Source organism: Micromonospora sp. R311 (genome assembly GCF_056780015.1).
The window spans coordinates 57,672-173,014 of sequence record NZ_JBSWCE010000004.1 but is presented as its reverse complement, the minus strand read 5'-3'; the positions used below and the strand labels follow the sequence as shown (position 1 = coordinate 173,014).

Here is a 115,343-nt window from a genome sequence, read left to right as displayed (position 1 = left end):
GTGCCGGAAGAGCGCGTGCTCGGCCCGGGCGTCGAGCGCGGCGGACGGCTCGTCGCAGATCAACAGCGCGGCGTCGCGGTAGAGACCGCGCGCGGCGACCAGCCGCTGCCACTGCCCGCCGGAGAGGTCGTGGCCGTTCTTGAACTCCCGGTCGAGCAACGTGTCGTAGCCGTACGGCAGGTTGTCGATCAGCTCGTCGGCGGCGGCCGCCCGGGCCGCCTCCCGCACGCTCGGCCCGGGCCGGTCGGGCGGCCGGTCGTGGCGGCCGATCCGGATGTTCTGCCCGGCGGTGAACGGGAACCTCCACCAGTCCTGGCTCATCACCGCCACCTGCCCACCCACGGCGTACGGGTCCAGGTCGGCGGTGTCCACGCCGTCCCACCGGATGGCGCCCGCGGTCGGCCGGTACAACCCGGCGATGAGCTTGGCCAGCGTGGTCTTGCCCGAGCCGTTCTCGCCGACCAGGGCGATCACCTGCCCCCGTCGCACGGTGAGGCTCACCTCGTCGACGGCCGGCTGTGCGGTGTCCGGGTAACGCAGGCTGACCCGGTCGAGTTCGATCACCTCGAAGCCGTCGACCGGCCGCCCGCCGCCGGCCGGCACCCGGGCGCGGGCGCGCTCCAGGAAGTCCCGGTAGTCCTGGTAGTAGAGCGCGTCCTCGTAGAGCGAGTTGGTGGCCAGCACCGCGATGCCGAGACTGCTGCGCGCCGACTGGAGGGCCAGCAGCGCGGTCGCGGCGGCGGCGAGCGCGACCAGCCCGCCGAGGAGCAGGGCGCCGAGGACCGCGTAGACGCCGAACGCGGCGAGCCCGGAGATGCTCGCACCCACCAGCCGGGTGCCGGTCTGCGACCGGACCAGGCGCAGGTGGGCCCGGGTCTCGACGGCCATCACGCTGCGGTACTCGGCGAGCAGGAACCCGCGCATCTGGTAGGCGCGCACCTCGGCCGCGGTGCGCCGGTTGGCCATCAGGTGCGCCAGCATCCACATCCGCCGGCGGCGGGTGATCCGGGCGAGCATGGCGAGGTACTGCCGGCGGGCCACCCGGACCGCGGTGACCGCCTCGGGCACCGCCGCGAGCAGCAGGCAGGGCAGCAGGATCGGCTGGATCACCGCGACCGCCACCGCGGTGGCGACCATCCCGACCACTCCGGTGACCAGGTTGACGGTGTGGTCCACGATGAACGCCGCCTCGGTCATCCCCCGGTCCCGGGCCCGGTCCATCTCCTCGGCGAAGCCGGCGTCGTCGAACGCGGCGAGGTCGACCGCCGTGGTGGCCTCGAAGAGGCGTAGCTCCACCTGGTAGTTGATCTGCGGGGTGAGCCGGGCCTGGGCCCAGCCGGCCGCGATCAGCAGCCCGCCCCGGGCGGCGACCGCGGTGGCGGCCACGATCAGCGCCGGCAGCGCCGCGCGGACCCGGTCCGGGGTGGGACCGGCGGCGAACAGCTCGCGCAGCACGCTGGTCGTGGCGAGCAGGCCGAAGGTGGTCATCACGCCGGCGGCGACGTTCAGCCCGATGGAGACCGCGGTGTCCCGGCGGCTGGTCGCCCACGCCAGCGCCACCGCCTCCCGGACCAGCCGGGGCAGGCGGCGGGCCACCGCCCGGAAGCTAATGTGCGCGAAGTCGCTGGCGCGGTGCGTCCAGACCGGATCCTCGAGCTCCGGCAGCACCGGGCCGGCGGCGTCGGCGGCCGGTTCGGCCGGGGAGTCGTCCGGCTCGGACGGGTGGCGCTGGCGGGCCATCGACTCCACGGACCCTCCCCGGGCGGACGCAGCTGAGCCGGTCGCCCGAGATTACTGCCGGCAACCGATCCGTGTCGTGCCGTGATGGGGCGTGTCGAACGCGCGTGCCAACGGCGTGTCGGCCAGGGTGGGACCGGGTCAGGACGCCGCCTCCGCCCCGGACGCCGGCGACGGTCCGGCGGCCAGCGGCAGCAGCACCCGGAAGGTGGTGTCGCCCGGGGCCGACTCGACCCGGATGTCGCCGTGGTGCTTACGGACCACGATCCGGTACGAGATGTCCAGCCCCAGGCCGGTGCCCGCGCCGACCGGCTTGGTGGTGAAGAACGGCTCGAAGATGCGCGGTCGCACGTCGGCGGGGATGCCCGGCCCGGTGTCGGCGATCTCCACCGCGAGGAGATCGCCCTCCCGTCCGGTGCGGACGGTCAGGGTGCCCTGCTCCCCCATCGCGCCGAGCGCGTTGTCGATCAGGTTGGTCCAGACCTGGTTGAGCTCCGCGGCGTACGCCGGGATGTGCGGGAGACCGCGGTCGTACTCCTTGACCAGCCGGACCCCGGCGGGCAGCTTCCCCTTGAACATCACCAGGGTGGCGTCGAGCAGGTCGTGCACGTCGACCACCTGGTACGGCGCCCGGTCCAGCTGCGAGTACTGCTTGGCCGCGCCGACCAGGCCGGAGATCCGGGTGACCGCGTCGCCGATCTCCCGCATCAGCAGCTCGGTCTCGACCGTGTAGGTCAACCACCGTACGGCGGCTTCCAGGTCCGCCGCGCCCACCGCCGCCTGCACCCGGGCCAGCCACGCCTCGTCCAGCCCACCGCCGACCAGGGTCGGCGCCAGGTCCCAGGCGGCTCCGACCTGGCGCTCCGCCAGCCAGTCCGTCAGGGCGTCCTCGGCGTCCGCCGCGGCCATCGGGCTCAGCTGCGGCGCGGCGGCCACCCGCGCGACCGCCTCCTCCTGCAGTTCCACGAGCGTGTGCAGCGCCCGGCCGTCGAGCCGGCCGTCGGCGATCATCGCCAGCTTGTGCCGCATCCCGGCCACCCGGTCGCGCAGCACCGAGGTGGCCCGGACCGCCGCGGCCGCGGGGTTGTTCAGCTCGTGGGTCAGCCCGGCGGACAGGGAGCCGAGCGCCAGCAGCCGTTCCCGCTCGCCGACGATGGCCTGGCTGTCCCGCATGCCGAAGAAGAGCCCCTCCAGCAGGTGCATCGCCATCGGAAACCAGGAGCGGACGGCGTACGCGAAGGTCTCCGCCGGAAGGACGAAGAACTCCGCCTCGGTGACCGCCCGCAGCGTGTTGCGGTAGACCTGCTCGACCTGGTCGTCGAGGTACGCCTGGGTGGCCCCGCCGTACACCCCGCGCTGGTCGGTCCGGCTGACCACCACCTCGTCGCCGCGCACCCGCCGGCTCAGCGTCACCGCCCCGGCGAGCAGGACGTAGAAGCAGGTCGCCGCGGCGCCCTCGGGGTAGACGACGGCGCCGGCGGCGCGCCGCTCCACCCGGCCGTGCTCGGCCAGCCACCCGAGCTGCTCGTCGTCGAGCGACTCGAACAGGAACAGGGTGCGCAGCTGGTCGGGGGTCAGCCGCTCCGTCGGGGTGGTCACTGCGCCTCCAGGTAACGGTGCACCAGCGAGACCGCCATGGCGCCCTCGCCGACCGCGGACGCGACCCGCTTCACCGACTGGGCCCGCACGTCGCCGGCGGCGAAGACGCCCGGCAGGCTGGTCTCCAGGTGGTACGGATCCCGCGACAGCGCCCAGCCGGCCGGCCGTCGCCCGTCGGTGACCAGGTCGGGCCCGGTGACGACGAAACCCCGCCGGTCCCGGACCAGCACCCCGTCCAGCCACTCCGTCCGCGGCTCCGCCCCGATGAAGATGAAGAGCCAGGACGCCGCCACCTGGCGGGCCCGGCCGGTGCGGGTGTCGCAGAGGGTGAGCTGTTCGAGGTGGCCGTCACCCGACCCGCCGGCCACCACGGTGTGCGGGTACACGGTGACGTTGTCGATCCGGTCGAGCTGGTCGATCAGGTAGCGCGACATCGAGGCGGTCAGGTCCGCACCGCGGATCAGCAGGTGCACCCGCGCGGCGTACCGGGAGAAGTGCACCGCCGCCTGGCCGGCCGAGTTGGCCCCGCCGACGATGTAGACGTCCTGTTCCACGCAGCTCGGCGCCTCGGTGGCGGTGGAGCCGTAGAAGACGCCCTGCCCGGTGAACCGGGCCAGCCCCGGCGCGTCGAGCACCCGGTAGGACACCCCGGTGGCCAGCACGACGGTGTGCGCGGCGATCTCGGTGCCGTCGCCGAAGCGCAGCAGCCGGGCGGAACCGGCCTCGCTCAGGCCCACCACCTCCCGGGTGCTGAGCAGCTCGGCGCCGAACTTCAGCGCCTGCCGGCGCGCCCGGTCGGTGAGCTGCGCGCCGGACACCCCGTCGGGGAAGCCCAGGTAGTTCTCGATCCGGCTGCTCTGCCCGGCCTGCCCGCCGGTGGCCCGCCGTTCGACCAGCACCGTGCGCAGCCCTTCGGACGCGCCGTACACCGCCGCGCCGAGGCCGGCCGGGCCGCCGCCGACCACCACCAGGTCGTAGAAGTCGGCCGCGGGCACCACGGTGAGCCCGGCCAGTCCGGCCAGCTCCGTCTCGGTCGGCGCGATCAACGCCTTGCCCTCGGCGGTGACCACCAGCGGCAGGTCCGCCTCGGTCGCCCCGGCGGCGGCGAGCAGCCGGACGCCCTCCGGATCGTCGGCGAGCAGCCAGCGGAACGGCACCAGGTTGCGGGCGAGGAAGTCGCGCACCGCGAACGACGGTGCCGACCAGCGGTGCCCCACCACCCGGATCTCGGTGGCCGCCGCGTCCGGCGTGGCCGCCCACGCCTCCAGCAGCGTGTCCACCACCGGGTAGAGCTTCTCCTCCGGCGGGTGCCACGGCTTGAGCAGGTAGTGGTCCAGGTCGACGAGGTTGATCGCGTCGATCGCGGCGTCGGTGTCCGCGTACGCGGTGAGCAGCACCCGGCGGGCGGCCGGGAAGAGGTCCATCGCGGCCTCGAGGAACTCGATGCCGTTCATCTCCGGCATCCGGTAGTCGGCCAGCAGCACCGCCACCTGCTCGCCCCGGAGTTTGATCTCCCGCAGCGCCGTCAGCCCGTCGGCGCCGGAGGCCGCCCGTACCACCCGGTACCGGTCACCGTAGCGACGGCGCAGGTCGCGGGCCACCGCCCGGGACACCACCGGGTCGTCGTCGATGGTCAGGATCACCGGGTTCGCCATGGCGTGATCCAACCACCCGTGGGCCCGGCGGCGCACCACCGCCCGGGGCGCTGCGAGCCGTCGCGCCCGGCGACGGCACGGTTGACCGGTCCCGCGACGGGTAACCGGCCCTGGCGCCAGGTGGATGGCGGCACCGGTGCCACCGGCCGCCGGAGACGTCTCGGGGGGTCGATGTCCGATGGACCGGCGGCGTCGCACGACGTCGTGGAGCTGCGGGTGCACGGGGTGTCCGGCGCGGGCGCCGACCAGGTGCTGGACCGCCCGAACGTGGCGCAGGTGGCCGGTGACCGCAGCGGCGGGTTCTACCGGCCGCGGGTCGGCTACCCGGACACCCGCGGCGCGGGTGGGGTGATCCTGGAGGCGTACCGGTGGAGCGACCTGCCCTCGGGGACCGCGGTCCGGACGCTGTCGCTGGTGTTCCTGCTGCCGTTCATGCTCTGCAACGTGGCGATCTGGATGCGCCCGCCCGGGCTGGACCGGACCGGGTTCGTCGTGAAGGGCCTGTGCCGGGTGCTGGCCCTCACGCTGACCGCCCTGTACGTGCTCTCCATCGTCGGGGTGGCGCTGGACCTGGTCGCGTGGCGCTGCCTGGCGTCGTCGGAGTGCCTGACCGAGCGGATGTGGCTGTCCTGGCTGGGCGGGCGGTCGCCGGGGCTGCGCCTGGCGGTGCTCTCGGTGGTGCCGATCGCCGCCATCGGTGTGGTCTGGGGGCTCGGCGCCCGCCCGGGGCGCAACTTCGACGCCTTCCGGGCGCCCGCGTCCATCGCCGCCGTGCACGAGCTGAGCGCCGTGGGCCAGTGGGACGCGGCGCCACTGGTGGGGCGGTTGCGCTCGCTGCACGTGGCGACCGCGTTCGCCACGCTGAACGTCGCCCTGCTCACCGCCCGGGCCCGGTCCGACGCCTCGATCGTCACCGTCGCGCTCGCGGTGGCCACCGGCGCGGTGCTGGTGGCCTGCGTCGTCCTGGTCTGCGTGTACCCGGTGGTCAACCCGGTCGAGATGCGCCCGGGCGTCGACCGGGTGACCCGGACGGTGCGCAACGCCGCCTGCGGGCTGACCCTCCTGGTTCTCGCCGTGGTCGCGGCCCACCGGAGGCCGTGGCCGGCGGCGACCGGTCTGCCCGGGCACGGCGAGATGGTCGCCTACCTGCTCGTCTTCCAGACGGTCCTGCTGGTCGGGCTCGGCGCGCTGGTGGTGCGGCGGCGCGGCCGCCACGGCCGCGCGGCGCTGCACGGGCTGGGCGCGCCGATCATCGCGGCCGCCGGCACCGGCCTGGCGGTGGCGTTCTCCGCCGAGCTGGTCTACCGGGTGGCGGACTTCCTCGACCGCAACGAGCCGACCGCGGACCGGGTGCTGCTCAGCCCGCCGCTGATGTACAAATGGGCGATCTTCGGCTTCTTCCTGGCGGTGCTGGCCATGCTGCTCGCCGCCGGCCTGGTCACCGTGCTCACCCGGCGCCGGCGGCTGCGCGCCGCCGCGGCGAGCGTCGCCCGGGACTTCCCCGACGCCCCACCGGGGGCCGCGTTCCGGCTGCGCCAGGTCACCAAGACGATCGCCCGGGCCCGGTTCACCGAGCGGTTGGAGTCGCTCACCGGGGTGTACGCCTGCCTGGTCACGCTCGGCATGGCCACCAGCGTCCTGGGCCTGCTCGACCTCTTTCCGGGCGAGGTCATCGAGCGGTACCTCGGGGTGCCGGCCGACCTGGTCAACTTCGGCATCGGCATCGGCAGCTACGTGATCGCGGCGGTGCTCCTCGGCCTGGTGGTGGGCGGCATCTTCGCCTACCGCACGGCCGAGTTCCGTCGCTACATCGGGGTGGTGTGGGACCTCGGCACCTTCTGGCCGCGGGCCGCCCACCCGTTCGCACCACCCTGTTACGCCGAACGGGCCGTGCCCGAGCTGGCCCGGCGGATCACCTACCTCACCGAGCGCGGCGACGCGGTGCTGCTCGCCGGGCACAGCCACGGTTCGGTGCTGCTCGCGGCGACCGTGATGCAGCTGCCGCCGCACGTGCGCGACCGGGTGGCGCTGCTGACGTACGGGTCGCCGTTGCGCCGGCTCTACACCCGGCTCTTTCCCGCGTACGTCAGCCAGGAGGTGTTGCACGAGGTGGGCGAGCGGGTGGGCTGGCGGTGGCTGAACCTGTGGCGCGACACCGACCAGATCGGCAGCTGGGTCTTCTCCCCGCACCGGCCCGGGGAGCCGCCGGCGGCGCCCGGGCCGGCGGGCACCGTCGACCGGAGACTGCGCGACCCGTGGGACGTGGTGGCCCCGCCGAGCGACAGCGTGCCGCCGCCGATCCTCGGGCACTGGCCGGGTGAGTCCGACGAACGCTTCGGCGACGCGGTGCGGGAACTGGCCGAGCGGCTCCGCCGGCAGGCGGCGCGCTGACCCCGCGCCGCCCGGCGGGTCAGTCCCGCCCGGCCGGCACCGCGGCGGTCACCTCCACCTCGATCAGCGCGTCGGGCAGGAAGAGCCGGCTCACCTCCACCGTCGTGCTGGCCGGTGGCGGCACGGCGGTGAAGCGACGGCGCCGGACCGTGGCGTAGCCGGGCAGGTCGTCGAGGTCGGTGAGGAACGTCCGGATGTGCAGCACGTCGGCCAGGGTCGCGCCGTGGGCGGCCAGCACCCCGTCGACGATCTCGAAGATCCGTTCGGACTGCGCGACGATGTCGCCCGGGCCGACCACCCGGCCGGCGTCGTCGACGGCCACCTGGCCGGCGAGCACGAGCAGGGCGCCGCCGCCGGCGAGGTCGAGGCGGGCCAGGTGGGCGAAGCGGTCGCCGAACGGGGCGGCGACCGTGGCGGGGTTGTCGAGGGTGAGCTTCACAGGTTCTCCCGGGTGACGAGGGTGGCGATGTCGGCGGTGGCGTCGGGGGCGGCGGCCAGGACGGCCCGGGCCGCGGTGACCAGCGGTGCCGGCGTCGCGCCGAGCGCGTCCCGCACCAGGTCGAGGTCCTTGCCGGCGAGCGCGACCGGGAAGTCGGCGTCCCGGGCGGTGGCCCGGCCGAGCGCGCCGGCGAGCGGGCCGTCGGCCAGCGCGTCCAGGGCGGCCCGCGGGTCGACGCCGACCGCGCCGGCGACGGCGAGCGTGTCGGCCAGCCCGGTGACCGCGACCAGCAGCGCGGTGTTGAGCACCAGCTTCAGCGCGGCGCCGCTGCCGAGGTCACCGCAGCGGCGTACGCTGCCGAGCGCCGCGAGGACGGGGGTGACCCGCTCGACGGCCGGGGCCGCACCGCCGGCGAAGACCCGCAGCCGGCCGGCCCGGGCGGCGGCGACGCTCCCGCCGACCGGCGCGTCGACCAGGTCGACGGCGCGGGGCAGCCGGCCGGCCAGGGCCCGCACGGCGGCCGGGCCGATGGTGGACATCTCGACGACGCAGCCGCCCGGGGCCAGGGCCGGCACCGCGCCCGCCGAGCCGTACAGCACCGCGTCGACGGCGGCGGCGTCGGTGAGCATCGTGACGACGACCTCGGCGTCCCGGGCGGCGTCGGAGGGGGATCCGGCCACCCGGGCACCGGCCCGCCGCAGCGGGGCGGTACGCCCGGCGGTGCGGTTCCACACCGTCACCCGATGACCGGCGTCGAGCAGGCGCTGGGCGATCGCGGCGCCCATCCGGCCCGTGCCGAGTACGGCGATCTCTGTCATGCCGACCACGGTAGGAACCGGACCGCCATGCGACCAACGAATGTTGATGATGGCAGCCATGCTGTCAGCGCATGGCGGCGGATATCCTGCCGGGCATGCACCCGCACGCCCTGGACGTGTTCCGGACGGTGGCCCGGCACGGGTCGATCACCGCCGCGGCACGCGAACTCCGCTACACCCAGTCGGCGGTGTCCCGGCAGATCGCCGCTCTGGAGGCGGAGCTCGGGGCGGTGCTCTTCGACCGGCTCCCCCGCGGCGTCGCGTTGACCGAACCGGGGCGCTGCCTGTTGCCGCACGCGGAGGCGGTGCTGGAGCGGCTGGCCACCGCCCACCGCGAGCTGGACGCGCTGCGCGGCCTGGGTGGCGGGCGGCTGCGGGTCGGGGCGTTCCCCACCGCGATGGCGGCCCTCGTCCCACGCGCACTGGCCGCGTTCCGGGCGGCGTACCCGGAGGTCGCGCTCTCCCTGGTCGAGGGACGCACGCCGGCCCTGCTGGAGCGGTTGCTCGCCGGCGACGCCGACCTGGCGGTGGTGAGCGCACCGCCGGACCAGCCGCTGGACGGTGGCCGCTTCGCCCTGCACCACCTGCTCGACGAGCGGCTGCTCGTCGCCGTGCCCCGCGGCCACCGGCTGGCCCGGCGCCGCACGGTGCGCCTCGCCGAGCTGGCCGAGGACTCGTTCGTGACCGGCTCGACCGGCGCCGAGGACCCGCTGATGCGGGCCGCCATGCCGCCCGGCTTCCGGCCCCGGGTCGACATCGTGGCCGCGGACTGGACCGGCAAGCTCGGCTGCGTGGCGGCCGGGCTCGGCGTCGCCCTGGTGCCCGCGCTGGCCGTCCGGGCCGCCCCGGCCGACCTGGCGTTGCTGCGGCTGCACCCCGAGGACGCGCCGGTGCGCCAGGTGTACGCGGCCACCGTCGCCGGGCGGCACCTGCCACCCGCCGTCGACCGGCTGCTCGACGGCCTCACCACCCAGGCCCGCGCCGGCTGACCCGCGGCTATCCTCGCCGGGTGGACCGGTCCCGGCAGACGCGCAGCCTGATCGCCTCGAACAAGCGGGCACGGCACGACTACACCGTCCTCAAGACGTACGAGGCCGGGATCGTGCTGGTCGGCACCGAGGTCAAGTCGCTGCGCGAGGGCCGGGCGTCGCTGGTCGACGCGTTCGCCCAGGAACGCGACGGCGAGCTCATGCTGTACGGGCTGCACATCGCCGAGTACGGCTTCGGCAGCTGGACCAACCACGCGCCGCGGCGGACCCGCAAGCTGCTGCTGCGCCGGGTGGAGATCGACCGGATCCTGGAGAAGGTCCGCGAGGGCGGGTTGACCCTGGTGCCGCTGTCGATGTACTTCGCCAACGGCTTCGCGAAGGTCGAGCTGGCCCTGGCCAAGGGCCGCCGGTCGTACGACAAGCGGCAGGCGCTGGCCGAGCGGGACGCCAACCGGGAGATCGCCCGGGAACTGGGCCGCCACCTCAAGGGCCGGACCCGGCGCGGCTGACCGCCCGGCCCTCGCCCACCGCCGCCCGTCACCCGGCCCGTCACCGCCGGCCGTCACCTCGGCCCGCCGCCACCACCCCGGCCCGCCACCTGGGTCGCCGGCCCGGCGCCGGCACGGACGGGCCCCCGCTCGCGGCGGCAGCTGCCAGCGTCCAGCGGGTTGGCACCGGGCACCTGCGGCCGGCCGGGCCGGTACCGGCTCTCGGATGCGTCGGCTAGGGTGAGCCGGTGACGACGTTCCGGATCGGGGAGGCGGCCGAGTTGCTCGGCGTCAGCCCGGACACCGTCCGGCGGTGGATCGACGGTGGCCGGCTCGCCGCCGGCCGCGACGAGCACGGGCACCGGGTGGTCGACGGCGTCGACCTGGCGGCGTACGCCCGGTCGCAGGCGGCCGACCCGGACGACCGCTCGGACGCCTCCTCGGCCCGCAACCGGCTGCGCGGCATCGTGGTCAACGTCGTCAAGGACACCGTGATGGCGCAGGTCGACATCCAGGCCGGGCCGTTCCGCATCGTGTCGCTGATGAGCCGCGAGGCGGTCGACGAGCTGGACCTGCGGGTCGGGTCGGTGGCCGTCGCCGTGATCAAGTCGACCACGGTGGTGGTGGAGCGGGCGGTCGCCGGCCGGGGACGGTCCGCGTGACGAGGTTCCGGCGGGCGCGTACCGCGCTGGCGGGGATCGTGGTGGCGGCCCTCGCGGCGGCCACCGGGTGCGGCGGCGGCCCGGCGACCGGCCCGGCCGGCGCGGCGGGCGGCGTCACCGGGACGGTGACCGTCTTCGCCGCCGCGTCGCTGACCGAGTCGTTCACCCGGATCGGCCGGGACTTCGAGGCCGCCCACCCGGGCACCACCGTGGTCTTCAACTTCGCCGGCAGCTCCGCCCTCGCCAACCAGGTCGACCAGGGCGCGCCGGCCGACGTCTTCGCCTCGGCCGCGGCGCGGAACATGGTCACCGTGACCGACGCCGGCAACGCCGACGGCACGCCGGTCGTCTTCGCGCGCAACCAGCTGGTCATCGCCGTGCCCGCGGGCAATCCGAAGGGGATCGCCGGCCTCGCCGACCTGGCGGGCCCGGCGGTGAAGGTCGCGCTCTGCGCCGAACCGGTGCCGTGCGGCGCGGCCGCGCGGACCGCGCTCGACGCCGCGTCGGTCGCGCTGACCCCGGTCACCCTGGAACAGGACGTGAGGGGCGCGCTGTCCAAGGTGAAGCTGGGCGAGGTCGACGCCGCCCTGGTCTACCGCACGGACGCCCGGGCCGCCGCGACCGAGGTGACCGGCGTCGAGTTCCCGGAGTCGGCCGGTGCCGTGACCGACTACCCGATCGTCGCGCTCCGGGACGCGCCGAACCCGGCGGGCGCGCGGGCGTTCGTCGGGTACGTCCGCTCCGGCCGCGGGCAGGCGGTGCTCGCCGAGGCCGGGTTCCAGGCCCCGTAGCGTCGATGACCCGCACCGACACCCCCGCGCAGGCCCGCCGGCGCAGGCCAGCCCGTACCCGTGGCACCGTCCCGCTCGCGCTGCTGCTCCCCGCGGCGCTCGGGCTGGTCTTCCTCACCCTGCCGCTGGCCGGGCTGCTGGCCCGCACCCCCTGGGCCGACCTGCCGCGGCGGCTCGCCGAGCCCGGCGTGCTCACCGCGCTGCGGCTGTCGTTGCAGACCGCGACCCTGGCCACCCTGCTCTGCCTGCTGCTCGGGGTGCCGCTGGCGTGGCTGCTGGCCCGGGTCGAGTTTCCCGGCCGGCGCCTGGTCCGCGCCCTGGTCACCGTGCCGCTGGTGCTGCCCCCGGTGGTCGGCGGGGTGGCGCTGCTGCTGGTCTTCGGGCGGCGAGGGCTGGTCGGCGGCTGGCTGGACGCCACCTTCGGGGTGACCCTGCCGTTCACCACCGCGGGCGTGGTGCTGGCCGAGGCGTTCGTCGCGATGCCGTTCCTGGTCATCGCCGTCGAGGGCGCGCTGCGCGGGGCGGACCAGCGCTACGAGGAGGCGGCCGCGACCCTCGGCGCCGGGCGGTGGACCACCTTCACCCACGTCACCCTGCCCCTGGTGGCGCCCGGCCTGGCCGCCGGCGCGGTGCTCTGCTGGGCCCGGGCGCTCGGCGAGTTCGGCGCCACCATCACCTTCGCCGGCAACTACCCGGGCCGGACGCAGACCATGCCGCTCGCCGTCTACCTGGCCCTGGAGACCGACCTGGAGGCGGCCGTGGTGCTCAGCCTGATCCTGCTCACCGTCTCGGTGGCCATCCTCGCCGCCCTGCGCGACCGGTGGATCACCAGCCCGTGACCGCCGCGCTGCTGGACGCCCACCTCGTCGCCGACCGGGGCAGCTTCCACCTCGACGTGCCGTTGCGGATCGCCGCCGGTGAGGTGGTCGCGCTGCTCGGTCCGAACGGCGCCGGCAAGACCACCGCGCTGCGCGCGCTCGCCGGCCTGCACCCGCTGACCGACGGGCACGTCACGCTGGCCGGCGTCGACCTGGACCGGCCCCGACGCCGGCTGCGCACGCCGACCGAGCGCCGGCCGGTCGGCGTGGTCTTCCAGGACTACCTGCTCTTCCCGCACCTGAGCGCGCGGGACAACGTGGCCTTCGGGCCGCGCCGGCACGGCGTCGACCGGCGCGCCGCGCGGCGGGCGGCGCTGGACTGGCTCGACCGGGTGGGGCTGGCCGAGCACGCCCACCGGCGGCCCCGGCAGCTCTCCGGCGGGCAGGCGCAGCGGGTGGCCCTGGCCCGCGCCCTCGCCGTCGGGCCGTCGCTGCTGCTGCTGGACGAGCCGCTCGCCGCCCTGGACGCGCGCACCCGGCTGGACACCCGCGCCGAGCTGCACCGCCATCTCGCCGCCCACCCGGGGGCGACGCTGCTGGTCACCCACGATCCTCTCGACGCGCTGGTGCTGGCCGACCGGCTGGTCATCGTGGAGGACGGCCGGGTGGTGCAGGAGGGCGACGCCGCCACGGTGACCGCCCGGCCGCGCACCGACTACGTGGCCCGGCTGGTGGGGCTGAACCTGCACCGCGGCCGGGCGGACGGGCACCTCGTGCGGGTCGCCGACGGGCTGGCGCTCACCGTCGCCGAGCGGCTCGACGGCGACGCCTTCGTGGCGTTCCGGCCGACGGCGGTGGCCCTGCACCGGGACCGGCCGGCGGGCAGCCCCCGCAACACCTGGCCGGCCCGGGTGACCGGGGTGCAGCGGCACGGCGACAACCTGCGGGTGCAGCTCGACGGCCCGATCGTGGTGGCCGCGGACGTCACCCCGGCGGCCGCCGCCCAGCTCCGCCTGGTGCCGGGGCAGCCGGTCTGGGCCGCGGTGAAGGCGACCGAGACGCACGCGTACCCGGCCAGCGGCTGACCCGTCCGCCCCCGTCGGTGCACGCCGCCGAGCTGGCTCGCGGCCCGACCGGGTCCGGCCCCGCCACCGGCTGTTCCGGACGGTGGCGGGGCCGGGACGACCGCCCGGGTCAGTCGGCGTCCGGGGCCACCAGCTCCGGCAGCTTCTGCTCGAAGAGCCGGCCGAACTGCGCGCCGGGCAGGATGTGGCCCTGCGGCCGGGCGGCGTCCGCCACGCCGAATCCCCACTCGGCCGCCCGCGTGCGCTGGTCCGGCGTCCCGTGGTGGGCGGTCAGGGCGAAGTTGCAGTCACCCACGTTGAAGAAGGTCGCCTCGAAATCGCGCACCCGCTTCGCGTTCATCGCCGCGCCGCGGGCATGGGTCAGGAAGTACGCCGCCAGGCCGTCCGCCATCAACTCCAGGCGCCGGCCGGCCTCCGCGCCGGTCAGCGTGGTCCCGGTGAGGCCCTTGGCGTACTGCACCTGGTGGCCGTACTCGTGTGCCAGGATCGCCTGCGGGGCGACGTCACCCAGCCCGATCGCCCGGTACGCCTCCAGGATGCCGTCGCCCATGATGATCTCGTCCGGGGTGATCCCCAGACCGGGCACGAGCTCGACCCCGCCGTCCAGCGCGAAGGCGTTGAAGGTGAGGTACGGGTGGGCGCCGAAGTCGAACTTCTCCTGGTTCGCGATCGCGTGGACCAGGTCGGCCAGCAGGGGGGCGACCGGATCGCCGTACCCCAGACCGACCCGGGTCAGGTGCTCCAGCCGGGCCCGGTCGCGCAGCACGTCGCCGTGCATGCCCACGAGCGCGATCTCCGCCGCCGGAATGTCCCAGAACCCGCCCAGGTCTCGGAAGGTGTGGGTGACCGGAGTGGCGAACTCGTCGTCGCGGCCGAACGTCTGCGGGCTGGTCGGGCCGTAGAGCAGCGCGTCCAGCAGCGGGAAGAGCATCAGGACCCGCGCGTCGTTCTGGTCGACGACGGTCCAGTCCGCCGTCGTGGCGCTCAGCCAGTCCCGCACGGGCGTGCTGCCGCACCGGTAGTCGGCGGGGTCGATGAGGTCGAGGCCCCCGCTCAGTTCGTCACCCGCCAGTCCGAACCGCTGCAGGGCAGCCTCGACCCGCGACGCGGGCAGCAGGGCCTGGAGCCGGGTGGAGAGGGCGTGGCTCTCCTCGTCGGTCAGGCCGGTGGCGGCGTCGGCGGTCCGGCCCGCGGTCAGATCCTGGTCGGCGGTGCGCGCCTGGGCCGGAGCCGCCAACAGGGAAGCGGCCAGGACCGCCGCGGCCAGGGCCACCGACCGCACGGGATGCACTCTCACTCTCACGTCTGCTCCTGCTCGCTGGAACGGTCGGCGCGAGGGCCACCGACCGGGGTCGACAAGGTCCGGTCAGTATCAGCAGACGCGGGGGTGGCGGCGGGAGAGCCGAGCGGTGTCACAAAGCGGCATGGCGAGAAGCTGACGTGGCGTCAGAGCCAGCCCTGGCGCGACGCCTGCATGCCCAGCTGGAAGCGGGTCTGCGCACCCAGGATCTCCTGCAACCGGCTGATCCGTCGGGCGATCGTCCGCTCGCTCACCCCGAACTCCCGGGCGATCGACTCGTCGGTGAGCCCGGCGCTCAGGTAGGTCAGCAGCCGCTTGGTCTCCCTGGTCGGCATCCCGGCCACGGCGGTGACCTCGGTGTTGCTGGTGATCGGCACCGCCATCCGCCAGTACGTGTCGAAGACGCCGACGAGACCGGTGAGGAGCGGCGACTGGTGCACCACCAGCGCCGCCGTGCTCTCGTTCCCGGCGACCGGCGCGCGGGCCGCGATCAGCGCCCACCGGTCGTCCACGATGGTCAGGTTGAGCGGCACCTGCGGAAACACCCGCGCCTGCTCCCCCGCGTCGATGCAGGTCTGCACCATGCCCAGCGCCCTCGGGTCCTGGAGCACCCGCGTGCCGTACACGACCTGGTAGCTCACTCCCCGGCCGAGGGCCTCGAAGAACCCGCCGACGATCGTGTGGTCCCGCGTCTCCAGGTTGCCGACCGTGATGGCCCGCACCCGCTCGCGCGCGTCGGCCTGTACGTGATCGAGCACCGCGCGGGCGACCTCGGGGGACGGCAGCTGCTCCAGGTAGCGATCTCCACCGACGGCCGTCTCCCACCGCCGCGCGAGCGTCACGGCACTTTCCCGGGCCAGCGCCGCCTCGCGGATGTGCCGCTGCGCCAGCGCTTCCAGGGCGAGCTGCGGTGGCTGCGGGCGCAGGTCGGCTCCGCTGCGGGTGAGCAACCCGGCGCGTTCCAGTTCCGCGACGGCCGCGTCCAGCGCCGTGTCACCAACGCCGTGTCGCTCGGTCAGCTCGGCCAGGGTCGCCTTTCCGCGCTCGATCAGGTCGAGGTAGATCCGTTCCGCCGTGGCGGTCACGCCGAGCGCTTGGAGGGGGCCCATGGTTCCTGTCTACCAGGGGCGACGCCGCGGCCCGACGGACAGCCGCGCCGGCTCCCGGCGGGTGGTCGCCGGCACGCCGCGCCAGCCGCCGGGCCTCCGCCGGGGCACCGCGTCTATGATCCGGCGCATGGCTCTGCTACACCGGGCGCAACTGCGCCCCACCAAGCTCGAACTCATCGCCGCGTGGCTGCCGGGCCGCACCTGGTTCCAGGGGGACGCCGGCGCGGGCGTCGAGCGGATCGCGGGGTATCGCTTCGACGACCCCGCCGGCGCGGTCGGCATCGAGACCATGCTGGTCCGGGCCGGCGCCGGGCCGGTGTACCAGGTGCCGCTGACCTACCGCGGCGCACCGTTGGACGGCGCCGAGGCGTGGCTCGTCGGCACGTGCGAGCACTCGGTGCTGGGCCACCGCTGGGTGTACGACGGCTGCGGCGACCCGGTCTACGCCGGTGCACTGGCCGCGGCGATCCTCGCCCACACCGGCCAGGCGGAGGAGTACTTCGAGGTGGACGGCCGGCGCGAGCATCGTGCCGCCAGCATGACGATCGCCGCCGAGGGCACGCGGCGGGCCGACGCGCCGCCGGTGGGCGCGGTCGATCGGGTGGCGGACGGCGACCCGACCCGGATCGTCACCGACACGGTCGAACTGACCGTCGTCCGGCGGCTCGGTGACCACACCGACCTGCCGGGGAGCCGGCTGACCGGCACCTGGGAGGGCCAGCCGGCGCCGCTGCCGCTGGCGTACGCCTCGCTCCGCTGACCGGCCGACACCGCCCGCCGGGGCGCTCAGCGGGGCAGCAGGTCGGCGTGCGCGGCGCGCAGCCGGGCCAGCGCGGGATCGCTGCCCGGTGGGACCCGCCGGTCCAGCTCGGCCCAGACCTCGGCCAGCGCGGTGGCCACGACGCGCAGCTCGGCGGCGTGCCGGCGGGCGCTCTGCCGGTGCAGCTCGTCGAGGCGGCGGGCCCATCCGGCGGTGACCGCGGCCAGGCGGTCGGCGTCGGCGCGGGCCTGGGCGGCGGTGCGGGCGGCGACGGCCGGCACGATCGCGGCGATCGGGCGGGGATCACCGTCGCGGGTGAGCACCGTGACGGTGTCGGTCAGCTCGGCGAGCGCGACGAGCTGGGTCAGCCGGGTGCGCGCCTCGCGCAGGGGCAGCGAGCGCGGCTGGGCCGACGGCGGGGTGCGGGCGGGGACAGCCATGGATGCATGGTGACCGCGGGGTACGACAATCCGCCCGCCGCGGGTCCAGCGTGGACGGTGGAAATCGCCCGGAACGGGCCGCGGCGCGCGTTCGGGACGTTCCCTTCGCCGGCCGGCCCGGCGACAGGCCGCCAGAAGCAGGTCTGGACATCTACAGTTAACAATCCTAATAATTGTGCATCCGTCGATCCGACGGCCCTCGAACCGGGAGGTCCGGATGCGTCGCCCTGCCCGAAACCTGTTGCTGGCCGCCGTCGCGGCCCTCGCCACCGCCGCCGGCACCACGCTCGTCCTGGCCGCCCCGGCCCGGGCCGCCGGCCCGACCGCCACCTTCGTCAAGACCGCCGACTGGGGCACCGGGTGGGAGGGGAAGTACACCATCACCAACGGCGGCGCCGGCACGATCACCGGCTGGCAGGTCGCCTTCACCCTGCCGGCCGGCACCACGCTCGGGTCCTACTGGGACGCCACGGTGAGCAGCGCCGGGCAGCGGCACACCTTCACCAACCGCTCGTGGAACGGCACCGTGGCGCCCGGCGCCTCGGTCTCGTTCGGGTTCCTGGCCACCGGCTCCGGCGCTCCCACCGACTGCACGCTCAACGGCGCGCCCTGCGGCGGCGGCACCCCGACCAGCCCGCCGCCCACCACGCCACCGCCGACCACCACGCCGCCCACCACGCCACCGCCGACCACCCCGCCGCCGACCACCCCGCCGGCCGGCGGGCTGCCCCGGCACGCGCTGATCGGCTACCTGCACGCCAGCTTCGCCAACGGCTCGGGCTATCTGCGGATGGCCGACGTGCCCGCCGACTGGGACGTCATCAACCTGGCCTTCGGCGAACCCACCTCGGTGACCTCCGGCGACATCCGCTTCCAGCTCTGCCCGGCCGCCGAGTGCCCGGGCGTCGAGACCGAGGCCGAGTTCATCGCGGCGATCCGCGCCAAGCAGCAGCAGGGCAAGAAGGTGCTGCTCTCCATCGGCGGGCAGAACGGCCAGGTGCAGCTCACCACCACCGCCGCCCGGGACACCTTCGTCCGGTCCGTCTCGGCGATCATCGACCGGTACGGGCTGAACGGGCTGGACATCGACTTCGAGGGGCACTCGCTCTACCTGAACGCCGGTGACACCGACTTCCGCAACCCCACCACCCCGGTGATCGTCAACCTGATCTCCGCGATCCGCGCCCTGAAGCAGCGGTACGGGGCGGGCTTCGTGCTCACCATGGCGCCGGAGACGTTCTTCGTCCAGCTCGGCTACCAGTTCTACGGGCCGGGACCGTGGGGCGGGCAGGACCCGCGCGCCGGGTCGTACCTGCCGGTGATCCACGCGCTGCGCAACGACCTGACCGTGCTGCACGTGCAGGACTACAACTCCGGCCCGATCGTCGGGTTGGACAACCAGTACCACACCATGGGCGGCGCCGACTTCCACATCGCGATGACCGACATGCTGCTCGCCGGGTTCCCGGTGGCCGGCAACGCCAACGCCGTCTTCCCGCCGCTGCGCGAGGACCAGGTCGCGTTCGGCGCGCCGTCGTCGGTCAGCGCCGGCAACGGCTACGTCGCCCCGGCGGGCGTGCAGGCGGCGGTGACCTGCCTGGTACGGGGGCAGAGCTGTGGGTCGTACACCCCGCGCAGCGGCACCAACCCCGACTTCCGGGGGCTGATGACCTGGTCGATCAACTGGGACCGCTACTACAGCTGGGAGTTCCGGCTGAACCACGGGCCCTTCCTGAAGGCGCTGCCCTGAGCCGTCCGCCGCTCGTCCGGCGTGGTGACCCGGCCGGCCCCCGGCCGGGTCACCCGCCGGCGGCCACCGCCAGCGGGTGACCGGCGCCGGATCGCGGTGGGCGCGCCGGCACTCGGCCGGCATGATGGTTGGAGGCCGACCGGAGGTGGGCCGTGCAGATCGACCTCGACGCCGCGGTCGGCGCGCCGTCCTACTGGTCGACGGGTTCGGCCACCGGGCCGCGTGCGCGGCCGACTGCTGGCGGAGGCGCTGGACCCGGACCAGGTGACCCGGTCACCGGACGCGGTGCCCGGGCGCGTCCGACCCGGCGCGCCACTCGTGGGCCAGCACCGACCACACCTCGATGTCGATGCGCCGCCCGGCGGGGCCGGGGTAGACCTGCCGCAGCGTCCCGTCGTGGCGCATACCGAGCCGGCGGGCGACCGCGATGCTGCGCGCGTTCTCGGCGTTGGTGCGCCACTCCACCCGCTGGATGCCCCGCTCCCGCACGGCCCAGTCGACGATCCGGCCGACCGCCCGGCTGATCAGGCCGCGCCCCTCGGCGCCGGGCTCCAGCCAGCAGCCCGCCTCCGCGACGCCGACCGTCACGTCGAACGACACGAACATGACCCCGCCGACCAGGGTGCCGGAGTGCCAGATGCCCCAGATGCCGCCGGCGTCGCGCGCCCACCGGTCGGCGTAGCGCTGCAGGACGGCGCGGGCCGCGGGCAGGTCGGTGGCCACGAAGGACGGTGACACCCAGGGCACGATGTGCTCCCGGGCCCGGTCCAGGTGGGCCAGGAACTCCTCGGCAAGCCACGGGTCGAGCGGACGCAGCTCGGCGTCCTCGGTCAGGGGCAGGGCGAACACCGAACCTCCGTTGCCGATCTGACGGGTCGATCCCCCATCCTGCCGCCGACCCCGCACGCCGGCCGAGCAGCCCCGGCCGGAACCGACCCTGGGCGACAACCGGGTGTATACATCCCGCGTATACCCGGTGTGTATAGTCCGGAGCCATGTCGATCGGACAGACCTTCCTCGGCCTCCTGGAGACCACCCCCCGACACGGGTACGACATCAAACGCCTCTACGACGAGCGCTTCGGCCACGCCCGCCCGCTCGCCTACGGCCAGGTCTACGCCACCCTGTCCCGCCTGCTGCGCAGCGGCCTGGTCGAGGTGGAGGCGGTCGAGCCCGGCGAGGGCCCGGAGCGCAAGCGGTACGCCATCACCGAGGCCGGCGTCACCGACGTGGCCGGCTGGCTGGCCCGGGCCGAGAAGCCCGAGCCCTACCTGCAGAGCACCCTCTACACCAAGGTGGTGCTCGCCCTGCTGACCGGGCGTAGCGCCGCCGACCTGCTCGACGTGCAGCGTGCCGAGCACCTGCGGATGATGCGCGAGCTGACCCGCCGCAAGCGCGACGGCGACCTGGCCGAGCAGCTGATCTGCGACCACGCGCTGTTCCACCTGGAGGCCGACCTGCGCTGGCTGGAGCTGACCGCCGCCCGCCTCGACGACCTGGCCTCGGCGGTGCTGGCGTGAGCGCGCCGCTGCTGGCCGCCGAGGACCTGCACCGCTCCTTCGGGCCCACCCGCGCCCTGGCCGGCGCCAGCCTGCGGGTCGACCGGGGCGAAGTGGTGGCGGTGATGGGCTCGTCCGGCTCCGGCAAGTCCACCCTGCTGCACTGCCTCGCCGGCATCGTCCGGCCGGACTCCGGGCGGGTGCTGTTCGGGGGGCGCGACCTGGCAGTCCTCTCCGACGCCGAGCGCAGCGCCCTGCGCCGGGAGTCGTTCGGGTTCGTGTTCCAGTTCGGCCAGCTGGTGCCGGAACTGACCTGCCTGGAGAACGTGGCGCTGCCGCTGCGGCTGGCCCGGGTCGGCCGGCGCGAGGCCGAACGCCGGGCCGCCGAGTGGCTGGACCGGCTGGAGGTCGGCGAGGTGGCTGGCAAGCGGCCCGGCGAGGTCTCCGGCGGGCAGGGGCAGCGAGTCGCCGTCGCCCGGGCACTGGTGACCCGACCGGAGGTGGTCTTCGCCGACGAGCCGACCGGCGCGTTGGACTCGCTCAACGGCGAGCGGGTGATGAAGTTGCTCACCGGGGCGGCCCGGGAGACCGGCGCGGCGGTGGTGCTGGTAACGCACGAGGCGCGGGTGGCCGCGTACTCCGACCGGGAGGTGGTGGTTCGCGACGGCCGCACCCGCGACCTGGAGCCCGCGGCATGAGCCGGTTGCGTGGTGGCGCGGCCGACCTCGCGATGGGCACCCGGATGGCCTTCACCGGCGGCCGGGACGGCTGGCTGCGCGCGGTGCTGACCGCGCTCGGCGTCGGCATCGGCGTGGCGATGCTGTTGCTCGCCGCCGCGGTGCCGCACGCGCTGGACGCCCGGGAGGCCCGCGGCGACGCCCGCGACGACCTGCGGATGGGCGAACAGATCCCGGCCGCCGGCAACACCCTGCTGATCCGGGCGACCGACACCAGCTTCCACGACCGGCCGATCCGGGGTCGGGTGCTGCGCCCCGAGGGGCCGGCCGCACCGACCCCGCCGGGGGTCGCCGCGCTGCCCGGGCCCGGCGAGGTGGTCGTCTCCCCCGCGCTGCGCGACCTGCTCGACTCGCCCGACGGCGCGCTGCTCGCGCCGCGCCTCGGCGGCGCCCGGATCATCGGCACCATCGGCGCCCGGGGTCTGGCGGGGCCGAACGAGCTGGCCTACTACCTGGGCAGCGCCACCCTCTCGGCCGACCAGGGCGCGTCCCGGCTGGACGCCTTCGGCGGCGGACTGCCCGGCGAGGGCTTCGGCCCGGTCCTGGTGCTGCTCGCGGTGGTCATCTTCGTCGTACTGCTGCTGCCCATCGCGGTCTTCCTCGGCGCGGCCGTGCGGTTCGGGGGCGAACACCGCGACCGCCGGCTGGCCGCGCTGCGGCTGGTCGGCGCGGACGCCGCGATGGTCCGCCGGATCGCCGCCGGGGAGGCCGCGGCCGCCGCGCTGCTCGGCGTCGCGGTCGGTGGCCTGCTCTTCCTCGCCGGACGGCAGGTGGTGCCGCTGGTCACGCTGATGGACCTGAGCGTGTACGCGGCCGACGTGCGCCCGCCGCTGCCGCTGGTCGTCGGGGTCGCCCTGGCGGTGCCGGCGCTGGCGGTGCTGGTGGCCATGGTGGCGTTGCGCGCCGTGGTGGTCGAGCCGCTCGGGGTGACCCGTCGGGCCACCCCGGTCCGCCGCCGGCTGGCATGGCGGCTGCTGCTGCCCGCCGCCGGGCTCGGGCTGCTGCTGGCCGCCACGGCCGGCGTGACCCCGGCCGGGGCCGAGAACCAGACCGCGGCCGGCGCGGTGCTGCTGCTGGTCGGCATGGTGACCCTGCTGCCCTGGCTGACCGACCTGGTGGTCCGCCGGCTGCGCGGGGGGCCGGTGCCGTGGCAGCTGGCGGTGCGCCGGCTCCAGGTCGACAGCGCCGCCTCGGCGCGGCTGGTGAACGGCATCGCGGTGGCCGTCGCCGGCACCATCGGGCTGCAGATGCTCTTCGCCGGCGTGGCCGAGCAGTTCACCACCTCGACCGGGCAGGATCCGTCCCGCGCCCAGGTGCTGGTGCAGTTTCCGGCCCGCCCGGACGCCACCGCCGCGCTGGCCCGGCTGGCCGCCGCCCCCGGCGTGACCGGCGGCACCGGCACCTTGGTCACCGGGGTCACGGCCGCCGACGGCTACGCCGACCTGCGGATCGGCGACTGCGCCGCGCTGGCCGAGTTCGCGCGGCTGGAGCGCTGCGCCGACGGCGACGTGTTCCTGGTCCGTGAGCCCGACGACGGGGGGCGGTCCGCGGCCATCCGACCCGGCGCCACCGTGGCGGTGGGCGACGGCGACACCACCTGGCGGGTGCCCGCCGCCGCTCGGGAGGCGCAGATCCGGCCCCATCCGGCGGGCCACCAGCAGACGGCCGTGCTGGTCACCCCGGCCGCGATCGAGCACGCCCGGCTCGGTCCACTGCGCGCGGACGCGAACCTGCGGCTCGCCCCGGGGCAGCCGGACGCGATCGAGCACGTCCGCAACGAGGCCGCCGGTGTCGACCTGTTCGCCAGCGTCCTTCCGCTGACCCGGACCACCCAGGCCACCAAGTTCGTCAACATCCAGCGCGGCCTCTACATCGGCGCGGTGGTCACCCTGCTGCTGATCGCCGCCAGCATGCTGGTCGGCGTCCTGGAGCAGCTGCGGGAACGGCGCCGGCTGCTGGCCATGCTGGTCGCAGTCGGCACCCGGCGGGGCACCCTGAGCTGGTCGGTGCTCTGGCAGACCGCCGTGCCGGTGCTGGTCGGGCTGGCCCTCGCGGTGGTCTTCGGGCTGGGGTTGGGCGCGGTGCTGCTGCGCATGGTGCAGGCCCCGGTGGTCATCGCCTGGTCGGTGCTCGGCCTCGCCACCGCGCTCGGCGCGGCGGTGGTGCTGCTGGTCACCGGGCTCAGCCTGCCCGTGCTCTGGCGGCTCACCCGCCCGGCCGGCATCCGCACCGAGTGACCCGTGGCCCCGGCCGGCGCTGCTCCGCCCGGCCGGGGCCACGTCGGGCGGCGGGCGGACGGGAGCGGACGACCACCGCCCCCAACCCCGGGCAGAGGCGGTCAGGCGGGCGGCGGCGCGGGGCCCGACGCCGTCGCCTCGGCCAGCAGCTCGGCCAGGTGCACCGCCCGGGCCCGGGATCGCCGCCGCCGCAGTCCGGTGCGCAGCTGCCGCAGGCAGCCGGGGTTCACCGCCACCACCAGGTCCACCCCGGCGGCCTCGATCTCGTCGATCTTGGCATCCAGGATCCGGCGGGAGTCGCGCGGCCGCAGCAGGGAGTACGTGCCGGCGGCGCCGCAGCAGGTGGCCGCCGAGGGCAGCTCGACGTAGTCGGCGACCCGGCGCAGCAGCGCCCGGGGCTCGGCGAAGACCCCGAGGCCGTTGCGCAGGTGGCAGGAGTCCTGCAGGGTGACCCGGGCCCGGCGGCCGGCCACCCGCACCTCGACGCCGGCCGGGCGGTCCGCGAGCCAGGTGGACAGCTCCCGCACCCGCCCGGGCCCGAGCACCGAGGCCAGGTGCGCCGCGCAGCCGCCCGAGGTGGTGACGATGGTGCCCGGCAGTTCCGCGCCGAGCCGGCGGGCCAGCCGCTCACCGCCGGCCAGGTCGCCGTTGTGCGCGTGCAGCGCGCCGCAGCAGCCCTGCGCGGTCGGTACGGCCAGCGCCGGGTCGAGGGCCCGGGCGGCGCGACTGACCGCCGGGAAGAGCCCCCGCTCGAAGCAGCCCAGCATGAGCTGCACGGGCGGCTGCTCGACCCGGGCCGCGCCCGGCGCATCGGCACCCGGCCCGGTCGGGAGGGCGGGCACGCCGGTGCTCGCGGCCGGGATCGGGGTGGCGGCCGGGCCGCGGGCGGCGCGGCGTACCAGGCCGAGCAGGCGGAGCAGCCACCGCTGCTCGGCGACCAGCATCAGCGCCCGGGCCAGCAGCGGCCGGCGCCGGCCGCGCCACTGGTGCACCCGCCACTGCTCCAGCAGGCTGCCGTACTGCACGCCGGCCGGGCAGACCGGTTCGCACGCCCGGCAGCCCAGGCAGAACGAGGACTGCTCGGCGAGGGTGGGGTCGTCCGGGGGCAGCGTGCCGTCCTGCAGGGCCCGCATCAGCGTGATCCGGCCCCGCGGCGAGGACGCCTCGTCGCCGGTCATCGCGTACGTGGGGCAGGCGGGCAGGCAGAAGCCGCAGGAGATGCAGCGGGACAGCTGCTCCGGGTTGAACACGTCGCCGGTCACGAGCCCAGCTTTCCGGGGTTGAGGATGCCCGCCGGGTCGAAGGCGGTCTTGATCCGGCGGAGCAGGGCGAGCTGGTCGTCGCCGAGCCGGGCGGCGAGGAACGGCAGCTTCGCCGCGCCCACCCCGTGTTCGCCGGTGATGGTGCCGCCGAGGTCGAGGGCGGCGGCGAAGACGTCGGCGAAGGCCGCCTCGGCGCGGCGTACCGCGTCGGTGTCGGCGGCGGAGTCGAGCACGCAGGTGGGGTGCAGGTTGCCGTCGCCGGCGTGACCGAAGGTGGCGATGGCGACCCGGTGCCGCGCGGCGATCGCGTCGATCCGGTCGACCATCTCGGCGATCCGCGGCCGGGGCACGGTGGCGTCCTCCAGGATGGTCACCCCGCCCCGGCGGGACAGCGCGGGCAGCGCGCAGCGCCGGGCGGCCAGCAGCGCCTCGGCCTGGGCAACCTCGCGGGCGGTGGTGACCTCCACGGCGCCGGCCTCGGCGCAGGCCGCACCCATCCGGTCGAGGTGGGTGGCGACCAGGTCCGGCGGGCCGTCGTCGCCGAAGAGCAGCAGGGCGCCGGCGTCGGTACGCAGCCCCAGGTGGGCGAAGTCCTCCACCGCGTCGATGCAGGCCCGGTCGAGGAACTCCAGGGTCGCGGGCACCACCCCGGCGCGGATCACCCGGGCCACCGCCTCCCCCGCCTCGGCCAGCGACGGGAAGTACGCCACCCCGGTGTTGGCGGACGCCGGCGCCGGCAGCAGCGCCACGGTCGCCTCGGTGATCACCGCGAGGGTGCCCTCGGAGCCGGTGAGCAGCCGGGTGAGGTCGTAGCCGGCCACGTCCTTCCACAGCCGGCCGCCGGTGCGGATCACCTCGCCGGTGGGCAGCACCGCCTCCAGGCCGAGCACGTAGTTGCGGGTGACCCCGTACTTCAGGCCGCGCAGCCCGCCGGCGCAGGTGGCGATGGTGCCACCCACGGTGGCGACGGTCCGGCTGCCCGGATCGGGCGCCCAGAGCAGCCCGCTCCCGGCGGCGGCGTCGGCCAGCGCGGCGCTGGTCACGCCGGGCTGCACCCGAGCCAGCAGCTCGTCCGCGCTGACTTCGAGGATGGCGTTCAGCCGGGTCAGCACCAGCACGATCCCGCCGTGCAGCGGCACGGTGGCCGCGCACAGGTTCGAGCCCGCGCCGCGCGGCACCACCGGTACGCCGTGCCGGGTGGCCAGCGCCAGCACCGCGGCGACCTCGGCGGTGTCGGCCGGGAACACCACCGCGTCGGGCCGGTGCGTGAAGAGCGGGGTGGCGTCGCGGGCGTACGCGACGAGGTCGCCGTCGGCGTCGTGCACGTTCCCCGGGCCGACGATGCCCCGCAGCTCGGCGAGGACGGTCGCGGACAGCGCCATGCCAACCCTTCCCGGCACGCCGGTCGCGCCCGAAGATTTCTGCCGGCCGCCGACCAAGGGTCGGCAATCACCTTCACACGATCATAGTGAGCCACGCCGGCCGGGTGAAGACGGTGGCGACCGGCGACCACCGGGGCCCGGGTTCAGCCCGGTGGCAGGTGCTCCCGCAGGGCGGCGAACTCGGCCACGGTGAGGAAGGACGGGTTGGCCCCCTGCGGCTGGCGGAACACCTCGGCGCCGGCCAGCCGGGGATCGGCGCGGAGCAGGTCACGAGACACCCGGTGCGGCCCGGGCAGCACGGTCAGGTCGAGCGGCAGCGTCCAGGTGCCGTCCCCGGGCACCGGAGCCGCGGCGACCCGGCCGACGCCCCACACGCCGTAGCGGAGCCGCCCCCGGCTGCCGCTCGCCCAGAAGACCACCGGCTGGCCGGGACGGACCAGCCGCAGCCGGTATCCCGGGCGGACGCACCAGCCGCCGACGTGCGGGTCACGGTCGAACCGGCCCGCCAGGTCGACCCGGTCGGCGTTCCCCTTGACCAGCCAGGCGCCCAGCCCGTCGAGGGTCACCCGGCGCTCGGTCACCGGTCCATCCTGCCGTGCCCGGCGCCCGGCCGCACCGCGGGCGCGAGCCGCACACCGCGCACCTCGCGCAGGTCCTGCCCGCCACGCTGACCGGGTCCGGCGCGCTCGGGCGGGAGGTGACCCGACCACATCGCCCGTCGCTCCCGGCGCGCCGTGACCCGTCAGATGATGAAGTGGGTCCAGTAGGCCAGCCAGGTCACGAAGAGAGCGCCCTGGAGCAGGGCGAGCGCGGCGGTCAGCCAGACGTCGACGCCGGCGTGCCGGGCCCAGCGGGCCAGGGCGAGGCCGACCGGGAACGCGGCGAGCAGGTAGCGCAGCAGGCTCTTGTACACCGGTGGACCCATCGACAGCGGCACCAGCACCATGATCAGGCCGTAGACGAGGTACGGCAGGCCGATCCGCCGGGCGGCCACGAGCAGGACGACCAGTACCGCCACCGCGACCCACACCCGCAGCGCGTCCCGCGTCGGCGCCTCGGTCAGGCCGTGCCAGAGCACGCCGAGCGGGTTCTGCACCCTGATTCCCCAGCCCTTCTCCTGGGCGTGCTTGTAGGCGAACCAGTCCCCGCCCTGCCAGCGGCAGAAGGCCATGAAGGTCAGCCAACCGGCGGGCACCAGCAGCAGCGGCCAGCCGGTGCGCACGTACCGCCACAGCGTCCGTGGCCAGAGCCGGTAGCCGTGCTGGCGCAGCAGGACCAGGGCCAGCGGGAGGACGACGAAGAACCCGACCGACCGGCTCATCGCCAGGAAGTAGCCGACCACGCCGACCACCAGCCAGCGCTGCCGCTCGGCGTAGTGGAACGCGGCCAGCGCGAGGCAGAGGAAGAGCGACTCGCTCAGCGCCGCCTGGAACAGGAACGCCGCCGGCAGCAGCACCAGGTAGCGGACGAACCGGCGGCCCGCCGCGTCGTCGCCGAGCAGCCGCTCCCCCAGCCGGTACGCGTAGTAGAGCATCAGCAGGAAGGCGACGTTGGCGACCACCAGCAGGGCCAGCGCGGTGTTCCCGCCCAGCAGCGGGGCCAGCGGCCGGGCCAGGAACGGGTAGAGCAGCGGAAAGCCGAAGTCGCGCCACGGCTCGTCCAGCGGCAGCCGGGCCAGGTGGTCGTAGAGGAACGTGTCCCAGGCGAACCAGAGCGAGAACCACCGGTGCTCGGAGACCTCCCGCTGCTGCTCGCGCATCGTCGTCTCGTACGGCGGCGGCGCCCAGGGCGCCTCGTCGAAGGCGCTCAGCGCGAGCATCCCGACCAGGCTGAGCACGATCTTCGTACCGACGAAGACCGCCACCACGTACGGCCAGGGGGCCGGCACCCGGCGGACGGCCCGACGGGCCCGGGTGGCCAGATCCCGGGCGCGGCCGGTGGCGCCGCGCGCGGCGCCACCGGCCGCCTCGGCCCGCCCCCTGTCGACCATGCCTCTCCCGGATCCGGCCACCCGGCCACGAACGGTGCCACATCCCCGTTCCAGGGCCGTTGACACGTCGATCGGCGGGCGGGACGCCGCCCGAGACCGGGTGACATCGCCGCCAGGACGGGTATGCGGGCCCCCTCCACGACGGCAGAAAGCGGCAGGGCATGGGTGACGAGCACGGCACGGTGGTCATCGGCGCGGGGCCCGCGGGGCTGACCGCGGCGTACGAGCTGCTCCGGCGGGGCGCTCCGGTACGGGTGTTCGAGGCCGACGAGGTGGTCGGCGGGATCAGCCGCACCGTCGAGCGGGACGGCTGGCGGTTCGACATCGGCGGGCACCGGTTCTTCACCAAGGTGCCCCGGGTCGAGGAGTTCTGGCACGAGATCCTGCCCGACGAGGATTTCCTGCTCCGCCCCCGGATGAGCCGGATCTACTACCGGGGCGCGCTCTACGACTACCCGCTGAGTGCGACCAACGCGCTGCGCAACCTCGGGCTCCGAGAGGCCGCGCTCTGCATGGGCTCGTACGCCCGGGCCCGGTTGCGCCCGCCGAAGGACCAGTCGCACTTCGAGGGGTGGGTGTCGGCCCGGTTCGGCTGGCGGCTCTACTCGATCTTCTTCAAGACGTACACGGAGAAGGTCTGGGGCATGCCGGCCGACCGGTTGCAGGCCGACTGGGCCGCCCAGCGGATCAAGAACCTGTCGCTGGCCAAGGCGGTCCGCAACGCCGTGCTGCCCAGGCGCAACCGCAAGGACGTGACCAGCCTGATCGAGGAGTTCCAGTACCCGAAGCTGGGGCCGGGCATGATGTGGGAGCGCTGCGCCGAGGAGGTGCGCCGGCGCGGCGGCCGGGTGGACACCGGCACCTGGGTGACCGCCGTGCACCGCGACCCCGAGCACCGACGGGCGGTCGCCGTGACCGTCAACGGCGCCGGCGGGCAGCGCACCGAGCCGGCCGAGCACGTCGTCTCCTCGATGCCGATCTCCGAACTGGTCGCCGCGCTGCGCCCGGCCGCCCCGCCGGAGGTGCTGGCCGCCGCCGCCGACCTGCGCTACCGGGACTTCCTCACCGTCGCGCTGGTGGTGCCGGCGGAGTTCTCGTTCCCCGACAACTGGATCTACGTGCACGACCCGGCGGTCAAGGTCGGCCGGATCCAGAACTTCGGATCCTGGTCGCCGCACCTGGTCAAGGACGGCCGCACCTGCCTGGGGCTGGAGTACTTCGTCTTCGAGGACGACGAGACGTGGCGTACGCCCGACGCCGACCTGATCGCCGCCGCGACGGCCGAGCTGGAACGGCTCGGTCTGGTCCGGCCGGGCGTCGTCGAGGCGGGCTACGTGGTGCGGATGCCGAAGGCGTACCCGGTCTACGACGAGCGCTACCAGCACAACGTCGACGTGATCCGGGACTGGCTGGCCCGCGAGGTGTCCAACGTGCACCCGGTCGGCCGCAACGGCATGCACCGGTACAACAACCAGGACCACTCGATGCTGACCGCCATGCTCACCGCCGAGAACATCGCCTGCGGCACCGGCCACGACGTCTGGTCGGTCAACGTCGAGCAGGACTACCACGAGGAGTCGACGGGCGCCGACGGCAACGGCCGGCACGGCACCGGCCGGGACGCGCCGATCATGCCGGCCCGGGCCGTCGGGGTGGCCGGCGCCAACGGGTCCACCGGTGACGGTCACGGTGGGAAGGCACCGGCCGAGCAGCCGGCACAGGTACGCCTCGGCTGACGTTCCGCCCGTCCGTCCCGTTCGGGGCGGATCGGCTGCGCGACGGCGTACTAGTCTGGCGCGGTGACGCGGACGGCGCGGCGGAACGCCGGATGAGCGGGCCGAGCCCGACCCAGCGCGTCCTCTCCCCCGACGACGTCGCGGACTACGTCCGGGCCTCGTTCGGGCCGGACCGCGGGGTGGCGGACTGCGGCCCGTTGGGCGGGGGCGGCTACGCCACGGTCTGGTGGGTCCGCCTGGACGACGACAACGAGGTGGTGCTCAAGGTCGCTCCGCCGCCCACGGTGCCGCTGCTGCGCTACGAGCGCGGCCTCGCCGCCGCCGAGGCCCGGTACTTCCGGCTGGTGGCCGCGCACGCGCCGCAGGTGCCGGTGCCTCCGGTGCTGCGCCACGGCACCGACCCGGTGCGGGGTGAGTGGCTGGTCACCGGCCGGCTGCCCGGCCGGTCGCTCAGCGAGCTGGCGGCATCCGGGGTGGACGGTGACCGGGCGCGGTACGACCTCGGGACGGCGATGGCGGCCGTGCACCGGGTCACCGGCGACCGCTACGGCTACGACCACGGACGTACCGGCGGGTCGACCTGGGCCGAGGCGTTCACCGCGATGGTCGAGGACCTGCTCGCCGACGCCATCGACTGGGGCGTACCCGTGCCGGCGGAGCGGATCCGGTCCCTGGTGCGACGCCACCGCCCGCTGCTCGACCAGGTGCGCCGCCCCGCGTTGGTGCACTTCGACGGCTGGGACGGCAACGTGCTCGCCGTGCCCGACGGCGACGGCCCGCCCCGGTTGTGCGGGCTGGTCGACGGGGAGCGCTACCTCTTCGGCGACCCGCTGGTGGACCTGGTCTCCCCGCTGCTGCTCCGCCGGGCCGAGGACGAGCCGGAGCACCCGTTCCTGCGCGGCTACGCCGCCGCCGCGGACGATCCGCCGGTCTTCGACACCGGTGTCCGGCGCCGGCTCGGGCTCTACCGGATGCATCTCTACCTGCTGATGACCGTGGAGATGCCCAGCCGCGCGATGACCCCGGAGACCCACCCCGACCGGCACGCCGGGCTCGCCCGACTGCTTGACGAAGAACTCACCGAGCTGTCCCGCCACTGAGCGGCACCGCGTCACGGGCGCGTCGTGTTGGCGGGGGCAGCCATGGGCCGACACCGCACGTGTGTCGTGAAGGGCGCGGGGAGGGCTCGGGGCTGCTTCCCCTGCGCCACGCGTGCCTGCCGCAGCGCGCCGGCCGGGGACCTGCCGCGAATGGCAGCGGGCAGGCGCCTCCGGCGGCTGCGGGAGATGCTGCCCGTGGAGCGCCTTGTCCCCTGTTGCGACAGGGGCACGCACAAGATTCATCGCCGCGGGTGGGTGAAAATGACGGGCATGCCGAGCCGTCTTGCCGTCATCGCCATCGACGCCATCCGACCACGACTGATCGCCGACTTCTGGTGCTCGGTTCTCGGCTGGCAGGTTGTCGATGAGGATGCTGAGGTGATCACCATCGCCGCCTCCGACCGTTCCTGGCCGATGATCGACGTGGTGGCTGTGCCAGAGGGCAAGGTGATCAAGAACCGGTTGCATTTCGACCTGCGTGCCGACGGTGTGTCCACCGCGGAGGAGCTTGACCGGTTGCTCACCCTCGGTGCACGGCACGCCGACGTGGGACAGTCCCCCGATGCGAGCTGGGTCGTGCTCGCCGATCCCGAAGGCAACGAGTTCTGCCTGCTGTCACGTCCTGTCCAGGAGCTCTAGGACAGCTCCCCAGCCAGGCGGGCCGGGGCACATGTCGAAGGACCCACCATGCCGCCGGAGTCCCTCGACACGCTGGGTCCGATTCGTTGTGATGGATCTTCACTTCTCCGTGCTGACCGCTCCCCCACCATGATCTGAAGGGGGCGGACATGGCGAGCGTTCACATCCCGCCCGGGCGGTGACCCCCGCCCGGCGCCCGGCGCGGGCGCGGGCCGAACCGCTGCTGCGCCGGCCGGTCGCGCCGATGCTCGCCGCACCGGTCGACGAGGTGCCCGAAGGCCCCGACCTGGTGCATGAGCCGAAGTGGGACGGGTGGCGCGCGATCGCCTTCCGGGAGTCCGACGGGGTGTACCTGCAGTCCCGGGCCGGCCGCAACCTGACGACCTACTTCCCTGACATCACCCGCGCTGTCCGGGAGGCCATCCCACCGGGCGCGGTGCTCGACGGCGAGTTGATCGTGTTGGAGCGCGGCCGGACGAATTTCGCGCAGCTGCAGCGGCGCGTCACCGTCGGCCGTGGCCTGCTCCGCCTGGCCCACGAGCGCCCCGCCCACTTCGTGCTCTTCGACCTGCTGTCGGAGGGCGACGAGCAGGTGATCCTGGATCTTCCACTGTCGCAGCGGCGCGACCGCCTGGAGCAGCTGCTCGCCGGCGCGCCGGCGCAGCTCACCCTCACCCCGCAGACCGCGGACATGCGACAGGTGGCGGACTGGCTGACGCACTGGACCGTCGCCACCGGCATCGAGGGAGTGGTCAGCAAGCGGCTGGGCGGCCGATACGAGCCCGGACGGCGAGGCTGGTGGAAGTACCGGACCCAGATCACCACGGAGGCGATCGTCGGTGGCGTGACCGGCAGCATCCGGGACCCCGACAGCGCGCTGCTGGGCCGGTTCGACAGGCGTGGCACGCTGCGGTACACCGGTCGCACCCACCCGTTGAACACGGGGCAACGGGCGGAACTGGTGGCGATGCTGTCCCCGGTCCGCGCGTCACCGCGCCGCGGAGTCGTGGTCCATCCCTGGCCGGAGCCACTGCCGGCAGCCTGGTCCGGCCAGCTGGACCGGCCGGAACCGCTGAGCTACGTGCGGGTGGACCCGGCCGTGGTGGTCGAGATCGACGCTGACGTGGCGTTCGAACACCAGCGGTGGCGGCACCGGGTGCGGTACGCCCGGGTGCGGCCGGACATGTCGGTGTACGACGTGCCGCTGCTGCTCGGCGAGGAGGAGGGGTATTTCGGCGAGCCGTGAGCGCAGCGCCTCGACGATCCCGTGCTCGCCGGCCTCGATCGCCTCCGGGGCAAGGGCCCATCCGGGCAGTAGCCGGCATCCCCTGTCTTCTATATGGTGGCACGGGTTGCTGGCGGTGGATTCCCGATGGCGGGGCCCCGCGACCTGGATTCCGCGAACGCAGTCGAAACAAAGGTGCTCATCGTGACCGTGGACTCGCCGGCAAGCGACCGGCCTGAGCCTGGCAAGCTCGACGTGCAGCAGAAGATCGACACGTCGGTGCCGCATTCAGCGCGGATCTGGAACTACTGGCTCGGCGGCAAGGACAACTTCGCCGTCGACCGCGAGGCCGGCGACCAGTACCGCCAGGTCTTCCCCGGCGTCGTCCACGTCGCCCGCGCCTCCCGCCAGTTCCTCGTCCGCACGATCAAGTTCCTCGCCGGCGAGGCGGGTATCCGTCAGTTCCTCGACGTCGGCACCGGGCTGCCCACGGCCAACAACACCCATCAGGTGGCGCAGCGGATCGCGCCGGACGCCCGGATCGTCTACGTCGACAACGACCCGCTGGTGCTGGTGCACGCCCGTGCGCTGCTGGTCGGCACGCCCGAGGGCAAGACCGCCTACATCGACGCCAACCTCCACGACCCGGCCGCGGTCATCGCCGAGGCCCGAAAGACGCTCGATTTCCAGCAGCCGATCGGGCTCATCCTCAGCGGCGTCATGGGCCACGTGCCCGACTACGAGGCGGCCCGGTCGATCACGCGCCAACTGCTGGCAGCCCTGCCGTCCGGCAGTTACCTGTCACTCAACGACGGCACCAGCCTGATCAGCGCCGAGATGCAGAAGGCGCAGGACGACTACAACGACACCGGCGCCACGCCCTACACGCTGCGTTCGCCCGACCAGATCGCCGGGTTCTTCGAGGGCCTGGAACTGGTGGAGCCGGGCGTCGTGCCGTGCCCGCAGTGGCGACCCGACGCCGACGTCGACACGCCCGCCGACATCGACGCCTTCGGCGGAGTGGGACGCAAACCCTGATCTGCGCCCGCTGATGCCCGTGCCGGCGGCCGGCATGCACTGAACCCCGCATCGCCGACACGGGCGTCAGCCCAGGTGGATCTGCCGGAGCCTCGTTACGCCCGGGTCCGGGTCTCCTGCTTGAGGCGCTCGTATCGGTCGGCGTCCGCAGTGGAGGACGCGCCGTCGACTGTGGCTACCCCATCAATCGTCCGCTATCCGCGCAGGCGGGTCGCGATCCGATCGGCCTCGTCCGCGTCCAGCGGATAGGGGCTGCCGTACCGGATCGGGCCGGTGATCACGGCAGGGCCGGTGACCGGCGGCGAGCCGTGCTCGGTGGCGAGCTGGCTCGCTGTGGGGTTGGGCTCGCCTGGTCGAGCCCGACCAGGGCCGTCCTCCGCGTGCCACAAGGTCAGGTCGGTGCCAAGCCGGGTGGATCGGATGTTCTCCGAGCCGAGCAGGCGGGCCACCTCCTGCACGAGATCCATCCCGAAGCGGGATGTCGTCACCTGCCGCACGCCACCGACGGTCACCAGCAGTAGCCCGGCCGCTCTGCCGTGCTCGTTTGCCATCCAGCCCTCATCCGGCCGGCCTGTCGGGGCGGTCACGGGGTGACTGGACGCGGCCTGAGGCGGAGCCGGCCGGGACGCGCGCTGTATCAGCACGATGATCCCGGTCACCGCGGTGGCCAGCAACGCCACCGCCCCGAAGGGCAGGGCCAGCATGAAAGGCCACCGCCAACCGACCGCCCGCTGCACAAGCGCCCCGGCCACGGGACCGAGACCCAGCGCCAGCAACACGGCGCCGGCGACGAGTGGCGTCACCCACACGCGTCGTGCCCCCATCTGCGCGAGGAGCGCGGCCGTGACGCCCCAGGCCAGACCGGCCCCGAACCCGGTCACCGCGCGCCCGAGCAGCAGCGGACCGCTCCCCGAGGCCAGCGCGGTCAGCAGCGATCCGAGAATCAGCAGCGCGATCGCGGCCAACGCGACGACAGTCGGCCGCCGCCGGCCGACCAGAACGCCGACCGGAACCGCCACTGCCGCCGGCAGCAGGTAGCCGACGAAGACCCAGAGGATCGCCGAGGTCGGCAGGTTCAGGTCCCGCCGCATCGCAACCCACTCCGGCCCGAGGGTGACGGCGAGCAGGAAGGCACCCAACGACGCGGCGAGTACCGGCCCGATCAGCAGCCAGACCGGGCGGACAGCCTGCGGTCGACCACCACCGATCACCACCGGGTGTCGACCGTCCGGGGGAAACTGGTTGGTGGTGCCGGGGAAGGGCGCAGTCACCCCGGCGAATATACCGGCCCGGGGCCCCGCGGCCGCGGCGCGGCGGGCCGAGTTCACGCGGACCTGCGCGAGCACGGCCAGGAGCCGACGGCCGAGACCGGAGAAGCGCCGTCTCGACCTCCCCGGCCTGAACCGGCAGAAGCTGCCCGAGCAGCTCAGCCGCTACCGGCTCGGCCCACCTCCCCCCGTTCGGAGGTTCCTCCCGGGGGGCAGGCCGGCTGAGTCGCCGCAGACAGGACCTGAACCGTGCTTATCGCCCGGAGATGGGGAACCACCACCTATAGCAGCCGAAGGCATGTTTGCCTCAGAAACCTGGAAAGCGCCCCGACCGAACGTGAATGCTCCTTATGTTCATCGTGGCTCTACTTCCTGAGCCAACCAGAAGGGAGTGAGGGACATGTCCAAGAGGTTCCTGATCAAGCTCGCCGGCGGGGTAGGGCTGGGCAGCGCCGCTCTGCTGCTCGGTACGCCCGCCGCCGCACTCGCTGCGCCCTACGAGGCCTCGGACCGCAACTCGGACCGCAACGGGGTCGTCTGCGCCACCAACGAGCAGACCAACGAGGTGATCGTCGCCAGCATCTTCAACGACAACAGCATCCGGGACAGCGACGTCACCTTCGAGCAGTCGACGTCGGTTGAGGCGACGAACGACAACAGGACTCAGCCCAACACGGTCATCGTCTGCATCGGCGAGGTCGACGTGGACGTGGACGTGGAGGACTAAGAGCTGCTCAGGCGGTTCAGCGTGCCGGTGTCGGCGGGGTCGGCTCGCCGGTGGGGCAGCCTGCCGGCAACATCCCACGACGGTGCTCTGACGGCGATGGATGCCGGCATGACGGTCGTGGCCGCGCTCGGTGGGCCTCGCGGCGGTCCGTCAACCACCATCGCCCGAGGCGGCCAGGGGCGCCAGCGGCACGTCACGGTTTCCCGTGACGTGCCGCTGGCCTCGTCATACGACGCCGTACATGGATTCGCATTCGAGATCGAACCCGCCGTCGACCGCGACACGTTGGACCACCGGCAACTCAGCGAGCGTGTCGGGGTCTGCCACAGCGCGTTCGTGCCTGACCGCCCGTCTGGCACGGGAGCCCCGAGATACCGGCTGATGGCTGCATGTGCGGATATCGGCTCGGCGACAGCTGGTACAGGATATGGGCGTGAGCGAAAGTCTCCTTCGTGTCGTGCCGACCCTGCCGGACTGGGTGCCGGCGCAGGAGGACGCGGATGCTGCGGCCGAGTTCGTCTCGGCGATCTGTCCGGGCGCGGGAGAGCTGGTCGCCTGCCGGTACGGCGAGGTCACGTTCATCGACCAGGGCGCCAACTTCGAGGCAGTCGCCTGCCCGGTCTGCAAGGCTCCGCTGGCTGCCGACTGGTGGCGGGAGTGCATGGACGACGCCTATGCCACTCGCTTCGCCACATTGGAGACCGTGACACCGTGCTGCAGCGCCACCGTCTCGCTCAACGACCTGGAGTACCACTGGCCGGCCGCCTTTGCGCGATTCGAACTCCAGGTTCGCAATCCGGGCCGCAGCTGGTTGACGCCCGACGAGGCAGCGCAGGTGTCGGCCGCGCTCGGCATCACGGTTCGCCAGTTGTTCAGTCACTACTGACGGAGCACGGCAGGCAACGCCGCCCGCTCGGCGGCAAGCGGATGCCCCGAGGGAACGCGAAGGGCTTCCTGGGAACATGGAGGGCGTGGCCGGGTTCAGTTACAAGACGTCGTGGCTGCGACTGCGACGCCATCGGCTCCGGCAGCCCGTACGGCACAGCACCGCAGGCGCCACAGGACGCCGCGGCGCTGTCGGCACGCATGGACGAGGTGGACCATGATGCCGCGGTCGCCACGCTGGTCGGCATGACCTCCCGCACACTCGCCTACCGCGCGCCGGGCCGCTACCCCCGTGCAAGGGCCGAAGACCTGTTCCGGACGCTGATCACATTGCTGGGGCACGGCACCCGCTGGTGGACGAACACCGACCTGGGCGCATGGAACCCCGTCACCCGGCACGTCATCGACGCCCTCGTTATCGGCACCGGCGGTGGGGTCATGGTCGCGGTGCTCGCCGCGGACGAGGGCTGAGGCACGATGAGGCCGTCGGGACCGTGCAGTCTTGCGCCGTTCGGTGCCCGACCGGCCTGCATCACCTGCTTCCGGCGAGCCCGGCGTCGTCACCGATCCGGTCCAGGTGTCCGAGGCCCGCTTCCTGGCCGTGCCGATCGAGCGTCCGGTCGCCCGCCGCGACGCCGTCCCGGTCGAAGACCTGGCCAGGGTCACCATGCCGCAACCGCCCGACACCCTGTCGGAATCCCTGCCCGCCGACACGAGCCCCGCACACCACCCCGGCCGATCCGACCGGCCTGTCGGGGGCATTTGCCCGGTCTGCACCCATCCCCCGACGCATCAGCTCGGACCGTGCGGCTCCGCATGCCGGCCCCCGCACAGGGAGTGATCTGACTCACCCATGTCACAGCGATCCATCGCGCGGTGTCTGGTGGCCGAACCCCTGAAACGGAGGAGAGACACCATGGCTGGGAACACCGAGGTGGTCGTGATCGGCGGCGGTTACGCCGGCGTGATGGCGGCCAACCGTCTGATGCAGCGCGACGACGTGACCGTGACCTTGATCAATCCGCGTCCGGCGTTCGTCGCGCGTCTTCGCCTGCACCAACTGGTGGGCGGGTCCCACGACGCGGTCTTCGACTTCCGGGAGGTCCTGGCCGAGCGCGTCCGGCTGGTCGTCGACACCGTGACCCGGATCGACGCGGCCGAGCGCAGCGTGACGCTGACGAAGGGCGGCACGGTCGGCTACGACTACCTGATCTACGCGGTGGGCAGCGGGGACACTGACCGCCGGGTGCCGGGCGCGGCCGAGTATGCCTACCCGATCGCCACCCTGGAGGCGGCGCAGCGGCTGCGGTCGGTCATCGACGCCAAGCCGGCGACGGCCGCGTTGACGGTCGTCGGCGCCGGTCCGACCGGCATCGAGACCGCCGCGGAGCTGGCGGAGCAGGGCCGCCGGGTGACCCTGGTCTGCGGAGGTGTGCTCGGCCCGTACCTGCACCCTCGGGCTCGGCGGACGGCCGCCAAGCGGCTCGCCAAGCTCGGAGTGACCGTGCTCGACGGCCCCGACACGAAGGTCACTGCGGTGACGCGCGACGCCGTGCAGCTCGGTGGCGGCCGCGAGATCCGCAGCGAGGTCACCATCTGGACCGCCGGCTTCGCCGTGCCCGATCTTGCCACGCGCAGCGGGCTGCGCACCGACGCCGTGGGGCGCCTGCTCACGGACGAGACGCTGACCAGCATCGACGACGAGCGCATCGTCGCGGCCGGGGATTCCACGGCACCGTCGGACCTGCCGTTCCGGATGAGCGCCTACGCCGCGAGTTGCCTGGGCGCACACGCCGCCGACACGGTGCTCAACCGGATCGCGGGTGAGCAGCCCGCGCCCGTCAGTGTGCTCTTCACCGCCATGTGCATCAGCCTGGGTCGGGACGTCGGCATCTACCAGCTCGCCCGCAAGGACGACACCGCGGTGAGGCTGTACTTCAGCGGCCGCCCGGGCGCGAGGCTCAAGGAAATCTCCTGCAATTTCAGCGTGAAACACCTGGTGAACGAGGCGCGCAAGCCCGGTTCACACAAGTGGCTCAAGAACAACAAGCGGCAGGAACTGCTGCAGGCCCAACCGGGGCGGGCCTCGGTCCAGCTGAACGGGCCGGCCTAACACGGGCATGCTCCCGGCCGACCGTCAAGGTAACTGAATCGCCTGTCGTGCGGGGGCGCGTGGTGCGCGGCGCCGCCGCACGACATGCGGTCGTGGCTCGACGGCTCCCGGTGACGCCGGGCCGGACGCGAAGGAGAGGCGTCAGAACATGAGCGAACAGGCCACTGACGGGGCGACCGAGGCTTTCCTCGCGCACCGCAACCTGCTCTTCACCGTCGCCTACGAGATGCTCGGCTCGGCGGCCGACGCCGAAGACGTCCTGCAGGAAACCTGGCTGCGGTGGATCAAGGTCAATGTGCGGCACGTACGCGACCAGCGCGCGTACCTCGTCCGGATCACCACCCGGCAGTCACTCAACCGGTTACGCACCCTGCGACGGCGCAAGGAGGCGTACATCGGTCCCTGGCTGCCCGAGCCGCTGCTCACCACGCCGGACGTGGCCGAGGACGTCGAACTCGCCGAGAGCATGTCGATGGCGCTCATGCTGGTGCTGGAGACCCTGTCGCCGACCGAGCGCGCCGTTTTCGTACTGCGCGAGGCATTCGGGACCAGCTACGACGACATCGCCGCCGCCATCGGCAAGAGCCCGGCCGCCGTCCGCCATATCGCCCACCGCGCCCGCCGGCACGTCGACGCCCGCCGCCCTCGCCAGACGGTCTCACCGGGCCAGGTCCGAGCGGCTGTGGAGTCGCTGCGGTACGCGCTCGAAACCGACGGCGGTGGTGTCAAGCACGCTGCGCTCCGTCCGGTCACCGGCGCCGACAAGGTGGTCCGCATGCTCCTCGATCCGGGTCATGGACGCGCGCATCACCGGCCTCTACTACGTCCGCAACCCGGAGAAGCTGACCCGCATCGCATCCGAAACCCCGCTCACACTGCGATAACACCGGCTGCGGGCCGGCCACCTGATATCAGGTCGCGCTCCGCGACCCCGATCGAGGACGGCCCGGTCTGGCCCGCCACCCCGCCACACCGCCCGGGTCCGCGCCTTCGTCGACGCAGTCCTCAGACGCGCGACCCGGCACCGCACGACCGCGCCGCGTAGACCCGGCAGCCGCAACCGACCCGCTGGATCAGGCGGCGCGGCCGGACGGTCCGCTCCGCCAACCCGGCCTGGCCACGACCTACGAGGCGCTACGCGCGTACGCCGGCGCGAACGGGTAACAATGCCGCCAAGTGCTCGTCCCGGACCGGTCACATCGGAACGGCACGCTCCCTCCCGACCGGAGTGCCAGGTGGGAGGATGCGCCGATGCCGCTGACCTTCCCGTCGCACCCGGGTGTGGTGCTCCCGCTCAAGCTCTGGCGACCCCGCTGGTTCGACGGTGTCGCACTGACGACCGGGGCGGTCGCACCCGACGTCAGGTACGCGTTCCTCGGGGTCGGGCCGGAGTGGCAGAGCCACACCCTCACCGCGCTGGTGTGGTGGTGTCTGCCAGTGGCGCTGCTCGGCGCGTGGCTCGTCCGCGCCACCGTCGCGACCCTCGCCGCCCACCTACCCCACCTCGGTCCGTTCGCGCTGCGCGACTACGGGGTGCTCGCCACCGTGCGCCACCCGTGGCGGATCACCGCCGGATCTGCGCTGCTCGGCGCGGTCAGTCACATCGGCTGGGACCACCTCACCCACACGGTGGGGTGGCTGCGCGTCGTGTTCGGCATCGACTGGGACGCGGTCAGCGAGGTCGCCTGGTGGACGGTGTCCGACATCCCCAGCAGCCTCGTCGGTGCGCTGATCACGCTCGGCGTCGCCGTCGTGGTCGGGCGCCGCCGGCTGCTTCGCGCCTGGCACGGCACCCCACCGCCGGTCCGCACCCGCTTCTTGGCGTTCTGGTCCGTCGCGGGCGCCGTCGCCACCATCGGGTACGCCCTGATCCCGCTGCTGCCGGCCGACGAACTGCCATGGGCGACTGTCGTACGGGTGCTGTGCGTCACGGCTGCGGCGCTGCTCGTCGCCGCCGCGACGGTGCGGACAGTGAACGCCAGGACCGCCCCCGCTCAGACACCCGCGGCACGTCGGAGCTAGCCACCGCGGGGGTCGCCGGACGAGCCCTCACCGGCGACGCGGCGTGATCAGCCCCGCCTCGTACGCCCACACGACGAGTTGGGCGCGATCGCGGCAGTGCAGCTTCGTCATCGCCCGGTTGACGTGTGTCTTGGCGGTCAACGGACTGATCACCATGCGCACGGCGATCTCGTCGTTGCTCAGCCCTCGGGCGACGAGTTCGACGATCTCCTGCTCGCGGGCGGTCAGCACGTCGCGTCCGGCAGCCGGGTCGGCCGGCGGCGGGCCGGCGACGAACTCGCTGATGAGCGTACGCGTGACCGTCGGGGCGAGCAGCGCGTCGCCGCGAGCCACGACGGCGACGGCCTGCAGCAGGTCGGCGGGATCGGCGTCCTTCAGGAGGAAGCCGCTGGCGCCCGCGCGGAGTGCGGCGAAGACGTAGGAGTCGAGCCCGTAGTTGGTGAGGATGAGGACGCGGACCGCGGCGAGGTCGGGATCGGCGGCGATCAGCCGGGTGGCTTCGATGCCGTCGAGTCCCGGCATCTGCACGTCCATCAGCACGACGTCCGGCCGCAGGCGTCGCGACAGCTCGACGGCCGAAGCGCCGTCGGCGGCCTCGCCGACGACCTCCAGGTCGTCCTCGGCGTCGAGCAATGCCCGGAAACCGGCCCGCATCAGTGCCTGGTCGTCAACGAGCAGGACCCGGATCATGCCGGCTCTTCCCTCCGGTCGGAGCCGCCACGATCCGTGGCGGACTGGGCTGGTGGGTTCGAGCGCTCGGTCACGCTGGGCCGTCCAGCGGGAACGTGGCCCGTACCGCGAACCCACCGTCGTCGCGGGCGGCGGCCCGCAGCGTGCCGCCCAGTCCGGTGACCCGCTCCCGCATCCCGCGCAGGCCCACACCCGGTGTCACCGGCCGGACCGGCGAGGCTTGGCCGTCGTCGGTCACGGAGACGGTCAGCTGCGCCGGGGCGTACTCGACGTGGATCTGCGCGGCGGCGCCGCCGCCGGCGTGGCGGGCCACGTTGGTCAGGGCCTCCTGGACGACGCGATACCCGGCCTGGTCGACCTCGGCGGGCAGGTCCCGGGCCTGACCGGTGACGGTCACCTGCACCGGTACGCCGGCGGCCCGGGTCCGCTCGGCGAGTTCGCCCACCCGGGCCAGCCCGAGGCGGTCGGCGTCGGAGGGTGAGCGCAGGACGTCCAGCGTCGCCCGCAGTTCCCGCATCGCGGCGCCGCTGGCCTCCTGGATCGCCAGCAGCGCGGCCGACGGCTCCTCGCCGTGCTTGCGGGCCAGGTGCACGGCGATACCGGCCTGCACCTTGATCACGGAGATGCTGTGGGTCAGCGAGTCGTGCAGATCCCGGGCGATGCGCAGGCGCTCCTCCCCGGCACGGCGCAACGCCACCTCCTCGCGGGTGCGTTCGGCCTCGATCGCCCGCTGCTCGACCTGTTCCAGGTACGCCCGGCGCTGCCCGGAGACGAGCCCGGCGACGTTGGCCGCCACGAACCAGCCCAGCAGCAGGGCGGTCCGCTCCGCGATCAGCTGGCCGGGCCGGCCGGCGGGCGCGACCGCGATGTCGCGGGCCAGGAAGCCGCCGAGGAAGACGAGGCTGGCCAGGGCGGTGGCCGACCGGTGCCCCCGCCAGGCGGCGACGTAGACCGCGCCGAGGACGGGGAACGCGGCGGACACCCCGGGGTGTACCCGGATGTGGAGGGCCAGCATGGCGGCGGTCACCACCACCAACGCCACCACCGGGTACCGCCGGCACACCGCCAGGGCCGCCGCCATGACCAGGACCAGGGCCACATCGATCGCCCGCACCGTCGCGGCGTCCGGCGCGACCACGGCGTTGCCGAGCAGGAAGACGCCGAGGACGAGACCGCTGAGGGCGTACGGGAGATCGCGGCGCATGGTCGAACTCTAGAGCGGCGGTCGTCAGGGAGCATCCACCGCTTGCGGTAGCTGCGGCGTACCGCGGACGCGGTACCGGTGGCCGGGCAAGTGCCTGCGGTGGCACGACGCTTTCCCGGCCCGGCCGGACAAGCATCGACTCCATGACATACCGCTTCTTCACCCCCACGAAGGCGGTGGCTGCGACCGGTCTCACCGCGGAGGTCTACCGGCAGCTGCGCGACGAGTTCATCGGGCCGGTGCCCACCTTCCAGGCACTCTCGGCCGTGCCGGAGGTGATGGCCGCGACCTGGGCGCTGATGCGCGAGGCGCTGCTCGCCGGGGACGCGTCCCGGGTCGACCGGGAGGTCGTCGCGTCGACGGTGTCCCGGGCCAACCGCTGCCGGTTCTGCGTCGACGCCCACGTGATGCTGCTGCACGCGCTCGGCGAGCGCGAGCTGGCCGAGGTCATCGCCCGGGGCGAGACGCCACCGGAGCCGCGGCACGCCGAGCTCGTCGCCTGGGCCACGGCCAGCCGCAGCCCTCGGGCCGCCGGCTGGACCAGCCCGTACCGTCCTGAGGTCACCGGCACCCTGCTGGCCTTCCACTTCATCAACCGGGTCGTCTCGGCGCTGCTCGACGCTGACCTGCTCCCCGGCGGCCTGCAGCGCTCCCCGCTGGTGCGGTCGGTCGGAGGCCGGCTCTACGCCAAGGCGGCCCGGGAGCAGAAGGAGCCCGGCCGCAGCCTCCCGCTCCTCGACGCCGGTACGACGGCGCCACCGGGTTGGGCCGGGAACAGCCCGGTCGGCGTGGCGTACGCGGCGCTGAGGAACGCCGCCGCGCAAGGCGGAGACCTCCTGGGCGACGTGGGACGCCAGACCGTCACGGCCACCGTCCGCTGGGAGGACGGACGGCACCCGGCCCGGCCCGCGGACTGGGCTGTCGACCTGGTCCGGGACGTGCCGGGCGCGGACCGGGTGGGGACACGCATCGCGCTGCTGGCGGCGTTCGCGCCCAGCGCGGTCACCGTCGGCGACGTCGCCCTGTGGCGGCTGTCCCATCCGGCCGACGCCGACCTCGTGCGGCTGGTCGCGTACGGGGCGATCACGGCCACCGATCACGTCGCCCGGGCCCTGTCCCCGGCTCAGCTCTAGGAGGTCACCGTGCGCAAGGCTCTCGTCATCGTCACCACTGTGCTGCTCGTCGCGTTCGTCCTGCAGTTCGTCTTCGCCGCCGTGGGCGCCTTCACCAGACCTGCGGGCGAGGACGCGTATGCGCTGCACAGCGTCACCGGGATGGCGGTCATCCCCGTTCTCACCCTGCTCACCGCCCTGTTCGCCGTGCTGGCGAAGGCGCCGGGCCGGCTCGTCGGGCTGGCGGTCCTGCCGCTCGGCCTCGTCATCCTGCAGGCGCTCATCGCCATGCTCGCGAACGCGTCCACCGACGCCTCGGGGACCAGTACCGGATTCGGCCTGACCATCGGAGGGCTGCACGCGCTCAACGGGATCATCGCGGTGCACGTGGTGGTCGCCGTTCACCAGGCAGCGCGAAAGCTTTCCCGCCCGGCACCGGCCGACGCCACCGCCCCGGTGACCGTCCGGGAAGGGGAGCCGGCATGACCATCGGCTCGCTGCTCGCGGCGGACCTCGTGATCGCGGTCCTCGCGGCCGCCGGATGGCTGGGCGGCGGCGCCGCCTCGGCCGCCCGGCGCCGTCCGCTCGCGCTGGGGCTGGCCGCCTTCGCGCTGCTCGCCACGTTGGCCCGCGCGGTCACGATCACCGCGCTCGCCCGCGCCGGCTGGTGGTTCGCGGCGGAGAAGATCCTCATCGCCGCCCCACTGTCGCTCGCGGCGGTGGTCGTCGCCGGGCCGCGGCTGCTGCGGGCCGCGGCCGACATCCGGTCCGTCGCGCTCCCGCTCCTCTTCGCCGGGTACGCCGTCATGGGCGGCCTGCTCGTGACGGTCCTGCACGGCTATCCGGCGTCGGTGGGCGCGGGGCTGCTCGCGGTCGCCGGGGTGCTCGCGGCGACCGCGGTCTCGTGGCGCGTCCTCGGCGCGCGCCCGTCCCGGACGGTGTCCCGGGCGGCCGTCGTGGTGGCGGTCGCGGCGCTGGTGACCGGAACCGGGCTGGCCGCCGCCCCGAGCGCCGCTCCCGCCGTACCCCATCAGCACGACCATCAGGAGGCGCGGACCGTGGGGGAACCGACCAGGCGGTTCACCCTGACGGCCGGGACCGCCACCGTGAGCGTGGGCGGCCGCGACGTCGCGGCGTGGGCGTTCAACGGGCAGGTTCCCGGGCCGGAGCTGACCGCCACCGTCGGCGACGTGCTGGAGGTGACGCTGCGCAACCGGGACATCGCGCGGGGCGTCACGCTGCACTGGCACGGTTACGACGTGCCGAACAGCCAGGACGGGGTGCCCGGCGTGACCCAGGCGGCGGTGCTGCCCGGACAGGAGTTCGTCTACCGGTTCCGCGCCGACCAGGCCGGGACGTACTGGTACCACACGCATGCGGTGTCCGACGTGGGCGTGCGCAAGGGGCTCTACGGCGTCCTGGTGGTGCGCCCGGCGCCGGTGACCGGCGTCGACGTCGCGGTGCCGGTGCACACGCTGGCGGGCCTTCCGCTGCCCGCACCGGGAGCGGAGCCGGTCGAGGCGGGGACGCCCGTGCGGCTGCGGCTGATCAACACCGACAGCACGACGCACCGGTACGCCCTGGCCGGGGCCCCGTTCCGGGTCGCCGCGATCGACGGATCCGACCTGCAGGGCCCGGCCTCGCTGGTGGACACCGCCGTACTGATCCCGGCCGGGGGACGCTACGACCTGGTGTTCACCGCGCCCGCGACGCCGGTGGCGCTGTTCGTCGACGGACGGGCGGTCTACTCGACCGGACCGGTGTCGGCGGCGACCGGCGCGTGGCCGGTGCTGGACCCGCTCAGCTACGGCGTCGGTTCCGCGGCGCCGTGGTCGAGGTTCGACAGGGAGTTCACCCTCGTCCTCGACCGCGGCCTCGACCTGCACGGACTGCTTCCGCGGTACGCCCACACCGTCAACGGCGCGGCCGATCCGGACATCCCGCCTCAGGTCGTACGCCTCGACGACGCCGTCAAGTTCACGATCGTGAACCGATCACTGGTGGCACACCCGTGGCATCTGCACGGGCATCACGTCCTGGTGTTGTCCCGCAACGGAAAGCCGGTCACCGGGAGCCCGCTGTGGCTGGACTCGTTCGACGTCCGCCCCGGCGACGTCTGGGAGGTGGCGTTCCGGGCCGACAACCCCGGGATGTGGGCCAACCACTGCCACAACCTGGCGCACGCCGACGCCGGGATGACGCTGCACCTGATGTACTCGTGATCCGCCGTGGTGAAGCCGGGCGCCCGCTTCACCCTTCCTGAGGCATCGGCTCGACCCGGAACCCGCCCCTGCCGTCGAACCGGACTTCGTACAGCCGGTCGAATCCGTCGACCAGCCGAGGGCGTCGCAGCCGCTTGAGCGTGTCATACAGCCCGACGTCCGGCACCCGGGCCCGATCCTCACGCGCGGCGTTGCGGGCGAGCGCCGCAGGCAGATCGGGCGGGAACCAGTACCCGACCGCTACCGCGCCGTGGGCGCGGGCAGCCTCGATCAGCGGTTGCCACTCCTGGGGTGAGGGATTGGTGTTGTCCACCACGACGCTGTGCCTCGCTACCAGTGCCTCGGTGACCAGGCGCATCTGACGGCGCTGACGGTGACGGGCGTTCGGGAACGCGTCCTTGCTGACCACCACGTGACTGTCGGCCAGCCGGCGGCGGCAGAACGTCGTCTTGCCCGACGCCTGCAGACCGATCAGGATCGCCAGTTCCAGCGCACCAACCACAGACCGCCTCCGGCACCCGGCACACTCAGCCACCGAGAAGATCTAACCCTGAACCGGTGAGCAGACCGGGCAGACACGGTTGCGCGCAGCCCACCCTGCGCCGGTCCACCCGACCGGGCGCCCTCGGTGTGGCGGCCTCACCAGGCGGGCAAAGGCCCGCACCTCAGGCCAGCGTTGCGATCCACATCTAAGTGAGGATCCGGATCTCTGGGAACCTGGGGCGTGTAACAGAGCACCGCCGGCCACCGCCTATTGCTCTCGGAGGTCGGTGCGCGGCCTCCACGACCGGGCGGGACCACCGGCCCGCCCCCGTGGCCTCGCCCGGTCCCACGTCCGAACAGCGCACCATGACGCCGTTGGAGGGCACCGCATCATGGCTAAGCCGCCAACCCGGACCCCGCCACAGCTGTGGCCAGACCGCGGCCACCGAGTGGCCGTACCTCCCGCGTGGAACCAGCCGACCCAGCCACTTCGCCGGCTGCCACAGCGCTCCCGCGAGTGGTCGACGTACGGCATGTTCGGGGGAATCATGCTCCTGGTCGGCTGCTTCGCCATCCTGGTGACGGTCCTGGCCCGATAGCGAGAGCGGCCACGGCGGTCTACGGGTCGCCGCGGCTACCCGTATCCCCAGGGCGATGAGCACGGTGCCGCTGACCGCCTCCAGCCGACGGCGGATCGCTGGTCGGCGGAACCACGCGCCCGCCCGCCCGACCAGAGCCGCCAGACCGAGGTACACGACGATCTCGACGGCTACCTGAAGCAGTGCGAGGATGGCGGTGGTCGCGAACAGTGGCCGGTCGGCCGGCACGAACTGGGGGTAGAACGCGATCATGAACACGGCGGCCTTCGGGTTGGCGAGCATCACCAACGCGCCCTCGCCGAATGCCCTCCACCAGCCCCGCTTCGGGTCGGACAGCGGGCCCTCGGTCGCCGCCTGGACCGACCCCGGCTTCCGGCCTCGCCAGGCGGCTCGCCAGGCCTTGATTCCCAGATAGATCAGGAATCCGGCGCCGATCACCCGGAGGACGACGAAGGCTGCTTCCGAAGCGGCAACCATGGCGGCCAGCCCCGCGGCGGCGAACAACGCCCAGAGGTAGAGCCCGGCCTCCAGGCCCAGTACGGTCGGCACCGCTCCGCCGAATCCGCGCAGCGCGGCCCGACGCATGATCAGCGCCATCGCGGGACCTGGAGATGCCGAGATCAGCACAACGGCAACAACGAAGGCGGGTAGCGACGCGACGAGATCCATCAGTGGATGATCCCGGCTGACGCCGTCCCGCTCAATCCCTTACCCGAGCCGACCGACCAACGCTGACCTGTTCCATGGCCGGCCGGGGGCACCGGACCTCGGCTACCCCGGACGAACCGAGGTGTTGCCGGCGGGACATCGGCGGGCGGTCGGCCCTGTTGGTCCGTCGGCGGCTGTCGGCGTCGATCACCTAGACCACGCCGGACAGGTACTCGCTGCGCCGCTGCGGTTCAAACTTCTCGATCGCGTATCGCAGCATCACCCGCGGCATGACCCGGTAACGTCGGGCCAGAAACTCCTCCTCTGCCGCTCTGTCCCGGTTGCCCACCTCGCGCAGCATCCAGCCCACCGCCTTGTGGACGAGGTCGTGGGGGTCGCGCAGGAGCCGTTCGCTGAGCCGGAAGGTCCAGTGGAAGTCGCCGGCTCTGATGAAGGCGAACGTTGCCATGACGGCGATCCGCCGATCCCACACCACGCTCGACCCGGCCAGCCGATCCAGTACGCTCCGGTCCTTGTCGAGCAGCCAGGGGCCGACGATGTACGGCGCGGACGAGTCCACCAGGTCCCAGTTGTTGATGCGGTCGGTGTTGGCCAGGATCACACTGAAGATCCGGCCCCGCTCCTCCTCGTCTCCCTCGGTGAACTTTCGCACCAGGATGAAGAGCGACGTCAGCCGTTCCTCGTGCACGCCGCTCTTCAGCAGCATCACCGTTTCGGCCAGCGAGAGGTCGCGCCAGTACCGGCCGGCCACGCTGCGCTGTTCCGGCACGGAGACGCCGATGGCGTGGTCGCCCTCGCCGTACCCGCCGGGAGTCATCTGCAGGAACCGGCTCACTGTCGCCGCCCGTCGCGGATCAGCGAGGCTGGCGAGTTCCTGACGGACGTCCGCCCTCGTGGCCATGACCGTGCAACCTACCGGCCTCTCCGGCGTCGGTGGGGAGCTGTGGATGTAACGCCACTCCATGGACGAGCGCCTATCAGTTGTGGAAGCCGGGTGCGCGGCTTCCACGACGGGACGGGCCGCGAGCCGACCCCGGAGACCCGCCCGGTCCCACCTGCGAACAGCGCGCGTCTGCCGTCGGAGGGTCCCATGGCCGTCGAATCGACATCCGACACTCCGCCACTGCGTCCAACCGTCGCGGCATCTGCGGCTCGGCGTCCGCCCGCGGCCGCTTCGCTAGCGGCAATCAAGGCTGTGAGCTTGGCATTCATCAGCCACGCATCGATCGGTTTGCATCTTGCAAGTTGATTGATGCATGGCGATACTGACGGCAGCGTGTGCCAGGGGGACGACATCGGCCGACCCAGCGATGCGTCCTCCACCGGCGACTCACGGGGCCACCACCCATCTGGTCCACCACTCCCTAGGAGGAGACAGTGAGGATCAAGCGGAATCCCTCCCGCAATCCCATCGCCCGATCCGCCCAACTGCTGGCCGTAGCCGTCGGTGTGCTGGCTACCGCCGCCTTCACCCAGCCGACCGCCGCGTCGGCATCCCCGCAGGACTACAGCGCCCGCCAGCTCGCCGAGGTGAGTGACGCGGTTGATCGTTCGGGCGTCGAGGGCATCGCCTGGCACGTGGACGGGGCGTCCGGCCGGGTGGTCGTGACCGCCGACAGCACCGTCACCCGCGCCGAGATCGCGAAGATCAGGCAGAGCGCCGGCGACAAGGCCGGTGCGGTCCGGGTCGAGCGCGCCGCCGGAGTCTTCAAGCCGCTGCTGGCCGCCGGCGACGCCATCTACGGCGGTGGCTACCGCTGCTCGCTCGGCTTCAACGTGGTCAGCGGCAGCACCTACTACTTCCTGACCGCCGGGCACTGCGGGAACGTGGCCGACACCTGGTACACCAACTCGAGCCACACCACGCTCATCGGGGCGACCGTCGGCTCCAGCTACCCGGGCAACGACTACGCGCTGGTCCGGTATGACAATGCCTCGCTGAGCCACCCGGGCGGGTTCGCCGTCGCGGACGCGTACGTCGGGGAGTCGGTCAAGCGGACCGGGTCGACCACGGGCACCCACAGCGGAACCGTCACCGCGCTCAACGTCTCGGTCCGCTACGTCGGCCAGGGTGGCGGCAGGTTGAGCGGCATGATCCAGACCAACGTGTGCGCCGAGCCGGGCGACTCCGGCGGTGCGCTCTACGACGGCTCCAAGGCGCTCGGCATCACCTCCGGCGGCAGCGGCGACTGCCGATCCGGTGGCACCACCTTCTACCAGCCGGTACGCGAGGCGGTCAACGCGTACGGCGTGACCGTCTACTGATCCACCAGCGGGCAACGGGCTCCCGGCCACGGCCGGGAGCCCGTTGCCGTGGGCACTCCGTCGGTCGGCGCAGTGACCGGAACCCGACGGACGAAGAATCAGGGGGTGGGCCGAGCCGTTGGGCGATCGCCAGCAGCGGGCCTGCCGAAAGTTGGCCCTCCAATCAGGACATTGAGGGCGAACTTTCCCTCGAAAATTGAAAAGTTTCTTCCGATCGATGGAAAGTGCTAGTGTCGGCGATCGATCTTTCGCGTTGCGAGATCGTACTGACCGGTCGTCGGGGAGAGGGGGCACGGCTTCTTCCCGACCGGGAGACCTTCCATCAGGAGGAACCATGACCGCACCGAACCGACGGCGACGCCGCCGTGCCCCCGTGCTCGCAGCCGCAGGTGCCGCTCTGGCGACCCTGCTCGCCGCGGTCCCCACCCCGGCGACGGCCGCACCCGTCGCCGCCGACGTCCCGCCCCAGGAACCCGGCGTCACCCTGCGCACGTACGACATGGGCGCCCCGCTGTCGGCACTGTGCACCCTCAAGCCCGCGCAGACCCCGAACGTCGACAAGCTCATGCCGCGGATCGACTGGACCACCACGGACGAGTTCGGCCTCTCCGACCGCTTCATCAGCCACGTGATCGCCAACCTCACCGTGCCCACCGACGGCGCCTACACCTTCCGGCTGACCAGCGACGACGGGTCGCGCCTCACGATCGGCGACCGGCTCGTCGTCGACCACGACGGTCTGCACGGCGAGACCTCGAAGGACGGTTCGGTCACGCTGAGCGCCGGCCTGCACCCGATCTTCGTCGAGTTCTTCGAGAACGGCGGCGGCCAGGTGCTGCGGCTCGAGTGGCGCCGTCCCGGCGCCGACAACTTCGAGCTGGTGCCGACCTCCGCGCTGAGCACCGACGCCGGCGTCGTGCGGGTCACCGCCCCGGGGTGGAAGTACTGCGAAGGTGCCACCGACTCGGCCGGCGACGGCCTGCCTCTCGACCGGGTGCACCCGGGCTACACCCTCACCGACCTGCGCCCCGAGGGGTTCCAGCCACAGGTCACCGGGATGGCCTTCCGGCCCGACGGGGACCTGGTCCTGTCCACCTGGGGCGGCACCGACAACGCCACCGGGGAGATCTACGTGGTCGAGGGCGCGACCGGGACGACCGGCCCCGAGCGGGTGACCTACCGCAGGTTCGCGGAGGGGCTGCGCGAGCCCCAGGGGGTCGCGGTCGTCGACGGCACCGTCTACGTCAGCCAGAAGCACGAGCTGACGGCCCTGCGCGACACCGACGGCGACGGTGTCGCGGACGACCGCCGGACGGTCGCGACCTGGCCGTGGGGCCGCAACTTCCACGAGTTCGCGTTCGGTCTGCTCTACCGGGACGGGTACTTCTATCTCAACCTCTCCGTGGCCATCAACTACGGTGGCGCCACCACGGTGCCCCAGCCCGCCCCGAACCGCGGCACCTCGATCAAGGTGAACGCCAGGACCGGCGAGATCACGTACGTCGCCGGCGGGCTGCGCACCCCCAACGGGATCGGGTGGGGGCCGCGGGGCGAGGTCCTCGTCACCGACAACCAGGGTGGCTGGCTGCCCGCGTCCAAGCTGGTCGAGATCCGGCAAGGCGCCTTCTACAACCACTACACGACGCCGTCGGGCCCGTTCGACGACAAGCCGGTGACGCGTCCCATCGTCTGGCTACCGCAGAACGAGATCGCCAACTCACCGTCCACCCCGGTGCTGCTGAAGCAGGGGCCGTACGCGGGGCAGCTGGTCGTCGGCGACGTGACCTACGGCGGCCTGCAGCGCGTCTTCCTCGAAGAGGTCGAGGGGCAGTACCAGGGCGCGGTGTTCCGGCACACGCAGGGCCTGGAGGCCGGCATCAACGAGGTGACCCTCGGCCCCGACGGCGCGCTCTACGTGGGCGGCCTCGGCGCCGGCGGCAACTGGGGCCAGGAGGGCAAGCTCACCTTCGGCCTGCAGAAGCTGACACCCAACGGCACCTCGGTCTTCGAGGTCAAGCGGATGCGCGCGTCGCGCGTCGGGTTCGAGCTGGAGTACACCGAGCCGCTGTCGGCCGAGACCGCGCAGAAGCTCGCCGACGCGTACCAGGTGACGCAGTGGCGCTACGGTGCGACGAGCCAGTACGGCGGTCCCAAGCTCGAACTGGAGACGCTCGAGGTGGCCAAGGCCGAGCTGTCGGCCGACGGCCGCACCGTGAAGCTCAGGATCCCGGGGCTGAAGGAGAACCGCGTGGTGCACGTACGCTCCCCGCGCCCGTTCACCTCCTCCGACGGGGAGGAGCTGTGGAACACTGAGGCCTGGTACACGCTCAACGAGATCCCGGGTCGCGTGGTGCAGCCGCAGACGTTCTTCGAGGCCGAGGAGGGCCGTACGGTCGGCGTCGGCATGGCCACCGACCACGCCGCCTACTCCGGCGCCGGCTTCGCCGCCGGGTTCGCCCAGGACGGCTCGTCGACGCGGATCTCCGTCGACGTCCCGGAGAGCGGGACGTACGACCTGGCGATGCGCTACAGCAACGGCCCGAACCCCTACTCGGGTCAGAAGCAGCTGAGCCTGTACGTCAACGGTGAACGGGTCGCGCAGACGGTCTTCCCCTCCACGGTGACCTGGAAGGAGTGGGGCACCGTCACCACCACGGTGCGCCTGGGTGAGGGCCGCAACCTGGTCGAGTACCGCAAGGAGGCAGCGGACTCCGGGCACGTGAACCTCGACGTGCTGGCCGTCCGGCCGCACGGGCAGCGCATCACGCTGTTCGACGGGGGTGAACTCACCGAGTGGCAGCACACCGACGGGCGCGAGCCCTCGTGGACCGTCGCCGACGGCGCCATGACGGTGCGCAACGGAGACCTCCGCACGGTGCAGGCCTTCGGCGACTTCCGCCTGCACGTCGAGTTCAACCTGCCGCTCTACCCGCCGGACGTGACCGGCCAGGCGCGCGCCAACAGCGGCGTGTACCTGCAGGACCGCTACGAGATCCAGGTGCTCGACTCGTTCGGCATCGACCCGCCGAAGACAAACGACGCCGCGGCCATCTACACCCAGAAGGCCCCCGACGTGAACGCGGCGCTGCCGCCCGAGACCTGGCAGACGTACGACATCGTCTACCGGCAGGCCCGCTACGACGCGGCCGGCAACAAGGTCGAGAACCCGCGCGTCACCGTGGTGTGGAACGGCGTCACGGTGCACGACGACGTCGAGATCCTCGGCCCGACCGGCGGCAGCCGCCCCGAGGGGCCGGCGACGGGCGCCATCCGGCTGCAGGACCACGGCAACCCCGTCCAGTACCGCGACATCTGGATCGAGCCGCTCGACCTGTAGTTCCGGCCTCGGAACGCGGACGGCCGGGACCGGTTCGCCGGCCCGGCCGTCCGTGCGGCGACGGACACCGAATCAGTCATCCGCGGAGGTCGACAGCGGACCAGGGCCGCACCCGCACCGCCACCCGGGCCCGCCGGCGCCAGATCCAGACCTGGCGCCGGCGGGCCGTCGGGGCTCAGGCGCCCCCGGCAAGGTCGCGCCGGCGGAACACGGCCACGGCCGCCTGGGCGACCGCCGCGGCGAGCACGGTCAGCACCACGACCGCGACCACACTGATGTCAACCAGGGGGTACTCCCCGATGTGCTCGAACGGTGACAGCCGTACCGCGCTGTCGGGGATGTCGAGGATCGGGGCGAAGAATCCGACGATCAGCCCGTAGGCGAGCACCACCCAGATCACCGGCAGCGCCCGCGGCGCCGCCGCGTACAGCAGGGTGGCGGCGGCGAGGACGAGCCAGACCGCCGGGGTGTGGGCGACGTGGCCGAGCACCAGTTGGCCGACCAGGCCTCCGTCACCGGTGCTCACCGCCGCCCCGACGCCCATGCCGACACCGGCGACGAGCAGCAGCCACGGTACGCCCAGAGCCGCCACGACGACGTGGCTGCCGACCCAGGCCGGCCGGCTCACGGCTGTGGCGAGGACCGGCTCGGCCCGCCCTTCGGCTTCCTCGGCGCGTAGCGTCTGCACGGCAAGCACGGCATAGACCCCGACGGCGAGCGCCATCGTCAGGCCCATCACGCCGAGGAAGCCGGCCAGCAGGTTCTCCGAACCGCCCATGACCGCGATCAGGTCTTCGGGTGCGTCGGCGAAACCGTCGAGCAGTGGCTGGGTGAACGAGCCGTAGGCGAGGCCGGCGACGAGCAGCGCCGCGCTCCAACCGATCAGACTGGCCCGGTGCAGCCGGAAGGCGAGGGCGAGCGGGCTGGCCAGCCAGGCGGCGGCCCGGGGCGGTCCCGGACGGGGTGGCACCAGACCCGCGCCGAAGTCCCGGCGTGCCGACAGGGCGTAGCCCGACGCGGCGGCGGCCGCCGTGAACGCCAGCGAGATCGCCAGTGGCCACCAGCGGTCGTGGACGTACGGTGCGGTCTGCTGGGACCAGCCGATCGGTGACAGCCAGGACAGCCAGGACGGGCCGCTGCCCTGCACCGCCGCCATGTCGCCGAGTGCGCGCAGCACGAACGCGGCCCCGAGTACGGCGCCGGCGGCGCCGGACGCGGCCCGCGGGTACTCCGACAGCTGAACGGTGACCGTGGCGATGCCGGCGAAGGCCAGCGCCACCGCGCCGACGGACGCGCCGAACAGCAGCGACCCGCCCGGGTCGTACCCACGGCTGATCATCATCCCGCCGATCAGCAGCGCGACCAGGACCGCCATCGCGGCAGCGAGCGTCAGCGCGGCGGTGAGCTGGGCGTGCCGGCCGACCACGTTCGCGCGAATCAGCTCGGCCCGGCCGGAGCGCTCCTCGGCGCGGGTGTGCCGCACGACGGTGAGCAGTCCCATCAGGCCGGCCCCGATCGCCACATAGAGGCCGTACTGGCCGGCGAGGAAGCGTTCGATGGTCAGGTCGTCGAAGCCGAAGCCCGGTCCGCCGAACAGCGCGCCAGCCGGGCTGCCCGAGAACGCGGTCAGCCCCTCCAGGTCCTCCGGGCTCTTGACCAGGGTCTCCAGCGCCGTGGCGAAGTACGTCATCAGCAGCGTCAGACCGAAGATCCACGCGGGAAAGCGGATCCGGTCGCGGCGCAGCATGAACCGGAGGAGCCTGCCGGTTCCGGTGACCGCGCTCCGCCGGGCGACGACGGCGTGCGCCGGGCGGTCGAGCGTCGCCGTGGCCATCACGCCACCTCCGCGGCACCGTCGTGGACGAGCTGGTCGCCGTAGTGGCGCAGCAGCAGCTGCTCCAGGGTCGGCGGCCGGACGGTCAGCCCCTGCACGCCGAGGTCGCCCAGCTGGCGCACCACGGCGGCGAGGTGGTCGCCGTCGACCTCGAAGCGGACGTGGCCGTCCTCGGAGCGCAGCCCGTGCACGCCGGCGAGGCCGGCGAGCGTGTCGGCCGGGCGGTCGGTGATCGCGTCGACCGAGGTACGGGTCAGGTGGCGCAGGTCGGTCAGTGAGCCGGTCTCGACGATCTTCCCCTGCCGGATGATCGAGATCTGGTCGGCGAGCACCTCGACCTGGGCGAGGATGTGGCTGGAGAGCAGGACCGTCCGGCCGGCGGCCTTGGCCTCGCGGATGCACTCCTGGAACACCGCCTCCATCAGCGGGTCCAGCCCGGCGGTGGGCTCGTCGAGCAGGAGCAGCTCGACGTCGCTGGCCAGCGCCGCGATCAGGGCGACCTTCTGTCGGTTGCCCTTGGAGTAGGTACGCCCCTTCTTGCTCGGGTCGAGGTCGAAGCGCTGGCACAGCTCGTCGCGGCGAACCGCGTCGGTGCCGCCCCGCAGGCGGGAGAACAGGTCGATCGCCTCGCCACCGGTGAGGTTGGGCCACAGCTCCACGTCGCCGGGGACGTAGGCGAGCCGGCGGTGCAGCTGCACCGCGTCGGCCCACGGGTCGCCGCCGAGCATCCGGGCCCGGCCGGCGTCGGCACGGAGCAGACCGAGCAGGATCCGGATGGTGGTGGACTTGCCGGCGCCGTTGGGGCCGAGGAAACCGTGCACGGTGCCGGTCTCGACCCGCAGGTCGAGCCCGTCCAGCGCCTTGACACGGCCGAAGGACTTGTCAATGTTCTGGATATCGATGGCAGCAGTCATCGTCGTATGCCTCGTTCGAGGAAAGCCCAGGACAGCCTGGGGTCCGATGTCGTCAATCACGGAGGAACCGCGGGTAAAAGGGCCACGCCGGGGCGTGGTGGCTAGCGTGCAGTGGTGCCTGCGTCGCCTGCCGGTGGCGGATCCGGGACGTACATCAGGTAGTCGTCGAGCATCGACCGGTCGACGAGCAGCCCCTGGGTGAAGAGTTCGAGCGCCGGCGGCGCGATCTCCTCGACGTACCGGCGGAGCAGGGCCGGGAACTCCTCGGCGTCGGCGTCGGCACCGTGCAGGGTGAACCACAGCACCATGCCGCCCGCCGCCTGGTAGGCGAGGTAGCGCGTCCGGGCGGCGCGGTCCCGGCTGGGCCGGACCACCCCTGCGGCCTCCCCCGCAGCCATGTACTCCTCGGCATCCGCGGTCATCTGTTCGACCAGCTTCAGCGCCAGGTCCCCGCCGGCCTGCAGGCTGCGCAGCAGGTATCGCACGATCGGCGCGAACTGCTCGACCTCGGCCATATGTGCCAGCAGCATCGTCGCCGAGCCGTCCGTCAGCGCCTTGGTCTTCTCCTGGCGCATGACCTCCAGCACGTGCTCGTCGCAGGCGCGGCGCAGCCCGTCCTTCGTGCCGAAGTGGTGGATGACCAGACCCGCGGTCACCCCGGCGTCGGCGGCGATGGTCCGCAGCCCGATTCGGAAGCCGTCCCGGCCGAACCGCTCGACGGCGGCGTCGCGGATGCGGCTCGCGGTGGCGAACTCGCCATCCCGACTCTCGAACCCCACGCCATCCGACGCCACACCACCAGATTAAACACTTGTTCAACCGGGTGCAACACCCCGCCGCGGTTCCCCGGCAGCCCTCGTCGAGTCGGCCCGCGCCGTCCCGTCACCGACCCAACGGGTGATTCAGCGTGATCTCGGGCCGCGCGGAAGGCCGGTGGACGGGTAGCCACCCCCGGACCGACGAGGTGGCAGCCTCGGTCAGCGCGGCTGGCCAGAGTCGCGCGTGCGGAACTGATCAGACCGTGCCGCGCCGGTGGGCACGTACCGCGAGGGGCGCGCTGACGGCGAGCACCCCGAACGTCCAAGCGAGGGCGAGGAGTGTGTCGCCCTCGATGGTGTGGCCGGCGGGCAGGGCTCCCTGGCCGAGGGTGAGGCCGCGCAGCGCGTTGGCGACGACGGTGATGGGCTGGTGTTCGGCGAAGGCCCGCAGCCAGCCGGGCATGGTGTCGGTGGGAAGGAAGACGGAGCTGGTCAGGGTCATCGGGAAGACGACCAGGTAGATCGCGGCCTGGATGGCCTCGGAGTTGCGAATGGTGAGCCCGAGACACGCCATCAGCCAGGAGCAGGCGTAGCCGAAGGCGAGTGCGACGCCGATGGCGGCGAGCATGCCGGCGAGGCCGTTCTGCCAGCGGAAGCCGAGCGCGATGCCGACCGCGAGTTGCAGGCCGAGGATGAAGGTGCTGCGGATCAGGTCGGCCAGGGTGCGGCCGGTCAGCACGGCGGAGCGGGCCATGGGCAGCGAACGGAAACGGTCGAGGACCCCTTTGCTGCGGTCGTTGTTCAGCCCGTAGGCGGTGGGTGCGGATCCGAAGACGGCGGACTGGGCGAGGATGCCGGGAATGAGCCAGTAGACGTACTCGCCCTGGGCGGCGGCCGGGAGGGCGGCTTGGATGGCGCCCCCGAACACGTAGAGGAACATGAGCATGAAGACGACGGGCTGGACGGTGGACAGGATCAGCACGTCGGGTAGGCGCACGTTGGCGAGCAGGTTCCGCCGGGTGATCACCGCGGTGTGGACGGCCAGGCCGTGGCGGCGGGTCGGACCGGCGGTGATCATGCGGGCCTCCCGGCGGGTTCGCCGGTGTCGCGGCGGGTGAGGGCGAGGAAGACGTCGTCGAGGGTGGGCCGGTGCAGGGCCACGTCGGTCGGAGTGATGTCGGCACTGTCAAGCAGGCGTAGCGCGTGCCGCAGGGTGAGCGGCCCATCGGGCGCGGGTAGCACGATCCGGTCGCGCTTCCGGTCGTGCCGCGGTGCCAGCCGCTCCAGTGCGGTCACCGCCGCGTCGGCGAGATCGGCCGCCAGGGTGATCTCGACGATCGATCCGCCGGCGCGGTCCTTGAGTTCCGTGGCGGTGCCTTCGGTGCGCAGCCGGCCGTGGTCGATGACGGCGATGCGGCCGGCGAGTTGATCGGCTTCCTCCAGGTACTGCGTGGTGAGCAGGACGGTGGTGCCTTCGGCGGCGAGGTCGCGGACGAGGTGCCAGAGGTCCTGGCGGCTGGCCGGGTCGACGCCGGTGGTGGGTTCGTCGAGGAACAGCACCTGCGGCCGGCCGATCAGGGTGGCGGCGAGGTCGATGCGCCGGCGCATGCCGCCGGAATAGGTCTTGACCTGCCGGTCGGCGGCGTCGGCGAGGTGGATCCGATCGACGATCTCCGTGGCGCGGGCGGTGGCCTCGCGGCGGGACAGGCCGTAGAGGCGGCCGATCATGGCGATGTTCTCCCGGCCGGTCAGGTGGTCGTCGACGGCGGCGAACTGCCCGGCGAGGCCGATGCGTTGGCGGACGGCCGCCGGGTGGCCCACGACGTCGTGCCCGGCGACGCGGAGCGTGCCCCGGTCGGGTCGCAGCAGGGTGGCGAGGATGCGGATGAGGGTGGTCTTGCCCGCGCCGTTGGGGCCGAGCAGCCCGTAGATGGCGCCGCGCGGAATCGTCAGGGTCAGCTCGTCGAGAGCACGGGTGCCGCCGCGAAACTGTTTGGTGACCGCGTCGACGGTGATGATCGGGTCGTCCATCGAAGCCTCCCGTTGTGTACTTGAAAGTAAACATAAGCAGAAGTACACTCCCGAGTCAACACGTGAGAGGGGCCATTCGTGGTCGACGGAAAGCCGGAGCCGGGACGCCGTCTGCCCCGGGCGCAGCGCCGGGAGCAGATCGTGGCGGCGGCGACCGAAGCGTTTGCCCGGTCCGGTTTCGCGGCGACGGGTCTGGATGAGATCGCCGCGGAGGCCGGGATCACGAGGGTGATCCTCTACCGGCACTTTGACTCCAAGACCGATCTCTACCAGGCGGTTCTGGACCGGATGTGCGCCCGGCTGGACGCCCACGTCGAAGAGCCCGTCGGTGGGTTCACCGACACCAGCATCGACGGCCTCCTCCAGGCAGCGATCGAGTCCCCAGCCGGGTTCCGCCTGCTGTTCCAGCACGCCCTGCGCGAACCGGACTTCAAAGACCGCATCGAGAAGTTCCGCGCCGACATCACCGCGGCGGCGTACCTGCAGATCTCGGCAGTCGTCCCGGACCGGGCCCTGGCCCGGTGGGCGGCCCAACTGGCGCCCGTCGTGGCGATCGAGGCGATCATCGCCTGGCTCGACGCCGGACAGCCCGACCCCGCCCAAGCCGCCGCCCGCGTTCGGCAGGCGGTGGCGGGGGTGATCGGCGCGGCGGCCTCCTCCGACGCGGATTGCACCCCGCCGAATCCCGCCAACCTGGAAGGACCACCGTCATGACCAACACCGGTGAGAACCCGGCCGCGAAGCAGCGGCGGGTCTGGGACAGGAACGCACCCGCCTACGACAGGCAGATCGCGTTCTTCGAGCGGATCCAGTTCGGTGGTGGCCGGGAGTGGCTGAGTGCCCGCGCCCGTGGTCGCGTCCTGGAGGTCGCCATCGGCACCGGCCGGAACCTGCCGCACTACCCCGCCGACGCGACGATCACCGGGATCGAGCTGAGCCCGGCCATGCTGGAGATCGCCCGGCAGCGCGCCGCCGACCTCGGCCGTGCCGTCGACCTGCGCGAGGGTGACGCCGAGGAGCTACCGTTCGACGACGCGTCGTTCGACACGGTGGTCTGCGCCCTGTCGCTGTGCACCATCCCGCACCCGGTTCGGGCGATCGGCGAGATGAAGCGCGTCCTCGTGTCGGGCGGCAGGCTGCTCCTGCTTGACCACATCGGCAGCACCTGGCCGCCGATCTACGCCGCCCAGTGGCTCCTCGAACGGCTCACCATCCGGGCGGCCGGCGAGCACTTCACCCGCCGCCAGCTACCCCTGGTGCGGGCCGCGGGTTTCGAGGTCGCCGAGACAGAACGGCTGAAGGCCGGCACCGTCGAGCGCGTCCACGCGGTCAAGCCCAGTTGATCCGCTGTCGCAACAGGGACTGTTCGGCGAGGTTGGCGGTCAGCTCCAGGGCCCGCCGGTCCGCATCGTGCGCCTCGTCGGGACGGCCGAGGTCCCGTAGGAGTTCGGCCCGGGTGGCGTGCCAGAGGTGATAGCCGCCGAGGGCCTGGCGGAGTTCGTCGACTGCCGCCAGCGCCACATCCGGCCCGGCCACGTATCGCAGGGCGACGGCACGGTGCAGCTTGGTGACAGGAGACGGCCCGAGCCGGTCGAGCATCGTGTAGAGGATCAGGATCTGCTGCCAGTCGGTGTCCTCCCACCGGTCAGCCTCGGCGTGCACCGCGACGATCGCGGCCTGCAACTGATAGGGGCCGGGCTTCCGGAAGCCGGCGGCCTTGGCGATCAGCCGCGTCGCGTCGGCGATGACCTCGCGGTCCCACAGGTTCCGGTCCTGTTCGGGGAGTTGGATGATCTGGCCGTTCGGGGTGAAGCGCGCCGCCTCCCGGGCCCGGTGCAACCGGATCAGCGCGAGCAGGCCGAGCACCTCGGGCTCGTTCGGCATCAGCCCGGCCAACTGGGCGGCGAGGAACGCGGCGTCGTCAGCGAGGTGCCGAGCTTCCGCGTGCTGGCCGCTGGTGGGTAGGTAGGCCTCGTTGAACAGCAGGTACACCACGGTCAGCACCTCGGCCAGTCGTGCGCCGAGTTCGTCGGTGTCGGGGATCCGGTACGGGATACCCGCGTCGCTGATCTTCCGCTTGGCACGGGTGATCCGCTGGGCCACCGTGGTCTCGGGGATGAGGAACGCCTTGGCGATCTGCGCGGTGCCCAGGCCGCAGACGACCCGGAGCGTGAGGGCGACCTGGGCGGTGCGGGGCAGCGCGGGGTGGCAGCAGGTGAAGATCAGCCGTAGCCGGTCGTCCGGCGCCGGCTGCGGTGGCCACGCGGCCAGAGCCAGCTTGTCCCGGTAGCGGACGTTGCGGCGCAGCACGTCCAGACCACGACGGCGGGCGACCGTGTACAGCCAGCCGTCCGGGTTGGCCGGGATCCCTTCGCTCGGCCAGTGCTGCAGCGCCGCCTCGACGGCGTCCTGGACGAGGTCCTCCGCGGCGGAGAAGTCACCGATCAGCGACACGAGGGAGGCGGCGAGTCGGCCCGCGTGCTCGCGTACCACACGGGCCAACTCCGCCTCGGCGCCCCGACTGGTTGCCACCCCGGTCAACCCGCGACGGGGCGAATCTCCACCAGGGGGCACGCCGGCCAGGACCTCACCAGCCGCAACGCCTCGTCCAGATCGGCCACGTCGACCTCGGCGAACCCGGAGATCACCTCCTTGCCCTCCACGAACGGCCCGTCGGTGATCACCGGCTCGGCCTGGTCGAGCCGGATGGTGGTGGCGGTGTGCGCGGGCATCAGGTGCGTGTGCGAAATGATCTTGTCGGCATTGTCGGTGAACCACTGCCGCACCCGCCCGTAGGCCCGCTCCCGCTCCACCTCGTCCATCGCGGCCAGGTCGGCGGCGAACTGCTCGGTGTCGGCGAACATCAGCACATACTTCACGGATCTCACCCTCTCAGCTCTGGCCGGGCAGCGGGCAGTACAGGTCGATGCCGTTGCCGTCCGGATCCAGCACGGTGGCGTAGCGGTGACCCCAGAATGCGTCCCACGGCTCCCGCGCCCCGGTGTATCCGGCGCCGGTCAGCTCGGCGTACCTGGCATCGACGTCGGCCGGGCTGTCCAACCGGAACGCCAGGAAGACCGGCGGGCCACCGGCCGCGCGGGTCCAGCCGGGGCGGGCCATCGCGGTGAACTTCTCCTCGTCCAGCATCAGATGCAACCCGTTGGGCAGGTCGCATCCGGCGTGCTCGGCGTGGTTCGGGTCGACCCGGAACTCAAGGCCCAGCCGCCGGTAGAACGCGATCGAGGCGGCGATGTCGGCGACGACGATGTCCAGGCTGTCCATGACCGGTTTCATGATCACTCCCGTGGTGTCGATGAGGTGCTGTCACCTGTCAGACGACCGACGGGACGTCGGATACGACACCGCTTCAAGATTCTTTGCGCGTCGTGCCATCGCCGAAGTCCGGCGGCTCGACGAGGCGCGCGCCGCGGTGGGCGGCCGGGATGAACGTGCTCAGCAGCTGCCGCCGCGCCGCCGCGCTCGCTCGCGTGCGTGCATCGCGGCCACCCGCTCCACCACGGTCAGGTCGCCGGAGCGGGCGGCGGCGACGAACGTGGTCAGCAGCCGCCGCCGCGCGGCCGCGCTCGCCGGGGTACGCCGCTCACCCGCCATGTCCCGGCGGGCCCGGCTGACCAGCTGGCGCACCGCGGGTTCGGTCGCCTGCAGGATGTCGGCGATCCGGGCATACGGGTAGTCGAACGCCTCCCGCAGGACATACGCGGCGCGTTCGGTGGGCCTGAGCTTCTCCAGCAGCAGCAGGGCTGCGAGTTCCAGAGCCTCGCCACGCTCGGCCCCCAGGTACGGGTCCGCGCTCGTGTCGACCGATTCCGGCAGCCCCGATCCGATGCACGTCTCGCGCCGCACCCGCGCCGACTGGATCGCGTTGATGGCCAGCCGGGTCGTCGTCGTCGCCAGGAACGCGGCCGGGTTGACCACCGTGGCGCGGTCACACGTCTGCCACCGCAGCCACACCTCCTGCACCAGATCCTCGGCCTCGGTGGCGCTGCCCAGCATGCGGTACGCGATCCCGAACAGGCGCGGCCGCACGTTGGTGAAGACCGCTGCGGCCTCCTCAAGATCGTACGTCCCGGTCGGCTCATGTTTCACGCCGGACTCCACCATGCTCGCCCCCGTCTGCTCATGTCGCGGCTGCCACCAGGCCAATCGTGGGCCGGGAACGCCGCAGGTTCCCAACTCCGCAGCAGTGATGGCGACCACGCCCCGGTCACAGATTCGGCGGCTGCGCTGTCTCGGCTGGTGAAGACAGCGAACTCACAGGAGAACGAGAAGGGTGACCCGGTGAGGCCGACTCGACTGGCGGCATTCAGCGATGGGGTGCTCGCCATCGTCATCACGATCATGGTGCTGGAGCTGCGGGTGCCGGAAGGTCACCAGCTCTCCGACCTCGTCCACACGACCGGTATCGGGCTGTTGACGTATCTCCTCAGCTTCGTCTATCTGGGCATCTACTGGAACGCCCACCACCACATGTTCCACCTGGTTCGACGGGTCAACGGCGGTGTGCTGTGGGCAAACCTGGCGCTGCTGTTCTGCCTGTCGCTGGTTCCGTTCACGACCACCTGGGTCTCCGAGTCGAGGTTCGAGCAGACCCCGGTCGTCATCTACGGTCTGAACCTGCTCAGCGCGGCCGTCGCGTACCTCGTGCTCCAGTGGGTGATCATCCGGCAGCAGGGACCGGAGTCGCCGCTGCGCCGGGCGGTCGGCAGCGACCACAAGGGCAGGATCTCCGTCGTGGTCGACGTCGTCGGGATCCTCAGCGCGCTGACGATCGACCGGAGCGGGCATGCCGGAGTGTGGATCGCCATGGCGTGCTTCGTCGCCATCGTGATCATGTGGGTCGTTCCCGACCGCCGCATCGACCGGGTGGTCCGCCGGTACGAGCCCGCGGACTGAGGGCGGAGGCCGAAACCGTGGCGAGCTGATCCACGGCGGCCGGTCGGCGTAACCGGCGCCGGCACTCGCGGCGGCAGCAGCGACTTCGGGGACATTTTTCCGCGAAGGTGTCACAGGCCGGAGGGGTTCCCGGTCTTAGCCGGTGACCGGACGGCAACCGTGCCCCGGCCAACAGGAAGGTTTGTCATGAAGATCGTGGTAATCGGCGGCACCGGCCTGATCGGGTCGAAGCTCGTGGCGAAGCTCGGCGAGCACGGCCACGAGGCGGTGCCGGCTGCACCGAACACCGGCGTCAACACCCTCACCGGCGAGGGCCTGGCCGAGGCGTTGGCCGGTGCGTCCGTGGTGGTCGACGTGTCGAACGCCCCCTCGTGGGAGGACACCGCGGTGATGGAGTTCTTCACGACCTCCACCCGCAATCTGCTTGCGGCGGAGGCGGCGGCCGGTGTGGGCCACCACGTGGCGCTGTCGATCGTGGGGACCGAGCGGCTGCCCGAGAACGGCTACTTCCGGGCGAAGGCTGCGCAGGAGAAGCTGATCGAGGACGCGTCGATCCCGTTCTCGATCGTGCACGCGACGCAGTTCTTCGAGTTCGTCCGGGGCATCGCCGACGCCGGCGCGGACGCTGACACGGTCCGGATGGCGCCGGTGCTCTTCCAGCCCATGGCCGGCGACGAGGTGGCCCAGGCGCTCTGCCGGGTGTCGGTGGGGGCGCCGTTGAACGGGCGGGTCGAGGTGGCCGGGCCCGAGCGGCTCCGGATGGACGAGTTCTTCCGCAACGCCCTGGCTGCTCTCGGCGACCCGCGCGAGGTGGTCACCGACCCGCACGCGCGCTACTTCGGAGCCGAGTTGGGCGAGCGGAGTCTGGTGCCGGGCGACGGGGCGGTCCTCGGGGAGCTCAGGTACGCCGACTGGCTGGGCCGGACTCGCTGACCCGCGGGTGGGGTGAGAGCGACGGAAGAGGATGTTATGACAATCAACAACAGCGCCCCCGTCGTGGTCGGTGTGGACGGCTCCGCGGCCGCACTGGACGCGGTCCGGGTGGCGTCCCGGGAGGCGGCGTACCGGCACCGTCCGCTGCGGGTCGTGCACGCCTTCATCTGGCCGCTGACCGGCGCCCCGCTCACCCCCGGGCCGGGCGCTCCGGCCGGCGCCGGTCTGCGCAACCAGGCGGAGCGGTACGTCGCCGAGGCGGTCGCCGAGGCCAGCAAGGTCTCCCCCGAGGTGCCGGTCACCGGCGAGGTGGTGGACGGCGCGCCGACTCCGGTGCTGCTGGGCGAGTCCCGGGAGGCGGCGCTGGTGGTACTCGGTCACCGTGGCCTGGGGGGCCTCGCCGGCCTGCTCATCGGCTCGGTCACGGTGCAGGTCTCCGCCCGCGCGCACTGCCCGGTGCTGGTGGTCCGCGGTGAGCCGCGGGCCGACGGGCCGGTGGTGGTGGGCGTGGACGGCTCGGAACTGTCCACCGAGGCGGTCGGGTTCGCGTTCGACGAGGCCGCCCGCCGGGACGCCCCGCTGGTCACGGTGCACGCCTGGCTCCACCCCACCTCGCTCGGCCCGGGCGACATGCTGCCCCTGGTCCACGACCGGGACGCCCTGGCCGGCGAGGAGGAGCGCGTGCTCGCCGAGTCGGTGGCCGGCTGGTCCGAGCGCTACCCGGAGGTGCCGGTGCGACACCGGCTCGTCGGCGGCTCGCCGGCCCGGGTACTGGTGGAGGAGTCCATGACGGCGCAGCTGGTGGTCGTCGGCGCGCACGGCCGCGGCGCGCTGGGCGGGTTGCTGCTCGGCTCGGTCAGCCACGCGGTGCTGCACCACTCGCACGCGCCGCTGGCGATCGTGCGGCACACCCGCCAGGCCGACCACCCCTGATCCCGGGCGGGGCGGAAACCCGTTTGCCGGTCGGCGGGACGGCTCCTAGGGTGCTCGCCGTGCATATCCGGCCGTTCGCGCAGCCCGACTGGTCCCAGGTGTGGCCGATCATCCACGAGGTGATCCGGACGCAGCAGACCTTCCCCTACGACCCGGCGATGACGGCCGGCCAGGCGTACGACATGTGGGTGGAGCAGGCGCCGGGCCTGACGGTCGTCGCGGCGGACGGCGACGCGGTGCTCGGCACCGCCAAGATGGGCACCAACCGGCCCGGGCCCGGCTCGCACGTCTCCACGGCGAGCTTCCTGGTGGCCCGGGAGGCGCGTGGCCGGGGCGTGGGCACCGCGCTGTGCCGGTACGCGCTCGACTGGGCCCGCGCGCGCGGCTACGCGGGGATGCAGTTCAACGCGGTGGTGGCGTCGAACACGGCCGCGGTCGAGCTGTACCGGCGGGAGGGGTTCGAGGTGGTCGGCACCGTGCCGGGCGCGTTCCGGCACCCCACGCTCGGCCGGGTCGGGCTGCACGTGATGTACCAGGAGTTCCCGGACGCCGCCTGACCGTCGACCGCGGTCTCCGACGGCACCGCCCGGGGCCGGTCGGAGGGAAGGGTGAGGGACCGACGGCGTCCGGCGGCCGACCGGAGTCGGCCGCCGGACGGTCGGACGCCTAGGCCGCGGCCGGCGCCGCCCCGGCGGTGGTCGGGGCGTAAGGGGCGATCGGGTTGATCAGGGCGCCGACGAGTTGCAGGGCCGCCGACGGGTCGGCGATGTCGACCATCTGCTGGTTGTCGCGCAGCTGGAGCCGGTTGAGGCAGGAGAGCGCGAACTCCGGGGCGAACAGGTCGTAGCGGCGCAGCCGGTCGGCCAGGTGCGGGACCCGGGCGGCGTAGTCCGTGGCGCACTCGGCGACCACGCCCCAGAAGGTCTCCTCGTCGCAGACCCCCTCGGTGACCAGGATGGCGTTCAGGTGGCGCAGGTAGCAGTCGAAGACGTCGGTGAAGACCGACAGCAGCTTCATCTCCTCGGGCACGTCGGCGCGGATCCGCTCCACCGCCGGGGGCAGCTCCGCGTCCGGGCTCATCACCACGATCTCCTCGGCGATGTCCTTGAAGATCGCCCGCTGCACGGTGCAGTCGTCGAGGACCAGGATGACGTTCTCGCCGTGCGGCATGAAGGCCAGGTCGTAGGCGTAGAAGCTGTGCAGCAGCGGGGTGAGGTAGGCGTCGAGGTAGCGGCGCAGCCACACCCGCGGGGCCAGCCCGGAGCCGGCGATCAGCGCCGCGGCGAACGACCGGCCGTCGCGGTCGGTGTGCAGCAGCGACGCCATGGTGACCAGCCGCCGGCCCGGCTCCAGGGCGGGCACCGGGCTCTCCCGCCAGAGCGCGGCCAGCATCTTGCGGTACGGGGAGTACCGGCCGGTGGCCGCCTCGTACTGCGGGTGCCGGTAGCCGACGGCGGCCCGCTCCCGGATGATCGTCAGCCCGGTGGCGCGGAACACCTCGTCGCCGGCGATCAGGTCGGCGAGCCAGTCGTTGATCGCCGGGGTCGCCTCCATGTACGCGGCGGAGAGCCCCCGCATGAAGCCCATGTTCAGCACCGACAGCGCGGTCTTCACGTAGTGCCGGTGCGGTTCGGTGACGTTGAAGAAGGTGCGGATCGACTGCTGGGCGAGGTGTTCGTCGGGGCCCTCGCCGAGGCAGACCAGGCGCCGCCGGGCGACCTCCCCGGCGAAGGTGACGGCGAGCTTGTTCCACCACTGCCACGGGTGCACCGGGATGAGGTGGTAGTCGGCCAGGTCCAGACCCAGTTCGGCCATGGTCTCCGCGAAGCCGGCCAGGGTCTGCGCCCCGAGTTCCCCGCGCACCAGGGTGTCGTAGTCCAGGTCGGTGGCACAGGTGAAGGTCGAGTGGTCGCGGTGGGCGGCCAGCCAGACCAGCCGGACCGGCGCGGCGGCCTCCGGGGCGTACCGGTGGTATTCGTCGATGCCGAAGCCGAGCCGGCCGTTGTTGGCCACGAAGCAGGGGTGCCCCTCGGTCATCGAGGTCTCGACGGTCTGGAAGTCGGCCCGGGCCAGCTTGGCCGCCGGCAGCGCCGGCCGGTCCAGCTTGTACGCGGCCCCGGCAAGGGTGGAGGTGATCTCCTCCAGGTAGACCGGGAGGACGCGGTCGCTGAGACCGAGCGCGCCGCGCAGCTCCAGGCAGAGGTCGACGGCGTCCAGCGGCAGTTCGTCCTCACCGCGGTGCCGGGTGATGCTCTCCGGGTCGATCTGCCAGTGCTCCAGGCTGAGCACCCGGGCCGCGAACCGGTACGTCACGCTGCCGTCGTCGCTGCGGACCAGGTACCGGTCCGGCCCGTCGGGCTCCGGGCTGAGCAGGCGTTCGTGGGCGAACTCGGCGAGCGCCTTGCGGACCAGCAGCCGGTTGGCCCTGGCCCAGTTCTCCGGGGTCAGGTGGGCGGCGACGGCGCGGGCGGTCATGCCGGTACTCCTTCGGTGCGGGCGGCGGGATCGGGGGCGGCGCGGCCGGCGGCGGGACCAGGCACGGCCGTGGCGGCGCGGAACCGCTCGCGGGTGCAGACGCTCAGCAGGGCGGTCTTCGCCGGCAGGGTCACCTCGCCGACGACGGTGAAGCCGACCGCGGCGTTGAGCGCGTGCACGGCGGTGTTGCGCACGTCCGGCTCGACCACCACCCGGCGGGTGGCCGGGTCGGCGAAGAGCCACTCCATGACGGTGGTGATGACGGCCCGGGTGAAGCCGTGCGCCGGAGTGTCGGTGGGGGCGCAGAGGAAGTGCATGCCGACGTCGCCGGGTCGGTGGTCGTAGCGGCCGGCCAGCTCGACGTGCGCGGGGTCGTACCGTTCGGCGAGGAACGCCGGCCGGCCCCGCCAGAGCCCGAGGTGGGCGTCGTGGTGCGGGTGCGCGGCGATCCGCCGGTACTCCGCCGTGACCGCGGCGACGTCCGCGTCCTGCATCATCCAGAACGCCGCCTTCGCGTGGGTCACCCAGCCGTGCAGCAGCGCGGCGTCCGCGTCCGGGTCGAGGGTACGCAGGGCCAGCTCGCCGAGCCGGTGGTCGACCCGGGTGTGCACGACGGCGGTCACGACGCCACCCCGGCCGGCGCGCCGAACTCCTGGAAGGTGATGCTCTTCTCGATCGGGTAGTGCTCGCGGCCGAGGAGCTCCCGGATGATCCAGGAGTTGCGGTACGGGCCCATGCCCAGGTCGGGCGAGGTGATGCTGTGCGTGTGGGTGCCGGCGTTCTGCAGGAAGATCCCCCGGCCGGTGTGGTCGATGCTGTAGTTGCGGGCCACGTCGAACCGGCCGTGGCCGTCCCAGCGGATCCGGTCGTGCACCGGGGCGAGGAACTCCGGCACCCGGTAGCGGTAGCCGGTGGCCAGCACCAGCCCCTCGGTGTCGAGGGTGAAGTCCCGCCCCTGCTCCACCTGGCGCAGCCCGAGGGTGTACGTCCCGGTCGCGGCGTCGTACGCGGCGCTGGTCAGCTCGGTGTTCGTGATCAGCCGGGTGCGCACCGGGCCGTGCACGCTGCGCGCGTAGAGCAGGTCGAAGATGTCGTTGATCAGGTCGGCGTCGATCCCCTTGAACAGCCCCTTCTGCTCGGCCTCCAGCCGGTAGCGGGTCGGCTCGGGCAGCGCGTGGAAGTAGTCCACGTAGTCCGGTGAGGTCATCTCCAGGGTCAGCTTGGTGTACTCCAGCGGGAAGAACCGGGGCGAGCGGGTGACCCAGTTCAGCTGGTAGCCGTGCGCGTCGATGTCGCCGAGCAGGTCGTGGTAGATCTCCGCGGCGCTCTGCCCGCTGCCGACCACGGTGATGCTCCGCTTGGCCTTCAACGCGTCCCGGTGCGGCAGGTAGCGCGAGTTGTGGATCGCGTCGCCGGCCAGCCCGGCGCAGGCGTCCGGCAGGTACGGCGGGGTGCCGGTGCCGAGCACCAGGTGCCGGGCCCGGTGCACGACCTCGGTGCCGGCGACCGAGGCGGTGACCACGTACCGCTCGTCGGCCGGGTCGTACGTCACCGAGGTGACCCGGTGGCCGAAGCGCAGGTTGTCGAGCTTGGCGGCGGCCCAGCGGCAGTAGTTGTCGTACTCGACGCGCAGCGGGAAGAAGTTCTCCCGGATGTAGAACGGGTAGAGCCGGCCGGTCTCCTTGAGGTAGCTGAGGAACGAGTACGGCGAGGTCGGGTCGGCGAGGGTGACCAGGTCGGCCAGGAACGGCGTCTGCAGCCGGGCGGATTCCAGCAGCATGCCGGGGTGCCAGTCGACGTCGGGACGGGCCTCCAGGAAGAGCCCGTCGAGTTCGGTGATCGGCGCGGTCAGGCAGGCCAGGCCCAGGTTGTACGGGCCCAGCCCGATCGCTATGAAGTCGTGGGTGGACATCCGGCCTCCAGGCGCGGGTCGCGGGAACGGTGGTCAGCCGACCTGGCAGGTGAGGTCGGCGGCGGGCCGGGCGGCGGCGTGGGCGTGCACGTACCGGCCGGCGTGCTCGGCGATCAGGTCGAGCACCGCGGCGACGTCGTCACGGGTGGTCGCCGGGTTGAGCACGGTGAACTTCAGGTGCTGCCGGCCGTCCACGGTGGTGCCGGCGACGACGGCGGCGCCGGAGGCGGCCAGCGCCTCCCGGGCGTGCAGGTTGGCCCCGTCGGCGAGGTCGCGGGCGGCGCCGGTGGGCAGGTAGCGGAACACCACGGTGCTCAGCGGCGAGCGCGTCACCACCTCGAAGCGCGGGTCGGCGCTGACCAGCTCCCAGGCGTCGGCGGCCCGGTCGAGCACCTCGTCGAAGAGCGCGCCGACCGCGTCCGGGCCCATCACCCGCAGGGTGAGCCAGAGCTTGAGCGCGTCGAACCGGCGGGTGGTCTGCAGGCTCTTGTCGACCTGGTTGGGGATGCGCTGCACGACCATCCGGGCCGGGTTGAGGTAGTCGGCGTGATAGGTGGCGTGTCGCAGCACGCGCCCGTCGCGCACCAGCAGGGCGCTGGAGCTGACCGGCTGGAAGAAGGACTTGTGGTAGTCGACGGTCACCGAGTCGGCCCGCTCGATGCCGTCGAGCAGGTGCCGCCGGGTCGGCGACACCAGCAGGCCGCAGCCGTACGCGGCGTCGACGTGCAGCCACACCCCGGCCTCGGCGCAGACGGTGGCGATCCCGTCGAGCGGGTCGATGGTGCCGAAGTCGGTGGTGCCGGCGGTGGCGACCACGGCCATCACCGGCAGGCCGGCGCGCCGGCACCGGTCGAGTTCCCGGCGTACCGCCTCGGGCCGCATCCGGCGGTCCGGTCCGGTCTCGACGGTGACCACCGCGTCCGGGGCGAGGCCGAGCAGGGTGGCCGACTTCTGGACGCTGAAGTGGCCCGCCGCCGAGGCGACCACCCGCAGCCGGGTCAGCAGGTCCCGGCGGGCCGCCGGGGCGCCGCAGGCGAGCGCCTCCTCCCGGGCGAGCAGCAGGGCCTGCAGGTTGGACTGGGTGCCGCCGCTGGTGAAGACGCCGTCGGCGGCGGGGCCGAGGCCGATCCGCTCGGCGGTCCAGTCGATCAGCCGGCGTTCGATGAGCGTCGCCCCGGCGCTCTGGTCCCAGGTGTCCAACGAGGAGTTCACCGCGCTGAGCACCGCCTCGCCGAGCAGCGCCGGGATCACCACCGGGCAGTTGAGGTGGGCCAGGTAGCGGGGGTGGTGGAACCAGACGGCGTCGCGCAGGTAGACCTCCTCCAGCTCGTCGAGGGCGGCGGTGGTGTCGCCGAGCGGGCGGTCGAGGTCGATCGCCCCGATCCGCGGCGCCAGCTCGGCCGGGGTGACGCCGGTGAACGGGCGGTCCACGGCGGCCACCCGGCGGGCCACCCGGTCCACGCCGGCGGCGACCGCCGTGCGATATCGCTCAACCGACCCGTCGTTCAGCAGCTGGGCCCGGGCGGCGGTCGATCCGGGGCTGGCCGTGACGATCTCGACGGTGTGTCCCGGCAGACTCATGGGCAGGTCCTCCACGCTCGGTTGCGGACGGCGGTGGTTGTGGGCAGCCGGCACCCGCCCCCCGCGCGGTGCGCGGGCGGCCAGGGCGGCGGTGGGACGGGTTCGGCGGTGGTCGCGGTGGGGTCAGGCGGTGGCGCCGGCCAGCGCCTCGGCGCGCAGGTCCTCTTCCGAGGCCCCGCGGCGCCAGTAGCCGGTGAAGGTGACCCGGCGACGGTCCAGGCCGCGCTCGCCGACCAGGTGCCGGCGCACCGCGCGGACCATCGCGGACTCCCCGGCGACCCAGGCGTACGTCGTGCCGGCCGGCAGCCGGGCGGCGCGGACCGCGTCCACCAGCAGGTCGGTGCCGGGCGGGGTGCTGCCCCGGACCACCCAGCTGACCTCGGCCTGCGCGGCGGTGGGCAGCTGCTGGATGTCCGCCGCGTCGGGCACCTCGATCCAGGCGCGGACCCGCGATCCGGCGGGCAGCCAGTCGAGGATCCCGCCGACGGCGGGCAGCGCGGTCTCGTCGGCGGCCAGCAGCACCAGGTCGGTGCCGGGCGGCGGGCGGAAGCAGACGCTGCGGTTCTCCGCCACGGCCGGGCCGAGCAGCACCACCCGGTCCCCCGGCCGGGCCCGGCGGGCCCACCGGGAGGCCGGGCCGGTGTCACCGTGGCTGACGAAGTCGATGTCCACTGCCGACTGCTCGGGGCGGTGCGCCCGGATGGTGTACGAGCGCATCACCGCCCGCACGTCCGGGTCCATCGCCCGGTACGCGGCCGACCAGTCCGGCTCGCCCGGCTCCGGCAGCACCGGCGCCGGCTGCCCCGGGTGCGGCAGGAACAGCGAGACGCTCTGGTCCCGGCCGCCGCCGGCGTACCCGGCCAGGTCGGTGCCGCCGAAGGTGACCCGGATCAGGCAGCCGCCGATCCGCCGCACGTCCACGACGTGCGCGGCGTAGAGCCGGTACTGCGCGGCCAGCGCCTCGGCGGTGGCGCCGGTCATCAGCTGACCTTCTTCGTCGCCAGGATCGCCTTGGCCAGGTTCTCCAGCAGCGGCGCCGCGCCGGCGTACGAGAAGCGGGGCACCGCGTCCCAGGGGGTGACCTGGTCGGCCCTGACCGCCGGCAACTGCTGCCAGGTCGGCTTGGCGGTGAGGTCCTTGGGCTGCAGCGCGGTGCCGCGGTTGTCCAGCAGGATCAGGTCGGCCGGGAACTTGCCGGCGTTCTCCCAGCTGAGGGCCTCGAAGTAGTCGCCGGCCTCGAGCTTGGTCGGCACCACGATGTCGACCCCGAGTTCGGCGAAGTACATCAGGTCGGTGCTGACCTTCGGGTTCGAGACGTAGAACAGGTCGGGGCTGCCGGAGGCGGCCATCACCTTGATGCCCGGGTTGGCCCTGACCGCCTGGCGGACGGACTCGGCGGCGGCCTCGAAGCGCGCCTTCGCGTCGGTGACCTTCTTCGCGGACAGGTCGGCGCCGAGCGACTCGGCGAGCTGGGCGTAGCGCTCGATCGGCGTGGTCATCGGCACCCGGGCGGTGGTGACGGCCACGCTGGGCGCCAGCGGAAGGATCTTGTCCTTGCTCTCGTCCGGCACGTACCAGAGCGCGCCGGGGTCGTACATGTGGGTGACCAGCAGCTCCGGGCGCAGGGCCGCGTACTTCTCGACGCTGAACTCGCCCCAGACGTTGCCGAGGATCTCCACGCTCTCCACGTTCAGGTCGCCGGCCTGCGGGTCCTTCGTGCCGTCCGTGCGCCTGGTCTCCCCGAACACGCCGACCACCTGCTTGTCGAGTCCGAAATCGACCAGGGCCGCCGCGGTGCCGGTGAAGGCCACCACGCGGGACGGCCGGCTGCCGGCGCTGACCTTCTCGTTACGGTCGTCGGTGAACGACCAAGGGCCGGAACCGTTGCCAGCGGCGGGCGATGCGGAGTCGCCGTCGCGTCCGCAGCCGGCGAGCAGGACGGCGATGGTGGCGGCACCGCCGGCCAGCAGGCCACGGCGGGAGAGGCGACGAGCGGACACGGGATCAGACATGAAGTCGTCTTTCGATCAGGGTCGGGAGGCGACCATGGACAGCGCGGTTAGGTTAACCTAACCTAATCTGCTGTCAAGTCCCGATCGGCGTTTCCCCACCGGAGTTCACACTGTCCGTCATCCAGTCACCACGCAGCGGTGGCCTGACCGCGGCGCCGCCCGCGGCGCCGGCCCCGCCCCGTCGCGGCCGTGCCGCGCTACGGGCCGCCGGTCTGGTCGCCGCCCTGCTGCTGCTCGCCGCCGTCACCGTGCTCAGCATCGCCGTCGGCGCGAAGCAGCTGCCGCTCGCCGAGGTGTGGCAGGGCCTGCTCAACCCCGACTCGGCCGAGTACGCCGTCGTGCACCGGATGCGGCTGCCGCGGACGCTGCTCGGCCTGCTCGCCGGCGCCGCCCTCGGGGTGGCCGGCGCGGTGATGCAGGCGTTGACCCGCAACCCGCTCGCCGATCCGGGCCTGCTCGGCATCAACGCCGGCGCCGCCGCGGCGGTCGCCACCGCCGCCGCTTTCCTCGGCGTCACCGGGGTCGGGGGCTACGTCTGGTTCGCGCTGCTCGGCGCCGCCGCCGTCACGGTCGGCGTGTACGCGGTCGGCGGCGGCCGGGCGGCCACCCCGGCCCGGCTGGCGCTGGCCGGCGCGGCGCTCAACGCCACCCTCTACTCGTACGTCAGCGCGGTGATGCTGCTCGACGCCGCGTCCCTGGACCGGCTGCGGTTCTGGACGGTGGGGTCGTTGGCCACCGCGGAGACCGCGACGGTGCTGCGGGTGCTGCCGTTCATCGGCGCGGGCCTGCTGGTCGCGCTGGTCGCGGCCCGCCCGCTCAACGCCCTGGCCCTCGGTGACGACTCGGCCCGGGCGCTGGGCGCGCGGCCGGCGCTGATCCGCGGCGTGGTGATCACCGCGATCACGCTGCTCTGCGGGGCCGCCACCGCGGCCTGCGGCCCGATCGTCTTCGTCGGGTTGCTGGTGCCGCACCTGGTCCGCGCGCTGACCGGGCCGGACCTGCGCTGGCTGCTGCCGTACTGCGCGCTGCTCGCCCCGGTGCTGCTGCTCGGCGCCGACGTGCTGGGCCGGGTGCTCGGCCGCCCCGGCGAACTCCAGGTGGGCATGGTCACGGCGGTGCTCGGCGGGCCGCTCTTCCTCTGGCTGATCCGGCGCGGAAGGGTGGCCCACCCGTGATCCTGCTGCGTACCCCGGGCGGGCTGTCGCTGCGCCTGCGCCCCCGCGCGCTGGTGGTCGGCGCCACCTGCGCGCTGTTCACCGCGGCCCTCGGCGTGCTCGCCCTGGGTAGCGGCGACTACCCGATGAGCGCCGCCGACGTGCTGCGCACGCTGGCCGGCGGCGGTAGCCCGGCCGAGGACTTCATCGTCACCGAGCTGCGGCTGCCCCGGCTGGTCACCGCCGTCTGCGTCGGCGCCGCGCTGGCGCTGGCCGGCGCGGTCTTCCAGTCCCTGGTCCGCAACCCGCTGGGCAGCCCGGACGTGCTCGGCTTCACCCAGGGCGCGTCCACCGGCGCGCTGCTGGTGGTCGTGGCCGGCGGCAGCAGCCTGGCGCTCGGCGCGGCCGCGGTGGCCGGCGGCCTGGCCACCGGCGTGCTGGTGCACGCCCTGGCCTGGCGACACGGCCTGCCCGGCTACCGGCTGATCCTGGTCGGCATCGGGGTCACCGCGATCCTCACCGGCGTCAACGGCTACCTGCTGACCCGGGCCCCGCTGATGGACGCCGCCCGGGCCGTGCTCTGGCTCACCGGCAGCCTGGACGGGCGGGGCTGGGTCAACGCGCTGCCGCTGCTGGTCGCGCTGGCGGTGCTGGTGCCGGCGGTGTTCCTCGGCTGCGCGCCGGCGCTGCGGATGATCGAGCTGGGCGACGACACCGCCACCGCGCTGGGCGTACCGGTGCAGCGGGTGCGGCTGCTGCTGCTCGGCGCGGCGGTGCTGCTGGTCTCCCTGGCCGCGGCCGCGGCCGGGCCGGTGTCGTTCGTGGCGCTCACCGCGCCGCACCTGGCCCGGCGGCTGACCCGGGCGCCGGGGCCGAACCTGCTGCCGGCGATGGCCGTCGGCGCGGCGCTGCTGGTCGCCGCCGACCAGCTGGCGCAGCGGGCGTTCAGCGGGCACCAGCTGCCGGTCGGCGTGGTGACCGGCGTGATCGGCGGCGGCTACCTGGTCTGGCTGCTCGCCACCGAACGCCGGGCCGGCCGGCTGTGACGACCACTCACCAGAACGGAGCAACGACCATGCAGCCCCACCGGCTCAGCGGCCAGGCGATGACGCTCGCCTACGAGCGGCGCACCGTCGCGGAGGACCTGACCGTCGCCGTGCCGGACCGGTCGTTCACGGTCATCATCGGCCCGAACGCCTGCGGCAAGTCCACCCTGCTGCGCGCGCTGTCCCGGCTGCTGCGGCCGGCCGCCGGGGCGGTGCTGCTGGACGGCGAGGACATCCACCGGCGCTCGGCGCGCAGCGTGGCCCGTACCCTCGGGCTGCTGCCCCAGTCGTCCATCGCGCCGGACGGCATCGGCGTGGCCGAGCTGGTCGCCCGCGGCCGCTACCCGCACCAGCGGCTGCTGCGCCAGTGGTCGCGCGAGGACGAGCGGATCGTCACCGAGTCGATGACCGCCACCGGCGTCGCCGACCTCGCCGACCGCGCGGTCGACGAGCTCTCCGGCGGGCAGCGGCAGCGGGTCTGGATCGCCATGGCGCTGGCCCAGCAGACGCCGCTGCTGCTGCTGGACGAGCCGACCACCTACCTCGACATCGCCCACCAGATCGAGATCCTGGATCTCTGCGCCCGGCTGCACGAGGAGCAGGGCCGCACCCTGGTGGCGGTGCTGCACGACCTCAACCACGCGGCCCGCTACGCGACGCACCTGATCGCCATGCGCGAGGGGCGGGTGGTGGCCGCCGGGCCGCCGGCCGAGGTGGTCACCGCCGAGCTGGTCGAGGAGGTGTTCCGGCTGCCCTGCCGGGTCATCCCGGACCCGGAGACGGGCACCCCGCTGGTCGTGCCCGCCGCCCGCCGCCGGGCCGCGGCGACCGTGTCGTGAGCGACCGGACCGCGCGGCGCGGCGCGGCCACCGGGCCGGCGCGCGCCGGCAGGCGGGTGCAGGTGTTCCGGGACCCGTGGGGCATCCCGCACCTGCGGGCGGAGAGCGCCGACGAACTCGCGTTCGCGCAGGGCCGCACGACCGCCGTCGACCGGGCCTGGCAACTGGAGGTCGAACGGCACCGGTCGCAGGGCACCAGCGCGGCGTTCCTGGGGGCCGAGGCGGTGGAGTGGGACGTCTTCGCCCGCCGGGCCCGGCTGGCCGACACCGCCCGGCGCTGCCACGCCGCCCTCGACCCGGCCACCGCCGGCTGGGTCGGCCGGTACGTCGACGGGGTAAACGCCGGGCTCGCCACGGGCGCGGCCCGGGCCCCGGAGTTCGCCGCCACCGGGCTGCGCCCCGGCCGGTGGGAGCCGTGGACCCCGCTGGCCCTCTGGCTGACCCACCACATCCTCTTCGCCGGCTTACCCGGCAAGCTGTGGCGCGAGCACGTGGCCCGCCGGCTCGGCCCCGCCGCGGTCACCCTCTTCCACACCGACGGGCCGGCGACCTCCGGCAGCAACGGCTGGCTGCTGGCCGGGGAGCGGACCGCCAGCGGGGCGGCGCTGCTCGCCGGCGACCCGCACCGCTTCGTCGAGGACCCCGGCATCTACCAGCAGGTCCGGCTCGCCTGCCCGGAGTACGACGTGCTGGGGCTGGCCGTGCCCGGAGTCCCCGGGATCGGCCACTTCGGACACGCCGGGGAGGTCGCCTGGTCGATCACCAACGCGATGGCCGACTACCAGGACCTGTACGCCGAGCGGCTGCGCCGGCGCGGCACGGCGGTGGAGGCGTACGGGCCGGACGGCTGGCGGCCGGCGCGGGCGCACCTGGAGACCGTGGAGGTGGCCGGGGCGGCGCCGGTCGAGGTCGAGGTGGTGGAGACCGAGCGCGGGCCGGTCATCGCCGGCGGCCCCGACGACGAGCCGGCGGTCAGCCTGCGCTACCCGCCCCGGGTCACCGGGAACCTCGGCTTCGCCGCGCTGCCCGCGCTGCTGCGGGCGCGCACCGTCGCCGACGTGGACGCCGCCTTCGACCACTGGGTGGAGCCGGTGAACGTGGTGCAGGCGGCGGACACCGCCGGCGGCCTGCTGCACCGGGTCGCCGGCGCGGTGCCGGTGCGGCATCCGGACAACCGGCTGCGGGTGGTGCCGGCCTGGGAGCCGCGGCACGCCTGGCGGGGTTGGCACGCGCCGCTCCCCCGCGCCGAGGTCGACGGCGTCGCGGTGATGGCGAACCAGCGCGGGCTGGCCGCGCCGCTCGGGGTGGAGTTCGCGCCGCCGCACCGGGCCGAGCGGATCCGGGCGCTGCTCGACGCGTCGACGGGCTGGCGGGCCGGGGACCTGGCCCGCGTCCACACCGACACCTACCTGGCCTCGGCCGAGCCGCTGCTGGCGCTGCTCGACGGGCTGACCGGTCTCGGCCCGCGGGCCGGGGCGCTGCGCGAGCGGCTGCGCCGCTGGGACTGCCGGATGGACGCCGACAGCGTCGACGCCGCCGCGTTCGCCGCCCTGCGCGCCGCGGTGGTCCGCCGGTTCGCGGCGCATCCCGCGCTGGCCGGTCTCGCCGACCCACCGGCGTACCCGGAGCTGTTCCGGCCCTGGCTGGCGCTCACCCCGCGGGTCGGCTACGCGCTGGAGTCGCTGCTGCGCCTCGGGCTGCCCGAGATCGACCGGCCGGCGCTGGTCCGGGCGGCGGTGGAGGAGGTGGCCGCCGACCCGGGCGCCGTCCGCTGGGGCGAGCGGCACCGGCTCGCGCCGTGGCGGGCGCTGCCCGAGCCGGCCGGCGCGCCGGGACCGGAGCTGGCCGGCGACCACGACTGCGTGCTGGCCACCTCCAGCGTGCCCGGAGTGACCGACGCGTGCCTGCGCGCGCCGGTCGCCCGGTACGTCTGGGACCTGGCCCGGCGCGAGGAGAGCCGCTGGGTGGTGCCGCACGGCGCCTCCGGCGTGCCCGGCGACCCGCACCACCACGACCAGCAGCCGCTCTGGCTGACCGGGGAACTCGTCCCGGTGATCACCGACTGGGACCGCCTCACCGAGGAGCGAGATGAGCACTGAACAGCGCACCGCCACGACGCCCGCCGCCGACCCGCACCGGTACGCCCGGGAGGTGCCCGGGTTCGGGACGGTGACCATCCGGCCGGTCGACCCGGGCACCGACATCGACCTGCTGCACGGCTGGGTGACCCAGCAGCGGGCCCGGTTCTGGGGGATGCTCGACGCCGACCGGGAACGGGTCGAGGAGATCTACCGGTACCTGGACTCGTTGCCCACGCACCACGCGTACCTGATGCACCGGGACGGGGCGCCGGTGGCGCTGCTCCAGACGTACGACCCGTACGCCGACCCGGTCGGCGAGTGCTACGACGTACGCCCCGGCGACTACGGCATCCACCTGCTGCTCGGTCCGCCGTCGTCGACCGAGCACGGGTTCACCGCGGCCCTGATCGGGGTGATCCTCCACTTCGTCCTGTCCGATCCGGACCGGCGCCGGATCGTGGTCGAGCCGGACGCGCGCAACGAGCGGGCGATCAGGCGGCTGCTGCGCTCCGGGTTCGTGGCCGGGCCGCAGGTGGACCTGCCGGAGAAGCGGGCCCAGCTGCTCTTCCTGGACCGGGCCGACGCGCCCTGCTGACCGGCCCGGGACGGGCCGATGACGGGCCCGGGCGCCGCGCGGCGTGGGCGTGGCGCGGGAGCGGCCGGCGGCGTGCCCCGGTCCGCTACCTTGGTCGCCATGCCCTTCGACGCACACGTGTTGCGGGTCCTGATCGCATCGCCGGGAGACACGAGCGCGGAACGCGACGCGGTGACCGAGGCCCTGCACGGCTGGAACGCCGCCCGGGCCGAGCGGGAACAGGTGGTGTTGCTACCCAGGCGGTGGGAGACCAACGCGGTGCCCCGGCTCGGTGGGAGCGCACAGAGCATCATCAACGAGCAACTCGTCGACCGTGCCGACATCGTGATCGCCCTGTTCGACTCGCGGCTGGGCATGGCCACGACGGCGGCGGTGTCCGGCACCGCGGAGGAGATCGAACGCTCGCACGCCGCGGGCAAGCCGGTGCACGTCTACTTCTCCGACGAGCCCATCCCGCGGGACGCGGATCTCGGGCAGGTGCGGGCCCTGCGCGCGTTCCAGGAGCACCTGTCGAAGCTCGGCCTGCTCGGCACGTACGCCAGCCCGGAGGACCTCGGGCACCAGGTGCGGCAGGCGATCGAGGCCGACCTCGACCTGCTCGGTCTCGGTGCGCCGCCCCGCCGGACGAGCGGCCGGGAACACGCGGTGCTGCGCGCCCGGTACGACAGCGAGCGGGAGCAGTACCGGGACGACCGCGGGGCGGTGAAGTACCGGATCCGGCGGGAGCGACTGGTCGTCACCAACGCCGGGGCCGCGAAGGCCGAGCGGGTGCGGGTCAGCGTCGGCAGCCTCGCCGGTCAGGGGAACCCACCCCGGCTGTACGGCGACGAGGCCCCGGACATCGTGCCGCGTGGCGAGTTCTCCTGGCCGCTCATGGGCGCACTCGGCGACGGCCGCGCGTTCGCGGTGGTCATGCGCTGGAACGAGGGCGACGCCGAGTTCACCGAGACGCAGCACGTCTCCCGCTAGGGCGGCGCGGGCCTGGCCCTCCGCCGCCGTCAGCCGGCGATCATGTTGATGATGTCGTTGACCAGGGTGATGACGGGCAGGCCGACCCGCTGGAAGAGCGGGGTCGTCGCCGGCAGCGTCTCCGCGGCGTCGACGATGTCGGCGCCGATGCGCTGGAGCCGGGCTGCCCGCGGCGCCTCCGCGGTCGCCTCGCCGGTGAACGCCGCCAGGTCCCGGGCCACGCCGTCGGCGAGCCCGGGCGACAGCTCGGCCCGCAGCGCCTCGACGGCGGATTCGAGCTGAGCGAGCCGGGACGACAGCTCCGAGCCCTCCGCCCCGGCGCCGACGGCGAACGTTCCGATCCGGTTCTTGTGTCCCACCACCGAATTCGTGACCGAGCTGCCCTCGATGCTGATCCCGTCCTTGGTCACGTTCATCTCCTCGACTGTGTGGATGATCAGGTTCTGGCCCGCCGCACGGGTCGGCGCGGGCGGGGGTGCGAGCTGGGCCGGCCGTTCCGGCGCGGCCTCCGGCACGGCCAGCCGGAGGTCGCGCGCGAAGTCGGCGGCCGTCACGTAGCGGTCCTCGTCGCGCAGCGCGACGGCCCGGCTCAGGCACGCCATCAGCGGCAGCTCGACCGGCAACGGCCGGGCCCCGACCGGCCGGTCGGCGCGGTCGAGGTCGCCGAGATCGGTGCCGTAGGGCAGCGCGCCGTTCGGGTCGAGCATCTGGTACAGGACGACGCCGAGGGCGAAGACGTCGTCCGTCGGCCGCGAGCCGCCCTCGTCCTGCTCCAGCCGGCGCAGATAGCCCGGGCTGAGGTAGCCGGGCGTGCCGCCGCTGATCGGGTTGGCCGACCCGTCGTGGGTGCCGCGCCCCCAGTCGACGACGCTCACGGTGGTGTCGTCCACGATCAGGTTGCCCGGCTTGATGTTGCCGTGGGTGACCCCCCGCAACCGGAAGACCCGCTCCACCACGTCGCACGCCGCCGCGATCCACCGGACCAGCTTGTGCGGCTCGGTCGGCACGTCGCGCTGCATCCGGGCGATCTCCGCCAGCGAGCGGCCCTCGGCATGGTCGAAGAGGAACCAGTCACCCTCGCGCCCCACGTACCGGGGCACGCCGGTCACCGGCGTCCGGGACAGGTAGGTGAGGAACTCGTCGACCAGCTTGGCGGTCTCGTCGCCGGTCAGCGCCGACGAATCGGCCCGCGACCGGGCGCCGGTGTCGGCCCCCTGTGTCACCCGCTTCGCGGTGAACAACTGCCCCTCCCGCATGACCAGCCGGGTACGGCACGGTCCCAGCGAATACGTTCGCTGGGTCTCGTACTGGCTCGCGTGCAGGTGGCTCTCCTCGATGGTGAACCGCAACTGGGAGAACTGCCGTTCCGCGAAGTGCTGGACGTGCAGGTTGATGATCTCGTTCGCCCACCGGTACTGCTCGCGGTCGACCCGCAGCAGGCCGATCAGGAGGTAGCGATCGATCTGGTCCATGTGCCGAGCATCGAGTTCCCGCTTCAACTCGGCCGTCTCGCCGAGGTCGATGGCCCCCTGCGCCCGGTTGGCGAGCTGGACGAGCAGGTCGCGACCGTCCGGCCCCTCCGTCTCCAGCTTGACGATCCCGATCGTGGCGGCCGAGGTCTTCGCCATGGCGAGCCCGACCTCGCCGACCAGGCCGCGGGTGACCAGGCGGCGGCGGTCGGTCGTGAGGCGCAGGGCGACGTTCTTGCCGATGTGGTGGATGTGGTTGGGGTGGCCCTCCGTCAGCCGCCACACCTCCGCCCTCGCCTCGGGCAGGATGCGGGCCGTCCCGGCGAAGCCCTCCTCGAAGACCTGTTCCGTCGCCCGGCGGTCGAGGTAGCCGAGCGTCTCGGTCTGCAACTCGTCCTGCAGCGCGGTGCCGGCCAGCAGCGATTTCAGCGTGGCGCCGGTGCACGAGCCGCACAGCAGCAGGGCGACGGCACCGCTGTTGGCGATCGTCCGCAGGCTGGCCGCGACCGGGCCCAGCTCCTGCCGGGCGTGGAGATCCTTCAGCAGCTCCTGGATCTCGTCGAGGATGACGAGGAAACCCATCCGCTCGCCGCAGGCGGCACGCAGCCGCCGGCACCACCGGATGAACGCCTGCGCGTCGTCCGGCTCGGTCGGCGGCGGCGGGACCGGGTCGGTGAACCGGCCCTGCGCGGCGAGCGCCTCGGCGGCCGAGGCGATCGCGCGGCCGATGCGGCCCAACGGATGGACCCCCGACGGAAACGAGCTGACGTCCAGGTAGATGGGGAGCACATAGGGGATCTTCCAGGTCCCGGGCGGGCCGTCCGTCTCCAGCCACTGCAGCAGCGAGGTCTTGCCGACCTTCCGCGGACCGGTCAGGCTACGGATCGTGGCGTTGCGGGTGTGCGCCTCGCCGTACTCCAGACGCAGCTTCTCCAACTCGGCGTTGCGACCGAAGAACATGTCGCCGGTCGCGCTGACGTTCGGTGTGAACAGCGACCGGACCGGGTGGTCGTGCTGGTCGCCCACCTCGGGGGTGAGCTGCCGGACGATCTCGTCGCGGAGGCCGTCGGCGGTCTGGAAGGTCACGGTCAGGCTCACGTCGTCCGCGACGTCGTCCGCGCAGAACCCCTCGGTCCGCTGCTCCTCGGCACCCATCGGCCCGAGGTTGGTGGTCTGGCCGCCGAGCCGGACGCGCAGGTCCCGGACGTCGACGTGCGCGGTGAACTCGACGACCGCCTCGACCGGTCCGCCGACGATCCGGCTGGCGGCGAGCACGTTCACCTCGATCGCCCCGGTGGAGCTGCGCTGGTCGCGGGCGATCTGCTCCCATCGCCCGTACAGCCACTTGCCGACGGTGACCGCCGCCTCCTCGACCACCGGGGAGCCGAGACCGCCCTGCAGCGACCGGATCTGCCGCAGCGCCGTCAGCAGTTCGCTGCGCAGCCCCGCGTCGGTGGCCGGATCACCGACCTGCGGCAGCAGGTCGACGCAGCGCCGCCACAGCGCGGCGAGCCGGTGGACCGCCTGGGCGACGCCCGTCCCCTCGGTGAACCCGAGCAGCCGGTCGGTCAACGCCGCCAGCGGCGGCTCGACGCGCCCGATGTCGTCGTCCGCCTTGATCCGTTGGATCTCCCACAGGGTGGCGTTGATCTTCTCGCGGTAGACGGACCTGCGGTACTCGATGCTGCCGCGTTGGGCCTCCGCACGATCGCGGTCGCCCGGCGTCAGCAGGTGCCACTCGCGCTTGACCTCGAGAACCCGTTCCAGACCCTCCAGGTAGAGGGTGCGTTCGCAGAACGCGGTGAGGTCGTCGAGCATGGCCCGGCGGTCGCGGGCGTTCGGATCGAGCAGGCTGAACCGGGCCGCGAACGCGTCCTCGACGAGGCCGCACTCCTCGGCGACCCGTGCCCGGAGCAGCCGCAGCTCACGGTTGCGGTCGGCCGGCAGCCGGTCCGCCAGCCGGTCGAGGAAGTTCCGCAGCCGGACCGGGTCGTGGCCGGCGAAGTGGTCCACCAGCGCTTCGAGATCGTCGGGGCGCAGCTCGGGCGCGTGGGCCGCGCCGAGGGCCTCCAGCCGGTGCCGCTCGATCGCCCACGCGACCGCCTGCTCGCTGGTCAGCCGGGGCGTGAACAGCAGGTCGACGGCCCGCTGCACGAGGTCGTCGTGGCCGTGCTGGTTGGCGATCACCGCGGCGAGCGCGGCGGCGAACTCGGGACGGCCCGGCAGGGCGTCCTCGGCGCGGCGCAGCAGCGCCTCGGCGGCCGCGCGGGGGCGGTTCTGCAGATGCAGGAGCACGCCGGCCAGCCCGAACGCGTACGCGTTCGCCTCGGGCACGCTGGCCACGGAGAGTTCGGCGAGGTACCCGGTGGCCTGGTCCAGCTCCCCCGCCGCGTACGCGAGCTGGGCGAGCAGCAGCTTGCCCTGGACGCTGTAGGAGATCGACTCCGCGATGGCCCGGGCGTCCGACAACCGCCCGAGGCGGATCAGCGCGCCGGCCGCGTTGCGCGCCACCCCCAGATGGCGCGGCTGGATCTGCAGCGCCGCGCCGAATTCGGTCGCCGCCAGGGGCCAGTCCTCGTTGCGGGCGGCGCGGATCCCGGCGTCCACCGCCGGCCGGGCCGCGTCGTCGATGTCCATGAACTCGTCGCGCGGTGGGAACGGGGTGAGCACGTCGACCGCTCGGCTCTCCAGCCGCTTGATCTCGGCCGAATAGTCCGGCAGTTGGGCGAGGACCTCGACGGGCTCCCGGGTGGTCATGGATCGCACCAGCTCCTCGAGGGCGGACCGCCGTTCCCGTAGCGGTCTGCTCTCGGTCGGCCGGGCGCGCTTGCCCAGTAGTTGCCGCGCCTCGGCCGACGACGGGTTCTGCAGCAACGCGGCCTCGGCGTACCGCCGGCGCGCCGTCCCGTCGCCCCGCTTCCGGGCGAGCTTCGCCAGGGTCAGGTAACGGGTGTAGTCCGCGTCGTCCGCGTGCCGGCCCAGGATCGCTTCGAGCTGGGTCGCCCGGTCCCGACCGGTGGCCAGGGCCAGTGCCGGTGCGAGCAGGTCCCCGGCGAGGTCGAACCGCTCGAGGCAGTCCAGCACCATCGTCCACGCCCGCTGGTCCTCGCCGGCGAGCGCGAGGGCGCGGATCAGCTCGGCGTACGGATGCGCCGTCGGGGAGGGAAGCTCTTCGAACATCTCCTCGATCCGGGCCAGCAGCAGCCGTTGCCGGTCCGGCGGGGCGTCGGCCATCTCGGCACGCAGGGCCGAGCTGGCGACGATGAACCGGTGCGCGTCGGGGGCGCGCCGGAACGCCTCGACGGCACGCGACGCCGACGCCACCGCGGCCGGTGGGGCCGATCGGGGCGACGGGACGGAGCGCCACCCGGAATAGGCGACCGGCATCGGCAGCGGGCGTCCGAGTTCGGCGAAGAGCCGCTCCAGGGCGGCCCGCTGCTCGGGCAGGTACGTCCGGGAGGTGACCCGGGTGTGGTACTCGAAGGCGGCGCAGGCCGACTCCAGGTCGCCGAGCTGGGCGAAGGCGCAGCCGAGGTTCCATGCCGCGCTGGCCACCAGGTAGAGGCGATCCGACGTCTGCCGGTAGAGCGCCACGGCCTCCCCCGCCCGCCCGGTCAGCACCAGCGAGCCGAGGGCGTTGGGCAGCGCCAGGCCGAAGCCGGCGGCGACGGCGTCCCGCCACAGCGGCGCCGCGGCCGCCGGTCCCTGCTCGAGCTGCACCTGATGGGCCCGGTGGACCGCGGGCGGGGTGCCCGACGTGACCACGATGTCGGTGATCCATGGCGGCGGGGCGAGCGCGGGGCCGTCCGGCCGCGGCGGTCCGGGCGCGGCGGGCAGCCGGAGCCAGCCGCCCGGTTCGCTGTCCGGGTCGATGCCCGCGTCCCGCATCAGCCGTTGCAGGGTCAGCCACACCCGCGGCAACTCCGTCGGCCGGACGACGGACTCCATGCCCCGCAGGAGTTCGATCGCGTCCCGGGTGCGGCCGGCGTAGCTGAGTTCGGGCGCCAGCACCAGCACCGCGCTGAGCTGGCCCTCGGCCGGCAGGAACCGGACCAACGCCCGTAGCAGCTCCTCGGCCTGCGGCGCGGCCAGGACCTCCGCCAGGATCACCGGGGCGGCCGAGGGCGTCGCCTTGAGGGCCTGGCGCGCGAGCTCCACCAGGTAGGACGGGTCGTGCGGGTCGACGATGGCGGCGCGCACCTCACGGATCAGGTCGCGCGGCTGCGGAACCCGGGGCAGCGCCGTCGCCCCGGCCGTCGGTTCCGCCGCACCGTTCGGCCGCACCCGGCCGCCCGGCCGGTCGGCACTCATCCGCTGCCGCAACCGGTGCAGCTCGTCCACCGACGCGCCGAGGTCGGCCGCCGTCCGCAGGTGCTCCTCCGCGAGGTCGGCGGCACCGACCTCCACCGCGATCCGGGCCAGTTCGTAGTGGTGGCGCCAGTTCGCGGCCCCGGCCGCCGCGATCTCCGTGACCGACTCGCGGGCCTGGTCCAGCCAGCGCTGCTCCCGACAGATCCGCAGCAGCAGGAAGGCGCCGGGTGAGTGCGGGGCCACCCGCAGCAGGCGACGGATCCGGCGCAGCGCCGCCTCGGCCTGGCCCTGCTCGTACAGTGCCTTCGCGGCCTTCTCCTGCGCCTGCATGACGTGGTGCGGCACGGCCGGCGCCGCGGCGGTCGGCACCCACTCCGGCGCCAGCTCGCCGTTGACCCGGAGGAACTCGGTCAGCGCGGCGCGCTGCTCCGCCGGCACCCGATCCGCCATGAAGTCGACGAAGTACCTCAGCGCGCCGAGCGCCTCGGCGCGGCAGCCCACCGCGGCGTACGCACAGCCCAGGTTCCACGCCAACGTCGCGTTGCCGTAGAAGCGCTCCGCGCACTCGCGGTACAGCTCCAGACCCCGCACCGGTTCCCCGGCGACCACGTACTGCCCCACCGCCCAGCCGAGGGAGATGGCGGCGCCGGCGCGGGCGTCGTCGGCCAGTTCGGCCGCGGACGGGCGGGCGTCGTCGGTCGACGACGGGTTCGTCCGCGGGACGAGCAGGTAGGCGGCCGGCAGCGGCGCCGCCACCGTCAGGTCGGCCGGCGGGACGGGCGGCCGGCTGCGCCGCGCGGCCTCCTCGGCGCCCGCCTCGTCGCCGCGGGCACGCCGCACCTCGGCCAGCCGGTGCAGCAGCGCGGGGCGCTGCCGTGGGGGAAGGCCGGAGAGCAACGCCTCGACGAGCTCGCCGTCGGTGGCGAACCGGTCGATCACCAGGTCGACGATCTCGCCGGTGTCGGGCCGGCCGAGGCGGCGCACCAGCGCGAGCAGCTCGTCGCGGTCACCGTCGGCGACGGCCTGCTCGATCGCGGCGGACAGGGCGGACAGGTCGGACACGTCGCGGCGGCGCTTGAAGTCCGCCAGGGACGGGGTCGGCGGCGCGGTCGCCGCACCCGGGGTCGGTGCGGACCGGGCCCCGGTGTCGGTCGGGCCGTCGATCTCGGTCAGGTGGAACTCGGCGTCCTCGAACCGCTGTTCGTCGATGGCGATCCGGGCGGCCCGCAGGTGCGGGCCGGCGCTGCGGGCCCGGTCCGGGGGCATGGTGTCGATCCGGTTGTCGATCCGGGCGAGCCGCCGCCGCAGTTCCGCTCCACGCACCGTCACGGCGAGCAACTCGAGGCCGTCCCGGGCGTACCCGAGGTCACAGTCGGCGATGCCCTCGCCGATCAGCGCCGCGACCTCCTCCACCTCGGCGTCGTCCGGACAGCGGGCGGCGTATTCGAGGACGCGCTCGTGCAGGTCCTGCAACGGTGCCAGGGCCTCCTCGACCTCGGCCGTCGCGATGTCGAGACCCGCCAGCACGGCCGCCACCCGGCAACCCAGCTCGGGCGTGCCGGCGTGCGCGAGCGCGGCCTTCGCCACCGCCTCCGGGAGGCGCTCGCCGGCGGGCGGCGGCTCGGCCGCGGTGAGGGCGATGTCCAGGAGCTCGGCCAGCGGCGCGGGCAGACCGTGGCCGGGTACGGCGGGCGGCACGACAGCGCCCTGCGACAGCCGTCCCAGCTCGATCAACCGGCGTACGTGGTCCTGGATCTGTTCGGTCGCCCGCACCAGCAGCGGCCAGCGTCGACCGTTCGTCGGGATCGGCTCGCGCAGCGTCCGGTTGGCGATGGCCACCAGTTCCTCCGGGCGCTCACCGAGCAGGCCGGCATCGTGCGGCCGCCCGGCGCGGGCCGCCGCGACGACCTCGCGGACGGGCTTGACGAACAGCGCGCTGGTCACCTCGCGGTCGATCGCGCTCAGCCGGAACGCGTCGCGCTCCAGCGCGCCCAGCACCCGCTCCAGTTCCTGGCGCGCGGCCGCGCAGATCATCACCGGCGCGTCGCCGACCTGGTCGGTCAGCGCGGCGAGGGGGGCGTACACCTCCTCCGGCAGGTGCCGGCCGCCGTAGATGGAACCGTTGAACGGGCGCCCCAACCACGCCCTCGCGAACCAGTCGAGCAGCTGGCTGAGCTGGTGGTCCTCGGCGGCGTACGCCGTGTCGCACAGCCGGCCGAGCAGCCGCACCACGCGCGGTTCGGCGCCGTCGCGACGACGGTCGTCGGGAGTGACGATGGACGCGATCAGCGCGGCCTCCCGCGCCAGCAGGGCCGCCGCCACCGCGGCGTCGCGCAGGGTCGACGCCGGCACACGCCCCAGCCCGTCGTGCACGTCGGCCTCGACGACAGCGACGAGTGCCTGTGCCGCGACATCCGTCCGGGACGACTCCTCCTCCGTGATGCTCAAGATCACCCCCTGGCCCGCCGTAGGATGCCCCGACAACCGTCGACGCGACGCCCGCCGGTGCGCAAACCCTGCCACTGTGCTGCTGGTCGGCGAACTCGCACAGGCAGGATTCCGACAGTAATCCGCCTCCCGGCCACCGGGTGGGAGACGGTCCGTGGCCCGCAGCCACCCCGCGAACCCTACAGACAGGACGGTCGGCGCAGGACCCGTCGGTCGAGGGAGGACGGGTGGACGCCCGGCACCGGCCCGCCGCGATCGGGAACGACCCGACGCCCAGGGGTGGTGGGCAGGCCCGGGCGGTGGCTACGGTCGGGCCGGGCCCGCGCCACCGGGCTCCGGTCCGCCCGCCGGCGACCGCCCCGCCGCTCGTGAGAGGCGACGACGTGACCCTGTTGACGGCGTTGTCGGAGGCCCCGGACGACCCTCCGGACGCGGTCCGGGTGGCCGGCCGGTCGATCTCCCGGGCGCAGTTGCTCGCCCGCGCCACGGCGGTCGCCGACCGCATCCGCGGGCTGGAGCGGGTGGCCGTGCTGGCCACCCCGTCGCTGGAGACGGTGGTGGGGATCGTCGGCGCGCTGCTGGCGGACGTCACCGTGGTGCCGGTGCCGCCCGACGCCGGGCCGATGGAACGCGAGCACATCCTGCGGGACTCCGTCGCGGCCGCCGTGCTGGCCGCCGAGGGGGACGACGTCGACGGCGGCGGACTGCCGGTGATCCCCGTGTCACCGCACCTGGTCTCCTCGGCCAGCCACCCGGAGCCCGACCCGGGCCGGCCCGCGCTGATCCTCTACACCAGTGGGACCACCGGGCTGCCCAAGGGGGTGCTGCTCTCCCGCCGGGCGATCGCCGCCTGCCTGGACGGGCTCGCCGACGCCTGGGCCTGGAGTCCCGACGACCTGCTGGTGCACGGGTTGCCGCTGTTCCACGTACACGGACTGGTGCTGGGGCTGCTCGGGCCGCTGCGACACGGCAGCCGGCTGGACCATGTCGGACGCCCGTACCCCGAGCGGTACGCCGCCGCGGGCGGGACGCTGCTGTTCGGGGTGCCGACCGTCTGGTCCCGGGTCTGCGCCGACCCGTCGGCCGCTCGGGCACTGCGCCGGGCCCGGTTGCTGGTCTCCGGCAGCGCGGCGCTGCCCGCGCCGGTCTTCGCCGGCCTGCGCGCGCTCACCGGGCACCGGGTGGTGGAGCGGTACGGGATGACCGAGACCCTGATCACGGTGAGCGCCCGGGCGGACGGGCCCCGCGAGGCCGGTTGCGTGGGCCTGCCGCTGCCCGGCGTCCGCACCCGGCTGGCCGACGAGCACGGCGACCCGCTGCCCACGGACGGGTCGGCGATGGGTGAGCTGGTGGTCTCGGGTCCGACGCTCTTCGACGGCTACCTCAACCGGCCGGACGCGGACGCCGCCACCCGCACCGGCGACGGCTGGTACCGCACCGGCGACATCGCGACGATCGGCCCGGACGGGCGGCACCGGATCGTCGGGCGCGCCTCGACCGATCTGATCAAGAGTGGCGGCTACCGGATCGGCGCCGGGGAGGTCGAGGAGGCGCTGCTGGCCCATCCCGGGGTACGCGAGGCGGCGGTGGTGGGCGCCCCGGACCCGGTGCTGGGCCAGCAGGTGACCGCGTACGTGGTCGGCGACGGGGTGACCGAGACGGAGCTGATCGACTTCGTGGCCCGCCTGCTGTCGGTCCACAAGCGACCCCGCCGGGTGCACCTGGTGGACGCGCTGCCCCGCAACGCCCTCGGCAAGGTGCAGAAGACCCGGCTCGGGTGAGCGCAGCCCGATCGGGGCGGAACCCGGCTCCACGGCGAGTGCTGCCCGGTCGCTAGGAGCGCGCGGCGGCCGGCGGTCGCGGCGCCAGCGACCGCAGCGCCTCGCGGCGCAGCTTGCCGGTCTCGTCGCGGGGCAGCCGGTCGACCACCCGCCACACCCGGGGCACCTTGAACCCGGCCAGCCGGGTGCGGCAGTGCCGGTCCAGTGTGGCGGGCGCGTCGGCGGCGGCCAGCCCCTGCCCGGTCAGCTGCACCACCGCGCACACCCGCTCACCGAACTCCTCGTCCGGCACCCCGAGCACGGCCACGTCCTGGACCGCCTCGTGGGCCAGCAGAGCCGCCTCCACCTCGGCCGGGTAGACGTTCACCCCACCGGAGACGATGGTCTGGCTGTGCCGGCCGGTGAGGTAGAGGTAGCCCTCGTCGTCGACGTACCCCAGCTCGCCGTAGGTGTAGACGCCCGGGGCCAGGTGCGCCTCCCGGGTCTTGGCCGGGTCGCCGTGGTAGTGGAAGTCCTGCGCCGCGCCGCGGCGGAAGAAGACCCGGCCGACCCGGCCCGGCGGCAGTTCCGCGCCGTCCGGCCCGGCGATGAGGATCCGGGTCGGTGGCACGGCGCGCCCGACGCTGCCCGGCCGGGCGAGCCACTCGTCGGCCTCGATGAGGGTCACCACGCCGCCCTCGGTGGCCGCGTAGTACTCCACCACCACCGGGCCCCACCACTCGATCATGCGGCGCTTCACCTCCGGGCCGCACGGGCCGCCGCCGTGCCAGACCCGCCGCAGGCCGCCGCCGTGGAAGCGGCGGCGCACCGGCTCCGGCAGCCGCAGCAGGCGGACGAACTGGGTGGGCACCAGGTGGCACACGGTGATCGATTCGGCGTCGATCAGCCGCAGCGTCCGTTCCGGGTCGAAGCGTTCCTCGATCCGCAGCTCGCAGCCGCGCAGCAGGGGCAGCAGCGCGAAGTAGAGCTGCGCGGAGTGGTACCAGGGGCCGACCAGCAGGGCCCGGCCGGCGGCCGGCACCCTCAGCACCAGTCCGGCGTACGCCAGCAGCCGGCCCACCCCGGCCAGCGACTCGCCCTGCCGGAACACCCCGTTCACCACGCCCTTCGGCGCCCCGGTGGTGCCGGAGGTGTAGAGCATCACCGAGCCGCAGACCTGACCGTCCGGCTCCGCCGGGTCGGCGGCGGCGAGCAGCGGCTCGACGGCGGTGCAGCCGGCCGCCTCGGCGGCGCCGACGAGCAGCCGGACCGGGCACTCGCCGGGGCGCAGCGCGGCGGCGACGACGCCGGCCCGGGGCGCGTCCACCAGCACCGCGCGGCTGCCCGAGTCGGTCAGGATGTGCCGCAGCTCCGGCGCGGTGAGATGCCAGTTCACCGGGACCACGCGCAGCCCGCCGTGCAGGCCGGCGAGGAGCGCCTCGAACACCTCGACCCGGTTGCCGACCACCACCGCCACGGTGTCCCCGGTCGACAGGCCGCACCCGCGCAGCACCCGCAGCCACCGGTTGACCCGGTCGTTCAGCGCCCACCAGTCGAGGCGGCGGTGCCGGTCGGCGAGCGCCGGCTCCCCGGCCCGGTCGCGGACCAGCTCGTCGAGGAGTCGGGCCACGATCAGTCCAGCAGGTCCGGCTCGGCGCGGACCACGTCGTCGTAGAGCGGCCGGAAGTTCAGCCGCCCCAACGCCGGCGTGCCGATGGTGGCCCGGGTGGCCCGGGCGTCCGCCGGGTCGACCGGCACCGGCCGACCGGCCGCCTCCGCGAGCAGCTGCACCTGGCAGCAGCGGTCCATCGACACGAACCACCAGGCCGCCTCGGCCACGCTGCCGCCGACGGTGAGCAGGCCGTGGTTGCGCAGGATCACCGCCTTGCGGTCGCCGAGCGTGCCGGCGATCCGCTTGCCCTCGGCCGGGTCGAGCACCACCCCGGAGTAGTGCTCGTGCACCTCGTGGTCCTCGAAGAACGCGCAGGCGTCCTGGGTGATCGGGTCGAGCGCCCGGCCCAGGGTCGACCAGGCCCGGCCGTACGTGGAGTGGGTGTGCGCCGCGGCGACGACGTCCGGGCGGGCCAGGTGGATCTGCGAGTGGATCGCGTACCCGGCCGGGTTGATGGTGCCGGTCCCCGCCACCACGGTCCCGGCGTGGTCGACCAGGAGCAGGTCGCTGACCCGCACCTGGCCGAAGTGCTGGCCGAACCGGTTGATCCAGAAGTGGTCCGGGCGGATCGGGTCGCGCGCGGTGACGTGCCCGCCGGCCCCCTCGTCGAAGCCGAGCCGGGCGAAGATCCGCAGGGTCGCGGCGAGCTGCCGCTTGCGGTGCTGCCGCTCCTCCTCGGGCGACCGCTCGGTGCGCGGAGCGTTCATGTCGCGCACGGTAGCCGCTGCCACGACGCGTGGCTACGGTGTCGCTCGTGGACCTGAACGACAGTGCCGAGCAGGCCGAGTTCCGCGCCGGGCTGCGGGCGTGGCTGCGCGAGCGGCTGCCCGAGCCGACGCCCGACCCGACGCCGCCGGACCCGGGCGCCCTGCGGGACTGGACGAAACAGGTGCACGCCGCCGGCTACGCCGGCCTGACCTGGCCGGTGGCGTACGGCGGGCGCGGCCTGTCCCCGGTGCACCAGGGGATCTTCGCCGAGGAGTGCGCGCTGGCCGGCGCCCCGGACCAGCTCAACGTGATCGGGCTGAACATGGTCGGCCCGACCCTGATCCGGTACGGCACCCCGGCCCAGCAGGAGCGCCACCTGGCCGCGATCCTCACCGGCGAGCACCTCTTCTGCCAGGGTTTCTCCGAGCCGGAGGCCGGCTCCGACCTGGCCGCCGTCCGCACCGCCGCGCGGCGGGTGCCCGGCGGCTTCGTCGTCGACGGCGAGAAGCTCTGGTCCTCGTACGCCCCGCTCGCCGACCACTGCCTGCTGCTGGCCCGGACCGGGCCGGACGGGCCGCGGCACCGCGGCCTCACCTGCTTCCTGCTCGACATGCGGGCGCCGGGGGTGACGGTGCGGCCGCTGCGCCAGCTCAACGGGGCGGCCGAGTTCGGCCAGATCCTGCTCGACGGGGTGCCGGTCGGGGACGACCGCGTGGTCGGCGAGGTCGACGAGGGCTGGGCGGTGGCGATGACCACGCTCGCCCACGAGCGCGGCACCTTCGGCATCACCCTGAACGCCCGGCTCAGCGTCCAGTTCGACCGGTTGCTGGCGACGGTGCGGGCCACCGGTCACGCCGGCGACCCGCTGGTCCGCGACGAGGTGGCCCAGCTGCACGTGGAGCTGCAGGCGCTGCGCTGGACCGGCTACCGGGCGCTGACCGGGTTGCAGCGCACCGGTGAGCCGGGCCCGGAGAGCGCGGTGCTCAAGCTGCACTGGTCGCACGTGCACCAGCGGGTCTGCGACCTGGCGGTCCGGTTGCTCGGCGCCGGCGCGACGCTGGACGGGCCGGACGCGTACTGGGCCGGCTACTGGCCCGGGCAGTTGCTGCGCAGCCGGGGCAACACCATCGAGGGCGGCACCTCGGAGATTCTGCGCGGGCTCATCGCCGAGCGGGTCGCCGGCCTGCCGCGCTGGCGCTGACGAGGGGGCGGGATGGAGTTCGGCTTCACCGAGGAGCAGCGGCACCTGCGGGAGGTCGCCCGTGGCTACCTCGCCGAGCGCTACCCGGCGGAGCGGGTGGCCACGCTCGCCGACGGCGCCGGGCACGCCGCCGACGGCTGGGCGCCGCTGGTGGACCTGGGCTGGCGGGACGCCGACCTCGGCCTGGTGGAGCGGGCGGTGCTGGCCGACGAGTCCGGCTACGCGCTGCACCCGGTGCCCTGGTGGAGCACGCTGAGCGCGAACCTGCCCGGCACCGCGCCGGCCACCTTCGGCTGCCACGACGACGACTGCGCGACGCTGGACGCCGCGCACCGGCGCAGCGCGGTGCGGGCGGTCACCGGCCCCGGCGGTGGCTGGCGGGTGTCGGGCGTGAAGCGGCTCGTCCCCGACCTGGCCGCCGCCGACGACGTGCTGCTCACCGCCGGCACCGCCGAGGGGGTGGCGCTGTTCCGGGTCCGGCGTGACGAGGTCGGGGTGACCGTCGTCGACCGCGCCGGGCTGGACGGGCTGCGCCGGCCGGCCGACCTGAGCTGCGACGGCACCCCGGCCGAACCGGTCGCCGACGTCGCCGCCACCCCGGCGGCGCTGCGCCGGCTGCGCTGGCGGGCACACACCCTGCTGGCGGCCGAGGCGCTCGGGGTGGCCCGCCGGGCGTACGACCTGGCCGTCGCGCACGCCCGGACCCGCACCCAGTTCGGCCGGCCGATCGGGGCGTTCCAGGGGGTCAGCTTCCGGGTCGCGGACAGCTACGTGGCCGTCGAACTGGCGCACTCGCTGGTCTACCGGGCGGCCTGGCTGGCCGGCCGGGCCGACGAGCAGCCGACCGAGGCCGTGTCGGAGGCGGTCGCCGGCGCGCTGGTCGCCGCCCGCGACGCGGCGGTACGCGGCTGCGAGCACGCCATCCAGGTGCTCGGCGGGATCGGGATGACCTGGGAGCACCCGGTGCACCGGTGGTACCGGCGGGCGCTGTGGGCGCGCGCCTTCGACGCGTCGTCGGCCCGGCACCGGGCCGACCTGGCCCGAACCCTGCTCGGGAGCTGACGTGCTGGGCGAGCTGCTGCCGGCTGCCGTGCGGGTCGCCGAGCGGCCCGACGACGACCCGGCCGCCGTACCGCTGGCCGAGGAGGCGGCGGCGGTGGCCCGGGCCGGCGCGGGCCGGCGCGGCGAGTACCTCACCGGGCGGGCGTGCGCGCGGCGGGCGCTGGCCCGGTTCGGGGTGCCGCCGGTGGCCATCCCGACCGGTCCCGACCGCGCGCCGCGCTGGCCGGCCGGCTTCGTCGGCAGCATCACCCACTGCCGCGGCTACCGGGGCGCCGCCGTGGCCCGCCGCGCCGACCTGCTCGCCGTCGGCGTCGACGCCGAGCCGCACCGGCCGCTGCCGGCCCGGGTGGCCGAGCGGATCCTGCTGCCGGCGGAGCGGAGCTGGTTGCGCGGGCAGCCGCCCGGCAGCCACCTCGACACGGTGTTCTTCTCCGCCAAGGAGAGCGTCTACAAGGTCTGGCACCCGCTCACCGGGCGCTGGCTCGGCTTCCGCGACGCCCTGGTCCGCCTCGACCCGGCCGGCGACGTCGCGCCGGCCGGCGGCCTGGCCGGCACGTTCACCGTGGACCTGCTGGTGCCGGCCCCCGACTGCCTGCGCGGGATCACCGGCCGGTTCCGGATCGGCGACGGGCTGGTGCTCACCGCGGCCACGGTGGCCGCGTGATCCCCGCCCCGGAACGGGTCACCCCGGCCTGGCTGACCGACGCGCTACGGGCCAGCGGCGCGGCGGCGGACGGCGCCCGGGTCACCGACGTGGCGCCCGCGCCGGTGGGCGGCGGGAAGCTGTCCCGCTGCCTCCGGCTGCACCTGCGCTGGTCGCCGTCCGGGGCCGGACCGGACACGGTGATCGGCAAGTTCGCCGCCGCCGACGAGCGCACCCGACGCACCGGCACCGACAGCGACGCCTACCGCCGGGAACTGCTCTTCTACCGCCGGCTCGCGCCGGCCGTGCCGATCCGGGTGCCACGCTGCCATCTCGCCGCGGCGGCGCCGGGGACCGGCGAGTTCGTGCTGCTGCTCGGGGACGCCGCCCCGGCCCGCCCCCGGGACCAGGTGTGCGGGGCCGCGCCGGACGACGTCGCCCTGGCGCTCGGCGAACTGGCCCGGTTGCAGGCGCGGTTCTGGGGCGGGGCGGGGCTGTCCGGTCAGCAGTGGCTGCCGGTGCCCGGCCCGGCGGCCGACCGGCGGCGGGCCGCGGCGTACCGGGTGACCGCCGACGGGTTCCTGGCCCGGTTCGGCGAACGGCTGTCGCCCCGGGCCCGGGCGGTGGTGACCGGGCTCGCCACCCGGGTACGCCGCTGGGCCGCCGCGCACCAGCCCCCGTACACCCTGCTGCACGGCGACTTCCGGCTGGACAACCTGCTCTTCGGTGACGCCCCCGGCACCGCGCCGCTGACCGTCGTGGACTGGCAGACCGTGGCGGTCGGGCCCGGCCCGAGCGACGCGGCGTACCTGGTCGGCGGCGCGCTGCCGGTGGGCGTGCGGCGGAACCGCGAGGAGGAGCTGCTGCGGCACTACCGGCGGGCGCTGGCCGTTGCCGGGGTGTGCTGGGGCGAGGCGGAGTGCCGCCGCGCGTGGCGGCTCGGCGCCCTCGCCGGGGTGCACATGACCGTGGTCGGGGCGATGCTCGTCGCGGCCGACGCCGCGAGCGACGACATGTTCGTGTCCCTGGCCGAGCGGCACGCGGCCCACGCGACGGATCTGGAGGCGTTCGATGTCCTCGACCAGGACCGGTGAGGAAGCCCTGCCCGACGAGGCGTTCGGGCCGCCGCCGGCCGACCCGCCGGCGTACTGGCAGGAGAGCTGCTACTTCGTGGCGCACCGGCCGGACCGTCCGGGCGACGTGCTGATCCTGAACCTCACCAGCCACCCCGGCCGGGACGGCTTCGACTGCCTGCAGATGAGCCGGATCGACGGGCGGTTGCGGTTCGCCCGCTTCACCCGCCGGTACGGCGACGACCCGCGCACCACGGCGGTCGGTCCGGCCCGGGTGGACGTGCTCCAGCCGTACCGCCGGGTGCGGCTGGCCGTGGCGGCCGGAGCCGCACCGGTCGGCTTCGACCTGACCTGGACCGCCCGGACCCGGCCGTACCTGCTGCCCCGCGGGTCGATGTCGGCGCGCGGCCGGCTGGTGTGGGACCAGCGCCACCTGTTCCAGTCCGGCTGGTTCGACGGCTGGTACTCGGTCGACGGCGAGCAGCGGCCGGTGCGCCGCTGGTGGGGGCAGCGGGACCACTCCTGGGGCGTCCGCGACCACGCCCGCGTGCCGCTGTGGATGTGGCTGGCCGTGCAACTCGGCGACGGGATGTTCGGCGTCTGGTGCTGGGAACGGCCGGACGGTGGCCGGGCCTACTGCGAGGGCTGCTGGGCCCCGGCCGGCGACCGGGAGCCGGTGCCGGTCACCGGCTTCCGGCACCGGCTGCACTGGACCGGGGCGGACGGCCGGCCGGTCGGGTACGGGCGGGCCGGCGCGCCGGTGCACGGCCTCGCCGGCCGGGTGGAGTTCGACCTCGCCGACGGCGGGCGGATCGGGGTGACCGGCAGCGGCGGGTGGAACGCCCGCTACGGCCGGCGCGGGGGCGGGCAGCACCACCTCGCGGTGGTCACCGACGACGGCCGGCGGGGCACCGCGATCTACGAGATCACCGGCTCGGACCACCACCACTTCTTCCCCGGCGGCGCCCGGTGACCGGGCCGCTGCACGGGCTGCGGGTGCTGGAGCTGGCCACCGGGGTGGCCGGCCCGTACGCCGGCCGGCTGCTGGCCATGCTCGGCGCCACCGTGGTGAAGGCGGAACCGCCCGGCGGCGACCCGGCGCGGGACCTGCCGGTCGACGGCGGGGGGCAGCACCGCCCCGGCCCGGTCTTCGTGCACCTCAACGCCGGCAAGCGGCTGGTCGGCCGGGAGGTGCTGCCGGCGGCGCTGGGCTGGGCGGACGTGGTGCTCGACGACGGGACGCTGCCGCCGGTGGACGGTCCGCTGGTGGTCACCGTGACCTCCGGCCTGGACACCGGCGAGGAGCTGCTGGTGCAGGCGGCGTCCGGGCTGCTGGCGGTGAGCGTGGACGACGACGGCGTGCCGCACCGGTTCCCCGGCTGGCAGTCGCAGTACCTGGCCGGAGCGTACGCGGCGGCGGCCGCGCTGGCCGGGCTGGCGCGCCGGGCCGGCGGCGCCCGGGTGAGCTGGCTGGGGGCGCTGCTGACCGCGTTCGAGGCGCAGGGCGCCGGGCTGCTCTACACCGCCAGCTCCGGCCGCCCGGACGACCCGGACGAGGCGCGCCGCAACGCCGGGCACCTGGCCCGCACCTTCCCGTCCGGAGTGTTCGCCTGCGCCGACGGGCAGGTGGTGCCCGGCACCGTACGGGCGGAGGACTGGCTGCGGCAGTGCGCCGTGTACGGCCGCCCCGACCTGCCGTACGACGAGCGGTTCGTCTGGGCGCACCGGTGGCGCAACCGGCGGCTGCTCGCCGCCGAGCTGCGCCCCTGGTACGCCGCGCGCACCCGGGCGGAGATCTTCCGGGCCGCGCTGGACGCCGGCTGGGCGGCGGCGATGGTGCTCACCGCGCGGGACGCGCTCGCCGACCCGCACCTGGCCGAGCGGGGCTTCCTCGCCCCGCTGACCGGGGCCACCGGCGGCCGGGTGGCGGCGCGCCCGTGGCGCAGCCGGCTGCTGCCCGAGCAGCTGCCGGTCCGCCTCGCCGACCCGGGCGGGGACACCGGTTGGTTCCGCCCCGGCCGGCCCCGGTCGGCGGCGCCGCCCCGGCCGCCGGAGCTGTCCCGGGTGCGCGTGCTGGAGCTGACGCTGGCCTGGGCCGGGCCGCTCACCGGCCGGTTCCTCGGCACGCTCGGCGCGGACGTGGTGCGCGTCGAGGTCGGCAACCGCCCGGACGGCTGGCGGAGCCGGCACCGGTGGCGCGAGCTCGGCGTGCCGGCGCCCGACGGGGCGGACCCGGACGACTGCACCTGGGACGCCTCCGCCCAGTTCAACAGCCTGAACCGGGGCAAGCGCGGGATCTCGGTGGACCTGGCCACCCCGGCCGGCGCCGACGTGTTCCGGGACCTGGTCGCGGTGGCGGACGTGCTGGTGGTGAACATGACCCACGACGTGCTGGAGAAGCGGGGCGTGGCCGACGACGTACGCCGGCAGGTCGAGCGGGGGCTGGTGGTCGTCACCATGCCGGCGCTCGGCGCGACCGGGCCGTACCGGTCGATGGCCGGCTACGGGATGCTCACCGAGGGGATGGGCGGCTTCGCGGCCCGCTACGGTTCGCCCGCCGAGCCGGCCGCGGTCAGCCCGGTCTACTACCCGGACGCGGTGGCCGGGGTGCACGGCGTGGTCGCCGTGCTGGCCGCGCTGGCCGGGCGGGCCCGGCACGGGCGGGGTGACTGGCTCGACCTGTCCCAGCAGGAGACGCTCTGGTTGCAGCTCGGCGAAGGGCTGGTGCTCGCCGCCCGGGAGGGCCGGGACCCGGCGCGCCTCGGCGACGCCGAGCCGGGGGTGCCCTGCTCGGGCATCGTCGCCACCCGGGACGGGCACGTCGCGTACGTCGACCGGCGGCCGGGCTCGACCGCGACGCCGGCGGCGGTGGCCGGCTGGGCCGCCGCCCTGACCAGCGCCGAGGTGCTGGCCCGGCTGCGGGCCGAGGGGGCCGCCGCCGAGCCGGTGGCCGACCTGCGCCGCCGGTACGCCGACGGGACGCTGCACGCCGCCGGGCTGGTGGAGGAGGGCGACCATCCGGTCGCCGGCCGGCGGGCGCACCTCGCGCTGCCGGTCCGGCTGGCCGGCGACCCGCTGCCGCCGCCCCGGCCCGCTCCCCTGTTCGACCAGCACACCGACGAGGTGCTCGCGGAGTGGCTCGGCTACGACGCCGACCGGATCCGGGCGCTGCGCGAGGCGGAGGCGGTCGGCACCCGCCCGCGTCAGCCACGCCGCCGCTCACCCAGCGGCACCGGCCGCCGCTGACGCCGCGCCTGAGGGGCGCAACTCCCCGACGTCGCGGCCCGACTGAGCCTCGCGAGCGAGGAGACAACCTCCCGGAAGTCGCTGCCTGCCCCGAGCCCGGAGGGGACAACTTCGCCGAAGTCGCTGCCTGCCCGGAGCCCGCAGGGGACAACTTCGCCGAAGTTGCTGCCTGCCCGAGCCGGCGGGAGGGCGACTTCCGCGATGTGCGGCGGATCCTGCGCTCCGGCGCGACGAGCAGACGGGCGCGGCGACCGGGCCTGACGACTCAAGGCGTTCCTGGGGACCGGGCGAGCGGTCCCGCCGCCTCCAGGGGGGTTGGAGGGCGGCGGGACCGGTCGGCGGGGTCAGCCGGCGACGGGCTCGGCGTCGGTCCAGTGCAGCACGCCCTCGGACCAGACGTAGCGGGCCTGGGCCCAGCGCATCACCGAGGCCGCGTCGGGGAAGAAGCCCGAGCCCTTGAAGTTGGCGCTGGTGTTGCAGAGCACCGGGACGCCGGTGAGCCGCTCGTACGCGGTCAGCAGCCGGTGCATCGTCGGGTTGTCGGTGTCCACGGTCTGCAACCGGGCGCTGCCGTCCAGGTGCACCACCGCCGGGATCCGGTCCTTCCACTCCGGACGGACGGAGTGGTCGAAGAGCATGTACGGGTCGCGGGTGCCCGGGCTGAACACCTCGGGGGCCCGGTCCTGCAGGCAGATCGGGGCCACCGGCCGGTACCACTCCCGCCCCTTCATGGCGTTGAGCCGGTCCTTCATGGCCGGGCTGGTGGCCGGGGCGATGATGCTGCGGTGCCCGAGCGCGCGGGGGCCCAGCTCGGCCGGCCCGTGCACCACGACCACCGGCTCGCCCTGCTCCACCAGGAGCTTGGCGAGCTCCTCGAGCTCACAGGGGCGGCTGGACCAGCCGGCCGGCACCCGCCGGGTCGGCGTCACCGGCGGGCCGGCGAAGACCGACCAGCGCAGCGCGGAGCGCCCGGTGGTGCGGATCATCTCCACGCAGGCCGCGCCGATCGCCGAGCCGGCGTCGTTGGGGAACGGCGGCACCCAGACGTCGGCGAAGAGGCCGCTGGCGCGCAGCCCGGCGTTCCACTTGATGTTCAGGGCGCAGCCGCCGGAGAGGCAGATCGGCAGGCCGTCCAGCTCGGGCAGCTCGGCGAGCTTCTGCTTGAGCCCGTCGACGAGCACCCGGAACAGGTGTTCCTGGAAGGAGGCGAGCAGCGCGGCGTCGGAGAGCCCCAGGGCGACCGCCTCCTGCTGCACCCGCCGGCTCCACCCGTACGACTTGATGGCCCGGTCGATCGGCAGCATCGTCGCGGTGACGCCCTCCATCAGCTTGATGGCCTCCTCGGAGGGCGGGTCGAGCGAGGCGTACGCCATCGCCTTGCCGGAGACCGGGAGCAGCGCCTCCATGCCCGGGCCGGGGTTCGAGGCGAGCCGCCGCGAGTGGTCGACCCGGAACGGGCCGAAGTGCGACGCGAAGATCGGGTAGATGCCGCCGGAGACCTCCGCCACCGGGCCGTACGCCCGCACCGCGCGCCGCCGGGGGTCGTAGTGGTAGAGGTTCGGCGCCATCCCGCCGTCCCAGACCAGCATCAGCGCCGGCTCCTCCCGGGCGGCGACGTCGCTGGTGCAGTAGCTGGCGAAGGCGTGGTCAGTGGCGTGGCTGAAGCTGCGGAAATCCGTCGGCTCGGGGCCGAAGAGCGGGCTGGTGCCGACCCGCCCGTCGAGCAGCCGGGGCGAGTCCGCCGGCGCGTCGTCGTAGCCGGCCACCTCGACCGGCCGGGCGGTCCCGGCGTCGTCGATCACCTCGACCCAGCTCTCGTTCTCCCGGCCCCGGGCCCAGCCGTCGATGACCACGCTGCTCAGGTCGGCCGGGCAGACCCCGGCGTCGCGCAGCCGCGCGGTGATGTCGGCGGACCGGTTGAAGGTCGCGTGCCGCTCCCGGTTCTCCAGCTTCTCCGCCTCGACCGAGAGCAGCAGCCGGTCGCCCTCCACGATCGCGAAGCCGCCGTCGTGGGTCATCTTGAGCCCGCAGATCAGGGGGTGTGCAGACATCGCTTCTCCTCCCGGCGCGACCGGTCGGCGGCGACCTGGGTCGTGGTGGAACATAGGCGCGGCGCTGTCGGGGCGACAAGGCGCGCAGAACCGCGCGGGGCCCGGGCGAGTGGCGCGACTCCCCAGTTGAACGGCGCTCCGGTCGGCGGCGACACTGCCAGGCGTGCCGGAGCCGGTGAGTTTCTCCAGGGACGTGCTGCCGCTCTTCCGCGAACTGGACCTCGAGATGCCGCACGCCTTCGACCTGTCCGACCACGCCGACGTCTGCGCGTGGGCCGAGGCCATCCACGAGCGCCTCGCCGACGGCTCGATGCCGTGCGACGCGCCCTGGCCGGACGAGGACGTGGCGCTGTTCCGCCGCTGGATCGACGAGGGCCGCCACCCCTGACGGGTTGGGCCGAGCCGGCGGGTCGGTCGGTCAGGCGCGGCTGAGCAGCGGGCGGGACCGCCGGTCCAGCAGCCCGCCGAGCGCCGGCGTCGCCCCGGCCGACCAGGCCGACAGCACCCGTTCGACGGCGGCGAACTCCGACTCCAGCACGGACAGTCCCGCGGTGGGCACCGCCGCCCCGAGCGCGACCAGCAGCGGGCGCAGGTAGCTCTCCACCGCGTGCCGGTGACCGCGGTCGGCGGCGGTCATCATCGGCACCGCCACCGTGCCGGCCAGGCCGTGCCGGGGCAGCAGGTCCAGGAAGAGCTTCAACAGCCCGGTGTAGCTGCCCTTGTAGGTGGGCGAGGCGACCAGCAGCAGCGTCGCGCCGGTCACCGCGGCGTACGCCTCGCGCACCGCGGCACACCGGTCCTCGGCCACGATCAGCCCGGCCGGCAGCTCGGCGAGGTCGACCAGGGTCGGGGCGGCCAGCTCGACCCCGGTCTCGGCCAGCCGCTCGCGCAGCAGGTCCGCCGCCGCCAGCACCACGCCCCGGGTGCGCGACCGGGGCCTCGGGTTGCCGACCAGGACGGTGAAGCTGACCGGGCCACTGTCGACAGACGTCATTGCCACACATTGGCACGGCCCGACGCGGCGCTGCTACGTTCCGCGACATGGCTGACCACGGCGACCCGCCCCGGCTGGAGGTCCGTGGCCTGCGTCCCGACGAGCGGCGGCTGGCCGGCGGGCTGACCGCCCGGGCGATGCGGGACAACCCGACCACCCGGGCGATGTGCGGCCCCGACCCGTTCGACCGGCTGGCGCACATGCAGCCGATCTGGACCGCCTTCTTCCACCGGCCGCCGGGCCCCGCCGTCGGCGCGTTCCACCGGGGGTGCCTGGTCGGCGTCGCCGGGGCCACCCCGCCGGGCGCCTGCGTCGGCGCCACCTACGGCCCGCGCGCCACGGCGGTGGCGGGCGGGCCCGAGCCGCCGCCCGGCGACCCGGCCCGCGCCGACTACGTGCAGGCGACGTACGCGGTCAACGACCTGCCGGAGCCGCACTGGCACCTGGGTCCGGTGGCGGTGGAGCCGGGGTTCCAGGGCCTGGGCGTCGGCGGGCGGCTGGTACGCGAGCTGATCGCCGTGATGGACGCCGACGGGCGCGACTGCTGGTGCGAGACCGACACCGGGGCCAACGTCCGGTTCTACCGGGCACTGGGCTGGCGGGCGGTGCGCACCGTACGGGTCATCGGGATTCCGCTGTGGTTCCTGCACCGGCCGGGGCCGCGTCCGGCGCCGGCGGCGGAACCAGCGTCCGCAGCTCGGCGAACGGATCCAGACCCAGCGACACCCGGCCGATGAACTCCCGGGCCTCGATCGGCGAGTAGGGCTGCATGAAGCCGCCCGCCCGCACGTCCCGGTAGAGCCGACCGAGTGGGTGCCCGGTGAGGTACGACCCGCCGCCGACCACGGTCATCGCCTGGTCGACCACCTCCGCCGCGGCCCGGTTGACGATGAGCTTGGTGCACTGGTAGTCCATCACCGCCCGGTGCACGGCGGCCATGGTCAGCTCCTCCTCGGGCAGCGCCAGGAACTCGTCCATCGCCTCGCAGGTGCGGCCCAGGGTGGCCCGGGCGGTGGCCAGCGCCACCTCCATCTCGGCCAGCTGCACCTGCACCGCCGGGCGCTCGGCCAGCAGCTGGTCGTACGGCTTGCGCTTGCGGCTCCGGGCGGTCGTCACGGTGAGCTCGCGCGCCGCCTCGGCGATGCCCAGGTACGCCCCGACGAGCGGGAAGTTCACCGCGACCAGACCCGGCCACATCGCCGTGGTCGGCTCCCCCACCCGGCCGCCGAGCTGCACCATGTCGGCCGGGACGAAGCAGTCGGTGAGCACCACGTCGTTGCTGCCCGAGCCGCGCATCCCGACCGCGTCCCAGTTGTCCAGCACGGTCAACCCCGGGGTGCCGCGCCGGATCACCGCGCTGCCCATCCGGTACCAGCCGGCGCCGTCGGGCACCCGGACGAAGACGGTGAACGCGTCGGCGACCGCCGAGTTGGTGGCGAAGGTCTTGTGCCCGCTGATCAGGTAGCCGCCGTCGGCGGGCCGGGCCTCGGTGGTGGGGAAGGAGAACGCCCCGCCCGGCTCGGTGCCGGCGTGCGACATCACCAACCGGCCGCGGCCCAGCAGCTTGACCAGGATGCGCAGCTGGGCGGTGAACGGCCCGTCGTCCGCCGACCGGCGCAGCGTGCGGCTGATGTCGAAGGTGAAGCCGAGGTGCATGTTCGCGGCGATGGCGGTGGCCGGGCAGCCGCGGGCCAGCCGGGACACCGCGACGGTCATGTCGTGCAGCGAGTCGACGCCGAGCCCGCCGGCCTCGGCCGGGGCGGTGGCGGCGAGGAAGCCGCTGGCCCGCATCGCGTCGAAGTTCTCCCGGACGAAGGTGTTCTCCGCGTCGTGCCGGGCCGCCCGGGTGGCGAAGTCCGCCGCGTGTTCCTCGGCCAGTTCGACCATCCGGGCACCGGCCGGGGTCCTCGCCGACAGCGGTCGGGTCATGGCGTACCTCCATCGACTCAGCACGCGGGCGAGTCGGACCCTACGGACCGCCCGCCGGAGGGCGCAACGAGCGCCGTTGCCGCCGGCGGACCGCGCATTGCGCGCCCTTGCCGCGCCGGAGGCCCGCCACCGATAGTGCGGGGCGTGGACGCAGTGGACGGTTTCGTGCCCTGGCCGGAGGAGTTCGCCCGGCGCTACCGCGCCGAGGGCTACTGGCGGGGCGAGACGCTCGGCGCCATCGGTCGGGAGGTGCCGGACCGGGACCGGACCGCGCTGGTGCACGGCGAGCGGCGGTGGAGCTACGCGGAGCTGGACCGGCGGGCGGACCGCACGGCGGCCGGCCTGGTGGCGCTCGGCATCCGCCCCGGCGACCGGGTGCTGGTGCAGCTGCCCAACGTGGCGGAGCTGGTGCAGCTCTCCCTGGCGCTGTTCCGGCTCGGCGCGCTGCCGGTGTACGCGCTGGCGCCGCACCGGATGGCGGAACTCGGCCACCTGGCCGCGCTGACCGGCGCCCGCGCCTACGTGGCGCCGGACCGCTTCGCCGGCTTCGACTACCGGCCGCTCGCCGCGGAGCTGCGCGCCGCCAGCCCGGCGCTGGAACACGTGCTGATCGTCGGCGAGCCCGGCGAGTTCCGGGGGCTGTCCGAGGTGGACAACGACCCGGTGGCGCTGCCCGGGCCGGCGCCCGGCGACATCGCCTTCTTCCTGCTCTCCGGTGGCACCACCGGCTTGCCGAAGCTGATCCCCCGCACCCACGACGACTACGCCTACCAGCTGCGGGCCTGCGCCGAGGCGCTCGGCGTGGACGAGCGTTCGGTCTACCTGGCGGCGCTGCCGGCGGCGCACAACGCGGCGCTGGGCTGCCCCGGGGTGCTGGGCACCCTGGCGGTGGGTGGCACCGTGGTGCTCAGCCCGACGCCGAGCCCGGACGACGCGTTCGGCCTGATCACCGCCGAGGGCGTCACCTTCACCACCCTGATGCCGCCGCTGCTGCCGGTCTGGGTGGACCTGGCCCCGCTGCTGGAGGTGGACCTGCGCCCGGTGCTGCTCCAGGTCGGCGGCGCGAACCTGCAACCCGAGGTGGCGTACCGGGTGATGGCGGCGGGCTGCCGGCTCACCCACTGGTTCGGCATGGCCGAGGGAGTCCTCAGCTACACCCGGCTCACCGACCCGCCGGACGTGGTGGCGCACACCCAGGGCCGGCCGCTGGCCGCCGCCGACGAGTACCGGGTGGTCGACGCCGACGGCGTGGACGTGCCCCCCGGCGAGGTCGGCGAGCTGCTCGTCCGGGGGCCGTGCACGCTGCGCGGCTACTACCGGGCGGAGAGCTACAACGCCGGGGCGTTCACTCCCGACGGGTTTCTGCGCACCGGTGACCTGGTCCGGATCACCGGGGCCGGGAACCTCGCCGTGCGGGGGCGGATCAAGGACGTCATCAACCGGGGCGGCGAGAAGGTCGGCGCCACCGAGCTGGAGGACCACGTCGGCGCCCACCCGGCGGTGCGGGCCTGCGCGGCGGTGGCCGTGCCGGACGCCACCCTCGGCGAGAAGATCTGCGTCTACCTGGTGCCGCGCGGCGAGCCAATCGGGCTGGACGAGCTGCGCGCCTTCCTCACCGGGCGCGGGCTGGCCGGGTACAAGCTGCCGGACCGGCTGGAGGTGGTGGCCGACCTGCCGCGCACCAGCGTCGGGAAGGTCGACAAGCGGCTGCTGCGCGAGCTCGGGGCCGGGGCCCGGGGATGACCCTGCGACGGCTGCACGAGGCGCCCGGCTCACGCTGCTTCGTCTGCGCGCCGGGCAACCCGCACGGCCTGGCGGTCCCGCTCTGGTACGACGACGCCGACGGCCACGTCGAGACGACCGTGCGCTTCGACGAGCTGCACTGCGGCGCCCCGACCTACGTCCACGCCGGACTCGCGATGGCCGTGCTGGCCGAGGCGATGGCCTGGGCGGTGGTCACCACCACCGGCCGGATCGCGATCACGCTGGCCAGCTCCACCGACTTCCGGCGTCCGCTGCGCATCGGCGTGCCGTACCTGGCCCGGGCCGAGATCGACCGGGTGACCGGGCCCGACGTGACCGCCTCGGCGGTGTTCCGGGTCGACGGCGAGGTGCTCGCGACCGCCGCCGCCACGTTCCGGGTGATCTCGGAGAAGACCGCGGCGCGGCTGCGCGCGCGGGTCAGCGCCCCGGAGCGGCAGTCGAGTAACCTACCGTGAGCCATCCGACACGGATGGCGACTGTCCGTACGTCCTCGGAGGAGCCCGGTGACAACTGACGAAACGACCAGCACGGTTTCCGCCCCGTCGAGCCCGCCGCTGCGGGCGCGCGGCGCCTGGCTCGTGCTTCTCATCGCCTGCGGCGCCTCCTTCACCGAACTGCTCGACGCCTCCATCGTCAACGTCGCGCTCTTCACCATCCGCAACGACCTCGGCCTCAGCGACCTCGGTCTGCAGTGGGTGGTCAACGCCTACCTGCTCGCGTTCGGCGGCCTGCTGCTGCTCGGCGGTCGGGCGGCCGACATGTTCGGCGTGCGGCGGATGCTCCTCGTCGGCCTGGTGGTCTTCGTGGTGGCCTCGCTGCTCGGCGGGCTCGCGCTGAACGGCGCCTGGCTGGTGGCGGCCCGCGCCGGGCAGGGCGTCGGCGCGGCGATCATCGCTCCCACCACGCTGGCCATCCTCACCACCTACTTCACCGACCCGAAGCAGCGGGCCGGCGCGATCGGCGCCTGGATCACCGCCGGCGTGGTCGGCGCCGCCCTCGGCTCGCTGATCGGCGGCGTCCTCACCGACCTGCTCGACTGGCGCTGGGTGCTCTGGATCAACGTGCCGGTCGGGCTGCTCCTGCTCGGCGCCGCCGTGGTCGGGCTGCGGGAGACCCGCCGTCCGGGCCCACGGGGCGGCTTCGACCTGGCCGGCGCCACGGCGGTCAGCGCCGGTCTGCTGCTGGTCGTGCTCGGCGCCGCCTCCACCAGCAGCTACGGCTGGGGCTCGCCGCGCACCCTGGTCCCGCTGCTGGCCGGGGTGCTGCTGCTGGTCGCCTTCGTCGCGATCGAACGGCGGGTCAGCTCGCCGATCGTGCCGCTGGACATCTTCCGGCTGCGCACCGTGTCGTCCGGCAACGCGGTGGCGTTCCTGGCCAACGCCGCCAGCCTGCCGATGTACTACCTGCTCGGGCTCTTCCTCCAGGACGTCTACGAGTTCAGCCCGTTGCAGGCCGGGCTGGCCTTCCTGCCGCTGTCGTTCAGCATCGTGATGGGCTCGTTCGCCGGCAGCATGCTGCTGCCCAAGGTCGGCCCCCGGCCGCCGATGCTGGCCGGCGCGGTGATCGCCGCGGCCGGGCAGGTCTGGCTGTCGCTCGCCCCCGACGACGGCAGCTACCCGGCCGACGTGCTGGTGCCGACGATCCTGATGGGAATCGGCATCGGCGCCATCTTCGTCCCGGCCACCAGCACCGCGACGGCGGGCGTCGCCGAGGAGCGCTCCGGCCTGGCCTCCGGCCTGGTGAACACCGCCAACCAGTTCGGCGGCGCGCTGGGTGTGGCGGTCCTGGCCACCTTCGCCGCCTCGTTCGCCAGCGCCGCGACCGGCTACACCAACGCGATGCTGCTCGCCGCGGGGGTCGTGCTGCTCGCCGGGGTGGCGGCGTTCTCCGCCCCCCGGGCCCTCCCGGAGGGCGCGGGCACGCCATGACGGTGACCGACGAGGCGCCCGCGTCGATCGGGCAGCGGCTGGTCTGGTTCCTCGAGCACTACCGCTCCGAGTCCTCGTCGGTCAGCTGCCCGGCCCTGTTCCGGATCCGGGGCGACCTGGACTCCGGACGGGTCCGGGCGGCCGCGGAGCTGCTCACCGCCCGGCACGGGTCGCTGCGCACCACCCTCGACCGCCGGGGCCGCGAGCTGGTGCAGCGGGTGCACGACCGGCTACCCGCCCCGGTACGCACCGTGGCGCTGCCGGCCGACGCCGAGGCCGAGCTGACCCGGCAGTTGCGCGCCGAGCTGACCGCGCCGATCCCGGTCGAGCGGACGCCGGTCCGGTTCACCCTGTGGCGTCTCGGCGACCGCGACGCGGTCTGGTGCGTGAACATGCACCACCTGATCTCGGACGCGTGGTCCTGCGGGGTGGTGGTCGACGACGTGGTCCGGCTGCTGGGCGCCGCGCCGGGGACGGACCCGGCACTGCGCCCGGTCGGCTGGCAGTACCTCGACTTCTGCCGGTGGGAGCGGGCCGCGGTGGACAGCGGCGAGCTGCGCCGCCAGCAGGAGTGGTGGCAGGCGCGGCTGGCCGGGGTGCGGCTGCCCGTGCTGCCCGGCCGCGCCGACGTGGTCGACCTGGCCCGGCCGGAGCCGGCGCTGGCCGTCGCCGAGCTGCCCGGCACCGTCGGCGACGGGCTGCGCGAGCTGGCCCGGGCCGAACGCACCACGCTCTTCTCGGTCTTCCTGGCGCTGTACTACCTGCTGCTGCACTCGCGTACCGGGCAGGACGACCTCACCGTCGCCTCGTTCTTCGCCAACCGCACCCGCCGCGAGCTTCAGCACACCGTCGGCTTCCTGGCCAACATGCTGGCCCTGCGGACGGCCTTCGCGCCCGGCGGGTCGTTCCGCGACCTGCTTGCGCAGACCCGCCGCACGGTGCTGGACGCGGTGGTCCACCAGGCGGTGCCGGCGCAGATGCTCTCCCTGCCGTCGCTGGTGCACTCCCCCGGCCGGCTCAACGACGTGGTCTTCCAGATGCTGCCGGACCGCAGCCCCGAGGCGTGGGAGGCGGCCACCCTCCCGTCCGGGCTGGAGATCGGCACCTTCCGGCCGCCGCAGGCGCTGAGCCGGTTCGGGCTGAACCTCACCGTCATCCCGCGCGGTGACCGGATCGAGGCCCGGCTCTCCTACGCGGAGAACCAGTTCGCGCCGAGCTGGGTCGAGCGGTTCCTGGCCGACTACGGGGCCGCCGCCCGGGCCGTGCTGGCCGACCCGGCGCCGTCGCTGCCGGCGCTGCTGGGCGACCTCCGCCCCGCCGGGCGGGCCGCGTCGTGACCGGCGACGCGCTGCGCGAGCGGGTACGCGCGATCGCCACCGCCCTGCCCGAGGTGACCGCCGACGGCGAGGGCCCGCACGTCGGCTACCGGGTGCGGAAGAGGACCTTCCTGTGGTTCCTCGACGACCACCACGGCGACGGCCGGGTGGTGCTGCACGTCAAGGCGGCACCCGGGGCGCAGCAGGCGCTGGTCGGCGCCGACCCGGTCCGCTTCCACGTGCCGAGCTACCTCGGTGCCCGCGGCTGGGTGGGGGTGGACCTGGAGCCACCCGGGCTGGACTGGGACGAGGTGACCGAACTGGTCCGGGACGCGTACCGGCTAACCGCGCCGAAGCGCCTCGCGGCCGAGGTCGAGTGACGGCCGGGCGGCGTCGGGGGCGGGCCGGGCCGCCAGCGGCGGGGCGGTGAAGCCGCCGGTGAGCCGCTCCACCAGGCGGGCGAAGCCGATGGTGGAACGGTCGGCCCAGCGCGGCCCGACGATCTGCGCGCCCACCGGCAGGCCGGCGGCGGTGCGCCCGACCGGCACCACGGTGGCCGGCAGCCGGGCCAGGCTGGCGAGGTTCGTCCAGACCATGTGCACGAAGTACGGCACGGACCTGCCGTCGATCTCCAGCGTCCGCTGCGGCGCGGGCCGGTCCACGTCGTGCGGGAACGCCGGCAGCGGGGTCACCGGGGTGAGCACCACGTCGACCTGCTCGAACACCGCCGGCCAGGCCGCCTCGATCCGGGCCCGCCGCTCCTGGGTGGCGGACCAGTCCCGGTAGGACTGGGTCACCGCCTGGGCCAGCGGGTCGTCCGCGGCGACGGCGAGCAGTTGCCCGTACTCGTCCGGGGTGAAGTACGCCGACAGCACGCCGATGAGCAGCCGCACGTACACCTCGTGCATCTCGTAGAACGGTCGGGGCGGGCGCAGCCGCTCGACCAGCACGGCGCCGGCGTCGGCAAGCCGGTCGGCCAGCCCGCGCAGGATGCCCAGCAGCTCCCGGTCGGTGCGGGCCAGCGGGCTGTCCAGCCAGAGCCCGACCCGGCAGTCGCGCAGGTCGGGCAGGCGGTTGGCCGGCAGCCGGCCGCCGGGCACGCCGGCCAGGTCGGTGCCGACCAGGACGTCGAGGGCGAGCTCCAGGTCGTCGGCGCCGCGGCCGAGCGGGCCGGCGGTGCCCAGCTCGGGGGTGGCCAGCGCGCCGGGGGGTGGCGGCAGGTGCCCCCGGCCGGGCACCGCGCCCCAGCTCGGCAGGTGGCCGAAGACCCCGCAGTAGTGGGCCGGCGCCCGGATCGAGCCGGCGATGTCGCTGCCCAGCTCGATCGGGCTCATCCCGGTGGCCACCGCGACCGCCGAGCCGCCGGACGAGCCGCCGGCGGTCCGGTCCGCACGCCACGGGTTCACGGTCAGCCCGTACCGCTCGTTCCAGGTCTGGAAGTCGCCGGCGTAGCGCGGCACGTTGGTCTTGCCGTAGACCACCGCGCCGGCGGCCCGCAGCCGGGCCACCGCGTCGGCGTCCCGCGCCGGCACGTGCTCGCCGAGTTCGACCGCGCCCGCCGTGGTGCGCAGACCGGCGGTCTCGAAGACGTCCTTCACGGTCATCGGCAGCCCGTGCAGCGGGCCGAGCAGCCGACCCCGGGCCCGGGCGTCGTCCGCGGCCCGGGCCGCGGCGCGGGCCCGGTCCAGGTCCGTCGCGACGACCGCGTTCAACCCGTCGTTGTACGCCGCCACCCGCGCCAGGCACGTCTCCAGCAGCTCGACGCTGCCGACCTCCCCGGCGGCGAGCGCCGCGACCAGCCGGGCGCCGGTGGCGGTCGCCAGGTCGGCCATCGGCTCAGGCGGCGGAGCAGACGAAGAGCATCACCGAGAAGGTGGTGATGTTGCTGGCCGGGTAGGTGGTGTCCAGCTTCAGCCCGGCCTTGGCGAACAGCTCGCGGTACTGCTCGACGCTGAGCTCCTGCCCGCCGACGCTGGTGAGCATCCGCAGGTCGAGGGCGGTCATCACGGCCCGGTTGGACTTCGTCACCGGCGTCTGGAGCAGCATCACCTTGCCGGTGTCGCCGGCGGCCTCGGCGCAGCGGCGCAGGATCCGCACCGCGTTCTCCTCCGACTCCTGGTCGACGACCTCGGAGAGCAGGTACGCGTCGGCGCCCGGCGGCAGCGGGTCGAAGTAGCTGCCCGGGGTCACCGAGGCCCGGTCGGCCACCCCGGCCGCCTCGAAGTTGCGCCGGGCCCGCTCGATCATCTGCGGGAAGTCCACCAGCGTCGCCTGGAGGTGCTCGTACTTCTTCAGCAGCCGGATCAGCGGGGCGCCGCTGCCGCCGCCGACGTCCACGATCCGCTTCACGGTCGACCAGTCGTAGCCGCGCAGCAGGGAACGGGAGGAGAAGTTGACGATGGTGTCCAGCGCGGTCTCGAAGCTGTCCCCCATCGCCGGCGAGGAGACCAGATCCTCCCAGTACGGCTTGCCGTGCTGGGCCGGGTAGACCGGCTCGCCGGTGCGCACCGACTCCAGCAGGCCGGACAGGGACAGGTCCGCCTTGCCGCTGAACGAGTCCAGGTCGAGCAGCACCCGCATGCTCATCGGGTGGTCGCTGCGCAGTTGCTGCCCCACCGGGCCGACGTCGTAGCCGCCGTCGGGCCGCTCCGTGAACACGTCGTAGCTGGCCAGGTGCACCAGCAGGCGGCGCAGCGCCTTCGGGTCCGCGCCGCACCGCTGGGCCAGCGTCGGCACGTCGGTCACCCCGTCGGTGATGTGGTCGGCCAGGCGCAGCGTCGCGGCGACCCGCACCGCGTACGGGGTGACGAGGTTCGCCACGCTCTCCAGCCCGAACTGCGAGTTCTGCTGACTGCGGATGCTCCCGATCGAACTGGTCTGGGCTGGCTGCCGGGTACTCACGCTGACCGTCTCTGACACCGCGGACCTCACTCATCCATTGGCCGACGACACTTCTCCCTGAGCACCATGCTGGGATCGGGGCGGGGGCACAATGCGAGCGCGGCGCGCAGTTGACCGTCCTCAGTGGAGGTCGAGCCGGTAGAGCCGGTGGAAGCGGTGCGCCACGTCGAGCACCGTGGTGCGGGCGAAGCCGGCCGCGGCGGCGTGCCGGCGTACCGTCTCGGGGCGCAGCACCGCGCCGGTGCCCACCGAACCCTCGTCCACCAGGCCCTGCGGCAGGCAGTGCAGCAGGCTCACGGTGTAGATGAACCGCTCCGTCTCGTCGGCGGGGGCGGTGAACCGCTCGGCCGCCCGGGGTTCCATCAGCAGCACGACACCGGCCGGCTTGAGCATGGCCCGGCAGGCGGCGAGCACCTCGACCGGGCGCGCCATGTCGTGCAGCGCGTCGAGGACACAGACCAGGTCGTACCGGTCGGTCCCGGCGTGGCCGGCGAGGTCGGCGGCGGCGAACCGGACGCGCTGCGCGGCGGCCGGCGGCACCGCGGCCCGCGCGGCGGCCAGGGCGCCGGCGTCCCGGTCGAAGCCGTGCACCCGGGCCAGCGGATAGGTGCGGGCCAGCACCAGCGTGGACGTGCCGGTGCCGCAGCCCACGTCGGCGATGGCCGCGCCGGGCCGGCGCAGCGCCTGGTGCACGTCGGGCAGAGCGGCCCGCAGCCAGCCGGGGAGCTGGTCGGTGAAGACCGACCGGTTCATCCCGGCCTGGGCCGCCCGCAGCGCCTCCCCGTACGCGTCGGGAGGCACCCCGGCGCCCGCCCGCATCGCCTCGGCCAGCCGGGGCAGCGCGGGGGCGATGCCACCGACCGGCAGCACGCTGAGCGGGGCGACCGACCAGGGACCGCCGGTGTCGGTGAGCGCCAGCCGGTGCCCCTCGGGCAACGCGAAGCGGCGCCGGTCGGCGGGGACCGTGACGTCGTCGACCGTCACGATCCCCGCCGCCGCCTGCTGCTCCAGCCACTCGGTGGCGTACCGGGGGGCGATGCCGGCCCGGTCGGCGAACTCGGTCGCGGTGGCCGGCCCCTTCGCCAGCGCCTCGTAGAGGCCCAGGCGGACGCCCAGGTAGACCGTCATCAGCTCGGCGGCCGCGAGGCTGGCCTGGAACAGCCGCCCGCCGAGGGCCTGAGCCTGGGCGTGCGCCCCGCCCGGCGGGGTCATGTCGCCACGGCCTCCCGGGTGACCTGGCCGCCGCGGATCTCCCGCCACCCCGGCTGCAGCTCGACGGTGTCGGTCAACCGCTGCCAGAACACCCACGTGTGCCCGCCCGGGTCCTTGAGACCGTAGGCCCGCACCCCGTACGGCTTGTCCTCCGGCGGCTGCGGGTCGGCGCCCGCCGCCCGGGTGTTGGCCCAGTGGGCGTCGACGTCGTCGACGTAGAGGATGTTCTCCTGGCCCAGTGGCCCGGCCACGCCCTGCTTCGCCCAGAACCCCGGGCACCCGCAGACCTGGAAGACGGTGTCACCCGCCCGGATCTCGGCCTCCTGGACCGCGCCGTCGGGGTCGACCCAGCGCACCTGCTCCTCGAAGCCGAAGGTGCGCGCGAGCCAGTCCAACGCCGCGGCCGCGTCCTCGTAGTACAGGTAGGGGCTGATTCCCACGTACCGCACCGGCTGTCGGTCCATGCCGTCCTCGATTCCGCTCGGTGGAACAGTCACATTAACGTGAGCAGCCGCACACGGAGGTGAACATCGTGGGCAATCTCGCGTCCGACACCGCGGTCGAGTCCGTCGCGCCCGGCCGGTTCGCCGCCACGCTCTCCTCCGACTGGCAGCTCGTAGGGCCCAACGGCGGTTACCTGGCGGCGGTTGCGTTGCGCGCCGGGCAACGGCTGGTCGGCCGGTACCGGCCGGCGAGCATGTCCTGCCAGTTCCTGGCCCCGGCCCGGTTCGGCCGGGTGGAGCTGGCCGGCACGGTGCTGCGCAGCACCGAGCGGGCGATCGCCGTGCGGGTGGCGATGTTCCAACGCGGCGAGCGGCTGCTGGAGGCGCAGCTCTGGGCCACTCCCGAGCAGCCCGACGGCCCCGCCGTGGCCTGGGGCGACATGCCCGCGGCACCCGGACCGCAGCGGCTGCCCGACCTGAAGGCCCGGCTCGCCGCCGCCGACGCGTGGGTGCCGCGCTGGCACGACAGCGTCACGCTGCGGGTGGTGCCCGGCCCGACACCCGAGCTGACCTGGGCCCGGTTCCGGCCGGTGGCCGCCTTCGACGAACCGTGGCTGGACGCCTGCCGGGCGCTGATCCTGGTGGACAGTCTCCAGTGGCCGGCGATCCGGGTGCTGATGCCGGACCGGGACCGCACGCTGGCGCTCACCACGCACCTGGCGGTGACCTTCCACCAGGACGCCGGCGACGCCGAGTGGCTGCTGGTCGACGCCCGGGGCACCGCCGCGGCGCACGGCTTCGTCGGCGGCGCGGCGGCCGTCTGGTCCGACGACGGCCGGCTGCTCGCCTCCGGTCAACAGCAGATGCTGCTGCACCAGCTCAGCCGCCCGGCGGCGTTCTCCCGCGGCAGCTGACCGCCGGCGGCGGCGGGGTCCAAGTGGCGACGTTGCACAGTCGAA

General features: G+C 74.0%; 98 protein-coding genes and 1 pseudogene (1 of these 99 only partly in view). 55 read left to right on the top strand and 44 right to left on the bottom strand.

What is annotated here, in order from left to right:
• From AC1WTP_RS04795 to AC1WTP_RS04785, 3 genes are all read right to left on the bottom strand, one after another.
• Positions 1-1,740, bottom strand: partial view of an ABC transporter ATP-binding protein gene (locus AC1WTP_RS04795; protein WP_481648091.1) — the 5' portion only. Its footprint begins 222 nt before the window's first position; the window shows 1,740 of its 1,962 coding nt (coding positions 1-1,740); the start codon lies at positions 1,738-1,740; its stop codon lies beyond the left edge, outside the window.
• Between the two features lie 138 nt (positions 1,741-1,878).
• Positions 1,879-3,336, bottom strand: coding sequence for an ATP-binding protein (locus tag AC1WTP_RS04790; protein WP_481648031.1), 1,458 nt, complete (start codon positions 3,334-3,336; stop codon positions 1,879-1,881).
• A complete protein-coding gene (locus AC1WTP_RS04785) occupies positions 3,333-4,991 on the bottom strand; it encodes an NAD(P)/FAD-dependent oxidoreductase (protein ID WP_481648030.1) in 1,659 nt (552 codons plus the stop codon). Before AC1WTP_RS04785 ends, AC1WTP_RS04790 begins: the two co-directional genes overlap by 4 nt.
• A 171-nt stretch (positions 4,992-5,162) precedes the next feature.
• On the opposite strand from AC1WTP_RS04785, the gene AC1WTP_RS04780 reads away from it, so the two are divergent.
• Complete coding sequence (locus AC1WTP_RS04780) at positions 5,163-7,382, top strand: hypothetical protein (RefSeq protein WP_481648029.1); 2,220 nt, start codon at positions 5,163-5,165, stop codon at positions 7,380-7,382.
• 19 nt (positions 7,383-7,401) lie between these two features.
• On the opposite strand, the gene AC1WTP_RS04775 is transcribed toward AC1WTP_RS04780, so the two are convergent.
• Complete coding sequence (locus AC1WTP_RS04775) at positions 7,402-7,821, bottom strand: RidA family protein (protein ID WP_481648028.1); 420 nt, start codon at positions 7,819-7,821, stop codon at positions 7,402-7,404.
• Entirely contained in the window at positions 7,818-8,639 is an 822-nt protein-coding gene (locus tag AC1WTP_RS04770; RefSeq protein WP_481648027.1) for an NAD(P)-dependent oxidoreductase, read from the bottom strand. Before AC1WTP_RS04770 ends, AC1WTP_RS04775 begins: the two co-directional genes overlap by 4 nt.
• A gap of 95 nt (positions 8,640-8,734) precedes the next feature.
• On the opposite strand from AC1WTP_RS04770, the gene AC1WTP_RS04765 reads away from it, so the two are divergent.
• The 6 genes from AC1WTP_RS04765 to AC1WTP_RS04740 all read left to right on the top strand — a co-directional run bounded on the left by AC1WTP_RS04765 (position 8,735) and on the right by AC1WTP_RS04740 (position 13,472).
• Positions 8,735-9,628 carry a LysR family transcriptional regulator gene (locus AC1WTP_RS04765; protein WP_481648026.1) on the top strand — a complete coding sequence of 298 codons (894 nt, stop codon included), beginning with the start codon at positions 8,735-8,737 and terminating at the stop codon, positions 9,626-9,628.
• A gap of 20 nt (positions 9,629-9,648) precedes the next feature.
• Positions 9,649-10,137, top strand: coding sequence for an SsrA-binding protein SmpB (gene smpB / locus AC1WTP_RS04760; RefSeq protein ID WP_481648025.1), 489 nt, complete (start codon positions 9,649-9,651; stop codon positions 10,135-10,137).
• Between the two features lie 227 nt (positions 10,138-10,364).
• Complete coding sequence (locus tag AC1WTP_RS04755) at positions 10,365-10,778, top strand: TOBE domain-containing protein (RefSeq protein WP_481648024.1); 414 nt, start codon at positions 10,365-10,367, stop codon at positions 10,776-10,778.
• Entirely contained in the window at positions 10,775-11,569 is a 795-nt protein-coding gene (gene modA, locus AC1WTP_RS04750) for a molybdate ABC transporter substrate-binding protein (RefSeq protein ID WP_481648023.1), read from the top strand. Before AC1WTP_RS04755 ends, modA begins: the two co-directional genes overlap by 4 nt.
• A 5-nt stretch (positions 11,570-11,574) precedes the next feature.
• A complete protein-coding gene (locus tag AC1WTP_RS04745; protein WP_481648022.1) occupies positions 11,575-12,408 on the top strand; it encodes an ABC transporter permease in 834 nt (277 codons plus the stop codon).
• On the top strand, positions 12,405-13,472 hold the full coding sequence (locus tag AC1WTP_RS04740) for an ABC transporter ATP-binding protein (protein ID WP_481648021.1): 1,068 nt from the start codon (positions 12,405-12,407) through the stop codon (positions 13,470-13,472). Before AC1WTP_RS04745 ends, AC1WTP_RS04740 begins: the two co-directional genes overlap by 4 nt.
• Positions 13,473-13,581: 109 nt before the next feature.
• Here AC1WTP_RS04740 and AC1WTP_RS04735 read toward each other — a convergent pair whose 3' ends face one another.
• On the bottom strand, positions 13,582-14,775 hold the full coding sequence (locus AC1WTP_RS04735) for a hypothetical protein (protein WP_481648020.1): 1,194 nt from the start codon (positions 14,773-14,775) through the stop codon (positions 13,582-13,584).
• Positions 14,776-14,918: 143 nt separating this feature from the next.
• Positions 14,919-15,881 carry a hypothetical protein gene (locus AC1WTP_RS04730; RefSeq protein WP_481648019.1) on the bottom strand — a complete coding sequence of 321 codons (963 nt, stop codon included), beginning with the start codon at positions 15,879-15,881 and terminating at the stop codon, positions 14,919-14,921.
• A 127-nt stretch (positions 15,882-16,008) separates the two neighbouring features.
• Between AC1WTP_RS04730 and AC1WTP_RS04725 the strand changes: the two genes are divergently transcribed.
• Positions 16,009-16,641, top strand: coding sequence for a CG0192-related protein (locus tag AC1WTP_RS04725; protein WP_481648018.1), 633 nt, complete (start codon positions 16,009-16,011; stop codon positions 16,639-16,641).
• A gap of 26 nt (positions 16,642-16,667) precedes the next feature.
• On the opposite strand, the gene AC1WTP_RS04720 is transcribed toward AC1WTP_RS04725, so the two are convergent.
• A complete protein-coding gene (locus tag AC1WTP_RS04720; RefSeq protein ID WP_481648017.1) occupies positions 16,668-17,081 on the bottom strand; it encodes a type II toxin-antitoxin system Phd/YefM family antitoxin in 414 nt (137 codons plus the stop codon).
• A 238-nt stretch (positions 17,082-17,319) separates the two neighbouring features.
• Between AC1WTP_RS04720 and AC1WTP_RS04715 the strand changes: the two genes are divergently transcribed.
• Positions 17,320-18,831: a chitinase gene (locus AC1WTP_RS04715; RefSeq protein WP_481648090.1), complete on the top strand. Its 1,512-nt coding sequence runs from the start codon at positions 17,320-17,322 to the stop codon at positions 18,829-18,831.
• 273 nt (positions 18,832-19,104) lie between these two features.
• Here the strand turns inward: AC1WTP_RS04715 and AC1WTP_RS04710 are convergent, their stop codons facing one another.
• The gene (locus AC1WTP_RS04710) at positions 19,105-19,680 is read right to left on the bottom strand and encodes a GNAT family N-acetyltransferase (protein WP_481648016.1); all 576 of its coding nucleotides are present in this window, start codon (positions 19,678-19,680) and stop codon (positions 19,105-19,107) included.
• A gap of 146 nt (positions 19,681-19,826) precedes the next feature.
• Between AC1WTP_RS04710 and AC1WTP_RS04705 the strand changes: the two genes are divergently transcribed.
• Genes AC1WTP_RS04705 through AC1WTP_RS04695 form a run of 3 tightly spaced genes read left to right on the top strand, consistent with a single transcriptional unit; the run spans position 19,827 to position 23,304 of the window.
• Complete coding sequence (locus tag AC1WTP_RS04705; RefSeq protein WP_481648015.1) at positions 19,827-20,351, top strand: PadR family transcriptional regulator; 525 nt, start codon at positions 19,827-19,829, stop codon at positions 20,349-20,351.
• A complete protein-coding gene (locus AC1WTP_RS04700; RefSeq protein ID WP_481648014.1) occupies positions 20,348-21,028 on the top strand; it encodes an ABC transporter ATP-binding protein in 681 nt (226 codons plus the stop codon). The genes AC1WTP_RS04705 and AC1WTP_RS04700 overlap by 4 nt, the downstream gene beginning before the upstream one ends.
• Entirely contained in the window at positions 21,025-23,304 is a 2,280-nt protein-coding gene (locus AC1WTP_RS04695) for an FtsX-like permease family protein (protein WP_481648013.1), read from the top strand. The genes AC1WTP_RS04700 and AC1WTP_RS04695 overlap by 4 nt, the downstream gene beginning before the upstream one ends.
• 101 nt (positions 23,305-23,405) lie before the next feature.
• On the opposite strand, the gene AC1WTP_RS04690 is transcribed toward AC1WTP_RS04695, so the two are convergent.
• The 4 genes from AC1WTP_RS04690 to AC1WTP_RS04675 all read right to left on the bottom strand — a co-directional run bounded on the left by AC1WTP_RS04690 (position 23,406) and on the right by AC1WTP_RS04675 (position 27,938).
• Positions 23,406-24,566 (bottom strand): (Fe-S)-binding protein, encoded by a 1,161-nt coding sequence (locus tag AC1WTP_RS04690; RefSeq protein WP_481648012.1) that lies wholly within the window; start codon positions 24,564-24,566, stop codon positions 23,406-23,408.
• On the bottom strand, positions 24,563-25,948 hold the full coding sequence (locus AC1WTP_RS04685; RefSeq protein WP_481648011.1) for an FAD-binding oxidoreductase: 1,386 nt from the start codon (positions 25,946-25,948) through the stop codon (positions 24,563-24,565). The genes AC1WTP_RS04690 and AC1WTP_RS04685 overlap by 4 nt, the downstream gene beginning before the upstream one ends.
• Positions 25,949-26,091: 143 nt before the next feature.
• A complete protein-coding gene (locus AC1WTP_RS04680) occupies positions 26,092-26,529 on the bottom strand; it encodes an EVE domain-containing protein (protein WP_481648010.1) in 438 nt (145 codons plus the stop codon).
• Between the two features lie 161 nt (positions 26,530-26,690).
• Positions 26,691-27,938, bottom strand: coding sequence for a hypothetical protein (locus AC1WTP_RS04675; protein WP_481648009.1), 1,248 nt, complete (start codon positions 27,936-27,938; stop codon positions 26,691-26,693).
• 161 nt (positions 27,939-28,099) lie between these two features.
• Between AC1WTP_RS04675 and AC1WTP_RS04670 the strand changes: the two genes are divergently transcribed.
• The 5 genes from AC1WTP_RS04670 to AC1WTP_RS04650 all read left to right on the top strand — a co-directional run bounded on the left by AC1WTP_RS04670 (position 28,100) and on the right by AC1WTP_RS04650 (position 33,676).
• A complete protein-coding gene (locus AC1WTP_RS04670) occupies positions 28,100-29,674 on the top strand; it encodes an NAD(P)/FAD-dependent oxidoreductase (protein WP_481648008.1) in 1,575 nt (524 codons plus the stop codon).
• A gap of 92 nt (positions 29,675-29,766) precedes the next feature.
• Complete coding sequence (locus AC1WTP_RS04665; protein ID WP_481648007.1) at positions 29,767-30,774, top strand: phosphotransferase family protein; 1,008 nt, start codon at positions 29,767-29,769, stop codon at positions 30,772-30,774.
• Positions 30,775-31,044: 270 nt separating this feature from the next.
• Positions 31,045-31,413: a VOC family protein gene (locus AC1WTP_RS04660; protein WP_481648006.1), complete on the top strand. Its 369-nt coding sequence runs from the start codon at positions 31,045-31,047 to the stop codon at positions 31,411-31,413.
• A gap of 178 nt (positions 31,414-31,591) precedes the next feature.
• Positions 31,592-32,659, top strand: coding sequence for an ATP-dependent DNA ligase (locus AC1WTP_RS04655; RefSeq protein WP_481648005.1), 1,068 nt, complete (start codon positions 31,592-31,594; stop codon positions 32,657-32,659).
• Between the two features lie 183 nt (positions 32,660-32,842).
• Entirely contained in the window at positions 32,843-33,676 is an 834-nt protein-coding gene (locus tag AC1WTP_RS04650; RefSeq protein WP_481648004.1) for an SAM-dependent methyltransferase, read from the top strand.
• Between the two features lie 194 nt (positions 33,677-33,870).
• Here AC1WTP_RS04650 and AC1WTP_RS04645 read toward each other — a convergent pair whose 3' ends face one another.
• Positions 33,871-35,022 (bottom strand): MFS transporter, encoded by a 1,152-nt coding sequence (locus AC1WTP_RS04645; protein WP_481648003.1) that lies wholly within the window; start codon positions 35,020-35,022, stop codon positions 33,871-33,873.
• 322 nt (positions 35,023-35,344) lie between these two features.
• On the opposite strand from AC1WTP_RS04645, the gene AC1WTP_RS04640 reads away from it, so the two are divergent.
• The 6 genes from AC1WTP_RS04640 to AC1WTP_RS04615 all read left to right on the top strand — a co-directional run bounded on the left by AC1WTP_RS04640 (position 35,345) and on the right by AC1WTP_RS04615 (position 40,691).
• Entirely contained in the window at positions 35,345-35,671 is a 327-nt protein-coding gene (locus AC1WTP_RS04640) for a hypothetical protein (RefSeq protein ID WP_481648002.1), read from the top strand.
• Between the two features lie 433 nt (positions 35,672-36,104).
• Complete coding sequence (locus AC1WTP_RS04635) at positions 36,105-36,557, top strand: hypothetical protein (protein ID WP_481648001.1); 453 nt, start codon at positions 36,105-36,107, stop codon at positions 36,555-36,557.
• A 200-nt stretch (positions 36,558-36,757) separates the two neighbouring features.
• Positions 36,758-37,027, top strand: a complete 270-nt coding sequence (locus AC1WTP_RS04630) for a hypothetical protein (protein WP_481648000.1) — start codon at positions 36,758-36,760, stop codon at positions 37,025-37,027.
• Positions 37,028-37,472: 445 nt separating this feature from the next.
• A complete protein-coding gene (locus tag AC1WTP_RS04625) occupies positions 37,473-38,669 on the top strand; it encodes an NAD(P)/FAD-dependent oxidoreductase (RefSeq protein WP_481647999.1) in 1,197 nt (398 codons plus the stop codon).
• A 148-nt stretch (positions 38,670-38,817) separates the two neighbouring features.
• Positions 38,818-39,714: a sigma-70 family RNA polymerase sigma factor gene (locus AC1WTP_RS04620; protein WP_481647998.1), complete on the top strand. Its 897-nt coding sequence runs from the start codon at positions 38,818-38,820 to the stop codon at positions 39,712-39,714.
• Between the two features lie 206 nt (positions 39,715-39,920).
• Positions 39,921-40,691 carry a DUF4184 family protein gene (locus AC1WTP_RS04615; RefSeq protein WP_481647997.1) on the top strand — a complete coding sequence of 257 codons (771 nt, stop codon included), beginning with the start codon at positions 39,921-39,923 and terminating at the stop codon, positions 40,689-40,691.
• A gap of 27 nt (positions 40,692-40,718) precedes the next feature.
• Here the strand turns inward: AC1WTP_RS04615 and AC1WTP_RS04610 are convergent, their stop codons facing one another.
• Positions 40,719-41,381, bottom strand: a complete 663-nt coding sequence (locus tag AC1WTP_RS04610) for a response regulator (RefSeq protein WP_481647996.1) — start codon at positions 41,379-41,381, stop codon at positions 40,719-40,721.
• A 70-nt stretch (positions 41,382-41,451) separates the two neighbouring features.
• On the bottom strand, positions 41,452-42,585 hold the full coding sequence (locus AC1WTP_RS04605; RefSeq protein WP_481647995.1) for a sensor histidine kinase: 1,134 nt from the start codon (positions 42,583-42,585) through the stop codon (positions 41,452-41,454).
• Between the two features lie 143 nt (positions 42,586-42,728).
• Between AC1WTP_RS04605 and AC1WTP_RS04600 the strand changes: the two genes are divergently transcribed.
• Genes AC1WTP_RS04600 through AC1WTP_RS04590 form a run of 3 tightly spaced genes read left to right on the top strand, consistent with a single transcriptional unit; the run spans position 42,729 to position 45,919 of the window.
• Positions 42,729-43,718 (top strand): carboxymuconolactone decarboxylase family protein, encoded by a 990-nt coding sequence (locus AC1WTP_RS04600; protein ID WP_481647994.1) that lies wholly within the window; start codon positions 42,729-42,731, stop codon positions 43,716-43,718.
• 9 nt (positions 43,719-43,727) lie between these two features.
• Positions 43,728-44,183, top strand: a complete 456-nt coding sequence (locus tag AC1WTP_RS04595; RefSeq protein ID WP_481647993.1) for a DUF6220 domain-containing protein — start codon at positions 43,728-43,730, stop codon at positions 44,181-44,183.
• Positions 44,180-45,919 (top strand): multicopper oxidase family protein, encoded by a 1,740-nt coding sequence (locus AC1WTP_RS04590; RefSeq protein ID WP_481647992.1) that lies wholly within the window; start codon positions 44,180-44,182, stop codon positions 45,917-45,919. The genes AC1WTP_RS04595 and AC1WTP_RS04590 overlap by 4 nt, the downstream gene beginning before the upstream one ends.
• A gap of 28 nt (positions 45,920-45,947) precedes the next feature.
• Here the strand turns inward: AC1WTP_RS04590 and AC1WTP_RS04585 are convergent, their stop codons facing one another.
• The 3 genes from AC1WTP_RS04585 to AC1WTP_RS04575 form a co-directional block, all read right to left on the bottom strand.
• A complete protein-coding gene (locus AC1WTP_RS04585; protein ID WP_481647991.1) occupies positions 45,948-46,421 on the bottom strand; it encodes an AAA family ATPase in 474 nt (157 codons plus the stop codon).
• Between the two features lie 187 nt (positions 46,422-46,608).
• Positions 46,609-47,670 carry a LysE family translocator gene (locus AC1WTP_RS04580; protein ID WP_481647990.1) on the bottom strand — a complete coding sequence of 354 codons (1,062 nt, stop codon included), beginning with the start codon at positions 47,668-47,670 and terminating at the stop codon, positions 46,609-46,611.
• Between the two features lie 190 nt (positions 47,671-47,860).
• Complete coding sequence (locus AC1WTP_RS04575) at positions 47,861-48,571, bottom strand: DNA alkylation repair protein (RefSeq protein ID WP_481647989.1); 711 nt, start codon at positions 48,569-48,571, stop codon at positions 47,861-47,863.
• A gap of 476 nt (positions 48,572-49,047) precedes the next feature.
• Here AC1WTP_RS04575 and AC1WTP_RS04570 point away from each other — a divergent pair, with 476 nt between their 5' ends.
• A complete protein-coding gene (locus tag AC1WTP_RS04570; RefSeq protein ID WP_481647988.1) occupies positions 49,048-49,935 on the top strand; it encodes a S1 family peptidase in 888 nt (295 codons plus the stop codon).
• Positions 49,936-50,269: 334 nt separating this feature from the next.
• A complete protein-coding gene (locus tag AC1WTP_RS04565) occupies positions 50,270-53,272 on the top strand; it encodes a 3-keto-alpha-glucoside-1,2-lyase-like domain-containing protein (RefSeq protein WP_481647987.1) in 3,003 nt (1,000 codons plus the stop codon).
• 175 nt (positions 53,273-53,447) lie between these two features.
• Here the strand turns inward: AC1WTP_RS04565 and AC1WTP_RS04560 are convergent, their stop codons facing one another.
• The 5 genes and pseudogenes from AC1WTP_RS04560 to AC1WTP_RS04540 all read right to left on the bottom strand — a co-directional run bounded on the left by AC1WTP_RS04560 (position 53,448) and on the right by AC1WTP_RS04540 (position 58,857).
• On the bottom strand, positions 53,448-55,106 hold the full coding sequence (locus AC1WTP_RS04560) for an ABC transporter permease (RefSeq protein ID WP_481647986.1): 1,659 nt from the start codon (positions 55,104-55,106) through the stop codon (positions 53,448-53,450).
• The gene (locus AC1WTP_RS04555) at positions 55,106-56,020 is read right to left on the bottom strand and encodes an ABC transporter ATP-binding protein (protein WP_481647985.1); all 915 of its coding nucleotides are present in this window, start codon (positions 56,018-56,020) and stop codon (positions 55,106-55,108) included. Before AC1WTP_RS04555 ends, AC1WTP_RS04560 begins: the two co-directional genes overlap by 1 nt.
• A 245-nt stretch (positions 56,021-56,265) precedes the next feature.
• Positions 56,266-56,799 (bottom strand): annotated as a pseudogene (locus AC1WTP_RS04550) (TetR/AcrR family transcriptional regulator); the annotation flags it as partial.
• A gap of 235 nt (positions 56,800-57,034) precedes the next feature.
• Positions 57,035-57,856: an ABC transporter permease gene (locus AC1WTP_RS04545; RefSeq protein ID WP_481647984.1), complete on the bottom strand. Its 822-nt coding sequence runs from the start codon at positions 57,854-57,856 to the stop codon at positions 57,035-57,037.
• Positions 57,853-58,857, bottom strand: a complete 1,005-nt coding sequence (locus AC1WTP_RS04540) for an ATP-binding cassette domain-containing protein (protein WP_481647983.1) — start codon at positions 58,855-58,857, stop codon at positions 57,853-57,855. The genes AC1WTP_RS04545 and AC1WTP_RS04540 overlap by 4 nt, the downstream gene beginning before the upstream one ends.
• A gap of 30 nt (positions 58,858-58,887) precedes the next feature.
• Here AC1WTP_RS04540 and AC1WTP_RS04535 point away from each other — a divergent pair, with 30 nt between their 5' ends.
• Both AC1WTP_RS04535 and AC1WTP_RS04530 read left to right on the top strand, forming a co-directional pair.
• Positions 58,888-59,523, top strand: a complete 636-nt coding sequence (locus AC1WTP_RS04535) for a TetR/AcrR family transcriptional regulator (protein WP_481647982.1) — start codon at positions 58,888-58,890, stop codon at positions 59,521-59,523.
• A complete protein-coding gene (locus AC1WTP_RS04530) occupies positions 59,520-60,152 on the top strand; it encodes a class I SAM-dependent methyltransferase (protein WP_481647981.1) in 633 nt (210 codons plus the stop codon). Before AC1WTP_RS04535 ends, AC1WTP_RS04530 begins: the two co-directional genes overlap by 4 nt.
• Here AC1WTP_RS04530 and AC1WTP_RS04525 read toward each other — a convergent pair.
• The 4 genes from AC1WTP_RS04525 to AC1WTP_RS04510 all read right to left on the bottom strand — a co-directional run bounded on the left by AC1WTP_RS04525 (position 60,139) and on the right by AC1WTP_RS04510 (position 62,916).
• Positions 60,139-61,341 (bottom strand): RNA polymerase sigma factor, encoded by a 1,203-nt coding sequence (locus AC1WTP_RS04525; RefSeq protein ID WP_481647980.1) that lies wholly within the window; start codon positions 61,339-61,341, stop codon positions 60,139-60,141. The genes AC1WTP_RS04530 and AC1WTP_RS04525 overlap by 14 nt on opposite strands.
• Before the next feature lie 5 nt (positions 61,342-61,346).
• Positions 61,347-61,688 (bottom strand): YciI family protein, encoded by a 342-nt coding sequence (locus AC1WTP_RS04520; RefSeq protein ID WP_481647979.1) that lies wholly within the window; start codon positions 61,686-61,688, stop codon positions 61,347-61,349.
• A 13-nt stretch (positions 61,689-61,701) separates the two neighbouring features.
• On the bottom strand, positions 61,702-62,103 hold the full coding sequence (locus tag AC1WTP_RS04515) for a VOC family protein (RefSeq protein WP_481647978.1): 402 nt from the start codon (positions 62,101-62,103) through the stop codon (positions 61,702-61,704).
• Positions 62,104-62,262: 159 nt separating this feature from the next.
• A complete protein-coding gene (locus AC1WTP_RS04510; RefSeq protein ID WP_481647977.1) occupies positions 62,263-62,916 on the bottom strand; it encodes a sigma-70 family RNA polymerase sigma factor in 654 nt (217 codons plus the stop codon).
• 192 nt (positions 62,917-63,108) lie between these two features.
• Here AC1WTP_RS04510 and AC1WTP_RS04505 point away from each other — a divergent pair, with 192 nt between their 5' ends.
• The 4 genes from AC1WTP_RS04505 (at position 63,109) to AC1WTP_RS04490 (ending at position 66,146) form a co-directional block, all read left to right on the top strand.
• On the top strand, positions 63,109-63,723 hold the full coding sequence (locus AC1WTP_RS04505) for a TMEM175 family protein (protein ID WP_481647976.1): 615 nt from the start codon (positions 63,109-63,111) through the stop codon (positions 63,721-63,723).
• Between the two features lie 186 nt (positions 63,724-63,909).
• Positions 63,910-64,656, top strand: a complete 747-nt coding sequence (locus AC1WTP_RS04500; RefSeq protein WP_481647975.1) for an SDR family oxidoreductase — start codon at positions 63,910-63,912, stop codon at positions 64,654-64,656.
• 36 nt (positions 64,657-64,692) lie between these two features.
• Complete coding sequence (locus tag AC1WTP_RS04495) at positions 64,693-65,589, top strand: universal stress protein (RefSeq protein ID WP_481647974.1); 897 nt, start codon at positions 64,693-64,695, stop codon at positions 65,587-65,589.
• Between the two features lie 59 nt (positions 65,590-65,648).
• Positions 65,649-66,146 (top strand): N-acetyltransferase family protein, encoded by a 498-nt coding sequence (locus AC1WTP_RS04490; protein WP_481647973.1) that lies wholly within the window; start codon positions 65,649-65,651, stop codon positions 66,144-66,146.
• A 109-nt stretch (positions 66,147-66,255) separates the two neighbouring features.
• Here AC1WTP_RS04490 and AC1WTP_RS04485 read toward each other — a convergent pair whose 3' ends face one another.
• The 6 genes from AC1WTP_RS04485 to AC1WTP_RS04460 form a co-directional block, all read right to left on the bottom strand.
• Positions 66,256-68,064 (bottom strand): IucA/IucC family protein, encoded by a 1,809-nt coding sequence (locus AC1WTP_RS04485; protein WP_481647972.1) that lies wholly within the window; start codon positions 68,062-68,064, stop codon positions 66,256-66,258.
• Positions 68,061-68,687: a GNAT family N-acetyltransferase gene (locus tag AC1WTP_RS04480; protein WP_481647971.1), complete on the bottom strand. Its 627-nt coding sequence runs from the start codon at positions 68,685-68,687 to the stop codon at positions 68,061-68,063. Before AC1WTP_RS04480 ends, AC1WTP_RS04485 begins: the two co-directional genes overlap by 4 nt.
• On the bottom strand, positions 68,684-69,976 hold the full coding sequence (locus AC1WTP_RS04475; protein ID WP_481647970.1) for a lysine N(6)-hydroxylase/L-ornithine N(5)-oxygenase family protein: 1,293 nt from the start codon (positions 69,974-69,976) through the stop codon (positions 68,684-68,686). The genes AC1WTP_RS04480 and AC1WTP_RS04475 overlap by 4 nt, the downstream gene beginning before the upstream one ends.
• Positions 69,977-70,009: 33 nt before the next feature.
• Entirely contained in the window at positions 70,010-71,557 is a 1,548-nt protein-coding gene (locus AC1WTP_RS04470) for a pyridoxal phosphate-dependent decarboxylase family protein (protein ID WP_481647969.1), read from the bottom strand.
• A gap of 123 nt (positions 71,558-71,680) precedes the next feature.
• Entirely contained in the window at positions 71,681-72,538 is an 858-nt protein-coding gene (locus AC1WTP_RS04465; protein ID WP_481647968.1) for a siderophore-interacting protein, read from the bottom strand.
• The gene (locus tag AC1WTP_RS04460) at positions 72,538-73,569 is read right to left on the bottom strand and encodes an ABC transporter substrate-binding protein (protein ID WP_481647967.1); all 1,032 of its coding nucleotides are present in this window, start codon (positions 73,567-73,569) and stop codon (positions 72,538-72,540) included. The genes AC1WTP_RS04465 and AC1WTP_RS04460 overlap by 1 nt, the downstream gene beginning before the upstream one ends.
• A 65-nt stretch (positions 73,570-73,634) precedes the next feature.
• On the opposite strand from AC1WTP_RS04460, the gene AC1WTP_RS04455 reads away from it, so the two are divergent.
• The 6 genes from AC1WTP_RS04455 (at position 73,635) to AC1WTP_RS04430 (ending at position 80,253) form a co-directional block, all read left to right on the top strand.
• Complete coding sequence (locus AC1WTP_RS04455) at positions 73,635-74,744, top strand: FecCD family ABC transporter permease (RefSeq protein WP_481648089.1); 1,110 nt, start codon at positions 73,635-73,637, stop codon at positions 74,742-74,744.
• Positions 74,741-75,769 carry a FecCD family ABC transporter permease gene (locus AC1WTP_RS04450; RefSeq protein WP_481647966.1) on the top strand — a complete coding sequence of 343 codons (1,029 nt, stop codon included), beginning with the start codon at positions 74,741-74,743 and terminating at the stop codon, positions 75,767-75,769. The genes AC1WTP_RS04455 and AC1WTP_RS04450 overlap by 4 nt, the downstream gene beginning before the upstream one ends.
• A 59-nt stretch (positions 75,770-75,828) precedes the next feature.
• Positions 75,829-76,608, top strand: a complete 780-nt coding sequence (locus AC1WTP_RS04445) for an ABC transporter ATP-binding protein (RefSeq protein ID WP_447137754.1) — start codon at positions 75,829-75,831, stop codon at positions 76,606-76,608.
• 56 nt (positions 76,609-76,664) lie between these two features.
• Positions 76,665-78,707: a penicillin acylase family protein gene (locus AC1WTP_RS04440; RefSeq protein WP_481648088.1), complete on the top strand. Its 2,043-nt coding sequence runs from the start codon at positions 76,665-76,667 to the stop codon at positions 78,705-78,707.
• The gene (locus AC1WTP_RS04435; protein WP_481647965.1) at positions 78,697-79,284 is read left to right on the top strand and encodes a GNAT family N-acetyltransferase; all 588 of its coding nucleotides are present in this window, start codon (positions 78,697-78,699) and stop codon (positions 79,282-79,284) included. Before AC1WTP_RS04440 ends, AC1WTP_RS04435 begins: the two co-directional genes overlap by 11 nt.
• A 99-nt stretch (positions 79,285-79,383) precedes the next feature.
• The gene (locus tag AC1WTP_RS04430; RefSeq protein WP_481647964.1) at positions 79,384-80,253 is read left to right on the top strand and encodes a hypothetical protein; all 870 of its coding nucleotides are present in this window, start codon (positions 79,384-79,386) and stop codon (positions 80,251-80,253) included.
• Between the two features lie 29 nt (positions 80,254-80,282).
• On the opposite strand, the gene AC1WTP_RS04425 is transcribed toward AC1WTP_RS04430, so the two are convergent.
• Positions 80,283-88,481 (bottom strand): protein kinase domain-containing protein, encoded by an 8,199-nt coding sequence (locus tag AC1WTP_RS04425; RefSeq protein WP_481647963.1) that lies wholly within the window; start codon positions 88,479-88,481, stop codon positions 80,283-80,285.
• A gap of 383 nt (positions 88,482-88,864) precedes the next feature.
• Between AC1WTP_RS04425 and AC1WTP_RS04420 the strand changes: the two genes are divergently transcribed.
• Positions 88,865-90,262: an acyl-CoA synthetase gene (locus AC1WTP_RS04420; protein WP_481647962.1), complete on the top strand. Its 1,398-nt coding sequence runs from the start codon at positions 88,865-88,867 to the stop codon at positions 90,260-90,262.
• A 52-nt stretch (positions 90,263-90,314) separates the two neighbouring features.
• Here the strand turns inward: AC1WTP_RS04420 and AC1WTP_RS04415 are convergent, their stop codons facing one another.
• Positions 90,315-91,871: an AMP-binding protein gene (locus AC1WTP_RS04415; protein WP_481647961.1), complete on the bottom strand. Its 1,557-nt coding sequence runs from the start codon at positions 91,869-91,871 to the stop codon at positions 90,315-90,317.
• A 2-nt stretch (positions 91,872-91,873) separates the two neighbouring features.
• Complete coding sequence (locus tag AC1WTP_RS04410; RefSeq protein WP_481647960.1) at positions 91,874-92,620, bottom strand: class II aldolase/adducin family protein; 747 nt, start codon at positions 92,618-92,620, stop codon at positions 91,874-91,876.
• Between the two features lie 47 nt (positions 92,621-92,667).
• Between AC1WTP_RS04410 and AC1WTP_RS04405 the strand changes: the two genes are divergently transcribed.
• From AC1WTP_RS04405 to AC1WTP_RS04380, 6 genes are read left to right on the top strand one after another with little or no spacing between them, the layout of a single operon-like run.
• Positions 92,668-93,822, top strand: a complete 1,155-nt coding sequence (locus AC1WTP_RS04405) for an acyl-CoA dehydrogenase family protein (RefSeq protein ID WP_481647959.1) — start codon at positions 92,668-92,670, stop codon at positions 93,820-93,822.
• A gap of 12 nt (positions 93,823-93,834) precedes the next feature.
• Positions 93,835-94,884 (top strand): acyl-CoA dehydrogenase family protein, encoded by a 1,050-nt coding sequence (locus AC1WTP_RS04400; protein WP_481647958.1) that lies wholly within the window; start codon positions 93,835-93,837, stop codon positions 94,882-94,884.
• A 4-nt stretch (positions 94,885-94,888) separates the two neighbouring features.
• The gene (locus tag AC1WTP_RS04395; protein WP_481648087.1) at positions 94,889-95,548 is read left to right on the top strand and encodes a 4'-phosphopantetheinyl transferase family protein; all 660 of its coding nucleotides are present in this window, start codon (positions 94,889-94,891) and stop codon (positions 95,546-95,548) included.
• Positions 95,545-96,621 carry a phosphotransferase family protein gene (locus AC1WTP_RS04390; RefSeq protein WP_481647957.1) on the top strand — a complete coding sequence of 359 codons (1,077 nt, stop codon included), beginning with the start codon at positions 95,545-95,547 and terminating at the stop codon, positions 96,619-96,621. Before AC1WTP_RS04395 ends, AC1WTP_RS04390 begins: the two co-directional genes overlap by 4 nt.
• Positions 96,599-97,573, top strand: a complete 975-nt coding sequence (locus tag AC1WTP_RS04385; protein ID WP_481647956.1) for a hypothetical protein — start codon at positions 96,599-96,601, stop codon at positions 97,571-97,573. Before AC1WTP_RS04390 ends, AC1WTP_RS04385 begins: the two co-directional genes overlap by 23 nt.
• Entirely contained in the window at positions 97,570-99,846 is a 2,277-nt protein-coding gene (locus AC1WTP_RS04380) for a CoA transferase (RefSeq protein ID WP_481647955.1), read from the top strand. The genes AC1WTP_RS04385 and AC1WTP_RS04380 overlap by 4 nt, the downstream gene beginning before the upstream one ends.
• 344 nt (positions 99,847-100,190) lie before the next feature.
• Here the strand turns inward: AC1WTP_RS04380 and AC1WTP_RS04375 are convergent, their stop codons facing one another.
• The gene (locus tag AC1WTP_RS04375) at positions 100,191-101,897 is read right to left on the bottom strand and encodes a carbamoyltransferase C-terminal domain-containing protein (RefSeq protein ID WP_481647954.1); all 1,707 of its coding nucleotides are present in this window, start codon (positions 101,895-101,897) and stop codon (positions 100,191-100,193) included.
• 163 nt (positions 101,898-102,060) lie between these two features.
• Between AC1WTP_RS04375 and AC1WTP_RS04370 the strand changes: the two genes are divergently transcribed.
• Positions 102,061-102,285, top strand: a complete 225-nt coding sequence (locus AC1WTP_RS04370) for a hypothetical protein (protein WP_481647953.1) — start codon at positions 102,061-102,063, stop codon at positions 102,283-102,285.
• A gap of 30 nt (positions 102,286-102,315) precedes the next feature.
• Here the strand turns inward: AC1WTP_RS04370 and AC1WTP_RS04365 are convergent, their stop codons facing one another.
• Positions 102,316-102,891 carry an NADPH-dependent FMN reductase gene (locus tag AC1WTP_RS04365; RefSeq protein WP_481647952.1) on the bottom strand — a complete coding sequence of 192 codons (576 nt, stop codon included), beginning with the start codon at positions 102,889-102,891 and terminating at the stop codon, positions 102,316-102,318.
• 47 nt (positions 102,892-102,938) lie between these two features.
• On the opposite strand from AC1WTP_RS04365, the gene AC1WTP_RS04360 reads away from it, so the two are divergent.
• Entirely contained in the window at positions 102,939-103,628 is a 690-nt protein-coding gene (locus tag AC1WTP_RS04360) for a GNAT family N-acetyltransferase (RefSeq protein WP_481647951.1), read from the top strand.
• On the opposite strand, the gene AC1WTP_RS04355 is transcribed toward AC1WTP_RS04360, so the two are convergent.
• Positions 103,513-104,820, bottom strand: a complete 1,308-nt coding sequence (locus AC1WTP_RS04355) for an acyl-CoA dehydrogenase family protein (protein ID WP_481647950.1) — start codon at positions 104,818-104,820, stop codon at positions 103,513-103,515. The genes AC1WTP_RS04360 and AC1WTP_RS04355 overlap by 116 nt on opposite strands.
• A 144-nt stretch (positions 104,821-104,964) precedes the next feature.
• On the opposite strand from AC1WTP_RS04355, the gene AC1WTP_RS04350 reads away from it, so the two are divergent.
• From AC1WTP_RS04350 to AC1WTP_RS04330, 5 genes are read left to right on the top strand one after another with little or no spacing between them, the layout of a single operon-like run.
• Complete coding sequence (locus AC1WTP_RS04350; protein WP_481647949.1) at positions 104,965-106,563, top strand: (2,3-dihydroxybenzoyl)adenylate synthase; 1,599 nt, start codon at positions 104,965-104,967, stop codon at positions 106,561-106,563.
• A complete protein-coding gene (locus AC1WTP_RS04345; protein ID WP_481647948.1) occupies positions 106,560-107,039 on the top strand; it encodes a PaaI family thioesterase in 480 nt (159 codons plus the stop codon). Before AC1WTP_RS04350 ends, AC1WTP_RS04345 begins: the two co-directional genes overlap by 4 nt.
• 48 nt (positions 107,040-107,087) lie before the next feature.
• Entirely contained in the window at positions 107,088-108,512 is a 1,425-nt protein-coding gene (locus AC1WTP_RS04340) for an MFS transporter (protein ID WP_481647947.1), read from the top strand.
• Complete coding sequence (locus tag AC1WTP_RS04335) at positions 108,509-109,849, top strand: condensation domain-containing protein (protein ID WP_481647946.1); 1,341 nt, start codon at positions 108,509-108,511, stop codon at positions 109,847-109,849. Before AC1WTP_RS04340 ends, AC1WTP_RS04335 begins: the two co-directional genes overlap by 4 nt.
• The gene (locus AC1WTP_RS04330; protein WP_481647945.1) at positions 109,846-110,208 is read left to right on the top strand and encodes an MmcQ/YjbR family DNA-binding protein; all 363 of its coding nucleotides are present in this window, start codon (positions 109,846-109,848) and stop codon (positions 110,206-110,208) included. Before AC1WTP_RS04335 ends, AC1WTP_RS04330 begins: the two co-directional genes overlap by 4 nt.
• Here the strand turns inward: AC1WTP_RS04330 and AC1WTP_RS04325 are convergent.
• From AC1WTP_RS04325 to AC1WTP_RS04310, 4 genes are all read right to left on the bottom strand, one after another.
• On the bottom strand, positions 110,170-111,660 hold the full coding sequence (locus tag AC1WTP_RS04325) for an amidase (protein ID WP_481647944.1): 1,491 nt from the start codon (positions 111,658-111,660) through the stop codon (positions 110,170-110,172). The two genes, AC1WTP_RS04330 and AC1WTP_RS04325, sit on opposite strands and share 39 nt — an antisense overlap.
• Before the next feature lie 4 nt (positions 111,661-111,664).
• Entirely contained in the window at positions 111,665-112,729 is a 1,065-nt protein-coding gene (locus AC1WTP_RS04320; RefSeq protein ID WP_481647943.1) for a methyltransferase, read from the bottom strand.
• A 120-nt stretch (positions 112,730-112,849) separates the two neighbouring features.
• Entirely contained in the window at positions 112,850-113,941 is a 1,092-nt protein-coding gene (locus AC1WTP_RS04315) for a class I SAM-dependent methyltransferase (protein ID WP_481647942.1), read from the bottom strand.
• Entirely contained in the window at positions 113,938-114,405 is a 468-nt protein-coding gene (locus AC1WTP_RS04310) for a VOC family protein (RefSeq protein ID WP_481647941.1), read from the bottom strand. The genes AC1WTP_RS04315 and AC1WTP_RS04310 overlap by 4 nt, the downstream gene beginning before the upstream one ends.
• A 68-nt stretch (positions 114,406-114,473) precedes the next feature.
• Here AC1WTP_RS04310 and AC1WTP_RS04305 point away from each other — a divergent pair, with 68 nt between their 5' ends.
• Positions 114,474-115,298: a thioesterase family protein gene (locus AC1WTP_RS04305; RefSeq protein WP_481647940.1), complete on the top strand. Its 825-nt coding sequence runs from the start codon at positions 114,474-114,476 to the stop codon at positions 115,296-115,298.
• Positions 115,299-115,343: the final 45 nt, after the last annotated feature.

Bases quoted from the DNA above. Each gene is read 5' to 3' on its own strand.
- AC1WTP_RS04500 (WP_481647975.1), top strand. From the start codon at position 63,910: ATGAAGATCGTGGTAATCGGCGGCACCGGCCTGATCGGGTCGAAGCTC.
- AC1WTP_RS04770 (WP_481648027.1), bottom strand. From the start codon at position 8,639: ATGACAGAGATCGCCGTACTCGGCACGGGCCGGATGGGCGCCGCGATC.
- AC1WTP_RS04660 (WP_481648006.1), top strand. From the start codon at position 31,045: ATGCCGAGCCGTCTTGCCGTCATCGCCATCGACGCCATCCGACCACGA.
- AC1WTP_RS04325 (WP_481647944.1), bottom strand. From the start codon at position 111,660: ATGGCCGACCTGGCGACCGCCACCGGCGCCCGGCTGGTCGCGGCGCTC.
- AC1WTP_RS04515 (WP_481647978.1), bottom strand. From the start codon at position 62,103: ATGAAACCGGTCATGGACAGCCTGGACATCGTCGTCGCCGACATCGCC.
- AC1WTP_RS04695 (WP_481648013.1), top strand. From the start codon at position 21,025: ATGAGCCGGTTGCGTGGTGGCGCGGCCGACCTCGCGATGGGCACCCGG.
- AC1WTP_RS04615 (WP_481647997.1), top strand. From the start codon at position 39,921: ATGCCGCTGACCTTCCCGTCGCACCCGGGTGTGGTGCTCCCGCTCAAG.
- AC1WTP_RS04705 (WP_481648015.1), top strand. From the start codon at position 19,827: ATGTCGATCGGACAGACCTTCCTCGGCCTCCTGGAGACCACCCCCCGA.
- AC1WTP_RS04605 (WP_481647995.1), bottom strand. From the start codon at position 42,585: ATGCGCCGCGATCTCCCGTACGCCCTCAGCGGTCTCGTCCTCGGCGTC.
- AC1WTP_RS04670 (WP_481648008.1), top strand. From the start codon at position 28,100: ATGGGTGACGAGCACGGCACGGTGGTCATCGGCGCGGGGCCCGCGGGG.
- AC1WTP_RS04765 (WP_481648026.1), top strand. From the start codon at position 8,735: ATGCACCCGCACGCCCTGGACGTGTTCCGGACGGTGGCCCGGCACGGG.
- AC1WTP_RS04375 (WP_481647954.1), bottom strand. From the start codon at position 101,897: ATGTCTGCACACCCCCTGATCTGCGGGCTCAAGATGACCCACGACGGC.
- AC1WTP_RS04580 (WP_481647990.1), bottom strand. From the start codon at position 47,670: ATGGATCTCGTCGCGTCGCTACCCGCCTTCGTTGTTGCCGTTGTGCTG.
- AC1WTP_RS04445 (WP_447137754.1), top strand. From the start codon at position 75,829: ATGACGCTCGCCTACGAGCGGCGCACCGTCGCGGAGGACCTGACCGTC.
- AC1WTP_RS04495 (WP_481647974.1), top strand. From the start codon at position 64,693: ATGACAATCAACAACAGCGCCCCCGTCGTGGTCGGTGTGGACGGCTCC.
- AC1WTP_RS04310 (WP_481647941.1), bottom strand. From the start codon at position 114,405: ATGGACCGACAGCCGGTGCGGTACGTGGGAATCAGCCCCTACCTGTAC.
- AC1WTP_RS04530 (WP_481647981.1), top strand. From the start codon at position 59,520: ATGACCAACACCGGTGAGAACCCGGCCGCGAAGCAGCGGCGGGTCTGG.
- AC1WTP_RS04600 (WP_481647994.1), top strand. From the start codon at position 42,729: ATGACATACCGCTTCTTCACCCCCACGAAGGCGGTGGCTGCGACCGGT.
- AC1WTP_RS04335 (WP_481647946.1), top strand. From the start codon at position 108,509: ATGACGGTGACCGACGAGGCGCCCGCGTCGATCGGGCAGCGGCTGGTC.
- AC1WTP_RS04640 (WP_481648002.1), top strand. From the start codon at position 35,345: ATGTCCAAGAGGTTCCTGATCAAGCTCGCCGGCGGGGTAGGGCTGGGC.
- AC1WTP_RS04355 (WP_481647950.1), bottom strand. From the start codon at position 104,820: ATGACCCGACCGCTGTCGGCGAGGACCCCGGCCGGTGCCCGGATGGTC.
- AC1WTP_RS04685 (WP_481648011.1), bottom strand. From the start codon at position 25,948: ATGGCGCTGTCCGCGACCGTCCTCGCCGAGCTGCGGGGCATCGTCGGC.
- AC1WTP_RS04475 (WP_481647970.1), bottom strand. From the start codon at position 69,976: ATGTCCACCCACGACTTCATAGCGATCGGGCTGGGCCCGTACAACCTG.
- AC1WTP_RS04555 (WP_481647985.1), bottom strand. From the start codon at position 56,020: ATGACTGCTGCCATCGATATCCAGAACATTGACAAGTCCTTCGGCCGT.
- AC1WTP_RS04470 (WP_481647969.1), bottom strand. From the start codon at position 71,557: ATGAGTCTGCCGGGACACACCGTCGAGATCGTCACGGCCAGCCCCGGA.
- AC1WTP_RS04610 (WP_481647996.1), bottom strand. From the start codon at position 41,381: ATGATCCGGGTCCTGCTCGTTGACGACCAGGCACTGATGCGGGCCGGT.
- AC1WTP_RS04435 (WP_481647965.1), top strand. From the start codon at position 78,697: ATGAGCACTGAACAGCGCACCGCCACGACGCCCGCCGCCGACCCGCAC.
- AC1WTP_RS04785 (WP_481648030.1), bottom strand. From the start codon at position 4,991: ATGGCGAACCCGGTGATCCTGACCATCGACGACGACCCGGTGGTGTCC.
- AC1WTP_RS04360 (WP_481647951.1), top strand. From the start codon at position 102,939: ATGGCTGACCACGGCGACCCGCCCCGGCTGGAGGTCCGTGGCCTGCGT.
- AC1WTP_RS04780 (WP_481648029.1), top strand. From the start codon at position 5,163: ATGTCCGATGGACCGGCGGCGTCGCACGACGTCGTGGAGCTGCGGGTG.
- AC1WTP_RS04745 (WP_481648022.1), top strand. From the start codon at position 11,575: ATGACCCGCACCGACACCCCCGCGCAGGCCCGCCGGCGCAGGCCAGCC.
- AC1WTP_RS04725 (WP_481648018.1), top strand. From the start codon at position 16,009: ATGGCTCTGCTACACCGGGCGCAACTGCGCCCCACCAAGCTCGAACTC.
- AC1WTP_RS04410 (WP_481647960.1), bottom strand. From the start codon at position 92,620: ATGAACGCTCCGCGCACCGAGCGGTCGCCCGAGGAGGAGCGGCAGCAC.
- AC1WTP_RS04430 (WP_481647964.1), top strand. From the start codon at position 79,384: ATGCCCTTCGACGCACACGTGTTGCGGGTCCTGATCGCATCGCCGGGA.
- AC1WTP_RS04720 (WP_481648017.1), bottom strand. From the start codon at position 17,081: ATGGCTGTCCCCGCCCGCACCCCGCCGTCGGCCCAGCCGCGCTCGCTG.
- AC1WTP_RS04730 (WP_481648019.1), bottom strand. From the start codon at position 15,881: ATGGGCCCCCTCCAAGCGCTCGGCGTGACCGCCACGGCGGAACGGATC.
- AC1WTP_RS04590 (WP_481647992.1), top strand. From the start codon at position 44,180: ATGACCATCGGCTCGCTGCTCGCGGCGGACCTCGTGATCGCGGTCCTC.
- AC1WTP_RS04400 (WP_481647958.1), top strand. From the start codon at position 93,835: ATGGAGTTCGGCTTCACCGAGGAGCAGCGGCACCTGCGGGAGGTCGCC.
- AC1WTP_RS04460 (WP_481647967.1), bottom strand. From the start codon at position 73,569: ATGTCTGATCCCGTGTCCGCTCGTCGCCTCTCCCGCCGTGGCCTGCTG.
- AC1WTP_RS04315 (WP_481647942.1), bottom strand. From the start codon at position 113,941: ATGACCCCGCCGGGCGGGGCGCACGCCCAGGCTCAGGCCCTCGGCGGG.
- AC1WTP_RS04345 (WP_481647948.1), top strand. From the start codon at position 106,560: ATGACCCTGCGACGGCTGCACGAGGCGCCCGGCTCACGCTGCTTCGTC.
- AC1WTP_RS04675 (WP_481648009.1), bottom strand. From the start codon at position 27,938: ATGGTCGACAGGGGGCGGGCCGAGGCGGCCGGTGGCGCCGCGCGCGGC.
- AC1WTP_RS04465 (WP_481647968.1), bottom strand. From the start codon at position 72,538: ATGACCGGCGCCACCGCCGAGGCGCTGGCCGCGCAGTACCGGCTCTAC.
- AC1WTP_RS04620 (WP_481647998.1), top strand. From the start codon at position 38,818: ATGAGCGAACAGGCCACTGACGGGGCGACCGAGGCTTTCCTCGCGCAC.
- AC1WTP_RS04665 (WP_481648007.1), top strand. From the start codon at position 29,767: ATGAGCGGGCCGAGCCCGACCCAGCGCGTCCTCTCCCCCGACGACGTC.
- AC1WTP_RS04545 (WP_481647984.1), bottom strand. From the start codon at position 57,856: ATGATCACCGCCGGTCCGACCCGCCGCCACGGCCTGGCCGTCCACACC.
- AC1WTP_RS04575 (WP_481647989.1), bottom strand. From the start codon at position 48,571: ATGGCCACGAGGGCGGACGTCCGTCAGGAACTCGCCAGCCTCGCTGAT.
- AC1WTP_RS04385 (WP_481647956.1), top strand. From the start codon at position 96,599: ATGTCCTCGACCAGGACCGGTGAGGAAGCCCTGCCCGACGAGGCGTTC.
- AC1WTP_RS04565 (WP_481647987.1), top strand. From the start codon at position 50,270: ATGACCGCACCGAACCGACGGCGACGCCGCCGTGCCCCCGTGCTCGCA.
- AC1WTP_RS04560 (WP_481647986.1), bottom strand. From the start codon at position 55,106: ATGGCCACGGCGACGCTCGACCGCCCGGCGCACGCCGTCGTCGCCCGG.
- AC1WTP_RS04365 (WP_481647952.1), bottom strand. From the start codon at position 102,891: ATGACGTCTGTCGACAGTGGCCCGGTCAGCTTCACCGTCCTGGTCGGC.
- AC1WTP_RS04630 (WP_481648000.1), top strand. From the start codon at position 36,758: ATGGACGAGGTGGACCATGATGCCGCGGTCGCCACGCTGGTCGGCATG.
- AC1WTP_RS04625 (WP_481647999.1), top strand. From the start codon at position 37,473: ATGGCTGGGAACACCGAGGTGGTCGTGATCGGCGGCGGTTACGCCGGC.
- AC1WTP_RS04485 (WP_481647972.1), bottom strand. From the start codon at position 68,064: ATGACCGCCCGCGCCGTCGCCGCCCACCTGACCCCGGAGAACTGGGCC.